The 100,825-nt window shown below is 42.5% G+C and carries 63 protein-coding genes; 10 read left to right on the forward strand and 53 right to left on the reverse strand.

Going from position 1 to position 100,825, the window contains the following annotated elements; all coding sequences use genetic code 11:
- The 3 genes from RYH73_RS25090 to RYH73_RS25100 all read left to right on the forward strand — a co-directional run.
- Positions 1-437: hypothetical protein (locus RYH73_RS25090; RefSeq protein WP_335316177.1), on the forward strand; the 437-nt coding region annotated here is incomplete at its 5' end.
- Positions 438-541: 104 nt separating this feature from the next.
- On the forward strand, positions 542-1,897 hold the full coding sequence (locus tag RYH73_RS25095; protein WP_335316178.1) for a methyltransferase RsmF C-terminal domain-like protein: 1,356 nt from the start codon (positions 542-544) through the stop codon (positions 1,895-1,897).
- Between the two features lie 30 nt (positions 1,898-1,927).
- Complete coding sequence (locus RYH73_RS25100) at positions 1,928-2,947, forward strand: LacI family DNA-binding transcriptional regulator (RefSeq protein ID WP_335316179.1); 1,020 nt, start codon at positions 1,928-1,930, stop codon at positions 2,945-2,947.
- A 23-nt stretch (positions 2,948-2,970) separates the two neighbouring features.
- On the opposite strand, the gene uxaC is transcribed toward RYH73_RS25100, so the two are convergent.
- From uxaC to RYH73_RS25115, 3 genes are read right to left on the reverse strand one after another with little or no spacing between them, the layout of a single operon-like run.
- Entirely contained in the window at positions 2,971-4,392 is a 1,422-nt protein-coding gene (gene uxaC, locus RYH73_RS25105) for a glucuronate isomerase (protein ID WP_335316180.1), read from the reverse strand.
- Between the two features lie 46 nt (positions 4,393-4,438).
- Positions 4,439-5,605, reverse strand: coding sequence for a mannonate dehydratase (gene uxuA, locus RYH73_RS25110; protein ID WP_335316181.1), 1,167 nt, complete (start codon positions 5,603-5,605; stop codon positions 4,439-4,441).
- 30 nt (positions 5,606-5,635) lie between these two features.
- Complete coding sequence (locus tag RYH73_RS25115; protein ID WP_335316182.1) at positions 5,636-6,457, reverse strand: SDR family oxidoreductase; 822 nt, start codon at positions 6,455-6,457, stop codon at positions 5,636-5,638.
- Positions 6,458-6,781: 324 nt separating this feature from the next.
- Here RYH73_RS25115 and RYH73_RS25120 point away from each other — a divergent pair, with 324 nt between their 5' ends.
- Positions 6,782-7,783, forward strand: a complete 1,002-nt coding sequence (locus RYH73_RS25120) for a sugar kinase (protein WP_335316183.1) — start codon at positions 6,782-6,784, stop codon at positions 7,781-7,783.
- A gap of 145 nt (positions 7,784-7,928) precedes the next feature.
- Entirely contained in the window at positions 7,929-8,579 is a 651-nt protein-coding gene (locus RYH73_RS25125; RefSeq protein ID WP_335316184.1) for a bifunctional 4-hydroxy-2-oxoglutarate aldolase/2-dehydro-3-deoxy-phosphogluconate aldolase, read from the forward strand.
- Here RYH73_RS25125 and RYH73_RS25130 read toward each other — a convergent pair.
- From RYH73_RS25130 to RYH73_RS25160, 7 genes are all read right to left on the reverse strand, one after another.
- Entirely contained in the window at positions 8,557-9,975 is a 1,419-nt protein-coding gene (locus RYH73_RS25130; protein WP_335316185.1) for a Gfo/Idh/MocA family protein, read from the reverse strand. The genes RYH73_RS25125 and RYH73_RS25130 overlap by 23 nt on opposite strands.
- A 169-nt stretch (positions 9,976-10,144) precedes the next feature.
- Positions 10,145-11,257: a sialidase family protein gene (locus RYH73_RS25135; RefSeq protein ID WP_335316186.1), complete on the reverse strand. Its 1,113-nt coding sequence runs from the start codon at positions 11,255-11,257 to the stop codon at positions 10,145-10,147.
- Positions 11,254-12,420, reverse strand: a complete 1,167-nt coding sequence (locus tag RYH73_RS25140; protein ID WP_335316187.1) for a hypothetical protein — start codon at positions 12,418-12,420, stop codon at positions 11,254-11,256. The genes RYH73_RS25135 and RYH73_RS25140 overlap by 4 nt, the downstream gene beginning before the upstream one ends.
- The gene (locus RYH73_RS25145) at positions 12,407-13,939 is read right to left on the reverse strand and encodes a RagB/SusD family nutrient uptake outer membrane protein (RefSeq protein ID WP_335316188.1); all 1,533 of its coding nucleotides are present in this window, start codon (positions 13,937-13,939) and stop codon (positions 12,407-12,409) included. Before RYH73_RS25145 ends, RYH73_RS25140 begins: the two co-directional genes overlap by 14 nt.
- Before the next feature lie 17 nt (positions 13,940-13,956).
- Positions 13,957-17,001 carry a SusC/RagA family TonB-linked outer membrane protein gene (locus tag RYH73_RS25150; RefSeq protein WP_335316189.1) on the reverse strand — a complete coding sequence of 1,015 codons (3,045 nt, stop codon included), beginning with the start codon at positions 16,999-17,001 and terminating at the stop codon, positions 13,957-13,959.
- A gap of 214 nt (positions 17,002-17,215) precedes the next feature.
- A complete protein-coding gene (locus RYH73_RS25155) occupies positions 17,216-17,998 on the reverse strand; it encodes a response regulator transcription factor (RefSeq protein WP_335316190.1) in 783 nt (260 codons plus the stop codon).
- An 8-nt stretch (positions 17,999-18,006) separates the two neighbouring features.
- Positions 18,007-21,156 (reverse strand): ligand-binding sensor domain-containing protein, encoded by a 3,150-nt coding sequence (locus tag RYH73_RS25160; protein ID WP_335316191.1) that lies wholly within the window; start codon positions 21,154-21,156, stop codon positions 18,007-18,009.
- Positions 21,157-21,578: 422 nt separating this feature from the next.
- Between RYH73_RS25160 and RYH73_RS25165 the strand changes: the two genes are divergently transcribed.
- Positions 21,579-23,432, forward strand: coding sequence for a family 43 glycosylhydrolase (locus tag RYH73_RS25165; protein WP_335316192.1), 1,854 nt, complete (start codon positions 21,579-21,581; stop codon positions 23,430-23,432).
- Between the two features lie 30 nt (positions 23,433-23,462).
- Here the strand turns inward: RYH73_RS25165 and RYH73_RS25170 are convergent, their stop codons facing one another.
- The 32 genes from RYH73_RS25170 to fucP (RYH73_RS25325) all read right to left on the reverse strand — a co-directional run bounded on the left by RYH73_RS25170 (position 23,463) and on the right by fucP (RYH73_RS25325) (position 70,643).
- Positions 23,463-24,491: a family 43 glycosylhydrolase gene (locus RYH73_RS25170; RefSeq protein ID WP_335316193.1), complete on the reverse strand. Its 1,029-nt coding sequence runs from the start codon at positions 24,489-24,491 to the stop codon at positions 23,463-23,465.
- A gap of 6 nt (positions 24,492-24,497) precedes the next feature.
- Positions 24,498-25,658 carry an aldose epimerase family protein gene (locus RYH73_RS25175; protein ID WP_335316194.1) on the reverse strand — a complete coding sequence of 387 codons (1,161 nt, stop codon included), beginning with the start codon at positions 25,656-25,658 and terminating at the stop codon, positions 24,498-24,500.
- 67 nt (positions 25,659-25,725) lie between these two features.
- Entirely contained in the window at positions 25,726-27,573 is a 1,848-nt protein-coding gene (locus RYH73_RS25180; RefSeq protein ID WP_335316195.1) for a glycoside hydrolase family 2 protein, read from the reverse strand.
- Between the two features lie 28 nt (positions 27,574-27,601).
- Positions 27,602-28,765 (reverse strand): 1,4-beta-xylanase, encoded by a 1,164-nt coding sequence (locus RYH73_RS25185; protein WP_335316196.1) that lies wholly within the window; start codon positions 28,763-28,765, stop codon positions 27,602-27,604.
- 221 nt (positions 28,766-28,986) lie between these two features.
- Positions 28,987-31,482: a glutaminase family protein gene (locus RYH73_RS25190; protein WP_335316197.1), complete on the reverse strand. Its 2,496-nt coding sequence runs from the start codon at positions 31,480-31,482 to the stop codon at positions 28,987-28,989.
- 60 nt (positions 31,483-31,542) lie between these two features.
- Positions 31,543-33,606 (reverse strand): beta-L-arabinofuranosidase domain-containing protein, encoded by a 2,064-nt coding sequence (locus RYH73_RS25195; RefSeq protein ID WP_335316198.1) that lies wholly within the window; start codon positions 33,604-33,606, stop codon positions 31,543-31,545.
- Between the two features lie 8 nt (positions 33,607-33,614).
- A complete protein-coding gene (locus RYH73_RS25200) occupies positions 33,615-34,292 on the reverse strand; it encodes a DUF3823 domain-containing protein (protein ID WP_335316199.1) in 678 nt (225 codons plus the stop codon).
- 17 nt (positions 34,293-34,309) lie between these two features.
- On the reverse strand, positions 34,310-36,196 hold the full coding sequence (locus RYH73_RS25205; RefSeq protein ID WP_335316200.1) for a RagB/SusD family nutrient uptake outer membrane protein: 1,887 nt from the start codon (positions 36,194-36,196) through the stop codon (positions 34,310-34,312).
- A 4-nt stretch (positions 36,197-36,200) separates the two neighbouring features.
- The gene (locus tag RYH73_RS25210; RefSeq protein ID WP_335316201.1) at positions 36,201-39,434 is read right to left on the reverse strand and encodes a SusC/RagA family TonB-linked outer membrane protein; all 3,234 of its coding nucleotides are present in this window, start codon (positions 39,432-39,434) and stop codon (positions 36,201-36,203) included.
- A gap of 279 nt (positions 39,435-39,713) precedes the next feature.
- Complete coding sequence (locus RYH73_RS25215; RefSeq protein WP_335316202.1) at positions 39,714-41,210, reverse strand: alpha-L-fucosidase; 1,497 nt, start codon at positions 41,208-41,210, stop codon at positions 39,714-39,716.
- A 75-nt stretch (positions 41,211-41,285) separates the two neighbouring features.
- Complete coding sequence (locus tag RYH73_RS25220; RefSeq protein ID WP_335316203.1) at positions 41,286-41,513, reverse strand: hypothetical protein; 228 nt, start codon at positions 41,511-41,513, stop codon at positions 41,286-41,288.
- A 215-nt stretch (positions 41,514-41,728) separates the two neighbouring features.
- Entirely contained in the window at positions 41,729-42,751 is a 1,023-nt protein-coding gene (locus tag RYH73_RS25225) for a LacI family DNA-binding transcriptional regulator (RefSeq protein WP_335316204.1), read from the reverse strand.
- Between the two features lie 125 nt (positions 42,752-42,876).
- Positions 42,877-43,965 (reverse strand): hypothetical protein, encoded by a 1,089-nt coding sequence (locus tag RYH73_RS25230; protein WP_335316205.1) that lies wholly within the window; start codon positions 43,963-43,965, stop codon positions 42,877-42,879.
- An 8-nt stretch (positions 43,966-43,973) separates the two neighbouring features.
- Positions 43,974-45,692, reverse strand: coding sequence for a DUF4091 domain-containing protein (locus tag RYH73_RS25235; RefSeq protein WP_335316206.1), 1,719 nt, complete (start codon positions 45,690-45,692; stop codon positions 43,974-43,976).
- Between the two features lie 16 nt (positions 45,693-45,708).
- Positions 45,709-46,053: an FKBP-type peptidyl-prolyl cis-trans isomerase gene (locus tag RYH73_RS25240; protein WP_335316207.1), complete on the reverse strand. Its 345-nt coding sequence runs from the start codon at positions 46,051-46,053 to the stop codon at positions 45,709-45,711.
- Positions 46,054-46,132: 79 nt separating this feature from the next.
- Positions 46,133-47,206 carry a GTP-binding protein gene (locus tag RYH73_RS25245; RefSeq protein WP_335316208.1) on the reverse strand — a complete coding sequence of 358 codons (1,074 nt, stop codon included), beginning with the start codon at positions 47,204-47,206 and terminating at the stop codon, positions 46,133-46,135.
- Between the two features lie 10 nt (positions 47,207-47,216).
- A complete protein-coding gene (locus tag RYH73_RS25250) occupies positions 47,217-49,847 on the reverse strand; it encodes a GH116 family glycosyl hydrolase (RefSeq protein WP_335316209.1) in 2,631 nt (876 codons plus the stop codon).
- 31 nt (positions 49,848-49,878) lie between these two features.
- The gene (locus RYH73_RS25255) at positions 49,879-51,666 is read right to left on the reverse strand and encodes a ribulokinase (protein WP_335316210.1); all 1,788 of its coding nucleotides are present in this window, start codon (positions 51,664-51,666) and stop codon (positions 49,879-49,881) included.
- Between the two features lie 63 nt (positions 51,667-51,729).
- Positions 51,730-53,070, reverse strand: a complete 1,341-nt coding sequence (fucP, locus tag RYH73_RS25260; RefSeq protein ID WP_335316211.1) for an L-fucose:H+ symporter permease — start codon at positions 53,068-53,070, stop codon at positions 51,730-51,732.
- 9 nt (positions 53,071-53,079) lie between these two features.
- Positions 53,080-54,843, reverse strand: coding sequence for an L-fucose isomerase (locus RYH73_RS25265; protein WP_335316212.1), 1,764 nt, complete (start codon positions 54,841-54,843; stop codon positions 53,080-53,082).
- A gap of 193 nt (positions 54,844-55,036) precedes the next feature.
- Positions 55,037-56,275: a DUF6786 family protein gene (locus tag RYH73_RS25270; RefSeq protein ID WP_335316213.1), complete on the reverse strand. Its 1,239-nt coding sequence runs from the start codon at positions 56,273-56,275 to the stop codon at positions 55,037-55,039.
- Between the two features lie 10 nt (positions 56,276-56,285).
- A complete protein-coding gene (locus RYH73_RS25275; RefSeq protein ID WP_335316214.1) occupies positions 56,286-57,458 on the reverse strand; it encodes a glycoside hydrolase family 172 protein in 1,173 nt (390 codons plus the stop codon).
- A 149-nt stretch (positions 57,459-57,607) separates the two neighbouring features.
- On the reverse strand, positions 57,608-58,036 hold the full coding sequence (locus RYH73_RS25280) for a DUF4945 domain-containing protein (protein ID WP_335316215.1): 429 nt from the start codon (positions 58,034-58,036) through the stop codon (positions 57,608-57,610).
- Positions 58,037-58,047: 11 nt separating this feature from the next.
- Complete coding sequence (locus RYH73_RS25285; protein WP_335316216.1) at positions 58,048-59,799, reverse strand: RagB/SusD family nutrient uptake outer membrane protein; 1,752 nt, start codon at positions 59,797-59,799, stop codon at positions 58,048-58,050.
- Between the two features lie 7 nt (positions 59,800-59,806).
- Positions 59,807-62,983, reverse strand: coding sequence for a SusC/RagA family TonB-linked outer membrane protein (locus tag RYH73_RS25290; protein WP_335316217.1), 3,177 nt, complete (start codon positions 62,981-62,983; stop codon positions 59,807-59,809).
- A gap of 684 nt (positions 62,984-63,667) precedes the next feature.
- On the reverse strand, positions 63,668-64,459 hold the full coding sequence (locus RYH73_RS25295; RefSeq protein WP_335316218.1) for an SDR family oxidoreductase: 792 nt from the start codon (positions 64,457-64,459) through the stop codon (positions 63,668-63,670).
- Positions 64,460-64,543: 84 nt separating this feature from the next.
- Complete coding sequence (locus tag RYH73_RS25300) at positions 64,544-65,377, reverse strand: amidohydrolase family protein (protein WP_335316219.1); 834 nt, start codon at positions 65,375-65,377, stop codon at positions 64,544-64,546.
- Positions 65,364-66,221 (reverse strand): fumarylacetoacetate hydrolase family protein, encoded by an 858-nt coding sequence (locus RYH73_RS25305; protein ID WP_335316220.1) that lies wholly within the window; start codon positions 66,219-66,221, stop codon positions 65,364-65,366. The genes RYH73_RS25300 and RYH73_RS25305 overlap by 14 nt, the downstream gene beginning before the upstream one ends.
- Before the next feature lie 85 nt (positions 66,222-66,306).
- Positions 66,307-67,071, reverse strand: a complete 765-nt coding sequence (locus RYH73_RS25310) for an SDR family NAD(P)-dependent oxidoreductase (RefSeq protein ID WP_335316221.1) — start codon at positions 67,069-67,071, stop codon at positions 66,307-66,309.
- Between the two features lie 57 nt (positions 67,072-67,128).
- The gene (locus RYH73_RS25315; RefSeq protein WP_335316222.1) at positions 67,129-68,787 is read right to left on the reverse strand and encodes a UxaA family hydrolase; all 1,659 of its coding nucleotides are present in this window, start codon (positions 68,785-68,787) and stop codon (positions 67,129-67,131) included.
- Positions 68,788-68,926: 139 nt separating this feature from the next.
- Positions 68,927-69,256 carry an L-rhamnose mutarotase gene (locus RYH73_RS25320; protein ID WP_335316223.1) on the reverse strand — a complete coding sequence of 110 codons (330 nt, stop codon included), beginning with the start codon at positions 69,254-69,256 and terminating at the stop codon, positions 68,927-68,929.
- Positions 69,257-69,386: 130 nt separating this feature from the next.
- Complete coding sequence (fucP, locus tag RYH73_RS25325; RefSeq protein ID WP_335316224.1) at positions 69,387-70,643, reverse strand: L-fucose:H+ symporter permease; 1,257 nt, start codon at positions 70,641-70,643, stop codon at positions 69,387-69,389.
- A gap of 227 nt (positions 70,644-70,870) precedes the next feature.
- Between fucP (RYH73_RS25325) and RYH73_RS25330 the strand changes: the two genes are divergently transcribed.
- Positions 70,871-71,743, forward strand: a complete 873-nt coding sequence (locus RYH73_RS25330; protein ID WP_335316225.1) for an AraC family transcriptional regulator — start codon at positions 70,871-70,873, stop codon at positions 71,741-71,743.
- Between the two features lie 61 nt (positions 71,744-71,804).
- Here the strand turns inward: RYH73_RS25330 and RYH73_RS25335 are convergent, their stop codons facing one another.
- The 4 genes from RYH73_RS25335 to RYH73_RS25350 all read right to left on the reverse strand — a co-directional run bounded on the left by RYH73_RS25335 (position 71,805) and on the right by RYH73_RS25350 (position 76,461).
- Entirely contained in the window at positions 71,805-72,656 is an 852-nt protein-coding gene (locus tag RYH73_RS25335) for a sugar phosphate isomerase/epimerase family protein (RefSeq protein ID WP_335316226.1), read from the reverse strand.
- Between the two features lie 8 nt (positions 72,657-72,664).
- Positions 72,665-74,065, reverse strand: a complete 1,401-nt coding sequence (locus RYH73_RS25340; protein ID WP_335316227.1) for a putative oxidoreductase C-terminal domain-containing protein — start codon at positions 74,063-74,065, stop codon at positions 72,665-72,667.
- A 31-nt stretch (positions 74,066-74,096) separates the two neighbouring features.
- On the reverse strand, positions 74,097-75,512 hold the full coding sequence (locus RYH73_RS25345; protein ID WP_335316228.1) for a Gfo/Idh/MocA family protein: 1,416 nt from the start codon (positions 75,510-75,512) through the stop codon (positions 74,097-74,099).
- A gap of 109 nt (positions 75,513-75,621) precedes the next feature.
- Entirely contained in the window at positions 75,622-76,461 is an 840-nt protein-coding gene (locus RYH73_RS25350; protein ID WP_335316229.1) for a ThuA domain-containing protein, read from the reverse strand.
- 248 nt (positions 76,462-76,709) lie between these two features.
- On the opposite strand from RYH73_RS25350, the gene RYH73_RS25355 reads away from it, so the two are divergent.
- A complete protein-coding gene (locus tag RYH73_RS25355; RefSeq protein ID WP_335316230.1) occupies positions 76,710-77,735 on the forward strand; it encodes a LacI family DNA-binding transcriptional regulator in 1,026 nt (341 codons plus the stop codon).
- Here the strand turns inward: RYH73_RS25355 and RYH73_RS25360 are convergent.
- From RYH73_RS25360 to RYH73_RS25385, 6 genes are all read right to left on the reverse strand, one after another.
- A complete protein-coding gene (locus RYH73_RS25360; protein ID WP_335316231.1) occupies positions 77,721-78,686 on the reverse strand; it encodes a PmoA family protein in 966 nt (321 codons plus the stop codon). The two genes, RYH73_RS25355 and RYH73_RS25360, sit on opposite strands and share 15 nt — an antisense overlap.
- A gap of 129 nt (positions 78,687-78,815) precedes the next feature.
- Positions 78,816-80,675 carry a RagB/SusD family nutrient uptake outer membrane protein gene (locus RYH73_RS25365; protein ID WP_335316232.1) on the reverse strand — a complete coding sequence of 620 codons (1,860 nt, stop codon included), beginning with the start codon at positions 80,673-80,675 and terminating at the stop codon, positions 78,816-78,818.
- A gap of 11 nt (positions 80,676-80,686) precedes the next feature.
- Positions 80,687-83,827: a SusC/RagA family TonB-linked outer membrane protein gene (locus RYH73_RS25370; protein ID WP_335316233.1), complete on the reverse strand. Its 3,141-nt coding sequence runs from the start codon at positions 83,825-83,827 to the stop codon at positions 80,687-80,689.
- A gap of 925 nt (positions 83,828-84,752) precedes the next feature.
- The gene (locus RYH73_RS25375) at positions 84,753-86,393 is read right to left on the reverse strand and encodes a RagB/SusD family nutrient uptake outer membrane protein (RefSeq protein ID WP_335316234.1); all 1,641 of its coding nucleotides are present in this window, start codon (positions 86,391-86,393) and stop codon (positions 84,753-84,755) included.
- 13 nt (positions 86,394-86,406) lie between these two features.
- On the reverse strand, positions 86,407-89,388 hold the full coding sequence (locus RYH73_RS25380; protein WP_335316235.1) for a SusC/RagA family TonB-linked outer membrane protein: 2,982 nt from the start codon (positions 89,386-89,388) through the stop codon (positions 86,407-86,409).
- Positions 89,389-89,705: 317 nt separating this feature from the next.
- The gene (locus RYH73_RS25385; RefSeq protein ID WP_335316236.1) at positions 89,706-92,861 is read right to left on the reverse strand and encodes a glycoside hydrolase family 2 TIM barrel-domain containing protein; all 3,156 of its coding nucleotides are present in this window, start codon (positions 92,859-92,861) and stop codon (positions 89,706-89,708) included.
- Positions 92,862-93,166: 305 nt separating this feature from the next.
- Here RYH73_RS25385 and RYH73_RS25390 point away from each other — a divergent pair, with 305 nt between their 5' ends.
- Both RYH73_RS25390 and RYH73_RS25395 read left to right on the forward strand, forming a co-directional pair.
- Entirely contained in the window at positions 93,167-96,361 is a 3,195-nt protein-coding gene (locus tag RYH73_RS25390; RefSeq protein WP_335316237.1) for a SusC/RagA family TonB-linked outer membrane protein, read from the forward strand.
- A gap of 12 nt (positions 96,362-96,373) precedes the next feature.
- Positions 96,374-98,032 carry a RagB/SusD family nutrient uptake outer membrane protein gene (locus tag RYH73_RS25395; protein WP_335316238.1) on the forward strand — a complete coding sequence of 553 codons (1,659 nt, stop codon included), beginning with the start codon at positions 96,374-96,376 and terminating at the stop codon, positions 98,030-98,032.
- 67 nt (positions 98,033-98,099) lie between these two features.
- Here the strand turns inward: RYH73_RS25395 and RYH73_RS25400 are convergent, their stop codons facing one another.
- A complete protein-coding gene (locus RYH73_RS25400; protein ID WP_335316239.1) occupies positions 98,100-100,484 on the reverse strand; it encodes a glycoside hydrolase family 95 protein in 2,385 nt (794 codons plus the stop codon).
- Between the last annotated feature and the right edge of the window lie 341 nt (positions 100,485-100,825).

The raw sequence follows: 100,825 nt of genomic DNA on the forward strand, positions 1-100,825 counted from the left end.
TTTCCGACTGCCCGTTACGCTACATGAATCATTTCTTTAAAGAACTTATCGGCCATCCGCTCGCGCTTCCTGCCTGTTGCGGTATCCCGTCACATCGCTGCACGGCATCCTCTTTTTTTTTATCCCATTCCCCCCGGCCTCGCGCCTCGGGTCTCCTGCTCTCCCCCCTTCGGGGCTGCAAAGGTAACAGCTTTTTCCGTATCCGCAAAATATTTATGAAAATATTTTTCTCCCCTCTCCGGCACCCCTCCATATCCCCGCGCAAACCCTTCAGAACAACGACCGCCTCCCTCCGTCAGCGGAGTGCAAAGGTACGATTACTCTGCGTAAATGCAAATGTTCAGCCCGAAAAAAATACGGAACATGCACAACAAACTGGAAAACAGAGCGTTTTTTTAACAATCAATTTTGCGATTCACCAAACAAGCGTTCATTAATCAGATTTAAGCGGTATATGATATGCTTAACCGCAATCGTCCAACGCTCTTTTTTGCTGTTTCTATTCTAAATCTCACAATTTCCTGCTAGGTTTGTAAATACTATGAGTAATTTTTTGCCTTCCAAGCTTATCGCGGCATTAAAAAAAGACTTCCAAATAGACGAGGAGGAATTTATTCGCACACATCAACAACAGGAACAAATCACCTCTATACGAGTCAATCCTGCTAAACCAATCAGGAAATTTGAAAAAAATCCTCCCGTCCCCTGGTGTTCTACCGGATACTATTTAAATGAACGTCCCACATTTACGTTAGACCCTTTATTTCAGGCAGGAACCTATTATGTACAAGAAGCTTCCTCCATGTTTATCGATCATATTATCCGCTTCCTCGATCTGCATAAAGAAGCAACTTTAACGTTAGATTTATGTGCCGCACCTGGCGGTAAAAGCACCTTACTTAATAGCGCTCTGCATGAAGATAGTTTGTTAGTTTCAAATGAAATTATAAAAAGCCGAGTTAATATTCTGGCGGATAATCTAACGAAATGGGGAAATTACAACACTGTGGTTACCAATAATGATCCAATGTCCTTTAATCGGTTACCCGGTTTCTTCGATTTAATGCTCGTAGATGCTCCCTGCTCGGGTTCAGGGATGTTCAGAAAAGATGCGCAAAGTCTTAGCGAATGGTCAGAAGAGGCTGTAAACTTATGCAGCCAACGGCAACAACGAATTCTTTCGGACAGTCTGTCAACACTCAAAGAAGAAGGTACCCTGATTTATTCGACTTGCTCATATTCCATGGAAGAAAATGAACAAATTGCCGATTGGTTAGCCGCGAACCATGACATGCAATCAATCCCAATCGCTATTGATCCCACTTGGCAAATTGAAGAAACACGATCACCTGTACATCAATGTCATGGCTACCGTTTCTATCCACATAAAGTGCAAGGTGAAGGGTTTTATATCGCCTGTTTTCGTAAGAAAAAAAGTCAAGGTACTTTCAATAAAAAAAAGGTTAAAATTGATAAAAGCCAATTAGATAAGACGATATTGAAGGATTGGGTAAAGATGGAAAAAGAATTCACCACACTTTCTTTTAAAGAAGACACGCTGATTATTCCATCGCAACACGCGCTTAACATAGTAGCTTTACAAAACGTACTCTATCTGAAAAAGGTAGGAACGAACCTAGGTCGGCTCGCTAAAAAAGAGCTAATACCACATCACGAGCTAGCACTGAGTACAGCCATTAGCGATCATGTTCCTCGCATTGAGCTTTCGCTCGATAATGCACAACAGTATTTAAGGAAAGCAGAAATGCAATTAACAACTAATATAAAGGGATGGGCTTTAGCCAGCTATAGCCAGTACGCTTTGGGGTGGATAAAAATATTACCGCATCGGATAAACAATTATTATCCCAAAGAATGGCGCATCGTTAATCTCTAGCACACATCGCAAGATACAAGTAATCAAGATATGACTTTACGTGATATTGCCAAAGCCTTGAATTTGTCCACTTCCACTGTTTCCAAAGCACTTCGAGACAGTTATGAGATTGGAGAAGACACAAAAAAAAGGGTAATTACCTATGCTGAACAGGTTGGCTATCAACCTAATACACTTGCAAAAAGCCTAAAAGAAGGCAAAAGTCGAACTATTGGGGTGGTTATCTGTGCCATCGATAATAGCTTCGTTTCCCAAATGCTTAACGGCATTGACAGGGTATGCAACGAGCGAGGTTATAGTATTATGATCATGCAAAGTAAAGAATCGCATGAACAAGAAATAAAGTGTACCGAAGTGCTATACGGTCGCTCAATAGACGGTTTACTCATTTCACCTGCTTGCGAAACCCCCAATGTTGATCACTTAATACGATTTCAACAATGGGGTTTACCCATCGTTCTATTTGATCGATACAGCGACGAGTTAGACGTTCCAAAAGTGAGTATCAACAACCTAGATGCAGCTTACCAAGCAACCGATCACCTTATAAAAAATGGTTATACAAGAATCGCAGTTCTTCATAGCAATACCAGCCTAAATATTAACATACAACGTCTAGAAGGTTATAAAAGGGCATTGCACAATCATCAAATTGAAGTTAGGGAGCAATATATACAGCCTTGTAACTTACAATCAACCAGCCAATTGGAAGAAAGTATTTATCATGCCATGGAAAAACTTAGTGCCTTAAGCCTTCCTCCAACGGCGATAATTACGTTGAGCGATCAGATTAGCACATCCAGTATCCCTATACTTCAAGAAATGGGTTATCGGATTCCGCAAGATATTGCCTTAGTGGGTTTCACAAACACCAATCTTGCAAGTTCCTTAAATCCACCGCTCAGTACCATCTATCAACCAGCTATCGGCATCGGGGAAACCGCTGCCAACCGATTAATAGATATTATCGAGGGAATTGATGAGGAAGAAAAGAAAACGGTTTATCTAGATGCCAAACTTTATGAACGGGCTTCCAGCAAACGTATATAGAAAGAGGATACCGCTCCTCTACGTTAAATAAGTTGTGGGAGCGGTACCGTAAAGTAATTTTTGGCATTATAATAGCAGATATCCCTGATAATCTTACCAATCCAGCTGATATCGTTGGGCAGCAAACCGTTATTTACATCAGTAGCAAAAAGATTGCAGAGTAAACGGCGAAAATAATCATGTCGCGAATAGGAAAGAAAACTTCTAGAATCCGTTAACATACCAATAAAACAGGCGATTAAACCGATGTTTGATAAACTGTTCATTTGATTGGTCATACCTTCCAGTTGGTCCAAAAACCACCATCCAGAACCAAATTGAATTTTACCTACAATTCCGGCCGATTGAAAATTTCCGGTCATCGCCGCAAACACTTCGTTATCCGACGGATTTAAATTATATAGAATGGTCTTAGCTAATCGATCTTCACTTTCAAGAAGATTCATAAAGGCTGCGAGGTTAACCGCTTGTGCATAGTCTCCAATGGAGTCGTACCCTGTATCGGGTCCTAGCTCAGCTAATCTTCGTGTGTTATTGTTACGCAGGGCACCTAGATGAAATTGTTGCACCCACTCTTGCTGATGATACATCTTACATAAAGCCAGCAGTATGCAGCCGGTAAAGGCATCCTGATTAGCGGACGCCCTTGTATCGTCCCCACGTAAAACCTCCTTAAAGATCCCATCCAATTCGGTTCTGTTAAATTGGATCGTTGGCATGTGCGCCAATCCATGGTCAGCTATACGACAGCCCTTTCCGTGAAAATAAAATACGCGTTTTTGCAACGCTTCTAACAGCGAATCAATATCCTTAATCTCGGTTTCTGAAACTTCGGCCAACGAAGCGACATAAAGCCTAAAAGCATCCCCGCCGCTCAAGTTGAAACTTTTATCAGGTCGAAAAGAAGGAAGTACCTGTGTATCAAAATCGGATGCAGCAATCTGCTCATGATCAGCCAGATCCGTAAGCGGATCATCGGTTGTCCCTACCATCTCTACTTTAAATTGCGTCAGTAAGCCTCGAGGTGTAAACCCGGCATCTTGTAGTTTCTCGTTGGTAAATCCATATATTCGATCGGCATTTTCAGAATTTAAGATTTCTTGCACACCAAAGGGTTTTTTGAGCTCCATATGCGTCCAGTGATAAAGTGGATTTCTCATTGTGTAAGGCACGCAAGCAGCCCATTTCCTAAATTTTTCCAGATCAGACGCATCACCTGTTATGTATTTTTCATCTATACCTAAGACCCGTTGCGCACGCCATTTGTAGTGATCACCTGCCAGCCATAGTTGCGTAATATTCGGAAAATTCCGATCGACAGCAATTACATCCGGTGGTAAATGAGAATGGTAATCGATAATGGGTAGATCTTTCGCATACTCATTATATAAGCGCACAGCCAAGTCCGACTGCAGCAAAAAGTCTTCGCTAAGAAATTCTTTCATATTCCTTCTTTAACTTATAAATTAGGGGGAATAACTCGATTCCGTATTAGTTTCCTAAGATTCCCAATTCCAATCCCCGCAATTCGGCAAGGCCTCGTAAGCGACCAATAGCTGAATAACCCGGGTTGGAGATTTTATGTAGATCATCAAGCATTTGATGACCATGATCGGGTCTAAAAGGAATGGATACTTGACGCTTTTGATTTTCTTCGGTAAGAATCTTCATTACAGCATACATATCCACATCGCCATCCAAATGATCCGCTTCATAAAAATTACCTTCCTCATCTTTCTTCACATTACGCAAATGCGCAAAATGAACTTTATGCTTAACCGATTCCAAAATAGCAGGAATATTATTATTTACACCCGCACCGAGTGAACCTGTACAGAAACAGAGTCCGTTAAATTCCCTAGGCTCACTAGTCACCAAATACAATAAGTCATCCTGATTGCTAACTACACGTGGTAAGCCCAAAATAGGATAAGGTGGGTCGTCCGGGTGAATCGTCATATGAATACCTTGGCTTTCGCATACCGGAGCAATCGCTGCCAAAAATTTAAGCAGATTTTTCCGTAAACCTTCAGTACCTATCTCTTTATATACTTCGATGCTCTTCTGTAAATCGGCCAATCCAATAGGTTCTTCCGAGGGAATCCCCATCAAAACCACTTCACTTAGTTTTGTTCGCGTTTCATCAGTTGAGGTATCATAACGCTGTTTTGCATTCGCTACAATCGATGCGGGATAATCCTTTTCCGCGTCCGTTCTTTTCAGAATGAACAAATCGAATAAAGCGAGGTCGGTCCAATCGAAATACAGGGCCTTTGACCCGTCTTTCATGGTGAGGTCGAGCTGCGTACGTGTCCAGTCGAGTACCGGCATGAAGTTATAACAAACTGTTTTGATATTACAGGCAGCCAGATTCTCCAATGTTTGTATATAGTTCTTAAGAAATGGACCGGCATCTGCTCGATCCGTTTTGATCGCCTCATGCACAGGTACACTTTCTACTACCGCCCAAGTAAGTCCTTCTGCCTCAATAATACGTTGACGTTCTTTAATATCTTCCAATGGCCACACTTCGCCATGTGGAATATGATGAAGAGCCGTCACAATACCCGTTGCGCCTGCTTGCTTTACGTCCTGCAAAGACACCGGATCATTCGGTCCATACCAACGCCAGCTTTGCAATAATTTCTTATTAGTCATAATTTGTCTTCTTCTTATTATTTAAAGGTGCTATACCCCACAATATGTATTGAAACCGCCATCTACTAAAATACTTGTACCGTTGACAAAGGCAGATGCGTCGCTTAATAAATAGACCAAAGTTCCTTTTAATTCTTCCGGATTCCCTAACCGGCCAAAAGGCGTTCCATTTATAAATCGATTTGCTCTGTCGGTAAACGACCCATCCGCATTGGTTAATAAAGTCCTGTTTTGCTCTGTCAGGAAAACCCCCGGGGATATGGCATTGACCCGGATCCCATCACCATAACGTTGCGCTAGTTCTACAGACATCCATTTCGTAAAACCTTCAATGGCAGTTTTAGCCATCGTATATCCTAACACTCGGGTAATAGGTCTATGCGCAGAAAGAGATGATATGTTCACAATGGAACCCTTTCCTTTTTCTGCAATTACCCTCCCGAATACGAAGGTGGGTATCACCGTCCCAAATAGGTTCAAATCAACGGCTTTCTTTGTATCTTCAATTTTGGTATCAAATAGATTTTGATCAGGGGAAATGGTCGCTCCAGGGATATTTCCTCCTGCTGCATTCACCAATCCATCGATGGTTCCATAGTGTTGCAAAATTTTCTCCTTGGCAAGAAGTACTTGATCTTCTTCCATCGCATCGGCTAGCACAGCAATTGCATCGCCACCGATATGCCTAATTTGTTCAACAATTGTATCAGCTCGTTCTTTATTTCTTCCCATAACAACCACCTTCGCTCCTGCTTCGGCTACGGCTAATGAAAAGTGCTTACCTAATACACCTGTTGCACCGGTGATAACGATAACTTTATTTTCCAAAGAAAAGGGTGATGTTTTACTCATTGCTTAGCTTTTTATATCGATTCATTCAAGTTTACGTTGCAAAAGAATTTCACGCTTATAAATGGCCTAGCTGTCTTTGGCAAGAATCGATCATGATTAATTAAAATCCAATTTTAGCAAATAAAAATCGATTTCAATTATTTTACACTAAAGAATTTACGATATCGATTGCGTAGTTTAAAATGAATGGATATTTTTATACACGAGAATAATAGCTATTTTCGACAAAAAAACTAGCCACTATCGACAAGAAACAAGTAGATGCCTTTTAGCAAGGTGCTTGTCATGATCTATATCATCAGGCTTGTCTTAAAAAATTAATTCATGATTTTACACGAAGGTAATCGAATCGCTGTTTTTGGCGAATTTCTTCTTAGGGTCAGTACGCAGACCGGTCATTTTATCAATGCAAGCGAGGGTATTGCTATATATGCGGGCGGATCAGAAGCAAATGTAGCTTCTTCCCTGGCATGCATGAAAACACCTGTCTCGTATATAAGTTGCATACCGGACAACCCCTTGGCCAACCAAGCGCTTAATAGCCTGAAAGAGCGCGGAGTAGATACGAGCCAGTGCAGATTTGCAGGCGACAGACTAGGCCTTTATTTTTTATTATCCGCTAATGGACTTAGTAAGGGAGAGGTGGTTTATGATCGAAAGTACTCATCGTTCAGCTCGCTCAAACCCGGAGACATTAATTGGGACGAAGTATTGGAAGGTCACGATTGGCTTCACTGGACTGCGCTTACTCCCGCACTGAACGAAGGCATGATGGCCATTTGCGAGGAAGCCTTACAAGCGGCCCAAAAGAAGGGGCTAACTATATCGGTTGACCTAAATTACAGAAATAGATTATGGAACTATGGCAAGTCGCCCATTGAAGTAATGCCTTCATTGGTCGCTTATTGTGATGTCATTATGGGAAACATATGGGCAGCGAATACCATGCTTGGCACTTCTGTTGATGCCAGCCTTGACCGTAATACCACGAAAGAACTGTACATAGAGCACGCCAATCGGTCGGCACAAGAAGTATTCAAGCAATTTAAAAACTGTAAACATATCGCCTATACTTTCCGCTTTATGGATAACCCGTCGCATAATCTTTTCTATGGCACTTACCATAATCAAGAAGGGAACTATGCTTCGGAAACATTCGAAACCAATGAAGTAATTGATCGAATCGGTAGCGGCGATGCCTTTATGGGCGGGCTCATTCATGCACTCACCACAGGTAAAGAAAATCAGGCCGTGATTGACTTAGCCACCTCCGCTGGATTTAAAAAGTTATTTGTGAAAGGCGATCTGGGGGATGGGAGTTATTAGTTATTGGTTGTTAGTTGTTAGTTGTTAGTTGTTAGTTGTTAGTTGTTAGTTGTTAGTTGTTAGTTGTTAGTTGTTAGTTGTTAGTTGTTAGTGAAATTTACTTTTTACTTTTTACTTTTTACTTTTTACTTTTTACTTTATCCAAATGAAAACAATTGAAGAAAGTATTATACAAATAAAAAAATATCCAGTCATTCCGGTTTATTACCATGATGACCTGCAAACATGTTTAGATACCGTGAAAGCATGTTATGATGGCGGTATTCGCGTCTTTGAATTTGTTAACAGAGGTAGTCAAGCCTTGGTAAATTTTAAAGAATTGAAAGCCTTCCGCGATGCGCAATTACCAGAACTAAATTTGGGGATCGGCACTATTAAATCTGCTAAACAGGCAGAAGACTATCTAGCTTTGGGCGCTGATTTTATTGTCAGTCCGATTGTAAAACCTGAAATTGCTGCTATTACCTTAGATGTCGATGTCTTATGGATTCCAGGGTGCATGACACCCACCGAGATCAATACCGCCGAAGTATTAGGAGCACCTCTGGTGAAATTATTTCCTGGAAGCAGCTTAGGGCCCGATTTTTTAAAGGCGATAAAACCACTATTCCCCGATATGTTGTTTATGCCAACAGGAGGTGTCAACCCCGATCAAACAAGCATATCAACGTGGTTTAGTGCCGGAGTCAGCGCCGTAGGCATGGGTTCCAAATTATTTGAAAAGCCAGCAAATTCCACTGACTTTCAATGGTTAACAGAGAGATGTCAACAAGTTATGAATTTTGCCTCTGCTTAATACGAAGAGGATCCCAATGAACGATTCGCTTTTCATTATAACTAATATTGGCTGCTAAGGCGGGCCCTGCCGTTCGCATAGCGAATTCCGGGCCTTCTACAGCTTCGCCTTTCGTTCGTATGGCATGAAACCAATCGTCAAAATGGTCTGCCCTCATGTCATAACCCTTTGGTGCCTGAAAAATATTTTCACCGACCGACAACACCTGAGGCCGAATATGTTGATATTTTGCATTGTATTGGGTTACAAATTCTTGCTGCACTTTCTCGGGAAAAGTTTCGTAGGTATCCCATCCCCCATATCCGGGTGCTTGGGCTAATTTCTTATTTCTAATGCTTACACTATTTCCATCTAAAACCATTTCGCCTTCATTCCCCACGAGGCGCATACTATCACCACCACCCGAACCGTCCACGAAATTAACACGTAAAGAAAGGTTGAAAGCAGGATGCTGTTGTGTCTCCGGATAGTCAAACAGACCTAACATCAAATCAGCAACATCCCGTCCATCTTTCCAATAATTCAAGCCACCTGTTGCATAAATCCTCTCCGGTCCTAAAGAACCCGTTATCGTATGCAAACGGGTAAACAAGTGCACAAATAAATCACCTGCCATACCGGTGCCATAAGCTTGATAATTTCGCCAACGAAAAAAGCGTACAGGGTCGAAAGGAAGTGCTGTTGCCCCCCCCTGAAAAGCCTTCCAGTCACATGTAGCTTCCGAGGCATTTGGAGGAATAGAGTATTGCCAGGCACCCTTGGCATCAAAACGATCGGTATATACTTCCACAAAGTTCAATTTCCCAATAGCCCCTTGTTGATATAATTCCTTCGCCTTGTGTATCACAATGGAACTTGCCCATTGGCTACCTACCTGAAATGCTACTTTAGCATTTCGATGCTCTTGAATCAAAGCCTCCCCTTCTTCTATTTTATGTACCAACGGTTTTTCGCAATAAACGGCTTTTCCTTTCTTCATCGCAGCAATCGCCTGCCGAGCATGCCAGTGGTCAGGTGTAGAGATAATCACCGCATCAACACTCGGATCGTCCAAAATTTCATCATAGTGCCGTGTCGTTCTAATTTGACTACCATACAGCTCATTTAACTTCTGTAAATGGCCGTCATAGCAATCCGCACCGCTAATCAATTCAATACCCTCTCTACTCAACGCCGCTTTTAAATTCCCAAATCCCATGATGCCTAACCCTATTGCCGCAACATTAATTCGATCATTTGCGGGGATTTTCCCGCGCTTTTTTAAGATTTGAACATGTTTGTCCGCAAAAATCGTTGTACCACTTATCAAATTAGGGCTTGCGACAGCCAGCACAGCGCTACTGCTCAATTTCTTCAAAAATTTTCTCCGGGAATCGTTATTATCGGTTTTATTCATTGTTTAGCTTGCTTAAATATCGTCTTAAACCAAATACGGTATGCTTCGATCATAGCCTTATTTGGCTAACTAGTGAGATAAAACTAAAATAAATATTTAAGCCAAACAAAAATTTTCACGTATTTGCATATCAATTTTACGAAGCGCTTTCGACACGATATGCTACATGCTACTGTTCAAGTCGCCCTTTTACCATCCATATCTCGGTTTTGCCCTCACCAAAAGCATTGGTTGCCGTAAGGGCAACAATGGTATTCTCAGAACTAACCATTAAACTATTCCATAGCGCCGATTTTTCGGGAGGAATCAGAAACGGTTTACTCTCATGGGTAAAGTTGGAGGCCAAACTATCCCCTACGAAAACTTTCATATCCGCGTAGTCCATCTTATTTTTTCGCCCTTCCGTTCCTTGATAGGAAAGGAGGGTAAGTCCGTTTTGTAATTTGCACAGATACGGAGCGCCCGCATAAACCGAATCATCAAGCCTATGCTTGAGGGCATAAACTCGATTGGGATCATCGGCTAACACGGGATAGATTCGATCGTCCGTTATATCCCCATAAATAATATAGGGCTTAAACTGTTGTATGCCGTTGTCTTCAATAGCAATAGCAATCTTATTCTCCTCGATTAATAACGGTACAGGCATACCATCACGAAAACCCGCTCTAAAGCTTACAATTATTGGTTCTTTCGACCAACTTAGTCCGTTGTCAAAGGATACGGATCGAGCTATATTCTGCTCATTACTACTTAAATATAAGCCCTCATTTGCAAAAAACAGCTGAATGGTGCCATCAGGTAGCTGTACAGCTGCCGGTTCCCAACAACCATCTTTAAACGCATTACCCGCCCTATAAACGACTCGCTTACTATGCCAGGTCAATCCTTTATCATCACACTTTTTCGTATTGATTTCGAAGTGATGTCCTGTGTTATCTTTTATAGGCCTTGGGTTATACATTGCTAAAAGAGAACCATCGCGTAATTGTATAATATTCGGCACACACATATTCACATCGAGTTCGCTTTCGGCAACTAAGCTGATCGTTTTCCATGAATTACCTTGGTCAAGACTTTTAGTACAGACAATATCTCCATCAGACTCGTAAACACATAGCCACGACTGATCTCTCAATTCAATCATTCTCGGATAACTGGTATAACGCTTCGCCGGCGTAGATATTTTGCGCATCGACCCTGTACCCCAGACAATTTGCTGCGCATATGATATCATCATGCATAAAGAAAAAACAAGGCATAGCTGCTGGGCCTTCTTCATTTCTCTCGTGTTAATTTACCGAATTTCAGTTGAATATTATGTCCACCAACAGACCGGGCGACGCTGTTAACCGCTACAACTTCATCTGCGTTGAACTGATACAAACTTGGCCATAACGTTTGCGCCCAAGCTGGTTCTACTCCCATCCAGGTCTCGCCGTAATCAGTACTTAACGACATTTTACTCGAATTGGAGGTTACCAATAACCTACCGTCATGTAAAGACAAAACGTAAGGTCCGCCTAGCTGATCCGCAATTTCATTGCCAAAACCATTAGGCCAATTAACACCATCTTTACTGACTTTATAAAATACGTTGCATTTTTGAGGACCACATATTTCATAAACAAGCAGGTAGCTCCCATTTCTCATCTTTGTCCAAACCGGCATCCCAGGTCGAGATGACCGGCTGGCATCGTCATATACCACTTTCCTTTCTTCCAACCAAGACCGTCCCCCATCATCTGAAATTTTCTGCGAAATTACCTGACTATAGGGAGATGAGGACTTCGCATATTTTTCACTTGCATACATAACCGATAGGCGCCCATCATTTAAAAACAGCATATGTGGTTCATACATACCCTGATCCGGATTTCCTAATGCCCCTGGTTTCCCCTTATGACTATCAATTTCGCTTAACAAACTCCATGTCCTTCCCCCATCACTACTACTATAAACCGGTAAGATATAAGACTCCTGCCATCTGACCGAACGACAGGCTAACAGTAGGCTTCCGTCCGATTTTTCAATCATCTGTGCATTATCCAAATCACGGCCCGGGTCTTTTATTTCACTTATAACTTGCCAATTTTTACCATGATCGATGCTTTTCGCGACTTCCAGTGTTAATCCTCCATCCGGTTCTTGTTGATAACCGTTATTCCTGGAAACCGTGTAGGCAGCAAGCCATTCCCCCCCACTAAGTGCCAGTAATCTCCCATATTGAGCACCGTATAAACCAGAAGATCTTTGGACGGTCCCGTTCACTTCAGTTATTTTCCCAAGATCTTTAAATGGCCTAACATCCTGAACAAGGACTTGCTGTTTCCATTCAATTTTGTCTTTTAGTTGAAACGAAATCAACAAAGAGGAGAACAATAGGGAAAGAAGAAATACCAGACGGCCTCTCTTCTTCCCTAAAAACTTTTTAATAACCCGCATTCTGCTTTAAATTGGGATTATTTAACACCTCGATTTGTGGAAGAGGGAGACGAATGTGTTTGCCGACAACAAAGTTTTTAAAATCAGGATCCCGTTCAGCAACACCGGCCACCTTCTCTTGCGTATCTAAATCACCCCAGCGCTTTAAATCTGCCCATCGTACACTCTCACCACATAACTCTAATTCTCGTTCCATTTTCAATCGCTCTCTAAAAGCATTGGCATCTTGGGTAGCAGCAAGGTGGTTAACTGAAAGATTAGGTAACCCGACACGGCTCCGCACCTGATCAACATAGCTAACCGCTTCGCTTGTACTGCCCAACTCGTTCAAAACCTCTGCATAAAGCAATAAAATATCTGCGTAGCGCACCATCCGAAAGTTATTTTGCGCATAATAATCCTCATTTTCTCGATAATAGTCTCTTGCATACTTCCGGAACCAAGCTTCATCAGCGTCCCAAGCCCAGGTTCTACCGTAAACTTTATCTCCAAAATCTGCTTCCAAATCAGGATAAAACAAGGTATAACGCAATCGCGGATCAAGTTCACCCTGTGTCGTTTTTTCCTTTTTAAATTCGTCCACCATCCAATAACGAGCTTGGCCATCCGACCATCCGATACTTCGAGGTGCAAAAAACTGCGCACGTTGGCTGGTCATCATCTGACCTGGACCATCGCCATCTTCGGGTGTTTTATTTGCGTCAGAGAATTGAATCTCAAACACAGATTCACTGTTATTTTCGTTGTTGTGTGTAAAATTATCTTGGTAATTGCTTATCAAACTGTACTTACCACTTCCCTCACCGGTAAAAAAGTAATCCAACGCTTGCTTCGCTTCCGCCCACTTATGTTGCTGCATGTACACCCTTGCCAAATAAGCATTAACAGCTCCTTTTGTAGGGCGTCCAACATTGCTGTCATCCCATTCAACAGGCAACACTTCCAAGGACTCTTTTAAATCCTTTTCGATCTGTGCCCAAACTTCTGCTAATGTATTCTGTAAGGGTAAGTCGTCCGGTTGAGAGGATTTGAGTACCAGAGGAACATTTTCCCACAAGAGCGCCGCATAATAATAATGCAAGGCCCTCAAAAATTTAGCTTGTCCCAATATTTTGTCTTTATCTGCTTCATCAGCAAAGGTGATGTTAGGCACGTTATCCAACACTTGATTGCAACGAAAAACAGCTTTGTAAGTATCTTTCCAAGTAAAAACATTTCCTTCACCAAAATTATAATTTACATATTGGAATCGAGTCCAATCCCCTAATTCGATCCAGGGACTCTTGCTGAATCCTTCATCCGAAGTGAGATCCAATCGAAAATAGATCCATCTCGACCAGAGAGCGGGTTTATAAAACATGGCATAAATGGAGTTTACACCTCGCTGCGCATCATCTTCTGTTTTCCAAAACACGTCGGTTGTGGGTGTGTTCGGATTTTCTATATTTAGTAAGTCCTTCTTACAACTGCCTAAAAGTGTTAAAAAGGAGATCGATAACAATATATATAAGCCTTTCATAATGTATCCTGTTTAAATTAAAACCCAAATTGCAAACCCAAGGAGTACGTTTTCAGGTTTGGATAACTAAAATTGTCGAACCCACGTTCGTATATATTCGCATTATTAAATTCCGGATCGAGCCCCTTGTAGCCGGTGAAAGTCAATAGATTTTGTCCCGATAGGATTACCTGTCCATGCTGAAAGCCAATCCGCTTCAACCAAGTCTCGGGCAATGTGTACGATAAACTAATGTATTTCAATCGCATAAAACTACCGCTTTCAAGCCATCTATCGGTATCACCCCGTGAGCTAAGCGTCGAACCATAAAACATCCTTGGTACATCGGTATTCGGATTTTCGGGCGTCCATGGCTGAATGCCCGCTCGATAATTTGAATTATCGTCAAAACGATCGACTAAACTGTGGTAACCATTATACACCGTTGCACCAAAAGCCCCAAACCAATTCATTGTCAGTGAAAGGTTTTTATACGATGCTCCTAAATTAATCCCGAGCTCAACGTCCGCCCAAGGAGACCCTACCACCACTTTATCGTCATTTGTAATCTGGCCGTCCCCATTGTTGTCTTTGAAACGTATATCTCCGGGTTTAGCAGTAGGTTGTATGACCCTACCTTCTGCGTTCTGGTAAGCATCGACTTCCTCTTGTGATTGGAAAAGACCATCCGTTTGTAACACAAACCACATTCCTGCTGGCTGACCAACCTGTGTTACGGTGTTCCCGACGAAGATGTTATTTCGACCGTAACCTAAACTTGTTACCTTATTCCTAAGTGTTGTAACATTGGTGTTTATATAATATTTGAACTCGCGACTATTTTCGTTATAACCTAAAGAGAGTTCAAAACCTGTGTTTTTAAGGCTCGCGGCGTTGGCGATAGGTGGTGTACCATCATGACCTGTTGTTAAAGCGATCGGCATCGCCGTTAATACATCTTTTGTATCGGCAATAAAATATTCAGCTGTTAAGGTAATTTTATTATCCAGCACCGTTGCATCGACCCCAAAATTCTTTTGTGTCAAGGTTTCCCAGCGCAGATTTGGGTTAACCAGCGCAACTTGGGTGGCCCCGGGAGAAATCAATTGATCTCGCCCCATCGCAATTGTTGAAAATGTATTGATTACAGCGAGATAATCCCAATAATTGGCACTGCTATTTCCGACCTGTCCGGCACTGGTAATGCTATTTCCAAGTCTTCCATAACTAGCCCTGATTTTCAAGTCATTAACCCAATTCTTCTGAAAGAACTTTTCATTACTAATTCTCCAAGCTCCTGATATGGAGGGGAAATTCCCCCATTGATTGGATCGCCCAAGGCGCGAACTCCCGTCACGGCGGATAACCCCGTTCAATAAATAACGATTGTCGTAATTATATTCAATACGTCCTAAATAAGATAAAATAATCGCTTCTTGTCGGTACCCACCTGCTTGTGGCTCATTTCCTTGATCCAATTCACTATAATAGCCACCTTTGCCATCTGGCACCAGGTTTCTTTTCATACCCGATATACGGGCATAAAGATCCTTCTGATAGGTTTGTCCAACAACCGCATTGACAGCGTGTTTTCCAAACTCCTTGTTGAATGTCAGTGTGTTTTCTACAAGTATGGATTGGAATCTCGCGCGGTTTTCATCGGCAATGGAGGGTTGATAATCTTGATTTAAAGACCAGTTACCTTCTTTCCTTAAATGTGCATAATGGTCATTGCTGGTTTCATAACCTAGGTTAAAGCGATATTTCAGAAATTCAACGGGTTTTAACTCAGACCAAAGATTTCCACGGATACGGAGGTTTTCGTTGTACCGATCGTCTAAGTCGGCCAAAGCAACCGGATTACTTCCAAAAGTTCGGGCCCGTCTTTCGTCTCCATAACCATAGCCACCTGGATTATTCGGATTATAAATAGGGATGGTAGGCAATAACCGTACAACATCCGCATACGGGCTACCGGACATCTCATCAGACTTAGCATTGCTAATTGCCAAGTTTTCGCCAATACTAAAAATGCCCTTTGTCCCCTGCGTATTCACACGGAAACTAATACGATCAAAATCAGTACTGATCACCGTTCCTTCGTTTCCAAAATAATTCCCCGAAACCAAGTAACTTCCACTTTCTCCACCTCCTGAAAAGGTTAGATTTAAGTCTTGCATATTCCCCGTGCGGAATGCGGCCTTTTGCCAATCGGTATTTTGACTCACATCCAAATCCTGTCTAGCAGCGCCCGCATTATCATAGGCCATGTAATTAAGGCGGGCAAATTCTTCCGTTTGCGCTAATTTATAGCGCGGTGTTGTTTGCATACTGGTTGTTCCCGAAAATTCAACTTTCATGGGCCCTTTTGCACCTTTTTTAGTTGTAATGATAATAACCCCATTAGCAGCGCGTGACCCGTAAATAGCAGCGGCGGAAGCATCTTTCAGAATCTGCACAGACTCGATATCGTTGGGATTAAAATCCCGGTTAGCGGTGGTAATCATACCGTCAATCACATAAAGAGGGCTGCTACCACTTAAGTTTTTCAACCCGCGGATTTCCACCTTTGCCTCCGAGCCCGGCCCTCCTCCTCCACGCACCTTCACACCGGAAGCCAAGCCTTGAAGCGCTTCTCCCATAGTGGTTGCTTGCCTTTTGGTAAGTTCTGATGTCTTTACGACCGAAACAGCTCCCGTTAAATCGCGTTTCTGCTGCGTACCGTACCCCACTACCACGACCTCATCCAGTGAGTTTTCTTCGGGCATAAGTGTTACATTCACTTCAGCCTTACCTTGTACAGGAACTTCCTGTGTCGTATAGCTGACATAAGAAAAAACCAAAATAGCATCTTGGTTGGGCACCTCAATACGGTATTGCCCTTCCTGATTAGTTGACACACCGGTATTGGTGTTCTTAACCTTTACACTCACGGCGGTTAAGGGTGCTCCAGACTCGTCTCGAACCAATCCGGTAATAGTTGTTTGCGCCTGTAGGCAAACTGAAAAGCAAATAAAGAAAGTCAGCAAAAAAAAGGATTTCACTGCTCTGCCCTTTTCATTTAACAATTGAATGGTATGCATACGTCTTTCATTGGTTAGTAATTAAAGGAGCGAAGAACTCCTCGTCGATAACCAAAGGTAGGGGCTGCGTACTGCTTGATGCTAAACGAAGCGTATCAATATTTCAGCATATTGTGTCAATTTATAAGGTCATGGAGCGGTGTAAAGGCCTGCACAAGAAATCAAAGAAGGGGGGTGATCGGAAATAAAAACCGTTATCTAGCGTGACACCACATTAATTCCGCTGTTTTAAATTTTCGACGTATTCCGAAGGAGAAACGCCGAATTGTTTGTGGAAATTTCTACCAAAATGGGTTTGCGAACTATATCCTACCATTTCAGCTATTTCATAAATTTTCATTCCACCCTCCGCGAGTAATTCAGCCGCCCGCTTAAGTCGCGCTACATTGATCAGCTCGTTAGGAGTTAAATTCGAAATTGCTTTAATTTTCCGGTATAGAGTCGGCCTACTCATACACATTAAATCAGCTAAATGCTCTACGTCTAAATTTGGATTTTCCAACTTTTGATGAATCAGATCGTTCAATTTCTCCAGAAACAATTCGTCTGATTTTGAATGTGCCATCGTTTTAATATGTACCAAAGGGGAAGAGGCAAAATACTCGCGCAATTTATTTCGATTAGCCAGCAAATTAGCAATTTGAACCTGGAGATACTCCGGTGAAAATGGTTTTTCAACGTAGGCATCCGCACCAAACTCCAATCCTTGTATCTTCGATTGTAAGGTGTTTTTCGCTGTCAATAGGATAATGGGAATATGGCAATATTCAACCGTAGATTTGACTGTCTCGCATAAAGCATAACCATCCATCACGGGCATCATAATATCACTAATAATAAGTTGGACACTTTCATCCGCCAGAAAGTTCAAAGCCTCTTGCCCATCATTGGCGGTAAATACCTGATAATGTTCCTGCAAATCATCTGCTAAGAAATCCAGAATCTCACGATGATCATCTACTAATAGTAAAGTGGGTTTACTTGTAAGGGATTGCATGGTATTTATCATAGATCAGATTCCTTCTGGTTACATGGTAGCGACAATACAAATGTATTAAAGTTTTCGTTATTCTCTGTATCCAAAATCAAACTACCTCGATGCATCTCTGCAAGCGATCGGGCCAACGCCAAACCTAAACCACTCCCAATAGATTTTGTATTTCCTTTAACGCGATAAAAGGGTTCAAAAATCTTCTCTTGTAAATGGGTAGGTATTTGCTCTCCATCACTCGCAATTATAATTCGAAAAAACCTGTCTTCCTTTTGTAACCGAATAACGATCTTACTAATTGCATATTTGAGTGCATTGTTCAGCAGATTGCTTAGCATCTTATCCAATGCTTCCACATCAACATATACCCAAAGCCCTTCTTTTAATACGTCCAGTTTTATCTTTATTCGCAATTCCATTGCTGTTGGCCCCAGTCTCTCAACCTGATCTTTCAGAAACTGAACCACTTCAAGACGCTGATACATAAGAACAAATGCCTGCTCCTCCGTTTTTCGAAAATCTAAAAGTTGCCCTGACAATTCCAGCAAACGGTTGGTATTTTTTTCCATTATTAACAAATTCTTCCGAATGGCAGGCACTTCATTTACCTGCTTAATAATTTTCTCCATAGGCCCCTTTATAAGTGTTAAAGGAGTTCTGATCTCATGAGCAACCTGCGTAAAGAATTCAATTTTTGCACGATACATCTCCTCTTCTTTTTTGTGAGCAAGCTGTTCCAATTTCAATCTGTTCTTTTCCCGTAACCGAAGGTGATAGGAGTTTATTAGGTAATAGACCAGTATAATAATGAATATAGCATACAAAAGATAAGCTGCTTTGCTTGCCCAAAATGGTGGTAAAATGTGAATGGCGAGGACCGCCTCTTTTCCTATACGCGTACCTAAGCTATTAACGGTACTAACCCGAAAAATATACTCTCCCGGAGGCAGTTCCGTAAAGTATGCCTTTCGGTTAGCCTGAAGGTACGTCCAGCCGGGATCCAACCCATCCATTCGATAAACATACTCCGTCATTTCAGGTGATGGATAGCTCAGCGCAGCAAAATCAATACTAAAAGTGGATTGGTTATGCCTTAAAATGATGGTGTCGGTAAAAGTGATCGATTTTTTTAGCGGCGAACCATTTTGATCAATCGCGAGATCTTTATTATAAACCTGAAATCCGGTGAAATAAATTGGCGGCACAAAAGATTTGTCTTGTAACCGGCGCGGGTTGAAGCGAATTAAGCCTTTCACCGTGCCAAAATAAAGCATCCCGTTCCGCGCTTTATACGCTGCATTATAGTTAAATTGATCGCTCAAAAGTCCGTTTGCCACACCAAAAAAACGACTCGTATTCGTACGTGGGTTAAAGCGGATCAAGCCTTTTGAGGTGCTGATCCAAAGATTCTCCTGGTCGTCCTCTTGTACCGTACACACTAGTAGGCTTTGCATAGATTTAGGGAAGTGATATCGCTTGAATTCCCCTGAAAGCTTTTCTAAACGACAAAGCCCTTCCTCTGTGGCAACCCAGAGCCGCCGATCCTTTGTTTCGGTAATGTAAGTCACGCGATTACTCGTCAAGGTTGACACCTTGCCGGGTTGATGACTGTACCGACCTTTTCGACCTGTTTTTGGATTATAATAGTATAAACCATCTCGCCAGGAGCCTGCCCAAACGGTACCATCTTGATCCTCAAAAAGCGATGTATAAAAAATATTTGAGGGAAAATTGCGCATGAGCTGAAAACCATCCTTTTCAAACAGGTATTGATAAATCCCTCGATCTGTCGCTAATAATACCTCACCGGAACGGACGCGTAACATCGTATATATAAAATTACTTCCCAATTGAAAAGGTTCTTCCGAAGCGGTATACTGCCTGAAAACTTCTCCTGTAGAGATCCGCATCAGGTTTAAACCTTGATGAAAGGTGCCTACCCATAAGGTATCTCCGGTTGCTAATAAACCATGGATATTGGAAGAAGACAAAGTTTGACGCTTACCTTCAACTGAAAAATGCTCAAAGCGTCCGTTTACCAGTGATAATTTATTTAATCCTCCATTTTCAGTTCCGATCCATAAATTACCATAATCGTCCGCTGTTATCTCACGAACTGCGCTTCCTATAAGACTATTCTCTCCTTTTTGAGGGAAGAATTTCTCAAAAAAGGTATGTTGTTTGTGATAGTAACTAACCCCACCGAACCAAGATCCAATCCAGATCCCTCCCTCTGCATCACGACAAATGGTATAAACCGCATTATCGCTAATAGACCATTGATTATTATCCTCCTTTTTTAAATGCACAAATCTTTTATATTGATCTTCATAGATAAATACCCCCAACTCGGTAGCAACCATGTATTGCCCCCGATCTGTTTTTTTGATATCATGCACGTAGATAGGCAATTGATCTTCGCTTTTTCCCAACAAATCCTGATAAGTTCCCTCATTTGGATGTAATAGTTTTATCCCTTGCTTTGCTGTACCGATCCACAAGCGTTCGGCGCCATCGTCCCATAAAAGGCAGGTAACCGGTCGCGAACCGATCGAAGTCTTTTTTTCGAAGACTTCGAAGCTTTTTGTACTTCCCGATGCAGGATCGAGCAATTTAATTTCGCCGTTGCTAGAACCGACCCAGACTCCCTTTTGACTTAACGATACGGCGTCTACAGAACTCATACCTAGTTTTCCGAAGTTTCTAATGCCCCCAGACGAGGTATTATAGCATACCAACGACGAAAAAGCAGTATACCATATGTTACCTTTCTTATCCGCTTGAATATGCGCAATGGCCGCATCTTGATGGTGAATGAAGTGATTAAATTTTTCGGTCAGTGGATCATAGATATAAATACCCAGATCGGTTCCGACCCAGATGTTCCCAATACGATCCTCAAACAAACTATGTACAAAATTATTCCCCAAGCTGAGTGAATCTTGGGGATTATGGTTGAAAACTTTGAAGGTATAACCATCAAAACGATTGAGACCATCCCGCGTACCGAACCACATAAATCCTTTACTGTCCTGCATGCTACAAATGACCGCATTATTCGAAAGCCCATTTTCAACTTGATAATGCTTGAAATAATAGGGCTGACAATAAAGTTGTTTTACGCATAAGCAAAACAGGAATACAGTGATTAGTTTTTTTATCATGGCTTATTCAAACTTAGTATTTCTTTTCATTTCGAACAAGATCGCATCTGATTTTTAGTATGAATGACGCTATATTCAATTATTTATAATATAGGGTTTTATTCGGATTTTGTTCGGACCTTATTCGGACTTTATTCGGATATAGCCCAATGAAATTCGATTTATATTCTATTGAATCAATAATTGATTAACTATTAATATGCTTGTCAGTAGCAACTCTTCTTAAATTGTATCAACAAGCTTTTATCACTGCATGGCCTAGGTGGAATATTAGGGAAATCGCTTTTAACATAGATGAAGTCGCCCGATTTCCCAGAGCGGAATATTGAGCCAAAAGATAATTTGGCGAAAGTTTGATACAATAGGATGAGCTTTTTATTATGCTATTTTACGTAATTTGGGATTGAACAACCAATTATGCCATGAAGTGTTTTATTCTTTCGATCATCTTGTCTTTATCCATCACTTACTCCTTTGGACAGGCGATCAAGAATCCGATAATCGATAAAGATTTCCCTGATCCCACTATTATTTACGCCGAGGGATTTTATTATGCTTACGCAACAAATAGCCGTATCGGCGACAAACTGGCCCATATCCAGGTAGCCCGTTCCAAAGATCTTCAAAGCTGGACGCTTTTGGGAGATGCACTTCCTGAAAAACCAAGTTGGGCGGACCGCGATTTTTGGGCTCCTCATGTGTTATTTGATCGTATGTTAGATCAGTTTGTACTTTTTTATTCCGGTGAGTCAGGGAATGGGAAGTGTTTAGGGGTCGCTTACGCTAAACATCCCGCGGGACCATTTAAAGATTCGGGAAAACCTTTATTATGTGGTAAAGGTTTCGAAAATATCGACCCCATGGCATTCATAGATCCTAATACCAACAAGAAATTACTCTATTGGGGTTCAGGACATAAAGCGATTAAAGTCCAAGAGATGGCAGACGATTGGTCACAATTTAGTCTAGGCTCAAAACCCATCGATGTCATGCATCCGGGACAGGAGGAACAATACAGTAAATTAATTGAAGGTGCATGGGTTGATTATCACCAGGGCTATTATTACCTCTATTATTCGGGCGATAATTGTTGTGGACCGGAGGCCAGTTATGCCGTTATGATCGCTCGCTCCAAGACGCCCTTTGGACCGTTTGAACGACTGGGTTCTTACAATCACTCAAATAACAGTGTTTTGCTCGAAAAGGACAGTTTATGGTTAGCACCAGGGCATAATTCCATTTTCCGTGATCCGAAGGGTCATATTTTTATTGCCTACCACGCAATCCCCATTAATACGAAAACAGGCAAACCCGATGGCTATGGTCGTGTCGCGCTTATTAAACGGATTCGCTATCAGAATGGATGGCCACGTGTGGAGGAAATAACTGATACAAAATCGCTGACGCTTGCCGATCCGAGCATTTTCTACGATGATGGTATTTATTATTTATACGGTACGGGAGCGTCCGACGGTTTTCAAGTTTATCGTTCAACGGACCTGAAAAATTGGGAAGGCCCGGTTGGTAAAGCAGCTAATGGTTATGCCTTGCATAAGGATAATTCATTCGGTACCGAAGGATTTTGGGCACCTCAAGTTTTTAAATACAAGAATCTTTTTTATATGGCCTACACGGCTAATGAACAAATTGCCATCGCCAGCAGCGACAGTCCATTAGGCCCTTTTAAACAGCGTGCAAAACAAGCGCTAAACGGATCCACGAAACAAATTGATCCCTTTGTATTCTTTGATGATGGTAAACCCTATATCTATTTCGTAGGCCTGCAAGACGGGAATCGAATTTACGGTGCCGCATTATCATCTGATTTGGATCATATTATAGAAGGAAGTGTCAAAGCCTGTATTCATGCTGATGAACCATGGGAAAATACGGCTAAGGCCAGCTGGCCTGTTACGGAAGGTCCCACTGTCATCAAACATGGCCAGCTATATTACCTCCTTTACTCAGCGAATGATTTCCGCAATCCGGATTATGCTGTTGGCTATGCTACGTCATCACATCCCTTGGGGCCATGGGTAAAACACCCTGGCAATCCAATTATAAATAAGCAATTAGTGGGTGAAGCAGGTACGGGGCATGGCGATATCATTCAAGATCAGCAGGGCAATTTACACTATGTGCTCCACACTCATTTCAAAAACGACCAAGTTGCTCCCCGAAAAACAGCACTCGTTGACCTTAAATTTGAGGATAAGGCGGCGCCACCCTTTATTCAAGTGGATTCAAGTTCCTTTAGATTTTTATACGTTAAGTAGTAGTATATAAAAAGTAGTAGTATATAAAAATTAGTTAAATACCGGCGCCTTCTGTAGTGTAGCAGTAGCCCCTTGTCCTGCTATCTCAGGCCAGCCATCCTTCCAAAATAAAGGATCCATCAACAGAATCCTACGATCGGTACCATTATTTAACTTGCCTTTTCGGGCATCAAAGCCATGGTATAAAAACCAGTCCTGCCCATTATCATCGGTTATAACCCTTGCATTATGTCCGGTTCCTACAAACCGATCATTTCCTTGTATTAGCAAAGTACCACGTGTTCGTTCAGTAATAGGATGCCCTTCCTTATCTAAATACGGTCCCAGTAGCTGTTTTGATCTTCCTACCAGTACGTGGTATTTGCTGTTCAATCCTTCACAGCAAGATCCTTTCGAGCCAAAGAAATAGTAATAACCGCCTCGTTTATGAATCATAACCGCTTCCCAATCTCCTGCTGCAATCTTTATTTTTTTATTGATATCCGCAACCGTTCGACCATCCGCACTGAGTTCAATAGCATAAGTTCCTTGGGTTGGTAAATCGCTGAAGCTTCCCCAAAAAAGGTACTTCTTGCCTTCATCTTCGAAAAAACAAGGGTCAATGGAATTGGGGACATTGACTTCAGCACTGAGCAAGACTTTCCCTTGATCAATGAAATCACCGTTCAATGAATCGGCAATGGCCAAACCAATACCGGGATTCGGGTCTCCCCAGGTAGAAAAGGCGTAATACATATAGTATTTTCCATTGACAAGGTTAACATCAGGTGCCCAAATACCGCCCGCTTTCTTCCATTGCGGCTTTTGCTTTAAAGCATTTTTCACATAATGCCATTCGGTCAAATTCGCCGACTGCAACATGGGTACCCATCGCTGTCCTGCACCGTCACCCCAATCGTCGGCAGTACCAAAAGCATAAAAGAACCCGGTTTTTGGATCCCTTATTACGGACGGATCCGCTAATACAGGTTCAAAGACCGGGTTTTTATACTGTTTATGCTGCTGAGCAGCACAATCGAAAGCAATACAAAAGAAATAGAGGCTCAAAAACCTATACATATTCACTTATTTAACGACAGAAAAGATATATTCCGAAGTTGTTTTATAGACTTTGCCCGGATCCAAGATGATAGATGGAAAACCGGTCTGATTTACTGCATCCGGAAAATGCTGTGTCTCCAGCGCAATCGACGTACGATAGTCGTCTTTGACACCACTTTTCAAAACATTTTCTCCCTTCATAAAATTACCGCCATAAAATTGCAATCCAGGTTGATCGGTAAAAATCTGCATTTTAATACCGCTTCGATCGCCCGTAACGGTTGCAGCTAAGCCATAGGTCTTACCCTTATTCAATACAAAGTTATGATCGTATCCGCCTCCGAACTTCAATTGTTCATTGTCCTGGTCTACCCTGCTGCCAATGGTTTGCGCCGTGGTAAAATCAAAAGGTGTATTCTTAACCGAAGCTAGATTTCCCAATGGAATCAAGGTGCTATCCACGGGTGTATATCGATTAGCATTTACCCGTAAAAGGTGATTGTTAATCGTGCCGGAACCTTCTCCATTCAGGTTAAAAAAGGCGTGATTTGTCAAGTTAACCGGTGTTCTCTTATCGGTTGTTGCCTCGTAATCAAAGCGCAAACCATTGTTTGCCGTTGCGGTATATGTAACTTTAACCGCTAAATTTCCAGGGAAATTTTCCTCTCCATCGGGCGATCGATAACGTAAAACCAACGTGGAATCATTTAGCTGCTCCCCTTCCCATACGACATCTTGAAATCCTTTTTTCCCTCCGTGCAGGGTATTCTGCCCATTATTCGTGAAGATGCTATAGTTTTTTCCATCCAACTCAAATTTCCCTTTCGCTATCCGGTTGCCTACACGGCCGATGGTAGCGCCGTAATATGGCTCAGAAGAAGCTTTGTATTGCGCAGCGGTTGCAAAACCTAAAACAACGTCGACAGGTTTGCTTTCTTTATCCGGCACGGTTAAACTGACCACTCTTCCTCCGTAATTTGTTAGGGTCGCGGTCAAGCCTTTTCCATTATTGATCGTGTAAAGCTTCACTTCTTTTCCGTCTATCTGACCACCGAATGCCGCCGTATTACTTACAGCTGTCGTATCACCTAGATTTGCTTTGTCGCTTTTTTGCTCATTCGAAGGATTATTGCAGGCAAGTGCCGTACAAGCCAACAGGCAATATACATAAGGTTTTATCTTCATATTCATCTTTTATTAAGTGGTCCATCTCTTCCCATCTTCTATGATCGCTTTTTTTAAGCGAATCACTTTAGTCTATCGTTTTCTGGTACAGAGACTGATGCAGCTGATTCAATTGTGTTTCAGGGATTTTAATTACCTCGCGATCATAGGTCATCATTCCATTTGTTTCCACTTCTACATCGGTTGTCTGGGTGTATACGCCCGCGGAAAGCCCTAAAGGAATGAGCTGTTTTAAGTCTTCAACCAACTTCGTATAACGTTTTAACAGTTCATCCTTATTCTTGAAGCTTTGGTACCCCCAGTTGTTCTTTTGCTGCCAGGTATGACCCTCAATCGGTAAGCCCAAGCCACCAAATTCACCTAATACCAGGACTTGTTTTTCGCCAAACAAAGCAGGATCAGGAATAGATGGATCCGGATAGTTGTGAATATCCAATATATGACCTGTTTTTAGGAAATTTCCGCCACTGGCGCTGTTCACTAAACGTGACGGATCGTATTGCATCGTCCATTCGGTAATTTCCTTTGTTTTAAATTGCCCCCAAGCTTCGTTGAAAGGAACCCACACAACGATACTTGGAAAGTTGTGCAATACATCCATAATCGACTTCCATTCTTTTCGATGATAGGCCTCAGATTCTGTAGAACGTTCTTTATCTAAATTATGTCCTGAAAGCTGTCCGGGGTGATTATCCCAACGATTCCCCCCCAAATCACCGCTCGGCATATCCTGCCACACCAATAGACCAACACTATCGCAATAACGATACCAACGCGCAGGCTCCACCTTGATATGCTTACGAATCATATTGAAACCCATCTCTTTGGTTTTTATAATATCAAACAGCAAAGCTTCATCTGTTGGAGCGGTATACAAGCCATCTGGCCACCAACCTTGGTCGAGTGGACCGTATTGAAATACAAATTCATTATTTAACATCAATCGCTGAATCCCCTTGTTATCTTTTGCCATTGATATTTTTCGCATGGCAAAATAGCTGGTCACTTTGTCCACCACTTTTCCTTTCCGAAGAACCGATACCTGTAAATTATAAAGTTTCGGGTTGGATGGCGACCAGTGTTGAGCGTCCGATAAGGTCAAAGTTGCTTCCGATCCAGCGGTGACTGTCTCCTCATGCAAAACTTTCTCGCCATCCAGTGCCACGACTTTAACTTGATCACCACTTTGACTTCCTTCTACCTGTGCATAAAACTTCAGTGATTTATTATCCACATCCGGTGTTTGTTTTGTACTAGCCACATATGTTTTTGGTACATTTTCCAGCCAAACGGTTTGCCATATACCCGTAACTGGTGTATACCAGATTCCCTCGGGTTTATTCACTTGCTTTCCACGAGGTTGAGGTCCTTCATCGGTAGGATCCCAAACACGAATCGCTATTTCTTGTGTCTTCCCTTTTTTAAGGTATTTGCTGATATTAAAATAAAATGGATCAAAACCTCCTTGATGGCTACCTACCTGCTGACCATTAATATAGACATCGCATTGCCAATCAACGGCCCCAAAATGTAACAAGACATCTTCCTTACTATTGACTGTTTCCAGTTTAATGGTATTCTTATACCATAAGGCCTGATCTTTGCCTACGGTTTTTCCTACCCCCGATAGGGCAGACTCAACAGCAAAAGGTACGAGAATTTCTCCCTGGAAATTGCCTGGAATATTTTGCTCCGTTTTTGAGGTTATGGCATATTGCCAAAGGCCGTTCAGGTTTTGCCAGCTTTTGCGTACCAGTTGTGGTCTTGGATATTCTTGAAGCGTTTCTTTCGGATTTACTTTCTCAGCCCAAGGCGACATAATTTTATCCCCAACCGGTTTCCAATTTGCGTCTTGTGCAACAGCTAGTTGTGAACTAATAAAAAGTAAGGATCCAAAAATCAAGTTACGTGTCATGCGTTCGTTTATATGTAAAATAAAAATATTAATTCGTTGTCTCGGTAAGCGATTGAATCAAGGCAACCTCTTCCTTATTATAAGGAGTGCCGTCTTTTCTCAAGATATCATGAAACCATACTTTCGGTGGTGCGTCATACGACTTAGACCAACTATCCCACGCGTAAATAGTCTGCGTTTTTCCATCTACAAAGCCCCAGTTGTAGGCCCCCACTTTATACTTCTTTGCAATGGGTAAACTGCCTTCAAAGGTGCTTTGGTTCGGTCTAGCCATATATTCCGTACATAATAGCGGACGCCCATATCCCTGCAATTGCTTAATACGTGTTTCAAAGGATGTAGGATCTTCGTAATTATGAAAAGTAATAATATCCGAAGCCGCCAATTGCAAGCGTTGTATCGGTGTCAAAGCAGTAGAATCAGACCAATCACCCCCATCCCATAAGCCGGAAGTTAGGGGTTGACTTGGTTGACTGGCACGTGCCCAATCAAACGTTTTCTTAAGCAAATTGTAAACATAGCTGTCCTTATCCGCTAATTCCACTTTGCCGTAAGAGCTTTTGTTCGGATTATTGGGTTCGTTCCAAAGATCCCAGCCCAAAATACGTTTATCTTGTGCGAAATGGGCCACTACACCTTTGATATAACGTTCTAGTTTAGGATATTGTGTACTATCCTTTAATTTTTCTGACCCCGGACTTTGAACCCAGCCCGAATTATGAACATGCGGTTTTGGCTCCCGCTGCTTTCCCAACTGAGGGAAAGGATCCCAGCATGAATCGAAGAAAACAAATAAGGGTTTGATACGATGTTTGTCTGCAATCGTTAAAAAGGTGTCCATGCGCTTCAAAAAAGCGGCACTATCTTGCTCATAAACGAGATCATGAAGGTATACGCGAACGGTATTAAAGCCCAAATCGGCTGCCCATCCAAGCTCTTTGTTAATTGTTAGTGTATCAAAGCTGTCGCTCTGCCACATCTCCAGTTGATTAATAGCCGTACTCGGACTAAAATTGCAGCCTACAAGCCACGGTTGTTCTTCATACCATTTATTCGCCTCTTCGGCCGACCAACGTGTTGACGTTGCTTCCACTGCTTGCTGATCCCCACCTTTATTAACGGTCGAAGAACAGCTTATGAGCCAGCTCGTGGAAATAATTAATGAAATTCCTAAAAGTGTTGATAGCTTCATATCGATTTGCTAATTGGTTTATCGCTTGATAAAAAATCTTCCAATCAAAGGAAACGATTATCGTACGATAAACCAACAAGTGCTGTGTCAATTTTTCTTTATATTGTCTCAAAATAGGCATTAGACATGCAGTCTTAGCTGTTCGTTGACTTCAGCATGCAATATCGATTTCGGCTACCGTTGTCAATACATTTCTGCTACCCAACTCGTTAACTACGCAACTATTTAGCCATTTCCTTCTCCAACATTTTCACAAAATAACCACCAACGACTGAGCGGGCACGGAAACCGACCGATTTTCCATCCGTAGTTTCATGCCAGTCGCTTAACGGAATGCGATCGGGGGTTTCGTTGGCAAATTTCCAAACCGGGTTTACAAATGTCTCGAAATCGGCATCATCGGCGAGTGTAGCAGTCCATAAAATCCAATCCGATTTGCTATAGGTCTTTCTACTATCCAAAGGTAAACCGTAAGTCTGTTGTTTGGTTTTGTAAAACGCAATTTCTTTTTCAACCACCTCTTTGGGAAAAATATTCAACTTCAACAGCTTATCCCATATCAAGTTGTATTTTTGGCTCCAGGTATCCTTTTGGCCGAAAGCTAGGGTATAATGGTCGCCATTAGCGGCAAGCTTCATCCATTCGGCAGCCATTTGTCTTGCCAAATCGAAATGCTCCTTTGCTACCGCTTCTTTTTTCAACATTTCGGCTAGTTTCGCATAAGAAGCGATTCCCATTATAGCCTTCACAGATAAATTGGCGTTTCGCGCCAAGTGTCCTGCAAAATCATCTGTACATAGCTGATTCGCTGGATCAAGGCCTTCTTTTTTCAAGAAATCAGTCCATGTCGTCAATGTTTCCCAATGTTTCTCCGCAAAATGCGCATTACCATCTCTTACCGCAATAGCTGCAGTTAATGTAATCATATTCCCCGCTTCTTCTACTGGCATATCTTCACCGTAGGTTTGACCGTTAGCCAGCGGGTAAGTACCTACATCATGTGAGGGAAAAGGTTTCTTCCATCTCCCACTTTCCGAATATTCAAAAATAAAACGCAGCAAACCTTTCGCAAGTTCCGTATTATACAAAATAAAAAGTGGTGCAGATGGATAGGTAACATCCACAGTTCCAATAGAACCATTCGAAAAGTTTTCTTTGGAGAAGAATAGTAATTCGCCGTTGGTATTGGCCACCACCTTGTGAGCAGCAATTGCTTGCCGATAAGCCAAGTTGCATAGATCAGCATAATGCTGCCCCCCGGCACTTTTGGCATCAGCCGACAGCTTTTTATCAAAAGATTGGCATGCCTGCATTAAGCGATCGTAATCTTTCTCCGCTGCTTGAATCATATCAAGTGCACCTGTCTTATTATCCCGTCGCCACCATGGACGCAGATTTTTACCAAAATATTGTACTGAATATTCGTCGTCATAAGCGATTACTAAATGCTCTGAAACTGCGTCTGACACTTTACCCAAAGTCATCTCAACCCCCATGAGTATATCAGCGGCATAACCGACCTTTGCTGACGAAGCGCCCCCTTGTTGCGCTATATGTGCAACAAAATCTTGCAAGGTGTTTGGTGTTGTGCTAATAGACTCCTTTTTTGTGGCCGCGATATAGGCCTTTCCCCAATCGATTCGAACATTATCCCCTTTTTTTCCCAATAATTGCTGACTTGTGGTTCCAACGGATTGTATCAATAATTGATCATGATCCTCCGTCGCTACTTTTACTTCTTGATTGGCTTTGTCAGCGCTTACTTTTCCCGAGAGTGCGAACCAGATCTTTACATCGTGGGCTTTACCGTCCTTGGATGCTGATTTAAAAGTAAGGTACGAGGCCGGTCTCGCCAATACCTCCAATTGATCCATCAATAAAGGTGAAGTAAAAGTCAGATCGATAGCAACCCCTCCTGCATCGAAGGAGTAGGCCGTTTGCGTTGCCGTCAAATGTACCGCTGTTTGTTTAGCTAATTCGGTATCCAACAATCTCTTCTCCTGTACCAACCCCACATCAATGAAAGCACCACCACGATCATTGCGGCAGTGTACGGACAGGATATTCTCTCCCTTTCTAAGTGCTTGTATACCCTCGGCAGTTAAATCCCTTTGACCGTAATCGAGTATAAAATTCGGATCTTCATAAGCCAATACACCATTAATAAAAACTTGTACCGCATCATCGTGACTGATCAGTAATTTCGGATCATTGGGGATCTCATCTAAGGTAAACGTTCTTCTATACCAAATCTCCTTATCGTAGCGCGATGCTGACTTCATGGGGTTATCTACCGAATTATCGCCAAAAGGTGCCATTCCTGTTTTCCATGATTGATCGCTAAATTCTGCTGCTTCCCAGCCATTTCCGGGATTGTCATACGTATAGCGTACGTCATAAGGTTTCTTCTGAGCAGTCGGCACTACATCTTCCAACAGCGAAATCGCATTACTTGCCAATTGGTATACTTTCCCGTCCACTTGCGCAAGTGCAATAAGTGGCTGATCTTCGCCCGTCCAATGTTTGGTAGACTGGGCATTTAAGGTATCTCCAAAAGACCAGATGCTGAAATAGGGATCGTGCGTGATTAAGGGATAAGCGGGAGCCCTTAAACTTTGTTCCATTTCCGTTGATGCCTGCTTATCTGCACCGCTTCCACAACTTAATAGGAAGCCTAAGCTAATCATCAGCGCACTAAACATGGTGTTTTTTTTCATCTTCTATTGTATTGTTTGTTTTAGTATATCCATTGTTAGCTGTTAGCTAATCCCTTAAAACTAATACCTAATCACCGGAAAAGCACTAATCCGCAATCTTGCTGCCCCCATGGGTATAAGTTCTAGCTCTTCTGCCTTCGTATTCACCTGTACCGGACTGGCTGGCAATACATCCGTTAACCCATATTGATCGATTTTCCAATCAGGAATTTGTTTACCCTTGACTTTTAGCCGTACCGGTACACTTTCGGGCGTAAAGGGGAAGTTATCCTGTGGCCATTCTTTTTGTATCACCTCAATAAGATCTTCCGGCTTTTGGCCATTATACAAGAGACCATAATTCCATGATGATGCGGGTATGATCTCAAAGGAAGGCCACTTTTCAGGATCGGCACTCGCTTGCCACTTAGAATCGCCAATGGCTGAAGCTTTGCTATCTTTTTTGATATAACGCTCCTGGATCTTGAGTGAATAAGTGAGCGGTCCTCTATTAATACTGATACTTCCCTTATTCTTTTCCCATTTTTTAATGACAAGTGGCATAGGCAATTGTAAAGTTACCTGATCACCTTCCTTCCATGTTCTGTCGATCTTGACGTAAGAGCCCGCTTGAAACGTTTGTTCTACTGGTTTTCCATTTATCGATACATTTGCTTGATCACACCAATTGGGGATCCGTATATAATAAGGGAAGCGTACGGCATCTACCGTATGCACGGTAAATGAAACCTGATCATCAAAAGGATAGTGCCCGGCAGATTCGATGCTGACTTCTTGCCCATCTGCTACTTTTGCCGTTACAATGGCTTCAGCAAAAAGCAAAGCAGCCAAGCCATTATCCGGGGTCGCCATAAAAACATGTTCTGCATAATATGGCCATCCTTGTGCGTGGTTATGTTGACAACATCTCGAACTAAAAGGGTTCATCATTAAAAAGGGGCCGGTATTATCAATGCCGGGATGATGATTTTTACTATCGCTCACAGACATGTTGGGACTCGTGATATAACGCAGTGCCTTAAAATCAGGCATGACCGCTGCGGGATAGGTATTGAAAGCAACTTCTTCCGTATGATCGGCCCAAAAGGGATCACCCGTTATTCCCATTAATATTTCATCTGAAGCCATTTGCTCCACCATACCGCAAGTTTCCACCCCTTGCCGCGGGTCGGTGTAACCTACTCTTGCATTTTCATCGGCGCCAAACATGCCCCCCGGTACATTTCCGAAACGTTCCCGAATGATATCGAAATTACGATAGCTTGCTTTCAGATCGCTTGGATCACCTGTTTGTAAATAATATGTAGCAGGCTCGCGGAAGCATTGCGCAATATTGACGTTATGCCAATTTGGGAGGTTATTCTGTTGTTTCCAATCGGCTGTATTGCGGTGAATTTTCTTGGCCAAATCCAAAAGCCATTCCTTACCTTGTGTTCGATTATAAAGCCAATAGATACTATACAGATTGTCACCTCCTCGGCTATTTTCCCAATAATCCTTCAGTAATTTATCTTCCGGAAGTTGACGCTGCCAGGCGAAATATTTTTCCATAAAAGATAATACGCGCTCATCCTTACTATATTCATAGTAGGACTGTAAGCACCAAAGCATGATCATATTGCCCCAAAGATCCGGTTTACCCTCTTTCAAAACGAGCGGTCCGAAGTAACCATCTTCCCGTTGACTTTCCAACGCGGCGTTAAGCCATACTTTTGCCTCTTCTATAATTCGATCGTCCTTTAAGATATAACCCAGATTTGCATAACCTTTCAACCAATAGGGAACCTCTTCCCAACCATGATCACCACTTCCATCCTTACTCAGCCAGGCATTGTTTTTCTTGGCCAGCCAAGCACTGATCTCGCCAAGATGCCCCGTTAAACCATCGCGCTGCAATTCCAAATATTTCCGCAACCAGCCTTTCGGTTGTATGGAGCCAACAGGAAGTTTGACGAAATAAGAAGATCGCAAAGGCTTTCGGTTGGAGAGGTAGCTCACATTACTAGCTGTTGTATCAGGCCTATCTACATTGCTAACTTCTTCCCGAGATGATGCTTTGCAAGAGACAAAGGCAATGATGAATGAAAATAAAATGTTGCGCATAAAAGTTGTCGATTCCATCATAAGTCAGGCTATTTTAAACGAACTACTTCCGAAAAAATACCTTGATCTGATCCACTGGGCCAAACACAAATCCGACCAAATAAAGCTTTTGCATTAACCGCTTTAGCATTGTCAGAAAAATCGACATCTAAAGCCATTTCGCCTACTCGAACGTCATCTCCGGAAAATTCCGAACGTACAATGTTTGATACTTCATCTACAAATGTAGTTGTATTTAGCAGCAATATCACCCGATCGATTTGTGATGCGTCAACTATCTGATTAATTGTAAAAGAAGTATTCATCACACTGCCATTCAAGGAGATCGACGGATTCGAAATTGTAAAGTAAGGAGTTACTTCTAAATCTACAGAAGTACTTCCTCTCAATTCGACCTCTGTGGTATCACGTGTATTGAGCCACGGACCGTTACCGTCCCGCGTAACCAATTTATAATGTCCGTCAAATAATTTCGCAGAAAAACTACCATCTTGGCCGACAAAAACATCCAAAGGGCTTCGAAAGTCGTAACCCTCCTGAAATAACTGTATTCTGACACTTTGATTACTTCCCTTTAATTGAAGAGGTTCTCCCTGATAAACGATGCGACCAGTCAGAGTGGAAGTTGGCTCTTCGTAATTATCTTTTCCACAGCTAGAGACAAGCGTCACAAAGATTAATAAGCAATATATACTATACTTTTTCATAATATCTAACAATTAAGCTATTGGTAAGGGTTTCTCACTAATTTTGGATTATTATTAAGCCAACTATTATCTAGCTCGCTATAATAATGACGTAGTTCGAAATACAAAGGATTGGGATAAATAAAATTCATGTTTTTCTCTTCGAAAGCCCATTTACCATTTTCTGAACTACCAGGTGCAACGACGCGATAAGCCCACAAGCCTCTCCTACCGGCCTTTTCATTCCGTTGTTCACCCGTCCAAGTCAAATGGGCCCGACGCCAACGTAGCATATCCCAATAACGGTGATCTTCAAATGCAAACTCCACTCTTCTTTCATGAACAATATTCTCGAAAGTCAACATAGTTAACGGCTGTACTCCGGCGCGTGCACGTACTGCATTAATATTAGCCAAAGCCACCGCATTACTACCACCATTTAATTCGAAGGCAGCTTCTGCGGCAATTAGATAAGCCTCCGCTATTCTGAAGCGGGGCTCCCATACTTCCGAACCTCTTCCTATTGTCCCAGCACCAGGGGTTTCATCCAAAAACTTTCGGATACCAAAACCTGTTTTGTTTACCAAGCGCAACGCCGAATTAAAAACAGGACCATTGACCGACGTAATTAAATTCCCTTGTGCATCATGACTGTTTGCCGCACCTTCACGTTTAACCCACTGCCCATTTTCTAAATTTAATTGACCCGCTTGATATATTACTTCTGAACTACCAAAGAGGGCGCCTGGAAATATAACAGTACCGCCTAAACGGGGATCCCGCTGTTGAAAAAGTTCATTTACAGTTTCAAAAAACTTCGGTGTACCGTTTAGTGCACCGACATCAAATTTGCTTCCTACTCCGGGCGTTTCCGTATTAATAGGTTCAAATTCTTCGACTAGATTTAACAACACGGATAAATAACTGGTATTTGCATCTTGTGCTAAAGAGGCAGGAAGATTACCCGTGGTGAAACCATGTGTTTGGCCAGGAAAGATATAATCCCTTGCCCAAATGACTTCCGTATTACCGTCCTTGATGGAAACCGCTTCGTAAAAATTTCGGGCCTTATCATCCGGGTGCTTGTCTTGTAAAACATACGGACTCTGTTCAATCACCTCCGTGGCGGCATCTAAGGCCTGCTGATAGTAGGAATTCGACTGGCTTGCCTCAATACCAACTTCTCTTCCAGTAGTCTGGATCGGTGAGGCCATTTGGCTATTATACTTCGCTAGCGACGCAGCATATAGCGCTGCTCGCGCTTCTAACATCTTCGCGGTCCACTTATTAGCTCGTGCAGAATTGGTAGTCCTTTGATCACTCATAAGACCAGCAATCGTATGGCATTCATTAATAATATAATCATAGGTTTCAGCCTCGGTGGCGCGGGGAATTTGCAGAGCGGAAACATCATCACCTGGCTGATAATCAAACACTTCATCGCCTACCAAAGGCATCCCACCTAAGCTACGACACATATTAAAATAATACCAGGCGCGAATCAAACGGGCCTCACCTATTAGTGGGGCCTTTTCAGTTTCAGAAAGAACGGTTGTTTCGTTTAAGCCTTGTAAAAACTGATTAATATTTCTAACGATTTCATAATCGTATACTCGCCAACGATTGCGATCAAAAGAATTTACCTGATCAAAATCGTATTTGATTGCTTCATCGATCGTCGTATAATTATAGAGGTCTCCCCCCGCTCGCTGCCCCCAATCATAATATTGATCGGTCGTATTCGGTTTTAACCCGCGACTCAAACGCTCATAAAAATTAGCCAATACCGATTTAATCAGATTTGGATCTTCATAAACTTCATCACCAGGCAATATGGTATCCGGCTTTTGCTCTAAAAAGTTGCTGCATCCATTAACCAATAGGGTACAAGTCAATGCCGCTATATAAAAAGTTTTTCTATTCATTTTATTAGAATTGAAGGTTTAAACCCAAATTATACATACGCATGGTAGGAAATCCCAAGCCATTCTGATCCTGTTGCTCTGGATCTACTCCTTGTACATTACTTATTGCGAATAAATTTTGTCCAGAAACATATACCCTAACACTTGAAATTTTTGCTTTATTTAGCCATTCTTTAGGTAAACTGTACCCGAATTCCAAATTACGTAATTTAACATAGGTCACATTTCGTTTCCAAAAGGTACTGTTCCAATAATTGCTATGGTCCTGTTGATTTAAACGTGCCATGGGGAACTTTCCTGGAATAATTTCACTATTTGGATCCCATACATCAGCCAAATGCCATGCATCGTCAAATAAAAACTGTGGATTATTGCCATTATTTTGAAAAGGTACCGCTTGCTCATACCGTTGGTACCAAGACGAAAGTGCCGTACCGGAAAAGTCAAACGCCAGATCAAAACTTTTATAATTGAAGGCAAAATTTAACCCAAAATTTAAGATAGGTGTTGCATCCTCTCGATAACCAATGGGTCGTTGATCCATATCATTAATCACCCCATCACCATTAATATCCTTGTATTTGATATCTCCCGGCATTAACGTCGTGTTTCCTCGCTGATCGTTATCAATAGGATAATTAGCAATTTCTTCCCAACTTTGGAACTGACCAATGGCTTCTAGACCCCAATTGATATAACCAAAACGCTGATAGATGCTATTTCGATACTCATCCCATGAATTGCTACGTCGGTTATCATATTGATGCCAATCGTAGAAGCGTGCATAGGTAACATTTCCACCAATACTATAATTGAGTTCATTGATATTATCCGCCCAGCGAATAGCTGCATCAAAACCTTTATTGACATCGGAGTTTAGGTTTTCTTTCGGTAACAGAAAACCTAGTTCTGATGGCAGCAAGACGTCGTAACGTGCTGCTGGTAAGCCATCTCGCTTTCGATGGAAGAAGGAAAGTTCGCCAGTTAAGCGACTTTTCAACATGGATATATCCAACCCAACATCTAGTATGGTTGATTTTGTCCAGGATAAAGTAGTAACAGGAAGCCCTCTAGGTTTAGTACCAATTACATACTCTCCGTCTATTACTGACGCCCCATTCCGATAGTCATAACCCGGTAAATAGTCAAAAGCATTATAGCCGTCCACATTATCATCGCCTACCAAACCATAAGAACCCCTAATTTTTAAATTGTCAATCAAGTTATGTATACTATTATCCTTCCAGAATTTTTCTTCCGAAATACGCCAACCAACCGAGGCAGAAGGAAAGAAACCCCAGCGGTCGCTCGGTGGGTATTTCCAGGAACCATCATATCTACCTGATAATTCCAACAAGTATTTACCTTCGTAGTTGTAATTAAAGCGGCCCATCCATCCGATCCGTGCCTGCGTGTTATTACCACGATCGTCGAATGACCTAAACTCATCAAAACCTATAAGATTTAAATTATTGGACGTAGGCCTGCTAACAATTCTACCTTCAGGATCACTGCGCTGGATAGTTTCCATCCCTAAAATAGCATTGACGCTATGTCCACCAAAGGTTTTGTCATAGGCTAACTGGATATTAGACGTAATCTCTTCAACCTGTCCGTAAATCCGTTCTCGATAAGGATCTGACATCGTATAATCTACCGGATATGTATCAGAATTTGGATCATAACGATAAAGATTGTAAGTAAACTCCTGGTTATCAAACTTACGGGCTGCAAAGTAATATCCCCCCAGCATTTTCGCCTTTAACCCGGGCATGATTTCGTATTCAGCATTCGCTTGCAATTGAATATTACGCCAGGTTTCAACCATTCGGCCTGAATTTTCATAGTTTAAAACTGCGAAATTTGTTTGTACGTCATCTCCCGGACGTTGCGGATATAGCGGATTATCGTTGGCGTATGGTCCTCTGGTAGGCAGGTTCCTAAGTACCGCGAAGCGAGGTAGCCAATAGTCGTCGCCACCTGGAACTCCCGGATTTTCTCGTTTCTCAATCCGTCCGTTCATTCTAAAACCAACTTTAAGGCGCTCGTTGATACGGGATTCAACATTCATTTGCGCGTTTGTCCGTTCAAATCCCCCATAGTTTTTTATCGTGGCATCTTGTTGTAACCGGCCAACCGATATATAATAGTTTGATTTTTCTGACCCCCCGGTAAAATTGGCGTTCAAATAGTATTGAGGTGCCGACTTCCAGATATAGTCCAACCAATCGAAGCCTTGGTATCCCTTTTCAGTCCCGGCCATCCATTTTTCATATTCCTCCGGTGAATAGCTGCGTTGTTCACCCCGTAAAGTTTCTCCTTGCACATAATTATGTACGTAGGTCTTCGCATCGGCAGGATCAACAAATTTGAAGTTATCTTGCATGCCATAATAGCTGCTGACCGATACTGTATTTTTGGAATTCGTACTTCCTTTTTTGGTTGTCACTACAATGACTCCGTTCGCAGCCCGTACACCATAAATAGACGCGGAGGCATCTTTCAAGACCGATACGGATTCAATGTCATTAAAGTCCAAATTGTTAAACTGCCCAACGTCCGACTGTATACCATCGATTACGTATAATGGGTTTCCCATATTCCGAATTCGAATTTGTGTGGAAGAACCTGGACGCCCATCCGTTTGTCGCGTATTCAAACCCGCAACTTTACCGACTAAAGCACCGGAAACGGTGGGCGCAGACGATCTAGCAATATCCTTTGCCCCGATGGTTGCAATAGCACCTGTCATCGTCGCTTTCTTTTGCGACAAACCGAATCCCGTAATAACCACCTCTTCTAAAGATTGATTATCGGGCTTCATGGTTATCCGTACTTCATTACTTTCATCCAAAATGATGGTTTGAGAAATATAACCGACATACGATATCTCCAATATAGCATTTTGCTGTACGGTTAATAGAAAGGCTCCTTTTCCATCGGTTGTAGCACCATTGGTTGTTCCCTTTTCTTTAATGCTTGCACCCGCAATAGGTTGATCAGCTTCGTCCAGTACGAGCCCCGTAATCTTTCGTTGTTGTACCTCCATGTAAGTATCTGGAGGAATAAGGGATGCGGTGTTTGCATAGGATTGCTTCCAAGGAAGCCAAAGCATACAAATCAATGAGCACAGAACGTATTTGTGCTGTTTTTTTAATAGGAACGGTGGATGTAGTTTCTCTATCAAAGGCTTTTTGATAAGTAACCACTCAGAATAAAAGTGCGTATTCCTCCTCATAAGAAATTGTTTAAGTTTATTGGCACGTTAATTTGTTCAGTTTGGCATTAATAATTTAAAACGGTTTAGCACGGCTAGTGTCTGGATTACGCTTATTTGTATAAGGGTAACTCAGAATCCAAAGAAAACGATTTAGCAACTCTTACGATACACTATTTGTATCAATAGTTCGCCAATTTGTCTTATAGAAAAAGTTTGACTTGAGGAAAGGGGAAAGGACTAGGTTTTAGTGGAGAGCCGGTCTAATAAAGAAAAAAGCGACCTCTCGGTCGCTTTTTTTTATTCAAGAATAAGTTCAATAACGGGGATTTCCACATTCGGCTTCACAACCGGTAGGTCGACAATCAAATCATCTTCCCCTGCGGTAGCTGTGGTGTGGGCTCCTGCCGCAGCGGACGAACGTGAGGTATAATTGATTTCCGAACCATCATGAAGAAATTGGGCATATTTCACTTTGCCTTTATAANTAGCTGTGGTGTGGGCTCCTGCCGCAGCGGACGAACGTGAGGTATAATTGATTTCCGAACCATCATGAAGAAATTGGGCATATTTCACTTTGCCTTTATAACCAGGCAGATACAAGGTTTTAAATGGCCATTGTAAAAGATGTACATATAGGCGTTTTGTATCTGGATTATAGGTGAGGAAACAATTGTCCGGTTTCTTAAACGATTCGGGAGCAGCGGTACATCCATAGATGGATCGGCTATTATATTTCATCCATTTACCCATACCCGCCAATCGATCAGTCGCTCGATCGTCAAAATAACCTCTTGCTGTTGGTCCGACATTCAATAACAGATTTCCACCTTTGCTTACCACTTCAATGAGCATCGCAATAAGTTGATTGGTGCTTTTCCACGTATTTTCATCGCGGTGATAGCCCCATGAACCGGAGAAGGTCTGGCAGGTTTCCCATGGCACCTGTTTGCCATTTACTTCGGGCCATTTGCTTGGCATAAACTGTTCGGGTGTTTTGTAATCCCAGCCCCATTCCGTATCGTTTAGATCCAAACGATCATTCACGATGATATCAGGTTGTAATTTACGGGTCAGTTTTAAAATACCTTCACTATCCCAATCATCATGTCCTTTACCATCCGGGCCCGGATAAGAAAAATCATAGAATAGCAGGTCGATCTTTCCATAATCGGTAAGCAACTCCGTTATCTGATCCTTCATAAACTGCCGATACTTGTTCATATCGCGCTTATTATTACTCGCTCTCGCCTCTTTATTGTTTCGCAGCGCGTGGGTACCGTCAATTTTGAAATCCGGGTGATGCCAGTCAATCAAGGAGTAATAGAACCCAACCTTCAAACCTGCTTCTCGACAGGCCTCCACAAAAGGTTTCAAAAGATCCCTTTTAGCAGGCGTGTTAGGTGCTTTATAGTCACTTACCTTTGTATCCCACAGGCTAAAGCCTTCATGGTGTCTTGCGGTGAGTACAATGTATTTCATCCCAGCCTCCTTTGCATAGGCAGCCCACTCCTTTGGGTTGTATAAATCGGGATCGAATATATTGAAATATTTTTCTTTGTACTCTTCCGTGCTCCGTTGCTCTATTTGTTGCACCCATTCATGTCGTGCCGGAACGGCGTATAAACCCCAATGGATAAACATTCCAAAACGGTCATGCCTCCACCACGCCATGCGCTGCTCTTTATGCTCCTGGCTCTCCTTTGCCCATGATGGTGTTTCGCTACCGGTTTGTCCAAAGGCAACAGAACTTCCAAGAGATCCTACAAGTAATAGATTTAATAAAAGGGTTCTCATAATATAATTTTTGGTTTATGCATAAATACATATCCCAAAGCAGATTCAATCAAACAATATTAGCATAGTATTGAGCTATTTTAGCACCCGCTTCCGCTGTATGCTTGTTCGCAACCATTTTTTGAATAGGTGGCCCTTCCAGAGCCAAAACCCCGAGAGGACGATGATGGGTAAGAACACAAACTTAACGGCCAAGGCAGGGTATTTCAAGCTTGCCACCGGTCCATAAATATAACCCAATATCGGAATACTCAATATAATATGAATCCAACGGACAATTTTTCGTTCTATGTGCGCCTTCATATAATTCCTCCTTTTTTGTTTGAGCTTGTTTTTAACCAATCAGGTTTAATAACTCAAAAATAAGAAGGATCGTTATTGCCCGGAGAACGAATAGACAAAGCAGTAAAAAGTAGCGACCAAAAAGGGAAATGTCTGCCATTTTAGTTTGGGACCTATTAAAAGGATATAAAATCAGTGCCGACTATGTGTACCAGACGGCTAAGCGAGCTAAAGCTTTAATTGGTTGGTTTGATGCTTGATCTTTTAATCACAAAATCGGAGGCAAGGGATACTTGTTCTTCGGCTTTTTCCGGATGGTTGATCTTATCAATTAGAATGTTTACGGCCCGCTGTCCAACCTGTATTAAAGGTTGCTTTACATAGGTTAAGGGGCAATAAAAAAAATCAAAGGCATCACATTCATCGAAACAAACAATCGCAACGTCGTCCGGTACTTTCAGCCTTTTACTGTTCAAGTATTTTAGACCATGAATAGACAGTGTGTTCGTTGCAAAAAACAAAGCATCGATTTTTTGTTTTCCATTAATCAATTCATCAATCTTATCCTGTATCTCTTCACTAGCCATCTCATAGGTCACTTCTTTTAATGATGACTTGCCATGAGCAGCATCCTTCAATGCCTGTTTATACCCTCTCACCCGCTCTTTCATATGAATGAGCCCATTTTTATAAGCGATCATACCGATAGCTCCAAAACCTGTCTCAATTAAATGTTGTGTTGCTTGGTAGGCTGCTCCAAAATTATCGGTAATCACATAATTGGTTTGAATTTTGGGAAAATATCGGTCAATCAGCACAAAAGGAATATGAGCCTTTTTTAAATTTTCTATCTGTGCTTCTGCTCGTTCCGTCGGTGCGATAATGAATCCATCAACTTGTCGTTTAATCAATACGTCAATCAAATCTTGGGATTTCTCGGCATTTTCATCCGAACTACCGAATATTACCGTGTAATTGTACTTCTTCGCTTCGTCTTCTATTGTACGGGCGATATTTGCAAAAAATGGATTGGAGATATCCGCTAGAATCAACCCGATAGTAAAGGACTTCCCACTCTTCAAGCTTTTCGCTAGTTGATTTGGCTGGTAATTCATTTCCGCCGCTTTTTTACGAATCACTTCGGCAATTTCTTTTCCCACCCTCGCTTCTTTTTCCTTGTTGTTAAGCACATAGGAAACTAAGGCTGTAGAAACGCCAACGGCCTTGGCAATGTCCTTTAATGAAACTTTTTTGTTCATATAATTTACACGAATAATGATTTAGCATAGCAACATGCTGCTCGGAAAAAATTTGATTCGAATTTACTGTTTAAACGATTAAATCTCAACTTATCCATTAATTATTCTTTTTCACTAGGGAGAATTCAAAACCTATTTAGAATTTCTTGTGGCGTGCGTTCCGATATGCCGAAAAATATCTTTTGCCCTGACTTATAGGGTTGGCGTAATTCAAAGTTTTCAAATGCCGCACCTCCCGGGATCTTCATGTAATGGGAAGAATCACGACTTCCCCCACTCCAATAGCGGTACCTTCCATTCACTCGAACCATCAAACGGTCGCTTCCACTGCCTTGCTCGCTACGCCAGTATTGTGTAAACTTCAATTTCGGGCGATACCTCCAACCTGACTTAACCTTTGCCAAGGAATCAATAGGCCAGACCATTAATTGTTTCAGCGATTCATCACCGCTTGCAAATGCAAAATAGCTTCCGTCCCGGCTACGCAACATCTCGCTCGCCGGATAATTTTCTTTTTCAATAAAATCAATTCCTTTATATCCCCGATATAGCTTTCGAGAGTCGATGATACCTGTCTTTAAATGTAAAAGCCGTAGACGGGCATAGTTTCCCATCGTTGCAGTGATATTGCAATAATTCATGTTTTTACCATCTTCACGGTTGAATAATTGAACCCCTAATTCATCGGGACGATCACTGCGGATTGAAAGTTTTAAATAGGGATGTGCGCCTGAATGATATTTCTCCAAAAATACATAAACAGCCAGCTCTTCTAGCTCGGGACGGGCGGTATCGGGGTGACTAATCACACCACGACAATTAGCGGTAGGGTAGAATGCGGTGGGTTCAGGTTGATCGCTCGCCCACATCAACTTTCCCCATCGATTGTCAACGGATGAAGGTGATATTTCGCTAAATTCAATTTTTCCATCAACAAGTGGTTCAATAGCCAAAAAGTTAAGCAGATAAATTCGCCCGCCCCGCTCAACACCTACACGAATTAAACCTCTAGGTCCACCACCGTACACCTTATTCGTATCTTCCAAGCCATAAGGCCATAAACTGAAAACAATTCCTTCATGGATACCCCACATTGCTCTATCCTGCGCATCCTCGGGCCTAATCCAGTTGGTCTGCGCTTGTAACATATGCCATGCTCCCTGTAAGCAAAGGAGGATTAACAGTTTTAAAAGGAATACCTGTTTATTACTCATCAAACCACTTAAAATTTAGTTAATATTTGCGACAACGTCTCTTTTAACCAATCCTCGTCTTTTGGAAAATCCTCATAAGATTCGAGTTGTTTCAATAATTCGTCTTCGGGATTTATACCTGCACTTTGTAAAATCGCATAGTCCTGTAAGGATTCCGCAAAAACTTCCCAACGGATAGAATCATAGGGACCGTCGGGCCCGGGATATACAATAAAGGGGTCCCCTGCAGCTATCCCGGGATAGGCATAACCCGAAGCTTCCTGATAAGGATCCAACGCCTCTTCTTTGTCCAGCTTGTACCAGTAATTATAACCCCAATGTAGAAAACCTAGCGCCCGAAAACGATAAAAAAGCCAACCTGACATTCTGATTTTAACAAGCGGTGTATCATACAATCGATTTAACCACTTATCGCGCGGTCCCGTACAAAAATAAACCCAGTGAGGAATCTTTTCCTTTATGTAATCACCCGCCGAACTGATAATTGGTATTGGAATATCCGTTAAGCCTTCCCGCCCATAACGTATATCACTTAAGGCGTCCATCACCTTCATCCACGGGGCAATTCGGTGTAGTACATCGCGCGCTTTTTTATAGTTTTCAATGTGTTCAGACCAGGGCTCGTCTGAAAGATGAAAATAAGAGTCTTGCAATATTCCTTCATTCGCTAAAAAAGTATGAAGCTCCGGCAGATACTGTTCTAAGAAGTTTATATAAACAGGGGACATCGCTTTTAAATCTTTTGCCCACAATAATTCGTATTGGTTGTTCCGTTTAGTATAGATGTGTAGCGCATCCTCCACGCCCCAATACAACCATAAATGTCCCCATTCAAATTTTTTGTAGCCCAGCTCCTTACACATTGCGATAAATCGTTTGATAATTGACCAATCAAACTGATATCTCCCTGGACTAACTTCATTGACAATCAACATCTGGCAGGGTTGCTTAAAGACTTCTCGTAACTCAAAAAAATTCTGAATAAAAGCAACATCGTTACCATGTTCCAAAAGATTTTTCATCTGAGCACGCGTCAGTTGCCACCATCGCTCGCTATACAATTCCGTTTTATAATATAAGGAAGTAGCCTCACCTCTCCACCAATGGGTTACATGAAAATTCTGCCGTGGCTTAACGACCAATTTGCTTACCTGCAATACTAAGTTTACTATTTTAGACTTGGTCTCTTTACCCTCTTTCCATTTTACTTCGACGGGATATATGTTTTTTCCCGGTTGCATATCGGACGGAACACTTATTGTTATCCAAAAAGAACGACTAGCAAAGGGGTTCACTTTTACACTGTCGAGTGGGTATAAGGGATCGGGTAATAATCCCGGTAAAAACCCAACACCATCAAGCTCTTCTTTTCTTACATCGGTGTTAAAGTCTCGTAAAGGCACCAATCCGACATAGCGAATGAGCGGGCTAATTGTATGATCCTGCATGGTGCACGAAATCGTCGTCTGATCTTTCATATTACTATTAAAACCAACCTGAAAAGACACGCGACTTCCGCGGGCAACGGTCAAATGTAAAGTATCTTGCTGTCGGGGAACAGATGATGGAAATATGCGCTGAAGCGAACTTTCCAACCAAATATGCATTTTATTTTTACTTGTATCCAGCTCTTTTCCGCCCGCACTACTTATTGAACTCATCAAGAAAAAGAAGAAGAGAAGGCTGCCCATCTTATTTCCCCAAATGATCATTTGATAAATTTTCATAGCTTCTTCGGTTAAATTATCGATAACAGGAACAGTACTCGTCACATAATGCGGCAACTGTTTGATTTAAGCCCGTGGCAATCTCCTCTTCGCTTGCCGACCGAACTGCGTCGATGACAATCTCTAACTCAAAATTATCATCGAGCCCTTCTACAACATCCTTTTGGAGTTTGATCTTCTTTTGATCGCCTTGTTTTAAGCCGACCAGTTCATTTTCCAGCTGAGGAATAATTTTTCCATCGCCGTAGCGATAGCTAATTGCCGGGCCATTCATCAAATCCTCAATAACTTCTCCGCGGCTGTTGACCATTCGATAGCGCAAACTCACTACCCTATTTTTTTCTATTTTCAGTTCGTCCATTATCGATGATCCTATACTCGTTTGTGAAGACTACACCTCATTTCAGCGAAATATGTCTTAATTACCATCGCGCTATTCTTTATGTAATAATTCGATGTGTGGGATTTGGATACCCCGGGATAAATACGGCTGTCTTCAGCCTATCTATTTTCACATTGCACTGCTTCGTAACGCGTTTTATGGCTTTATCTATAATGTTTTTTAATGATTTTGGGCGACATTCAACACGGGCATTTATAAGCATCCGAAGCTTATCAATGGATCTAGGAAATTGAAGGGCCGGTTCCTCAGTCTCCATCGTGGTAAAACTCAATTTCTGCCGCTGCCCCTGATCTTCTATTAAAAATTTCAGGTGTCCAATAGGTAAATGGCGTTCTCGAATCATTCGGTTCATCATTCTGATCAATAATGCAGCGGCCAGACCAACGCGTCCATCTGAAGAAAATAATTCCAAGCTATAGTCAAGCCAAGTCAGTGCCGCTTCTCCGGCTCCATAAGTATCATAATCAACGAAAATTGATTTTCTTTCTTTGTAATGCTCATAGTTTTGTGCCTGATGCAACCAATTCAAAATGGATTCGTGTCGTAAGGAATTCTGATAGATTACCTGTTTGTCCGGAAACTCTTTTTGAATCAACGATTGCAACACCTCCAGTTCAGTCGATCCCAATAAATCGATTTTATTGATGATTAACAAATCGGCTTCCTCCAACTGCCGTTTATAAATATAATTCACACTGTCTTTAAAAATTCGGGAATGCCCTAAGGCAATGGGCAAGAGTTTTGCATCGGCAAAAACGGACAAACTTGGACGAATTTCTCCGTAATATCGGTGTAATGGATTTAGAATAGTTGAAACCAAATCCGTGCAGGAACCCACTGACTCCGCAAAAATCAGGTCTACCTGATGTTGTTCCAGCAGCTGGTTCATATTACGACTAAAAGATTCGAAGTTGCAGCAAAAGCAGCTCCCCGTCACTTCCTTTGTATCAATACCTTCTCCAACCATAAATTGGGTATCGACTAATTCTGTTCCCTGATCGTTGGTAATAACGCCCACCCGAAGTCCTTGCTTCTGTAACAATTTACAAGCATGATTAATCGCTGTCGTTTTGCCACTCCCTAAAAAACCGCTTAAGAGATTTAAATACATACCTTTTTATTTATCCGAATTTTAATTTCTTGCCCGAAAGCAAAATTTCTTTTGTCGGTATAGCACCATAAACCACATCAAGCGCTGGTTTGCCATTCTTTAAACTTACCAAACCAAAACCACCGTCCGTAGCTAAAAAGGAAGAGAAATCACCGATTTTGGAGTCAATGTGAAGCACCTGATCAACCGCATCATAACGCACACCGGTCATCGCCTGCAAACAAGCATAACTTGCCATTGCTCTTGCATACCAACTGCCACATTCATACTCATTAAATGGATTTCTTATACGACCGTCATACCGCTTTCGGCAAGCTCTAATGATTTCGAGACCGCTATTAACCTCGCCGATTTGCATTAGATGTGATGCAACTTGATATTCAATCCCCGTCCACACTTCATTGCTATAAACAAAGGGTAACGAAAGCATACCTCCCTTTGGCCAGGTGCAAAGCAATAGACCACCTTCGTGTCCCATTGCATAGGTTGGTCTTTGCGGATTGATATGATCCGTTAAATCGTCTTTCAGATTATACCGGTGGACTGCTCTTAAGTGGCTGTTAACTTTATCTTGATCCAAGGGATTTTCCAATCCGCACATCGTCGCCATCCAAGCGCCGATGACACCATCAGAAAGGCAACCGGTACCATATTGGTATTTGGGGCCTTCTTTTTTTAATAGTTCAATTGCTTCTGGTGTATACTGTGTATGAAAGGATTGTGCTTTAGTTGGATCTGGTGCTTTCAAGCCTGTCCATTGTATTTTTTGAATAAAATATTCGCCATTGTACAACTGATCTTCCATATAGGTTTTTCCACGATCATACAAAGCTTCATAACGCTTCATTCTCTTTTTTTGGTAGCGCCCCATTTCGATGAATGCTTTTAGCGCTCCCAAATAAAAGCTGGTACACATCCCGTTGGGTCCCCAGAATTCGATATCATAGGTATTATGATGTGGTTCTTCCAATATTCCTTTCTCTTTGGGGTCCCAGGTTTGAATACAATAATCAAGGCTCTTTTGCACCATAGGATAGAGTTTTTTCATCCACTCATCGTCTCCTGCAATTCGCCAATCCCGATAAACTTTCATAATTCCCCCTAATTGACCATCAGCAGCAGCATGGAAGTCATGTTTTAGTGGGCTGATAGGTAAATTGGCACGAAAGCCCTGATGCCCTTCGGCATTTTGATTTTCACAAAATTCAGTGAGCCGCAAACTTCGCTCTAATGAAGGAAAGAGGTGAGGCAATGCTTGCGCATAGTTCCAGACGTGCGTGCATGAACCGTCACAGCAACCATTATGTGGAAAAATCCCTTCATATGCCCACAGGCGACCGTCATGCTGTCTTCTTACGGTAGGTGTTTTCAAAATACTTAAGTTAGCAGCCACTGCCTCCAGTACTTCCGGCGGTAAAGTAGAGGCATAAAATGTCTCTCGGAAAAGGGATGTATTTTTATACAACGTCGGATAATTCTTCTTCCAATAGTCGACCAGCTCGCCGATATTTTTGAACTTTTCACTGTACCAGGGCTTGTAGTTTGCCGGTAGAGGGCCTGCGTCGGCCATACCTAAAGCCGCCGGTGTAGTACAACACGCCTCTTTACCCGCTTTATCGTCAGGCATGGCTTGCCCTGCCTTCTCATTCGATTCAGGCACATACCAAGCCATCAATATGCGAATAACCTTCTCCTCTTTCGCTGCGACTTGAAAAGGGATGAAAAGCGAGGCGCCGGGGGCGTCCTGATCAATCGGATCTACCGCTTTCACTTTTGCATCCTTAATGGTATTCCATACCATGGTCAGTGGATCAAACCACCCACCTCGGAACCAGCAGTAATCAACAACCACTTCGTTCTCCGTATCTGCAAAAATAGCAAAGTCAGAAGCTAAATTATTTTTACCTTCCATTTTCGTCTGCGATAGAACAAAACCATGTTGCATTTTCTTTATAGATCCCTTCCCTTCGGGTTGGACTACAAAATTTCTGCTATTGAAAGAAAAAACAGCGTCTATGCTTTCTTGGGAAGTATTGATGAAACGATATGTTAATGCACCTACCGGTAAACTGGAATTGTCGGCATCAGAGGGAATAAAAGGGCTCCAAGCCTCCAGTTGTACCTGTAGCGGAAACTTATCGTCTCGTAGCTGCACCTCAGCAAAAGGAAAACGCGCTGCAAATTCAGCCTTTTCAAAATGAGGTAAACCATAAGTTGTTCCACCGCTGCCGCCACCATAATCTTTATAGCCGAAGAGCTTCCAATCGGGTACCGGCCCTTCCAACACCTTTGCACTACTTGCATTACCTTTAATAGCAATAGCGCCAAAAACTGTAGGCTCATGAAAAAGCTCCGGTTTGTGCCGAATTGATACATGTGAAATTGCACCGGACCCTTCTAAGCAGAACATGCCTGCACCTATTCCGCCAATTGGAAAAGCGATCTGGTGGAGGTGATCTCCCGTATACGGACCATTAAATTCGCGTACTGCAGGCTCCGCCTCGGAATTGGTTTGTACAGGCTGTTCTTTCGGTTCCTTTGCGTTGCCTGATGCAAAAAGAACAGCAGGTGCAGCTCCTACTGCAGCACCCCCCAATGCCAGATTACGGATAAAGCTTCGCCGATCTTTCTTCTGTTGCATAATTTTTATTTTTAGGTTTAAAATTGGCCTGTTAAGCCTTTTCTATACAAGCGCCCAACTGATTATATCGCTGATAACGCTTTTCGTATAATTCAGCATAGGATGTGTTCGGATAATATGTACGATCAAAACCGGGTCCCATTGCTTCCATTGCCTTTTCGACTGCAGGGTAAATGCCTGCGACAGTTGCTGCGAACATGGCTGCTCCAAGTGCGCAAGTTTGCTCTGACCGGTGCACTTTAAGAGGCATTTTTAGGATGTCAGCCAGCATTTGCATAATGAAGGGTGATTTTTGGGCTATTCCCCCAACACCAATTAAGCCTTTTACCGGGATCCTCTCATCCTGAAACCGCTCTACAATTTTACGGGCACCGAAACAGGTTGATTCCACCAACGAGCGATATATACCCGGCGCATTGCTTCCTAAATTCAAACCACTGATCAAACCTTTAAGCTGCTGATTTGCATCTGGCGTTCTCCGCCCGTTTAACCAATCAATCGCTAATTCGCTCGATTCATCAAAGCTTAGGCCAGCTGCATGTCTATTAAGTTCATCCAGCAACCGGTCTTGCAACGAACTAAATACCTGCTCCCCTAACGTGGAGTCCAAGACGCTTGGTGATACAAGTTGCAAAGGCCACAAAAGCAATTGTTTAAACCAGGCATATACATCTCCAAAAGCAGACTGCCCCGCCTCTAAACCGATCATTCCAGGGATAATTGAGCCGTCCACCTGTCCACATATACCCTTGACAACCTGATGACCTAATTCATCAGGTGGCACAATCAGCATATCACAGGTCGACGTTCCCATCACTTTACTTAAGAAGTAGGGTTCTATCTGCCCACCAACCGCTCCCATATGTGCATCCATAGCACCTATTCCAACCAAAACCCGCGAAGATAAACCAAGACGATCAGCCCATGCTTCGCTTAAATTTCCGGCTGACTGATCAGCAGTGTAAACGCTCTTAGGATAAGTTTTCACCACTTTCATTAAACGAGGATCGAGTGCATCAAAAAAATCATCGGGGGGCAAACCTCCAAAAGTATCCGACCAAAGTCCTTTATGCCCCGCCGTGCAGATCCCCCTTTTTATTTGATCAGCCCGTTGACCGCCCGTTAATAAAAAAGGAATCCAATCACAGTGCTCAACCCAAGTGTAACAAGCTGTATATACTTTTTCATCGGCTTTTAGCAGATGCAATAGTTTAGCCCAAAACCATTCAGAGGAATATATTCCACCCACATACTTCAAATAATCGATATTAAATTTTTTTGCCAAAGCATTTATAGCAGCAGCCTCCTCTACCGCGGTATGATCCTTCCAAAGAACAAACATGGCATTGGGATTATCAGCAAAGTCCGGCAAAAGGGCTAGCGGCGTACCGGAAGCGTCCACCGCAACAGGTGTCGACCCTGTTGTGTCTACCGAAATGGCCCGAATATTAGCACGCACCACGCTGCCTGCCTGTTTCAGACAAGCCTTAATAGTTTGTTCTAAGCCTTCTATATAATCTTTGGGATGTTGACGAAATTGATTACGAATAGGATTGCAATACAAACCGTCTCGCCAACGTGGATACGGGTGTACAGCGGCAGCTATCTCTTCCCCGGAATGCGCATCAACAATGAGCGCGCGCACGGAATCCGTGCCAAAATCTACGCCTATGCAATAATTGGGATTCATTTTTTTAGCTTTATGCCATAAGCAGTAGGCTATAGGCCATTGGTTATTTTTTGTGAGTGACCAGACACCTGCTACCGGCAGGCAGGTAAGTATCAGGCAGGAAGATGCCAACAAATTGTTTTTTATCATTGGCTAATTATCAAATTGACTAATCCCCTACTTAACCACTCAACTATTTAACTACTTAACGTATTAATGATGATGCAGAACGATTTCATTATCATGTTCTATTTTGCCGCTCCCCCAGATCGCGTACCAAGCAATGAACGCAAAACATAGCATCGGAATGAAAAACGCTACAGACATACTTGAATGATCGGCAACTACGCCCATAATAGGTGGACAAAAGGCTCCTCCTGCTACTGCCATCACAAGAAAAGAGGATGCTTTTTTTGTAAGCGACCCCAAGCCGTGGATTCCTAAGGCAAAAATAGTTGGGAACATGACAGACATAAAGAAGTAGCAGCTAAATAAGGCGATAACAGAACCCCAACCTAATGCTAACTGTACGAAAACCATTAAGGCTGTATTAATAAGCGCATAAATAGCCAGCAATTTTTTAGGTTTTAGAAATTTCATGAGATACGCCCCGGATATTCTCCCGATCCAGAATAAGCCCATGCCTCCGATTGCAAGAATTACGGAGGCTGCCTGCTCTGCATTCTTCGGCATAAAGACCTCTCCAAAATAACCTAAGTGTTGCATCATGTTAGCGACCGGACCCGTTACATTCGGAATTTCTTCCGTTACGTAGTTGATGAAGAAAGAATTAACACCTGTTTGGGCGGCCACATAAAGAAACTGAGCAATTACTGCAGCAATAAAGGCAGGATGTTTTAGCAGTCGGCCCATTTTCGGGTTCTCTTCAGACTCTTCCTCGCTTTTTTCCTCAATATCGGGTAATTTAATCAACATAAAAATAACAGCGACCACTACAACCACACAGCCGATGCCCATATACGGTTTTACCAGCGAATCAAATTTTTCGGCGCCGTCCTGTTGTTCGGCACCGAAAATAAACAAACCACCCATTAAAGGTCCCAGAATCCATCCCAATCCATTGAAGGATTGAGAGATATTAATACGCCTTGCCGCAAATTCTTCTTCTTGCGAGCCCAATACCGTAGAATAAGGGTTGGCTGCCGTTTCCAAACAGGCCAGACCGCAAGCAATTACAAATAAGGCTAGCAAAAAGGGAATAAAAGCTTCAAATTTTGCTGCCGGATAAAACAAAAACGCTCCTATCCCAAAAAGGGTTAGTCCCAGAATAATTCCCTTTTGATATCCGTAGCGTTTCATAAAAATGCCCGCAGGGACGGCCATTGCCAAGTAACCGATATAAAGGGAAAATTGGACAAATCCGGATTGCGCCTTAGAAACCTGTAGCGTATCCTGAAAGTGTTTATCCAACACGTCCAATAAACCATGAGCAAAGCCCCAAAGCAAAAAAAGACTGCAGATAAACATAAAAGGAACGAGGTAGTTTATACCGTCCTTGGTTCGGAAAAGCGACCCTGTTGTTTTTTTATTCATGAACATGGCTTATTTATATAGGGGTCCATAACTGGCACATGCGCGATAATCTGCTCCCTCTTGATCCATACCAAAAGCGTTCCATGCACTGGGTCTAAAAACCCGATGTGCCTCCACATTATGCATACAAACAGGGATTCGCAGCATGGAGGCCAGGGTTAACAAATCGGCGCCAATATGTCCATGGCTAATAGCACCATGATTGGAGCCCCAAGCCGCCATCACACTATATACATCACGAAAAGCATCCGTTCCGGTTGTCCTAGGCACAAACCAGGTAGTAGGCCAAGTACGATCCGTCCGCTCGTCCAGCAGGTTATTCACGTTTTCCGGTAGCTCCACGGTCCACCCTTCTGCCAACTGCAGCACAGGGCCAACTCCTTTCACTAGATTTAAGCGGCACATCGTAACCGGCATCCCTCCTTCTGTCAGGAATTTGGAAGAATATCCACCGCCCCTAAAATAATCAAGGTTAGCAGGATGCCAGGTTGTAGCTTCCAGGCAGGCTTTCACTTCTTCATCATTAATTTCCCAATGTGGCTTCATAACGGATTCGCCTTCTTCTTTTTGCTTTCCTGTACCATCCAGCGTTGCTGCGCCGGAGTTGATCAAGTGAATAAAACCATGCTGAGCGACACCCGTAGGTCTCCAGCCCGAAACACGCTCAACCGCTTCCGGACTCCAAAATGTCCGCACGTCGGCAAAAATCTGCGCTTTGTTTGTTAACAGGTAGTTAAAAAGCATTGATACACCATTCAATGAATCGTTTTCCGTGGCCACGATAAACGGCGCACGCGTACCATTCCAGTCGAAAGAAGAGTTTAATAAAGCTTCTGAAAAATCACCATTGGGTAAAAAATCGGTCCACTGCCTTTGTCCTTGGAAACCTGACACCAATGCATGATGCCCGTGTGCTTCTTCAGCATAGCCCATATCCTTTAACTTTTTGTTCCCGATCATGAGGTCGCGGATAATAAGGGTCATTTTCACTACAAATTCCCAATCGTTATCTTTTTCGGCGCGCGATTTTACTTTATGAGATTGATTAAAATCCTCACCTTCTTTACAGTATTTTTTTGTCCAAGCTAGCGCCCGTTCATATTCATCCTGATCAAACAAATTCAGTTGAATTCTGCGTAGCACTTCTGACGAATCAACGTATTCATTACGCATGCCTAAATAATTCTGAAAAAAGTCAGCATCAACGATTGATCCCACTATGCCCATAGAAACCGAACCAATGGCTAAATAGGATTTTCCGCGCATGATGGCTACTGCTAAACCCGCGCGTGCAAAGCTCAACAGTTTTTCTTTTACATCATCCGGAATAAAGCGATCTCCCAGATCTTGTACATCCTCGCCATAGATACCAAAAGCTGGAAGTCCCTTTTGGTTGTGGGCCGCAAGGGTAGCTGCCAAATACACCGCACCAGGGCGTTCTGTCCCATTGAAACCCCAAATTGCTTTCGGCAACAAGGGATTCATATCCATTGTTTCTGAACCATAACACCAGCAAGGTGTTACAGACAAAGAAACACCGACATTTTCGGCTTCGAACTTTTGTGCACAATCGGCGGCCTCCCTTACGCCGCCGATGCAAGTATCGGCAATCACACATTGCACCGGACTTCCATCAGGATACCGCAGCTCCGATTGAAACAGAGCCGCTACGTCGTTAGCCATATTCATGGTTGTTTCTTCCAATGATTCTCGAATACCTCCTAATCGGCCATCAATTATTGGCCTAATTCCTATTTTGGGATAGTTGTTCATTTGTTTATATATATTAGTATCAAGTATTAAGACATAAGTATTAAGTATCAAGATATCATTGTAAGCCTTCTTCCTTAAACCTTTTGCCTTTCGTATAAAGTCTTATATCTTACTACTTACCTGCAGGCAGGCAGGCAGGTGTCTTATGTCTCTTTTAAACCTACATTGGCTAATCGGCCAATTGATCAATTGGCTAATCAATTTTCGCTTCCTTCAATGAAATCCCGAGCACCTTTTGCGCAATGGCATCTAAATCGCCTTCCTCACCGGTAAAATGAAAAACGGAATGACGATGTATCAGTTCTTCCTTGGGTTTTAAAAAGGCCGCAGGTGATACACTTTCGATCTCATAAAAGGGTCCCATTTGACTACCATCTTCCAGCGGACCGTCATTATAGGCATTCATAGCATCACCGGTAAATGGATCTTTATCAGGTGTCCATTCTTGATTGAGATAGGTTGCATTTGGATGGATATCGAAATAGGTGATGGTCAACACCTTGTTGTCGGCGGCATAACTACCGGCTATTGGTTTAACTCGTTGAGGTGGAACCCCCAGCTTTCCCCGAGATTTCCCATCGGCCTTAAATAGCAGTACCCCTTCCTTTGTCACCAGTCTGTTCTTTGCGATCTCTCCAAAATAATCCGTAGTAGCAACTTTACCCTTGGCATTCTTTTCAAAAGGAATGATAATAACCGTTTCCGGTGTCGGTGTAAACATATCCAAACTCCATAAACAGGGAGCTCCCCCCTGCCGATCCCAAGCTTTATCACCCCGATTCAGAATTTTGTTCGTCGTTTGGAATCCCACGGTTTTTACGCCTTCAGCCCAGGAAAGCCCTAATAGCTGTTCGATGTCGCTTTTTTCAAGCACTTTGATTTGCCGGGAAAGTTGAATTTGCAAGCGGGTTCCGGCATAATTACTAATTTCAGTTTCTTTATGAAGCGTTACTTCCTTGCCATCTGTACTATTCACCTGCCAAGGTTCCGTATCCACGGCGGTTGGTGTATGCCAATTGGCAAATTCCATAACATTTCCAGGTTCAAAGAACAGCGAAAACTTACCTCCTTCCGGTCCCAACCATAATCGATCTTCGCCCCCGTAAGCGTTCATATGCGCGTCCTTTTTATCAAAGGCCGCGTAGTTGATCCAGCCAAAACTTCTCCCCTCTTCTCCATCTGCCGTGCTGGTAAATACCTTCGCCTGATACTTGGGTGAAACCACCACTTGCCCATCTCCCCGCTCATCCTTGAGCACAATAATATCATCCCGTTTGCGTAAAAACGTCATATCATAACCGAACGAACCGGGACGATAGGTTGTCATTTCCGTAGAATCTGTGGTCACTTGTTTAGCTGCGTTTTTTGATGATTGGCTGCAGGCGGTACAAAATAAGGCCAGTATGCCCGAGACAATAAGGCAATGCTTCATTTGCTCCATGTTAATTAACCTCTAATTCATTTTTTGCCGGCAGTTTCGGGAAACGGGCATGCGGTTCGCGCTGATACCAAAAGGCAACGGTAATAATATCTGACTTTTGTGGCAGATAACGCCCTTCTGAACGCCAGCCCAAGTCTTGGATCGTTACCTTCAAATCGCTATCGAAGCGAATCGGGTCCATAATATGCCAACGATACATACCAAAACGTTGCTGCGCTTGATATACTCCATCGGGACGGATCACCTGATGCAAACCGGCGAAGGGTGTACAATATTCTTGGTATTGGTGCGTTTTCTTGTTTTCAAAATTGTACGATCCGCAGAAATAATCTTCTGTCCCCGTACCAACAATTGTTGCGAAGTCCTTATCGCCATCCATGAAGAACTTAATTTCGCCTTCTCCCCACCAACCATTGTTGTTCACACCGATCCCCATATAGGTACCCACATAGTGGCCTTTTCCCTTAACGCCGTCCAGTATGGTATGAAGAGAGGTCGAATTTGGATTCGAACGACGATATTGTGCATGTAGATACCCCTCCTCTTCGCCCACTTCCGTCAAGGTATAATCCACCTGATAATATAAGTTCATCGGTTCGCTGTTGATATTTTCAACGGTGATTCTGCATTTCTTACGAAAGGGCATTTTCCAATAGCAATTAAAGGCGCTCCCCGGATTCACGGTAACCGCCATCGAGCTTAATGGTGCAAATTCATTCCATCCCATTCCGAAAAAAGCACCAACGGGGGCTTCAATAGAGGGTTCCGTTTCATCATCCCAATAAAAGCGAATAATTGAATAGCTCCAATTACCTGTTGGCGTCATCCAAATATGTTGAACTGCTCCAGGCCCCTCCATTTCTGCAATGGTAAAGGTTTCGCCTCCATTGATGGTAATATAAGGGTTCACTTTCCAGCCAAGACCTAAATCGCGTGCTTGGGAAGCTGAATTAGCGACGTTTCGTTGGCCGGCCTGTTTAGCAGGGTCTGCCATTCCGCCTTTACCTTTGGCACCGGAGAAATTCTCCGGACTGATCGAACGGGTTTTTGCATCTGACAATTTAGAAAGCGTTCCCATATTCATATCAAGACCATTGAATGCACCTTGCTGTTGAGCATAGGTAAACGAGTAAATGAAAAGACTGATAAGAGCCGCCAGGAATTTTTTCATCATAGTTTTATTAAGGTTCATATACGCATTAGTTTAATAATTGGAAACCGATTGCCGGTTATCGTAATTTTTGGTTTTACAATAGTAAGCTTAATCGTTTAAACAAACAAATAAAAGCCATTTATTTTTTATCATTTCTTCAACAATCCGTCTCACTGACCTCCTGCAATAACCGCCGTTTGGCCTAAAGAATAGATATTACTTGAATAGTTTACATCTTTTACTTTTGTCGAACCGTTGAGCTTAATGGTTATATGGTAAGTTTTAGCAATATCCGGAATTTCATAAAGGAATTCTGAAGGTGCGTTGGACAATGTCGTATTGAAAACAGGCAGCGTCTTAGTCACGTTAATGATTTCCTTAACTTCAACAAAAACATTGACCGGCAGTTCTATCTCATTTGGAATATTATCCGGAATATTCCATGTTAAGCGAACATGCTTATCATCCACTCGCTGCATAGTTAATCCCTCAACGGCCGGTAAACTTACTCCATCTTTTCTTTCCAGCATATCGCGATCGTTACAACCTGTAAAAAAGAGCATGGACAGCGAGATTATATATATAAGTACTATTTTCATAATATGATAGTTTAATAGCCGGGATTTTGTTTATAACTACCTTTAGACCAATTCATCTGCGCTTGGGGGATCGGCAAAAATTCATCTCTGCCCGCGGTAAACCTCCCTTGATTATACCAATCAAATCGTGTTTTCTCCTTATTAATAAAAGCGTTCATCACCGGTTCTAACTGTCCCCATCGCATCAAATCAAAAAAGCGCCGCCCCTCCATCGCAAACTCCAATCTATTTTCCCACATCAGTGCCTGCCAGGCAAACTCCTTTGTCCAGGTTACATTTACCCCTGGTTTATAGGTTTCCACTTTATAATCCATCCATAACGTCCCGTCCGGTTTATGCAAGCGCTGTGTGCTGTTAGCCGCTCGTGCACGTACGCGATTAATCAAGGGCAATGCTTCATTGAATCGATCGAGCTGAATAAGAACCTCGGCTTTCCATAATAACACCTCAGCATAGCGGATAACCTTCTCATTCATCGAATTCATGACGTAAAATGGTCGAAAAATACAATCACAGTCTGGATGAACTTGTTCCTTCAGGGAGTTGAAATAGCCATATTGAAATGGTGCCCGCGATCCTGATTCCTGGTACAATAAATTATTATCATACTTCCAGGGATAGCCCGGTATCGCCGCCGTATGGCTTAATCGGGGATCAAACGCGTGGCTCTTAAAAAAATCGATATAGGTATTACCCTTCATTTCGGTATTGTTATAACGCTCAAAATCGGGTAAACCGGTTTCATCTGTTTTAAAAGCGTTAATCATGGTGTGCGAAACCTTGTTAAAATCACAGCAGGTAAAATAAGGGGCCCACCATGGGGCATTGAGTTCATTACCCCGATTGATGTGTCCATCCGTTGTACCATCATCAATTGAATATTGTATCTCCCACAATGATTCCTTTGTTGCATTATCAAATTCAATCATGAAATTATCACCGAAATCTGCCTGCAGATCATAAACAGCTCCATCTACTGCCATAATCGCCTCTAAATGATCCAATGCTCTTTGCAGGGTTTCTTTATTAATATTGATCACCTGATGCCGGTCATTTTGTTCATATGCCCTAAACAGCAGCGCTTTTGCCGCTAAAGCGTGCGCTGCGTATTTTGTAGGTCGCCCTTTTTCGGCTTGCGTTTCGGGCAAAATAGCGGCGGCATCCTCAAAATTTTGGATGATCCAATCCCATAGCGGCAAATCATTGGTCATATCGTCCGGTCGATTCGAAATCCCTTCTACCACGACGGCGTCAGATGGTGTATTTTCATCAATGATCGGTATATATTTCCACCGTAACTTCATACCAAGATAAATCCATCCCCGGAGAAATTTCATTTCGGCGATTCGTTGATCTTTGTTTGGAAAGGTAGTCGCATCAACCGCGTTCAGTAAACGTAATGCTATATTTGCTCTACTGATTCCGACATAACCCCGGTACCAGGGTCCGTCATTATTACCCACATTCGGCGTTACACCGGTAAAAGTTTCCATTTCGTACCATGGTGTCTGATCACTTAAACCGCCGCCACCTTTATAAGCATCGTCTGAACGGACCGATTGAATCCATGGATTGTGTGTATCGGCAAACCCCAGAGAAGACATATGCGAATAGGCCGCAACTACAAAACTCTCTATTTGAGCAGGATCTTCGGCTTGACTTTGCGATAAAACACCCTTGGTGTCGACCTCTAAAAATTTCTGACAACCCGCTAGTAAGATCAGTAAAGTCAAGGTTATATACAATTGAACTGTTTTCATCATAATAAGATTAGAATGTCACATTAACGCCTACAAATAATGTTCTTGGCATGGGGTAACCAAAACCCGGATTTTCGGGATCTCCCCCTGTAAACTGGTCATCTCCCCAAGTTTTCTTCAGCGTAAACAGGTTTTGACCTGATACGTAAAGTCGAAGTCTACTTAAGTGCCAAGAATCCATCCACTTTTGAGGGAATGTATAGCCGATATCTAATGTTCGCAACTTGATATAAGATCCGTTTTCAATAAAGTAGGTTGATAATCTTTTCTCCCCGTTCGCATCGCGTCTGGATAGAGCAGGAATGTCTGAGTCGGGATTATTGGGTGTCCAAGCGTCTAATATTCGGTTGGGGTGATTTCGATCATTCTGCACCCCGATATTCCAAAAATCGCTTAGTTCTTTCCACGAGTTATAAACATCATTCCCAAACACCCCTTGGAGAAAAAAGGTAACATCGAAATTTTTGTAACGCGCCTCGAAATTTAAGCCCGCCATTAAATCCGGATCGGTAATCGCAATCCATGTACGATCATAAATTTCGTTAATCACGCCGTCACCATCGAGATCCTTATAACGAATTCTTCCTACCCCTTTACCTTGCTGTTGTGGCGCATTATCAACTTCTTCCTGGGTTTTGAAAATACCGTCGGCGACCAGCCCGTATAGCGAATTTAATGGTCTACCAATAATATCGTCCGTTAATCCGTTCCCACCATAAGCAAAACGAACATTCGCAGGTACATCATGCACCTCATTTTTATAGGCCGAAAGGTTACCGGTTATGGTGTAAGAAAAATCGTTTCTCGTCTCTCCCCAACTGAGTAAAAACTCAAAACCTTTATTCGTCATATTAGCGCCGTTCACCCAACGGTAGCCCCCTTCACCCAAAGCTGCAATATAAGGCGGCTCAAAAAGCATATCCGTGGTCTTTTTGGTAAACCAATCGAAAGAACCCGATAAACGATTATCTAAAAAAGCATAGTCGACCCCTATATTGGTCTGCGTTGTCGTTTCCCATTTCAAGTCGGGATTCCCCAAACTACTTCTTCGGTAACCGGAAGGAATATTGCCGGAGGGATTTCCTCCTATCGCATAGGATGTCCCATTTACATCGGGCACATAAATATCCGTGAACCTTCCTGTTAAAACCGGTTGCGAGTTCCCGTTTTTACCCCAACTTGCTCGGAGCTTCAAATCCGATAAAAAGTTAACCTGCTTTAGGAAAGCTTCGTCTTTTAATCGCCAGCCAGCTGAAAAAGCCGGAAAGTTGCCATATCGGTTGTTCTCGCCGAAGACAGAAGCACCATCCCGTCTGAATGTGGCCGACAGCAGATATTTGGATTGATAAGCATAGTTGATTTTTCCAAAGAAGGACAAAATACGGCGTTCATTTCCTCCTCCCGCGAGGTCCCTTCTTTCTCCCGTAGCAGTGGATAGATAGGCATAGGCCCGGTCTTCCAGCAGAATCCCCTCGCGATATACATTTACACTTTCATTGGTAAATTTATAGGTTTCAATACCTCCGAGAATATCGAAGCGGTTATTATTCAACTCCAAATTATAGACCAGCGTATTTGTCCAAGTCTGACCGATGTCGTGCCAGTTATTTTGCCGCACCCCATTTAAACTACTACTTTTTCCTCCGGCTTCTTCCCATTTTCGCTGAATATTCCGATCATACCACATGCTGTAATCGACCCCATACTGGGTTTTAAAATTCAAATTATCCAATATTTTCACATTAGCATAGGCAGTTCCCAAAACCTTCATAAAATTTCCGATATTATCCTTATTCAGCATCAGATCCCGGATAGGGTTATTAAAATCGTCCATCCCCAGCGGCATGGCCACACCTCCCCAACCACCGTTATTATCATAAACCGGGATGTTTGGGGGCATCACAAGAAATTCATACGTTCTACTGACATCGCGAAAACGCAAGTGGGTAAGCGTTAGGTTCTCGCCAATCGTCACCCGTCCGTTAAGCAGCTGATACTCGTTATTAAAGCGACCAGCCAAGCGTTTAAAGTAAGAAGTGAGTTGGGTTCCTTCATTATTATAATAATTCAGCGAAAAAAGACTGGTTGATTTCTCACCTCCTCCTGTTATGGTAAGTTGATGGTTCGTCTGAATCCCTTCCCGGGTGCCTTCCTTAAACCAATTCGTATTGGATGAAGGCATGGTTTGTGCTGTGTTTAGCCAGGGAACGGCTGTTACACTGTTCAACACAGGAACACCGTTCGCATCGTAATGCCAATCATAATCATAGATTCGTATCGCGGACGTGGGATCATCGCCATCATTCACCGTAGCTTGCCATAAGCCACGTCCATACCCCGTGGCATCCAGCATTTTTGGCACCCCCGTTATTTTAGAGGTTCCAACGTAACCTTCGTAAGTAATCTGGGTAGCTCCTTTTTGCCCTTTTCTCGTATTTACTAAAATAACACCGCCGGCTGCACGGGCACCGTATATAGAGGCGGAGGAAGCATCTTTTAGTATCTGAATCGACTCAATATCGTTTGGATTGATATCCCGTAGATTAATATTTACCGGCTGACCATCTAACACAATCAATGCCGGTGCCGAATTGAAGGAGGTGACACCGCGTACTTGGATACCTACGTTTTCAGCGGGATTGCCATCGGTAGTAATCCGAACACCGGGGATTTTACCCTGCAATGATCGCATTACGTTTGCGCTGGGGGTTTTGGTAAAATCTGCTCTTTTAATCAAACTGACGGCACCCGTCAGATCTGCTTTCTTCTGCGTCATGTATCCGGTGGAAACGACTACTTCTTCAAGTGCCTGTGCATCATCACGTAGGGTGACGGTATATTCCAGGGCATTGGTCAGTGCCAATTGCAGGGGTTCTTTGCCTACGTAAGTGAATAATAAATAGGGAGCGTCATGCGGCACATTGATTTCAAAGCGTCCCAATGAATCGCTTTGTGTATGGGCAGAAACACCCTTTACGGAAACACTAACACCCCCCAAGCGCTCCCCCGCTTGGTTCAGTATACGACCGCTAATTTTCCGATGCTGCTGACGAGCATAGGCTTCATTTGTCTGTATACCTAATAAGTAGATAAGCAATGTGCTGATACCTACTATCTTCTTTAGAAATAAAGACAAAAAAGCTCCTTCTCTACAGCGCCAGGCTGTGAGTTGTTGTAAAAAATTCATTAGCATAATGCGTTAAGTTTTTTATTGGTTTTTTATTCACTTCTATTGGAAGTGAGACGAGATTTCCAAGAGAAGCTTAACCAGAGTTGAATAGCTGTTTCATAGGTTTTTAACTGGCTTAATCGATTAAACAATAGTGTTCTAAAATATTCATGCTTTCAATTTTGTATCAACATGTTAGTTGGTAAATCTTCCTTTAAACGTTTAAGCAAACAAGTTACGTAACTGCATAAAAGGAAAATATTAGAAGAAAGATAATTGGCTTATAATGATACAATATTAAGCTTAATCGGTTAAGCAAGCAAATTTATTATTCTACAAATCGTATCAATACTTCGATTTTTTGTATCACAAATAAAGAATTATTCATTCGTGTTCATTTTAAAGGTATTATTCATAGTCGATTGCTTTTTATTGGCATTCATGAGCTCGCTACGCTCGGTTAGGTGATGAGCCAATAGCCAATGTGATGATGAGCCGAATGATAATAGAGAAGGTTTGTGCGACTGAAAGCTCCTATGAATGAATTGGAGCGTTACTACGAATACGAACAACGAACAACCAGAACCAATAACGTGCAACCAGTAACCAGCAGCGAATAACTAGCCTAATTGTTAGGGAATAGGAAGGACTATTTCCTATTAACAGGTTTCCTTGTCACCTATTCCCCATGTAACCTGCTCTTTAAATTCCTGCACCAACAGCGCGATCGAGGTGAACATATCCCCCGTCTACGTGGATCAATTGCCCCGTTGTATGAGAGGATTGAGAAGACAATAAAAATATCGCCATAGCAGCAATTTCTTCGGACGTGGTCATTCTATTTTCCAAGGGTATCCGACTGGTTATCTGACGTAGGGTTTCCTCTGGATTATCCAATGTTTGAATCCAGCTATCATATTGTGGTGTCGCGCATTCTGCTACTACAATTGCATTAACTCGAATATGATAGGGCAACAACTCAACAGCCCATTCCCGAGTTAAAGCGTTTCTGGCCCCATTAGAAGCCGCATAAGCGGATGTGCCTCCCTGTCCCGTTTCGGCAGTTTTTGAACTGATGTTAAGAATGACGCCTTTTTGTTCCTTTAAGGAAGGCAGGGCATAATGAGCCATAAGATAGTAGTGTATCAAACTGTTATGAAGTCCTTTCAAGAACAATTCGTAATTACCTCCTTCTAAGCCCACTCCATCATTCAAGCCGGCATTGTTTACCAGGCCGTCGATCCTACCAAATTTATTGACGGTTTGCTCTACGGCCTCTTTGCAAGCGGCCGGCTGTGTCAATTCTGCCTCAATACCAAAAGCACGCCCACCGTTCTCGATAATTTCATCTACAACAACATCATTATCTCGCTTCTTCCTACCAACAATAACCGGCACCGCTCCCTCTTGCGCCAGGGCAACCGCTATGCTTCGACCAATTCCCTTGGCTCCTCCTGTTACAATGACAATTTTATCTTTGAGTTTTAAGTCCATTTATTCAACAGCTATTAGCCATTAGCTACTAACTATCAGCAAGCAGGTTATTAGAAACCTAAAACTAATACCTAAAGCTAACCGCTATAAATTATAAAATTCTTCCGCATTTTTTCTCCATATCGCTTCTTGTTCTGCGGAAGTGAGTGATGAAAGATGCTTATCTAATAAGTCAACGATTTGTTCATATTGTCCCGCAACCAGACAAACCGGCCAATCGGAACCGAACATTAACCTGTTTGGACCAAAGGTTTCCAAGAGATGATTAATGTAAAAAGAGAAGTCATCTGTTTTCCAATGTTTCCAACTCGCTTCTGTTACCATACCCGACAATTTACAATATAAATTGGGATGACGGGCTAAAGCGGACATCTCTGTTGCCCAAGGTTCAGTTTTCCTGGCAGCAATATATGGTTTTGCCAAATGATCGATCACAAAACGCTGTTCGTTATCAAAATGCGGGAGAAATTTGATAACTGCGGGCAATTGCTTCGGCTTAACAAGGATATCATAACTAAAATCAAATTTATACAAAGCCGCGACACCCCGAATAAAGGAGGGGCTTAACATAAATTGCGGGTCGGCTTCTCCTTGCAAAACATGCCTAAAACCCTTTAATTTCGGAAATAAGCTATAATGAGCCAGGCGTTCTTCAATATGTACATTTTTTAAGTCGACCCAGCCTACTACTCCCTTGATAAAGGGGGATTGCCTCGCTAATTCCAGCAAAAAATCAGTCTCTTGCTCTGATTGATCGGCTTGCACGGCAACACAGCCTTCCACCTCATTGGCTAACAGAAGGCCTTCTAAATCCGCCGGCAAAAAATTGCGTTGGATAACCGACATGTCATCCGTTATCCAAGCGTCTCTTACCGCATCGTAATTCCAAAAATGCTGATGTGAATCAATACGCTTCATAAGCTTTCACAACTTGTTTAGAAGTACCGAGGCCATCGGCTCCCAACTCCACCACATCACCCGGCTTTAAATAAACGGGTGGATTAAACCCAAGACCCACTCCCGCAGGTGTACCTGTAGAGATAATATCTCCCGGCAATAGGGTCATAAACTGACTAATGTACGAAACGATAAAAGGAACTTTAAAAATTAAATTCTTAGTGTTTCCGTCTTGCACTGTTTTACCATTTACACTTAGCCATAATCGCACATTATTTATATCGGGGATTTCCTCTTTTGTGGCTAAAAAAGGTCCAATAGGTGCAAAGGTGTCACATCCCTTTCCCTTATCCCAGGTTCCACCGCGTTCTAACTGATATTCTCTTTCAGACACATCGTTATGCAACACATAACCCGCCACATGTTCCATAGCGGTAGCTTCTTCTACATAACTGGCTTTCTTCGCGATCACAATGCCGAACTCTACCTCCCAATCCGTTTTAGTAGAACCGCGCGGTATAATAATCGCATCATTGGGACCTGCTAAGGAAGTTGTCGACTTCATAAATAGAATCGGCTCGGCAGGGATTTTTGCATTGGTTTCTTCCGCATGGTCCCGATAGTTCAATCCGATACAGACAATTTTTGATGGTCTTGCGACCGGACTTCCCAACCGTGTTCCTTCAGGAATCTCTATCAGGCTTCCTTCATTTGCTTTAATAAATTCGGCTAAGCGAGTCAATCCATTTTCCTCAAAAAATTGCTCGTTAAAATCTCCCCCGAAGGCGGATACATCGTAATTTTTTCCTTCTATTTGTACACCTATTTTCTCGCGGTTAGGCTCACCGTAACGGATTAGTTTCATTTGTGTTAGTTATTTGTTATTTGTTATCCGTTGTTTGTATTGATTTTTTTCACTAAAAACCAACAACCAATAACGAACAACCATATTAATTATTCAACTTAATAAAGCCCCCATCAATCGGGTAGTCATTACCTGTGATGAAATTTGCTTCGTCGGAACATAGGTACAGTGCCAATGACGCGATTTCTTCTGGCTTTGCCATTCGTCCAATGGGCTGACTAGCCGCTAATTTAGCAAACATCTCCTCTTCTTTGCCTGGATAATTTTTAGCAATAAAACCATCTACAAAAGGCGTATGCACCCTTGCCGGCGAAATGCTATTGCAACGGATTCCGTAATCAATATAATCCCGCGCAACCGATAAAGTCATAGCTGCAATAGCCCCTTTACTCATGGAATAAGCAAACCGATCGGTAATTCCAACTTGCGCTGCAATGGACGCCAAATTCAAGATGGCACCCTTCCTTCGTTCCTTCATCAAGGGGATAACACTAAATAAAGCGTTATAGGCCCCCTTGACGTTCACGCTGTATACGCGCTCGAAATCCTCCGCTTTACAGTTTTCTAAGTTACCAACATGGGCAATTCCCGCATTATTTACCAGCACATCTACCACACCTATCTGTTGTACAACCGTTTGCATTTCATTTTGATCGCTTACATTGACAGCATGCGCAAATGCCTTACCACCTGCTGCTTGTATCTCATCACTTACGGCAGAAGCGGCATCTTGATTAAGTTCCACAATATGCACTTCAGCGCCTTGTTTTCCAAAGAGCAAGCTAATTGCTTTTCCAATACCACTTCCTCCTCCTGTAATAATCGCTTTTTTTCCTGTTAAATCAAACATAATATTTTTTTTTAGTCATTAGCTTTCAGCCGGCAACTCACACCTCGCAACTCATAACTATAAAGAAACCCCCCGCCTCCAGGGAATAAAATCATCTTGTCCTAATTTGACTGCCTTTGGAATTTGCCTGCCACTGGCGACTTCAATTACGAAATCCAAAATTCTTTCGGCGGCCTGCCCAATAGTTTCCCTTCCTTCAATAATAGTACCGCAATTGATATCGATAATATCCGGCATCTTCTCGTAGGTCTTTGTGTTGGTAGACAATTTAACAACCGGCGCGATCGGATTGCCTGTTGGTGTTCCTAATCCTGTCGTAAACAGTACAACGTTAGCTCCAGCACCAACCTCGGCAGTAGTACTCTCTACGTCATTACCAGGTGTACATAAAAGATTTAGTCCGGGTGTGTTGGCTGATCCGGGATAATCTACTACCGCTTGAACAGGTGAAGTTCCTCCTTTTTTTGCGGCCCCGGCAGATTTAATTGCATCAGTGATCAAACCATCTCGGATGTTTCCAGGCGAAGGGTTTGCATAAAATCCACTACCATCTTGTTCTGCTCTCGCATTGTAGGTTTTCATCAGCTGCATAAATCGAAGTGCGGTTTCCTCATCTTTGCATCGATCGCTTAACTCCTGCTCCACGCCACAAAGTTCTGGAAATTCCGATAGAATCACAGATCCACCTAAGGTCACCAACATATCCGACAAATAACCAAGCGCGGGGTTCGCTGAAATACCCGAAAATCCATCGGATCCACCGCACTCCAGGCCTATACAGAGCTTATCCAGGCCTGCGGGCTTTCTTTCCTGTTGATTGGCCTGTATGAGGCCGGCAAACGTGTGTTTCAATGCCTCTTGAAGTAGAACACTTTCTGATCCGATTTTTTGCTGTTCAAAAATATACAAGGGTTTATCAAAATTCGGATCACGTTTTGCAATTTCATCACGTAAAATACTTGCTTGTGCGTGTTGACAACCTAAGCTTAATATGGTTGCGCCTGCTACATTGGGATGTGTTATATAGCCTGCTAATAAACCACACAAAGCATCCGAATCCATTCGCGTCCCCCCACACCCCATTTCGTGATTTAGGAACTTAATGCCGTCAACATTTGGAAAAAGTCTGTGCTCTTGATGCGCAGCTTTTGCTCCAAGAAGATCTGCCGATAGCAATTGCTCGATAGAAGCACCGGTTTTGTATAAGGAAACCAACTGTTCCACTTCCGATTCATAACTCTTCGCCTTTTTGAATCCAAGTTTCTCCTCAAAAGCCTCCTTCATAACCAGCACATTCCGATTTTCACAAAAAACAAGGGGAATAACCAGCCAATAGTTCCCTGTCCCTACCGTTCCATTACTTCGATGATACCCCATAAAAGTACGGTCTGAAAAATTGGACACATCCGGTTTGTGCCAGTCCAATTTCCTTTTTCCGAGTTTGAAGTCATTCGCCGCATGATAGATATTTTCGGTAGTAATTGCTTCTCCTTGATGAATCGACTTGTTTGTCCTTCCCACCAAAACGCCATACATATGAATCTCGTGTTCAGGCGCCAGTGCCTCGATGCTAAATTTATGTTTTGCAGCCACTGCCGCCGGTAAAATGAAGCGATCTCCATTAAACTGGATAACTTCGCCAGCGGGCAAGTCTTGTAGCGCCACCAAGACATTGTCTGATGGATGTATTTGCAAATATTTTCGTATTGTTGTCATGTTCAGCTATCGACTGCCGGTCTGGAACCGGCAGCCTATTTTGTTTTATATTGAATGTACGCCTTATTAGACCTACGTCCCACCTTTTCCAGGTATTTATTACCCATTCTCATTGAGGCTATGTTATACCTAGTACATCTTACAAGCTAAAAATTTCGTCCATCAATATCCACTTTTCACCTTCTTTTGCTTGCGGCAACGGTTGTTGATATTTCCACATCAGACGCTCCCACTCTTGTACTTTTGGGTTGCCTGCATCCATTGCTGCTTTCTTCTCAAAGCTAAAATCATCCGCTACCACCATGATCATAAACAATCGATTACCCAATCGATAGATACGCATGTCGATAACACCTGCTGTTTGAATCGAGTCCCTGATTTCAGGTGAAATCGCTCGATGGTGCTGCTCATATTCTTTAATCAATTGCTCGTCATCTTTCAGATCAAGCGCCAGTGCATATGTTTTCATTTGATAAAGTAAAAATTCAAAAGTAAAAAGTAAAAACCTCGCAGGGCATCATTCATCACTACTTAACTATTTTCCCACTCAACTCTCCCATTAATTAGCTCATTGACTAATCATCACATTGGCTCATTTACTACTCAACTACCCTATACCCTTTCCATCCATAGTAAAAGACAACCAAAAAACATATTAACGGAACCAGATAAGCAATTTGTATACTGTTAGCAGCAACAGAAACAAGCCCCATCAACAAAGGAATTACGGCACCACCTATAATGGACATAACCAAAAAAGATGAGGCGATTTTAGTTTCCTCACTTGTAAGATCTTGTATACCGAGTGAAAAGATGGTAGGATACATAATGGACATAAAAAAGGGAACGGCTACCAACGCATACAAGGCAACTGTACCAGAAGTGAATACGGCTACTAATAAAAGAACAGAGCACAATAAACCATATAAGGCCAATAAAGACGCTGGCTTTACATAACGCATTAAAAAGGTACCACTAAAGCGTCCTAGCATAAAGCCAACCATCGCCACTGATCCAAATAAATAGGCTGCATTTTTCTCCCCCATATCAGCCACATGATTCGCGTAGCGAATAAAAAAACTGCCAACGCCAACCTGCGCACCAACATAAAAAAACTGACTGATAACTGCCCCAAGAAAATGCTTATGCTTAAAAACCTTCAGTGAAAAATTAGTTCCAACAGCATGCACATCATTTGATTCCTCCTCTTGACTTTCGGGAAGTTTCGTCATAATAAATAACAATAATAGCGCAACCACAATACCGGCGATCACAAGATACGGTACTTTCACTGTATCTGCCTCTGATTGCAGGTAAGCATTCAGTGCGGCAGGGCTCATTGCAGCCAATTCATCTCGACTATGTTCGATTCCGGACAGAATAAATTTTCCACCTAAAATAGGCGCAACCACCGCCCCTAAACCGTTGAAGGATTGTGCAAAATTCAATCTTTGCGTTGCCGTTTCCTTATCGCCCAACACGGCAATGTAAGGGTTGGCAACTGTTTCGAGAAAGGTAGCACCAGCCGCAATGACGAAGATGGCCGAAAGAAAAAATACATAACTTCTTTCGGAAGCAGCAGGTATAACCAAAAGAGAACCAATAGCATAAAGAATCAGGCCAAGTAAAATACCTTTTTTGTAACCAAATCGCTGCATATACAGCCCTGCAGGAATGGCTACTACAAAATAACTTATGTAGGCAGATGTATCAATCAATGAGGATTGCAAATCGTCTAAAGCAAAGGCCTTTCTCAGATGTGGAATCAATATCGGATTTAAGTTATGGAGCAGCGCCCATAGAAAAAACAAGGAAGTAACTAAAATAACGGGTATCAGAACGCCTTTTTTCGACATAAAATAATATTAGGTTCAGTTTTTAATCAAAATAAATTCATTTCTATTGGTAAAGCCAATTACAAATTAAGTGATTTGGCTCTTTAATTCCCTTGCTCATTTTAGCCAATCATTAAGCTATTTTAGCATATTTATTTTATATTTGCTGAATTAGCTGACCATACAACTGAATGAGATCGATCAAACCTCGTCTTATTTAGCCTAGCTAAGCACCTAATAGAAGAAAAATGAAGCCTCAATTACTTAAGCTCAGTACGGCGCCAACGCAATCTTTCAGCGTCCGTCAGGATTTTGTTCCTTATGTTAACAATAGATGGCATTATCATGCGGAAGTGGAATTAATTCATTTTTATAAAGGAAAAGGAATGCAATTCATTGGAGATCAAATTAATCATTTCCATCCCGGGGATATCGTTTTGGTTGGTTCTCAACTACCACATTATTGGCGATTTGATGATCATTATTTTGATGCGCAAAACCAGGATACGGCAGATGTCCGAGTCGCTCATTTCAATGAACATTTTTGGGGTCGGGACTTTCTGGAACTACCCGAAAATATAACCATCAAACAGTTACTTGAAAAAGCCCGTAGGGGTATTCAGGTAACGGGCGAGGCTAAAAAAAAGGTCAGCCTCTTATTAGAGCAAATGCTTCAATCAGCGGGTACTCGTCGCATTATTTTGTTGATGGAGGCGCTCCATGCCATTGCTTCTGATACATCGTATCGCCTGATTTCTTCCATTGGCTTTCATCCGAGCTTACAAGATGACGAGAAAAAACGGATTAACAGTATATTTGACTATACCTTAGCTAATTTTCGGCAAAAAATCAGTTTGGAAGATATTTCGACGATTGCCGGTATTAGTTCTAATTCTTTCTGCAGGTACTTTAAGGCAAAAACCGGTAAAACTTATTCTCGTTTCCTCTTAGAAATTCGCGTCGGACATGCTTGTAAGCTCTTAATTGAAAATAAAATGAGTGTCAAGCAATTGTGTTACGAAAGTGGCTTCAACAACTTCGCAAGCTTTCATAAATACTTTAAACAAATAACGGAAAAAAGCCCTTTGGTTTACCAAAAGGCTTTTCTGGAGAAGAGTTAAGAGCGTAAAGCTGAAAGGTAAAGGAAAACTAACGGATGAACGACGTGTGTTGAACTGACAACTATTTAGTGCCATCACAAACACCCCGAAAATAGCCAACAGATTCAGCAATACCGGCAAGCGGGTCTTTCATATCTTTTTCATATTCTAAACTACAAGATCCTGTGTAGTTTACTTTACGCAGCATTTTTACATAAGCAGGGATGTCAATCACACCGCGGCCAAGCTCACAAGTTGTTCCATCTTTCGCCGCCGCCGTTACATTTTTTAGGTGCATGTCGAAGATTCTTTTGCTGTACTTTTGCAAATCGGCAACTGAATCACGTCCATCACGTTTATTGTGTCCCATATCAAAGCAAACACCCAATCGTGGATCCAAATCCTTTATCAATTCATAAATAACCGACACATTAGGATAAAGTTTATCTTCAGGTCCATGATTATGTATTGCGTAGCGAATATTATATGCCTTTGTTTTTTCAGCAACATAGGCTAAATCTTCGTGATTGGGAATTCCAATGATCAGATCTACACCAACTCGTTTGGCATAGTCAAAGCCTTTATCAATCTCTTCCTTCGTTTTCATATAAATAGGCCCTACGGCATAACCGGTAACATCGAAGCTTTTCAGCTTCGCATGAAAGGCTGCAATTTGCTCGGCTGTGCTGTCATATGGTAAATGAAAATCCTTAATGCACAAATAATGTACATCTACTTTTTTCATCATTTCCAACGATTGATCTAGATTAAAATTGACAAAGCTATAACCGGCAATTCCGAGCTTGAAAGGTTCGTCCTTTGCGCTCCTGTCGGTTAATGGTTGAGCCTGGCTGCTATTATAAGTGCTATCGATTAAGGTTGCACTGACCGCTCCTATTATACTTTTCTTTAAAAAACTTCTTCGTGTATTCATCGTTAAACTTATTTTTTCTTAGCCAGCTCCAAAGCTTTGGTTGTTACATAATATTTAGCAATCATATTGGGCACTTCCCAATCAGGCAGTTTACCTTCCTTCAAATAAAGGAGGTAATTACTGGTTACCTGTCCGAAATGCTCTTCATGAACCGTTTTCAATACTTCGGGTATATTAATTCTGTAATAGCCGTCCTTTAGTTTTTCAGCAGCAATACCGGCATATTTCTTTGCAATTTGGGCAACAGCTTCTTGCACTATTTTTTCGAAATCCGCTTGTTTTCCTTCTGCAGCTTCCAGGTAGAGAACAGGTTTGTAATTTTCTTCTTTGCCCTGTTTAATGATCAAATTGGCTTTTGATCCCCGCATGATCGAATAATGCGTATCACCGGTTCCCACAGGTGGCTCAAAATTCCATTTCACAACAACTTTTGCATGCACATCTTTAATCGTGTAATTGATCTCACCGTTAGCAAACACGCCCAATTCACCTTTTTCATTCACATGATCCTTTAACGTTGTTGGAAACTCTTCTTCTGTCGCTTTCTTAAATTGTGCGGCACTCAACCAAGTAGGCCAACGTTTGGCGGACAAAAGCTTGATATCTTTTTTATAGTCGATTACCTGTTCCGGAAACCCTTCCCACTGCACTAAATCAACGAGGTGCGTCGTAACATCAACAATGCCTTCGCCTTGTTGATTCACGTCAAAGAACCAGGTAGGACGAATGAGCGGTTTACCCGATACATTCTTAAAAAAATGATGCACGCTTTCTTTAGTTATTGCCGGCTCTTCGGCAGTACCCTTTTGAAGCTCGCCAAATAAAGCAGGGATTTGAGAAAATTCTTTTTGCAAAGTAGCGGTAATCTCAAATCGTTCGGTCATAATATCGTACAGCAGTACATTCTTTTCTTTCGCGGAAGCAAATGCCTTTTCCAGTTTTTCGAAACCCGTAACATCGATAGCCATCGGCTTATCTGCTAACACGTTTAAACCAGCGTCAATAGATTGCGTAATGTAATCGATCTTCTTTTGATTGTTCCCCGCAAGCACGACTACATTACCTTTTTTGTCAGCGATCATTTTTTGCAGATAATCGGCTCCTGTATACACTTCTTCTTTCCAATGGGTCGGATCATCTGCCCGTTTGTTATAACCGTCAACTAACGCCAAATGCGCCTTTAAATCTTTACCATCCGTTGGTGCGTATACATGTACGACACTATCGACATCAGGGTACATCGACTTTTGCACCAATGCCGCATGAAAGTGCCCCGGATCTAAGGTAATCAGACGGATGGCCGATTCGCTGTCTTCTTGCTTTTCCTTATTCGACTGATTATTACAGGCTACTGCTACTCCTCCGAGTAGCAGCAATCCGGCAGCCTTCATAAATTGTTTTTTAAACATTTGAATTTTTATTTTTTACTTTTTAATTTATTCAGCCCTTCACATAATTCGTCCCATAAGGAAAACGTTGTGGCCGGGCCAGCGTTGCGTTCGCTTCCTCATCACCTACAAAACGTTCTGTTTTGCCATCCCAGGTTAATTTTTTTCCCAGTTTCATCGCTGTATGCGCAACAATACAAGCTGAGCCGACACGTTGCGCAACCTCCACCGGGCTAATTGTTTCTTTCTTGTTTTTAATACATTCCAGCCAATTGGTATGTTGTTCAGGACTTTCGTAAAGATGCACATCATTCGGCCCTATTTCCGAAGTTAGTATTTTTTTATCACTCGCATAGAAGGCCTTATTTTCTTTACCGTCAGCAGAAGCGGTAGGATCTGTAGCCGTAACCCCAACATTTCCACGAGAAACAAAAATCCAACCTTCTGTTCCTTCAAAACGAACGCCATTAGGAAACGTATCGCGCACCTCCACTTGTACGTTATTCGGATAAAGTGCGTGAATCTCATATTTACCATGCACATCCCACAAGCCACTTGTTGGAAATTCCGCTTTACCTTCAACTTCCAATGGTCCTCCCAGCTCTTGATTCATCCCCCAGTGCGCAATATCAAAGTGATGGACTCCCCAACCGGTAATCATACCTGCGCAGAACTGCTCACAACGCAACCAACCAGGTCGTTCACCATCGATTTCTGTCTGTGAATGCACACGGTCCTTCGTATAATACACGGAAGGAGTCGATCCTAACCATTTGTCATAATCCAAGTTAGCAGGAACCGGCATCTGTGCGGTATTCCCCCCTGCAGGATCGATCGGGAGACCAATCTGTATCCGTTTAAGTTCCCCGATACGACCGTTTCTAACTAATTCACAGGTTCGTTTAAATTGAGGCCAAGGGTTCATAGAACGTTGTTGTGTTCCCAACTGAAAGATCACGCCTGATTTCTTCACGGCCTCGGCCATCGTTCTACCTTCTGCAATAGTCAGCGCCGTTGGTTTTTGTAAATAAATATGTTTTCCTGCCAATGCTGCTTCCATTGCAGGTTGTGCATGCCAATGATCGGGTGTGCTAATCACAACGGCATCGATGTCTTTAGCTGCTATAAGATCTTTATAATCTCCATAAGTCTTCACGTCGATTGATGTTCCAAATTTAGCCATATGTTTTTGCGCTATCCACTTTTTGCCCTGTTGTAAACGATTACTGTCAAAATCAGCAACTGCCACTACATGAACATAATCATGTTTCATTACTTCTGGCAGGTCGTGGGTCATTCCAATACGGCCAAATCCGATCTGACCAATGTGGATGCGATTACTCGGTGCATTTTTTCCGAAAACAGAAGCAGGCACAATCGTTGGAAAGGCCGTTGCTGCAAGTAATACGGCTGAACCTTTGGTCGACTTTTTAATGAATGAACGACGGGTTAATTGGTTTTTGTTCATATCTTATCATATTTAGTATCTATACATTTGCATTTTGCAATCCGGATTTCTCGCTATTCAACAAATCCATATTGTAGGTCATCGAAAATCCATGCTATCGCAGCACTAACTATTTGGCCGATTGGTTAATTATCCGATCAATACGTTTAGCGCTCGCTTTGCTATAATCTCTTCCCCTTTGCTCGCCAAGCGCCCATTGGATACCTCCTAAAATATGTTTTCTAAAATCAGGATCATCATAATCTTCTTTTTGATGCCCCAAAGAAGTATACCAAGCACGTCCTCCATCAAACTCATGGCACCATACCGATGGAAATTTATCACCGAAAGTGATGGGACGTCTTTCGCGAACCTTATCGATTGTGGTCAAATCATTCACGGCGATTACCTGTAAATTCACGTCCATCTCTTTCAAATAATAGCATTCATCTTTGGCTCTTTTCCATCTTGAAGGTAGATGCGACACAGAAGGATGATCGCCATCGATCAACAAGACATCAAAGGATTGCCCTGGCTCATGCCAATCGAAAGTGCCACCTAATAATTGCTTAAACCAGGGCCAATGCCGTTCTGTTCCAGATGCTGAATGAATACCGACAAAAGCACCTCCTGCTTGGATATAATGCATCAATGCTAAGCGTTGATCGTCGTCCTCGAAAACATCGTTATTTGTATTGGAAAATACCAGCACATCGTATTGTTTTAATTTTTCATCGGTAAAGTCCTTGGGATTTTCACTAAAATCAACCGTAAAGCCGGTCGAAGCAGCGATCGCTCGCAAGGCCGCTTTTGAATTTTCGATATTGTCGTGAACAAAACCTTCGCCATTTTTAGTGTATACCAATACTTTTACTTTCTTCCATAAGATAGACTGCCCATATACAACATCAGCATGGCCGTGGACCACCACGATCATGAACAGGTATTTTAACCATAAAATTTTATTCACCACAATAGATTATTATTCTTTTGGTTTTTATTTTTGACAATTTAAATAATTGGTATTGAGTCATTTTGTTGTCCCCTAAATACTTATCCATAACCACAACAAATACAATAATAAGGATAGCCACCCTATTTTCATCGCTTATAGCCTTAAAAATTAACGATAACGATATCGTAAAATGAGACAATAGGGCTAAATTATGAAAAAGGTTTCTCGAGACGGTCCAAAAGAGAACCATAGATTTGTTTTATATGGTCAAGGGCGCTACAACTATAAAGGACATCGCAAGGGTACTCAATGTATCCTTCTCAACCGTATCAAAGGCATTGCATGGGCATCCAAGTATTGGCGCTACAACCAAAGAGCGTGTAATCGCAACAGCAAAGAAACTCGACTACAGTCCTAATAGAACAGCCATTCAATTTAAACAACAGAAGAGCTTTACCTTAGGAATTATTGTACCAACTTTGCTGGACCATTTTTACACACATGCTGTAAGTGGGTTTGAAAAGATCGCATCGGAAGCAAAATATACCGTGTTAATAGGGCAAAACAATGAAAGTCTTCAACGTGAAAAGGAGCTTATATCTGCTATGCAAAGTAATCGTATTGATGGTTTATTGATTGCTATCTCAAAAGAAACCAATAACATTGATCACCTGCGCAAACTAGAACATGCTGGCATTCCTGTTATTTTCTTTGCCCGAAAGCCCATTAACGAAGTTTACAGCTGTGTCAGCAGCGATGTCTATCATGCGGCCATCGAGGCTATTCGTCTTTTTGTTTCACGTGGACATCAACGCATAGGGTTTATAAACGGACCGTCTCATTTCTCTACCAGCCGTGACCGCTTCCTAGGATACCGGGATGGTTTACTAAAAGAAAACATAGCGCTGGACCAATCATTGATTGGTGAAAGCGACTTTACTACTGGAAAAACTGCGCAATTGGTCAGAAACCTACTACACCAGTCTTCTCCTCCAACAGCCCTCTTATTATTTAAAGATTACCTGATGTTAGACGTAATGACCTGTCTTCGTAAAGAATTCTCTGATCAATATACTAGCATCGAGCTGATTGGTTATGGAGCGCTGCCTTTATTTAGCCACTTTGAACACCCTCCGCTCGCCTCATTAAAGGAACAACCCTACGAAATTGGCGTCAAGGCTGGAAGCTTATTGCTCAAAATGGTACATAATCCAAAAAGCATCCATCAGCCCCAATTGATTTCATTGCCGTGCACATTACATTATTTTAAAGAACTAGAGCCTATTTGATTGGGCAACATATGTCTGCCAATAAGCGTCTGCTTCATCAGCCGAAAGCTCGCCATCGAACACAATTAACCTATACTTAAGCTTATACCGCTTGCCAGGTAACAATATCCAATCTTTATTCTTAGACGGCGAGAAATTAAAAAAAAGATCTCCATCGCCGTTCATCCCCGGCGGCCATACACGAATAGGTTCTGGATGATTAAAATTGTCTGGATGAGACAAAAATAAAATACCCGCATTTGCCCCGTCTATTATCCCGGAAACCATTGCCCAACGCGCTAACGAGCCATCTGCATCTATGCGGCTCTTTCCTGTGGAGGTTAGGACTTTGCTATTTTTGTCCGTCCATTGGTCCGTGGCTCTGAAACCCAATCCCGCATAACGGTAAGCTTGCATGGTTACCGTGTCTTTTTTAGGTTTCAAGGTAGAAACTAAATCAAAACAATAACGTTTGTCATTGATAGGGCTAATTGTTGCTTCCCAATCTTCATTCAGGATGTTAACTTCCTTATTAGGCTCAGGATAAATCAAATGATGAAGACGTGCACTAAACCCTATAGAATTCCCTTTTGCCCACTTTTTGTTAAACTTTACATGATCCACACGTCCTTTCCGATCGCCTATATTCCAGAGATCGTACAACTTCCCTTGATACACTATATGGGTCCACGGATTCCAGATGCCGTAATGATGATAATGGTCCGACGGCTGGATGCGCGTAAGCATTTTTCCTGAAAGGGTGTTTAAAGGATGGATAAAGCCGCTTTTGCCAAAGACGCTATCGACACCCGCTGGCGGATATTTCGTTTCATATTGGTAGCCCAACAGGTAATGGCCTTGTTGATCACTCAACTTAAGCAGTCCATTTTCCTCTGTCACTTGTTTTTCCTGGGCCTGGGGAATTAAATACGTCATTAACAGTCCAAAAAAGATCAGTTTTGTTTTTTTCATCCGATAAATTTGTTACAAGTGTTGATGAAGCCTACATGAGCTATTCATAACCCTTTTGTGAGCTGCCGCTCATGCAGGTTTCATCATAGAATTTTCAAATAATTTAGCAATTTATTTTTAACCACAAAATTATTCCGCCGCTGCCCGTGCATGCCCGTCTTCAATAATTTCCGTTAACGGCGGAACATTATTCTCAAAACCCGAATAGCCTTCATTCTGATTGATCACACCTTGTGTATTACTGTTAATGGCGCCAATCGGAACTGGCCATAGTACATGATAAGGGCTCATGGTATATGGCACGCCAAAGTTTGTTCTTACCCCCTTATTATAGAAATCGCTTACGGCCATTACGCGGTCATAAAAATAATTATCTCGTGAAAAAGTTTCAAGACTATAGGTTTTACCGTTTTCGGCTACTTTGCCTGTCAATGCGAAAATGTAGGCGATACGTGTCAATTCCGATTTACGGGGTTCCTCATAATATAGTTCACGAGTGCGTTCATCTAATATAGTTGCCATATTCACTTCTGCCGCTGTAATCGGTGTAGCCTGTGCTCGGTTCCGCACTGCATTAATGTCAGCCGCTGCACTGGCCAGGTCACCTTTCCAGAAATACGCTTCCGCACGGAGTAGGTACGTTTCCGCTAAACGAAAAACATACCAGTCACTATTTCCACCATCGGGGGTTACACGTTGCGGATCTTCCACATATAGCTTATAATGAGGCCAACTGAACCAATTCCTAATCGTATCGTTCGTCAATATCGTGCCCCGATCATTTCGATATTGCAAAGGCTTTCCATAATAGGGGTCTTTTCCTTTGAGTGAGGGTGCGTTATAGACTAAATCCTCCATATCCATCCAATTGCCGGGTGCATGACGCAGATCGGTACCATCTGTCCAAATCTCCTTCTGGGTGTGCCAGACAGGTCGCACGCGGGCGATTCCTCGCCCATAGGCAGTTACCTGATCGATTTCAGCACCCGGCTGATCAGATGTCGCCCGATTACCTGCTGGTGTCACGTTACCTGTATTGCCCCAATTCGGCAATGCATTCCGCATCGACCGGGTCCCCCCGCTAACATTACCATCAATATTGATACGATCGATCACCAACATTAAAGCCTCTCTATTAGAAGCTAAAGATTTATTTTCGGGACGATGTAAATCCCAAATAACGTTTCGCGTCGCATCGTTTACATAAGCACCGAAACGTTCGGTCATCAAAGCATAGGTTCCACCATTGATCACATTGGTGGCCGACTGTATTGCATCGTCAAACAAGCCCAGCGCAAGATTCACCTTCGTTAGCAGATGGCTCACAGCTCCTTTCGTCACCCTTCCTTTAACACCTCCATCCGGTACCCATTCTTGGGCAAATTCCAGATCTTCCTTCATCTTTCGCAAGATCACCTCCCGTTTGGTGCTATAAAAGTCTAATTTAGGCCCCTGTGGTTCCTCGAGTATCAAAGGAATATCGCCAAATTGCTGCGTTAACCGATAATAACGGTAGGCCCGATAAAAATACGCTGAACCTAGTAATTGGTTCCGTTCCTCCTCCGAAGCATAATCCTGTGGAAGATCAATATAGGTAATCGCCGTATTGGCATAGCGAATAGCCCGATAACCTTCTCGCCAATACCAACCAATCCGGTTTTCAAATTCAATGTTATCCAAATTGCCATCAGGTGTGATAACTAGGTTCAGATCAATGGCCGGTCCAGGCTTATCGGTGCTACCCGATACTGCAATGTCCGAATAGATGGTTTCCGTTACAATGGGCGCACCATCACCATGGGTTTCAATACGCATATTCCGCTCGCAAGCTACCAGTGTAGCCCACAGTCCATCGGCGGACGAAAACGTTTCTTCTGGCGTGTAAAAAGATAAGGGTTTGGGTTCCAAAAATTCCCGCTTGCAGCTTGTTGAACAAAGTATTAAGCCACTTAATCCGATATATATAGTTTTTTTTAAAAGCTGTTTCATGCTATTCAGTATTATAAGGTGATATCCAAACCAAAGGTGAAAAAACGAGGAGTGGGCCCTGCATACTCATCAGGATTCGAATCATTCCATTCCGGATCCCAAAAATCCCATTGTGGGGCATACATTGCCGCATTCCGTACATTAAAATAGACGCGTAGGTTTTGTACTTTATAACGACTGATGATGCTTTTCGGCAAATTATAGGCTATCGAGACGTTGTCCAGTCGTATGAAGGAGCGTTTACGGTAAATATTGAAACCAGAAGCACTTCCCTCGCTCGAGCTAATTCGCGCCCATTCATTTGATGGATTATCGGGCGTCCAATACGGAAATTTATAGGAGTTTTGTCGGTCGGGAAAACCGTTTCGACTCTTCAACCAATTAAACGGTTCGGAATGTCCCCAAAGCGAATACATCATAAAGGAAAAGGTAAAGTTTTTATAGATCTGAAAATCGTTTCGCAAAGACCATCGAAAACGTGGTTCCCTGAAACCCACGAACTGCTTGTCGTCATTATTAAACCTCCCGTCATCATTTACATCCTCCAATTTATAATCGCCGGGTTGCAAACCATAGCGTGCTGCAGCTTCTTCCTCACCCAGCTGGTAAACACCTAAGGCCTTCCAGTCCCAGATCACATCCGTCGGCTGTCCGATAAACCAACCATTCCCTAAATCATCCAATTCCTGTCCGTTAGCATCTAAATCACCGTACAATTCTTGAATGGAGTTACGATTCAGCTGAAAGGTCGCCGTTGTTCGCCAAGAAAAATTATCGCGTTGCATATTATTTGAGTTCAGCGTCACTTCAACACCACGGTTCCGCACTCTTCCCAAGTTGCTCATCACAAGATCAAAGCCCGTTACATTAGGTAATCTTCTTTGTACCAATAAGTCGGTCGTATTGGACACATAAGTCTCAATGCTTCCATCCAAACGGTTATTAAATAAGGCAAAATCCAAACCTAAATTATATGATGCAGTTCGCTCCCAGCGCAATTCACGGTTGCGCATACGATTCACCCACAACTGATTCACCTGTACGACCGTACCATCTGGTTGCACGTGTAGATATTTTCCAGTGGTCAAATCTGCAAGCGCCACGTATCGCCCGATGTCTCGGTTGCCGTTACTACCCCATGAAGCCCTGAGCTTACCATAATTGAACCAATTGCTCTTAAAGAAAGGTTCATCGGTAAAGATCCAAGCTGCCGCAACCGAGCCGAAGTTGGCACGTGGGTTCTGTTGGCCGAATGCTGAATAACCATCCCGGCGAAAAGTCCCCGTAAAGGTATATCGGTCTTTAAAAGAATAAACCAATCTGGCCATCAAAGCATCTCCTGTGCTATATTGATCTCCGGTTCCGTCTGGCCCATAGTCTAAAATGGGATTGATCCCCGAGGGCAAGCCGTGATAGCCCAAATCATCGTTTGGATCAAAGTTATCCGCTTGCATCCGGTCTTCCCAGCGTTGGAATTTCTCCGCGTTCACTAAAAACGTGGCGTCAAAACGGTGGATATCATTCAATGTCTTTTTCCAGGTCAGAATATTATCCAGTTGCCAGTAATAAGTTTGTCGGTGCCTTCTAGTGGCTCTCCCTCCAAAAGCCGCCCAAGATTCATGGCTAGATTGCTGATGATTATATTCCTCCAACATCTCTAGCTGTGGGGTAAAATTTGTGCGAAGCGTTATTCCAAAAGGCAGGTCCAGTTTAGCAAATATAGTGCTATTTAAGGATGTCATCCGTTTTAGAAAATCCCGATGCGAGGCATCATAACCCGGATTAACTCCCCCATTTGGCTCTCCATTCGGCCGCCAGATCAATTCACCATTTTCATCATATTGGCTTCCCCATGGCGACAAATTGACAATATTCCCCCAAGCGTAACCAATAGCACTTTCATTCCGCGAAATAAATTGGGTATTCATACCAACTTGCAGGAAATTGGTAATGTTAGCCTCTATATTCGCACGGGTTCGCAGGGTTTTGAATCCGTCTCCGGTAATAATTCCTTCGTTGTTCATATAGCCTGCGCCTAGGTAATAGGATATATCTTTGTTTCTACCGGATACACTAATATTGTGATCTTGTCTCAATCCGTTTTGGAAAGCGACATCGTACCAGTCGACCGACTTGCCCGCCAAATAATTATCAATCTCCACCGGCTGCAGGTTTAGACGACGTAACCAGGCTCTTACTGGATCCCCTGTTGAACCGTCATAATCTAACCAATCTTCAATACTGATATTCGATGGTAAATTACGTGGGTCATCGAAACGATAAGGCTGTGCATTCCGGTTAATGCTTTTCATCACATCCTGTCGCCAAGGAACGAAGGTCTCTGCATCATGTACCGGTTGGTTCACCGCCATCGTAGCCAGGCCAATGTTCATATTATAGTTTATGAGCGGCTTACCTTCTTTTCCTTTTTTTGTCGTGACGAGAATGACTCCGCTGGCCGATTTGGCACCAAAAACGGCCGCAGCGCTTGCGTCCTTCAACACATCAACCGTTTCAATATCGTTGGGATTGATATCTTCCCAGGCACCATAATAGATGGCGCCATCTAATACAATCAATGGGCTGGTACTGGCATTCAATGAGTTTCGTCCTCTCAATTGCAAGCTCCCGCCGCCTTTTGCGCTACGATTATATCCGACATTCAAACCTGCTACATTACCCCGCAACATATCGCTCAACTGTGCCGGCGCTTCGTTCTCAACGACTTCACTGCGCACTTGCGATACCGCGCCGGTTAGATCTCGTTTTCGCGTGGTTCCATACCCTACAACCACCACTTCTTCTAAGTTAGCCATGTCTGTCGCTAACTCCACTCGAATGGTTTGTTGTGCCTGCGCCGTCCGCTCTTGCATCACGTAACCGACATAAGAAAAGGTAAGGATTGCGTTTGGTCTTACATTTCGAAGCTCAAAATTTCCCTTGTCATTTGTACTAATACCATTTGTTGTCCCTTTTTCTTTTACTGCAACACCGGATAAAGGAACATTATCTCCTTGGGAAACAACCGTTCCTCTTACTGTAATGGTTTCTTGTGCATACATAAAAGCAGGAACAAATACAAGCAACACCACTGCCTGCCATCGACAGAAATAAAAGGTGCATAAAACGTTTCGTAGAAAAGTTCTTATCATAAGTTAGCCTCCTGGTTTTGAAAGAGCAAATGAGCTCTATTGGTTGTTATACGGTTAATAAAATTTAGTTTAGATTCACTAGTTCAGCGGGCATAAAGTTAGGAAGGCATATATCGTTCTGAATATTTCACAAGCCTCCTCTGAGACAGAATACCTGAAAATAGTGCTTTACGGGTTTGTTCAAACGTTGTACTTATTTTAACAAGGTTGTCACCATTACATTCAAAAACATAAAAAGAAACTAATAAGCGGATTCTGGTTGATATTCAGCTGGTAGTTGACAGGAGAATAAGTGACAATTAAATGGGGCTGTATCATAAGTAGTTGATACAGCCCTTAACTATTTTCAAATATTTGGTTATTTTAAAAGCCTTTCACTTCCGATAAACTCTACTGTAACAAAGAACTCAACTTAGTTATCTGTCCAATGGGCAACAGATGAATTACATCCGAGACGTTCAAAAAGGGATACCTGCAGAAGATATCAGGCAAAAGATGGTTGAGCTGTCCGTTAAATGGAGTAGTCATTAAAACAAGTGGTAATCGGGTCGCTGAACTCATTCATCAGTTGATGGATTATAGGGTTAAAGCTCGTCAGCTGTTAAATTCGGAACAGGGGATGCAAAACAAAAGAAACTATGTTGGGATGTAGAATCAGTCTTCGGAAATATCAAACAGGATCATCGGTTTCAACGCTTCATGCTCAACGAAAGGAAAGATAGAATTGAATTGGGGGTTATTGGCTATTGCACAAAAACTAAGGAAAAAGCAGCCTAAAATGGTACTTTTTATAAACTTTTTTTCAAATTGGATGAAATATATCATTTGTATCAAATACTCAGTATAGATATTAACGATTAAAAAAAAGAAACCGTATCTAACTTTTAAGTTTTGATACGGTCACTTTTGTTCTCAGCAGAAGGATTTATGGATTTTGGGTTAATCCTTCTTGAAGTAAAATTTGGCTTTCGGGAATATATTCAACAGCGGCCTTATCCTGATAGTTAACTTCCATAATCGGGTTGCTTCCTAGCAAGTGTGCCCCAGGGAAATGGCGGCTTAGGTTTTGCTTCGTTCGAAATACATCCATTTTTCGATGACCTTCATAAGCTAACTCCAACCGTCGCTCTTGTAGCACAACAGCTAAGACGGACTTATTCTGTAAATTTCCGGTATTGTAAAGACCTGCAGCAGGTATCCCTGCACGTGTTCTGATGATATTTACGTCTTCCAATGCTTTGGCATCATTGCCCAGTTTAGCATTTGCTTCGGCACGGTTCAGATACATTTCCGCAAGTCGAGAAACAACAGGTGACCACAGATGGGCTTGTCCTTCCTGCCCTGAACATTTTAGAATGTAGTATTTTGGAAAACCGTTTCTAACCGCTAGTTGCTTCTCGATAAGAACGCGTCTCGCTTGACCATTGATCGAAATAAAATAGTGATATCCTCCATGCCCGTCAGGCGTTTTATCCAAGGTAGTTTGGTTTCCATTCTCCATGTATAGGTAGTCGTCTCCTTGCTTCGTCACGGTTTTCCATCGATACATAGATTGATCATCTACATAAATCGCCCACAGTACACTTTCATTTTCCACCACAGGTTCAATAAATCCGTTGCGTACATCTTCAGGATATTCACGTAGAAGTTCGAGATAAGGTCTGGATGCATACATTTCGCCCCAACCGGAACCGAGAATAGTCGCATATAGCGAACCTATCGTACCCCATCCATTATCGGCGTAATCGATATTAGGCTTAAATTTAATCGCAAAGATGGTCTCTTTGTTTCGTTCAGGTTGTAGTGTAGTGTACCCCGACAACTCTTCCGTAGCTAATAAATTATATTTACCGGAGGTTATGACGCGATCTGCATAATCGCGTGCTTTATCGTAGACATCCTCATACAAATACAATCGCGACAATAGCGCCCAGCAAGCCTCTTTTGAAGCAAAAACATTTTCCTTTTCAACCGTAAACAAATCTGCGGCCTTCAAAAGGTCGTTTTCAATCTGATCGTAAACCTCCCCGACCGTGCTCCTGTTTGGATGACTAAAAGCATCCGTATCTAATTTTAGCGGTACCCCCAAGTTGTCTCTGCCTTGATTATAAGGGCGACCAAAAATATCAACCAATTGAAAATGAATAAACGCCCGCAAATAATAATTTTCTGCCAATAGTTGGTTATTGGTAGTGGATTCTTGCTTCTCGACTGCATCAATTACTTTATTAGCGCCTACAATAATCTTATACGAATTTGTCCAATAGCTCGTTGCCCGCGCATTGTTTGGCAGTCGTTGATACGTGTATACGTAAAACAAATTATCAGTTGTTGTTCCACTTACAGAAACATTATCTCCTGCAAACTCATGTAAGATATGCCAATCGGGAACCCAAGCTTTCATCATTTCATAATTCCCTGCTGTAGCAGCTTCCAAACCAGTTTGTGTGTTCAACAAATCATCGGCAACGGCTTGATCATATGGAGCTTCGTCCACACTGCAACCACTGATTATACTTAGAAATAGCAGAACAAACAACCCGTTATATTTTTTAGCTTTTCGCATTTTTAAGTTCATTTTAAAGTGACAAATTAATTCCAAACGTAAATCTTTTAGGTAGTGGATATGGCGATTGCGTATCGCTCGAGACACCAAAACCTGTACCTTTTTCCGAATAATCCAAGGTAGGGGAATATACGGAACCATTGATCGCAGCTTCCGGATCAACACCGGAGTAACCTGTAATGGTGATTAGGTTATCAATTGAGACATAAGCGCTCAACGCTTTCAACCCTAAGCGTTTGGTAATTGTTTCCGGAAAATTGTATCCGGCGGTGATGTTTCGCAACCGCAAATAACTTGCATCTTCGAGGTATCGTGACGACGTTTTATTTGAGTTAGCATTTCCACCATAAACTAATCGGGGATGTGTTGCATTTGGGTTATCCGGCGACCAGCGAGTCCAGTCCCCTTTTAACACTTGCTGGTTATAAGTTGGATAAGCACCATCGCTATCAAAAGTTTCTCTACCATAATTGTAAACATCAGCACCGACGGAATAGGAAAGATTCGCGGACACATAGGCGCCCTTATAGGTAAGATTCGTAGCGAAGCCTCCAAAAAAATCAGGTGTTGATGTACCCACTCGTTGTAATGTGGATTCGCTATAATTACTCGTCAAGCTAACCTCTCCGCTTTCCGGATTGATAATTTCCCATTGGGGGTCTCCATTTTCCGCATTAACACCTGCCCATTTCCGCATATACCAGGTATCGATATCTTGTCCGACTTCTATAATTCGAAATCCTGAAATTTGACGCCCGTTATACAGTTCCGTAATCTTATTTTTATTTCTTCCAATATTGGCATCCACATGCCAGCTAAAGTCCTTAGTCTTAAAAATATCTGCACCCAGGGTGAGTTCTATTCCCCGATTTCTTACGGCACCTATATTGTCCCAGTAGCCACTAAAACCAGATACCGCAGGCAATGGAACGAAATGCAAGAGATCGCTGGTACTCTTATTATACAGTTCAAAGGTTCCTTGGAGTTTATTGAAAAGACCAAATTCAATTCCTGCATTCGTATCATAAGCCCTTTCCCATGCCAAATCCGTATTACCTAACTGATTCGGATAGGCAGCAGGAACGCCATTATACTGAGCAGAAAGCGAATATAATTCGTACTGGGGGTAAATCGATAAAGGTGTGTTCCCCACACTTCCATGCGCTAACTTTAAGCGTAGATAATCTACCTGTTCAAGCTGAAAGAACGCTTCGTTATGTATATTCCAAGAACCACTTATGGCATAAAAATTACCATATTGACTACTTTCTCCAAATCGGGAAGCGCCATCTCTGCGGAATGAAACTTGTAAATTATACCGATCGTCGTAACTGTAATTGGCATTCATTAAGAAGGACTGAAATCGGTAATTAAACTTGGCGCCTGTCAAGCTTAACGGTTCAGACGCGGCGCTCAGGGTGGAAGCACCGGCGACAATCCCAACACCAATGCCATCCATATCACTGTAATGATAATCGCTATACTCGTAAGCAGCCAAGGCATTCAGTTGATGTTTTCCGAAATTATGCTGGTAGTTCAACATTTGATTCGTGAAACGGGTTGTTCGTTTGGCATTAATTTGTTGAATTTGTCCATTGGTACTTAAACCAGCATTCGATTGGGGATCCGTATAACCGAGCGATTCAGCATTTACATAAGCGACGTTATTTGTCGAAATAAACGAGAGATCATCCGTAATTTTATATTCCAGATCGAGATTCGCCAGGCCGTTAAAATTAGTTCCTCTTGTATAATTCCACTGCAAATCATAAAGGTAATTATTAAAATCTCGACCATACCATGTTGTCCCTGTTGCCTGAGGGTTGATAGCTGATCCGTCATCATTATAGGGCTTGTCCCAAGGCAGATAACGAAACATATCATACAATGAATGCTGCCGATCATCTGTTTTGGTATAAGTAGCAGATAATTTGGGTTTTAGCGTCAAGCGCTTATTCACCTGATAGTCGAGGTTCATTCTTCCTGAAAACCGTTCATAGCCATATCCCTTAACCGATCCTTTTTCCTTATAGTAATTTCCCCCCATATATACCTTTGCCTTCTCTGTCGACCCCATATAAGAGACATTATAATCTTGCGTCAACCCGTTTTGGGAGCCCAAATCAACCCAATTCGTATTTGTTTTCAGTAAGTCTTCATTGAAATAATCAGGTATCGAAGTGGGGTTACTGAATTGTGAATAATAATCGTAAAGTTCCTGTCCATCCATCACGTTGAACTTTCCTGTATTAAAGACAGCAACACCCGATCGGGCATTCGCACTGATGGTGCTTGTTCCTTCTCCTTTCGCTGATTTAGTCGTTACGACCATTACCCCATTTGCACCACGAGAACCATAAAGTGCAGCTGCTGCGGCGTCCTTTAAAACCGATATACTTTCGATGTCTTGCGGATTTAAATTTGGAACTCCCTGCCAGATAACGCCATCGACAACCCACAGCGGGTCCACCGATGAGCTGATTGAACTTTTACCACGAATACGGACCGTTGGCTGTGCTCCTGGACGACCTGTGTTGGCGGCAACATCAACACCGGCCACCTTTCCTTGCATCATGTTAGACACATTAGGCGATGTAATGTCTTGAAGCTTTTCACTACGCACGGTCGCAATGGAACCGGTAAGATTCTGTCTCTTTTGTGTACCATACCCTGTAACAACAACCTCATCTAACGCAGAGACATCCTCTTGTAAGGTAATATGAAGTGACGACTGCGTACCGACAGAAACTTCTCTGGGTATAAAACCTACATAAGTAACCACCAAGGTTTTAACATTCCCCTGAAGCACAAGCGAAAATTCTCCTTCCGCATTCGTTTGCGTCCCGTTGTTCGACACCCCCTTCTCGACAACGGAGACGCCAGGCAAGGGATTACCCTGGCGATCGATCACTCTTCCCTGGATTTTCTCTTGTTGCGCTAGCACATTTTTCAAGCAAAAAAGGCATAACAGCAGCATTAATAATGATTTGTTCATATTTGTTTACGATTTGTTAAGTAATTAACTACGGCACGCGTGTGCACATAATTGAAATCATCAGCGGTATTTTGATTCTTCCTTCTCTTTATCATCAGCAATATTATCGTTCTCATGATAGTATTACAAATCTCGATGGCACGAAATCGATTGCGTAAATTTCATTTCCAACTCCGCAATCGATTGCTTAAAGTATGTAATATCTTTTTTTTGAATTTTGATGAATAAACCCTAAAAAAACAGTAAAATGGCATTAAAATTCAAAAAAAAGGCCGCGAGCAATGCCCGCAGCCTTAAAAAACATCCATTGAACAACCTTATTTGAGTGGAACAATGCGATAACTGTATGAAAAATCTGAAAAAGGAATTCGATATTGCTTTAAGGGCTGAGACCCCCAGCTATCTATACCTTGTAGACCAATCTGATTTAAATCGAGATGCATAAATATGGCCTCTTGCTTCAGCAATTCTCCCGAATGATATTGCTTTTTTTCTGCTTCCGGGTCTAAATCATCCAGTGAATAAGGTAAAGCAGAGAAATTCAATAAGCTATCCGTATATTCAAATCGCAGCCCTCTTCCCTTGTCGTTCGTTAAGCTCACCCATCTTACATCGCTCTTGTTGCCACTCTCTTGTGGCCTTGCGTAAGGAAAATACTGCTCTTCTAACTTTTGTTTATAAAGCCCAACCAGCGAAGCAGATTTTCGATCCCAATAATTTTCCCAAGGCCCTCTTCCATAAAAATCAATCCTGTGTAAAGAACGATTGAGCGTTAAGTTATTGCCGGCTCGCATCAATACTTTGTGTTCCCCTTTTATTGCTTTAAACTGGTTATTTACCAATAAGCTTCCATTTGGATAAATCGTATACCGTTGTATCATTTCAGCATCTCCCTGCAATAATTCTTTTTTGATCGTAACGTGATAAACTGAATTTTCAAGTTTTATAGCGATGGAGGCTGATCGTCCCTCTTCATACGCTTTGCGCCAAGCGCGCAGTTTCGTATGATATCCAGCGCCAATATCATTGTCTGTTGGTGCTCGCCAAAAGGAGGGTACGGGCCCTTGCGCAAGGAGTTTCTCATCTCCTTGTGTATAGTAAAGCATCGTACCGGACTGCCGATCGAAACCGACCTCAAAACCCTTCCCTTTGATAACGGCGGTATTTCCACGTTCTTCCAAGGACAAGCGTCCGGAAGTTTCCGGATTGACGGCAAATGGTACTGGTTTATTAAGCGCAAACTGATCATAGGCTAATTCATATCCCTGTGCTAGAAAGGGTTCAGCGGCTTTCAAGGCATAATGTACATTAATAAAATACTCTTTTCCTTCTCTTATGTGTGCCGCTTTGATCGGTAAAGTGACAACCGTGCTATCCTCAGGTGCCACATCCAAGTGCGCTACTGTTCCTTCTTGTACGGCCTTTCCATTCTCCAAAAGCGTCCAATGCAGCTGAAAGTTAGCTAGATCACGAAAGAAATAGGTATTCTTAATCCGAATCCGGAAGTCGCCAATATAACTGGTTTTGATATATTGATGTACTTTTTTCAACTCTACCGCCATGGGGGTTAAATCGCGATAAGCGGTTACCACCCCCTTTACACAGAAGTTGTTGTCCGTGATGTTTTGATCTACCGGTCCTTCCAAAGGGAAATCACCTCCGTAGGCCATGATCTGCTTTCCATTTTTTACCGTATCCAAAGCCTGATCAATCCATTCCCAAACGTAACCACCTTGTAGAGAAGGGTTATTCTCTATGACATCCCAATATTCCTTAAAATTACCTAAGCTATTTCCCATGATATGTGCGTATTCACTCATAATCATGCTTCTATCTTGAACTTTGCTCGAAAAATATTTAAGATAATCCGGTCCGGGATATTGCGGCACCAACATATCCGTATTGTATTCGTCTCCCGCTCGCTCGTATTGCACCGGTCGATAGTCACGTGCTTTTAACCAATCGTAAGCTTCGTACATATTTACCCCATTTCCCGCCTCATTCCCGAGCGACCAGGCAATGATTGCCGGATGATTTTTATCGCGTTCATACATCCGATAAATTCGGGCGAGATGCGTCGTTCGCCAAGCGGGGTCATTGGCAAAAGTATACTCTAGATCATAATAACGTCCATGCGATTCGATGTTCGCTTCGTCAATGACATAAAGACCATATTCATCGCACAAAGCCATCCAATAGGGATCGGGAGGATAATGCGAATGCCTTACGGCGTTCACATTCAACTTTTTCATCATCTCCATATCCTTCCGCATATCTTCTTTACTAAGCGTATGCCCGGTGCGCGCATTGTGCTCGTGCCGATTTACACCTTTGAAAAAAACCCGCTTACCGTTCACGAGCACATTTGCACCCTTTAATTCAATACTTTTGAAACCGACCTTGGTTGGAACTACTTGTATCACTTTGCCGGATTTATCCTTGAGACTTAAGTAAAGGGTGTAAAGGGTTGGTATTTCGGCCGACCATTGTTTGATTTGTGGAATCTCGGTTTCAAAATTGACTTGCTTTTTATAGCGTCCAAGTACCGATTGTACACCCTTACTTTGGCTTTCATAGATTACCTGATCACGGGCATCGCGCAAGGAAATTGCTAAAGAAAAAGTATCCGGTACACTGGCTAAGGTATTCGTATCCACTTTATAGCTTTGAATCAGCGTGCTTACTTTAAGTGTTCCTACACGATAGTTATCTTTAAGGCCAGCCTCCACTTTGAAATCGCGTATATCTAACTTTGGCGTTGCATATAAATAGACATCCCTTTCGATGCCGGATATTCGCCACATATCTTGGCACTCCAGGTAACTTCCTGCACTCCAGCGATACACTTGTAGCGCCACTAGATTTTTACCCGGTTTGAGGTACTTGGTAATATCAAATTCAGCGGCTAATTTGCTATCGGTGCTATATCCAACTTTCTTGCCATTAATCCAAAGAAAGAAAGCCGATTTCACCGCGCCTAGATGAATAAATATCTGTTTACCATCCCAGTCTTCCGGGAGTGTAAAACTTCTCCGATAGGAACCTACAGGATTATTATCTTCGGGAATGTCATAGGGAGGATTTAAGCGTGCACCCATCTTTTTTCGTCCCGTAAATTCATAGGGGTGATTTACATAGATAGGTAAACCATAGCCGTTGGTTTCCCAGTTGGCCGGCACCTTAAAGTTGTCCCAACGACTGTCATCAAAATCGAGGTGATAGAAATCAGTAGGTCTCTTACGCGGATCTTGCACCCAGTTAAATTTCCATGTTCCATTGAGCGATAAAAAGTTCTGCGATTTCTCCTTATCGAAAGCCTTAGCTTTGTCCTGACTTTCAAAACCAAAGGCATCTGCGCGCATAGGCATTCTGTTCAAAGCGACTACCTCCGGACTCAATAATTCCGAAGGCAACTCTTGTGCATAAGTACGAACAAATAGGAAAGAGAATAGAACTACTAAATGCTTGGTCATTTTTCCGAAGATTAGGCAATAAATTCAACTGTTTTTATAAAATATTGGCCAAACTATCGAAAAAAAAATGCTGTTACAAACCGCAGTTAAACGCAATCGATTGTGTTTCCTGTAAAAAAATTAGTCAATCGATTGCGTTTTCAAATCGTTTGGGAAAGTGTAGCCTTAACACTAGTTTCATCCCCATCAAATACTAACTATAATGAACAGATTATGTGTAAAGGATCCTATTTTTCCCCACCGCTAAGACATAGAACTCCTGATTTCAATAGAAATTAACAAGAATTAATATAACCAATCACAACATGAACAAAAATTCAAGAAGGCATAAGGACCTCCAATCCTTATGTAAAAAATTCGTTTTGGCAGGTGCGATGGTTACTTGGCAGTTTGCAGCTGTAGCCAAGGCTATCGATCGTGCACAAGCTCCTATGAACCAACTGCAAACAGAAGTGGAAGTCAGTGGAAAGGTTGTTGATGCCCAGGGCCCCTTGCCTGGCTTAACCATAAGTGTTAAGGGCAATCCGAAAATCGGGGTCAGCACCGATACCAATGGCATGTATCGTATTAAAGTACCAGCGAACAGTATCTTGGTCTTCCAAATGATCGGTTTTCAAACACAGGAGGTTTCCGTAAGTGGTCGACCAACCATTAGCGTCACAATGGAAGCCGACAACACGGATCTGGATGAAGTAGTCGTAGTCGCCTACGGAACCCAAAAGAAGGCAAATCTTACAGGTGCAGTCGCTACCATTAGCAATAAGCAGCTCATTAATCGCCCGGTTTCTTCTACCCAAAATGCTTTACAAGGATTGACACCGGGAGTTACTGTATTGCAACGCCCGGGGGATGTCAGTCGCTCATCAAGCGGGACAGCCAATAATACAGGTGGTGTAACTATACGTGGCCGGAGTAACCTAGGCACACCGTCTCCTATGTATATTATTGATGGAATCCCCGCCACAGCCCAAGAGTTTGCCAGCTTAAATGCCAATGATATCGATAATATGTCCGTCTTAAAAGATGCCGCTTCTGCAGCACTTTATGGCTCCAGGGCCGCAAATGGGGTGATCGTCGTGACCACAAAACGAGGGGGCGGTGAACGGGCAACCATCAGCTTAAATGGAACCTATGGCTGGCAGTCTGCCACACGTTTGCCTCATTTTACCAACTCTACAGATTATGCTGCGCTTTATAATGAAGCGATGCGCAATGCCGGTCGTGCCGAACTGTTCTCAGCCGAACAAATTCAAAAGTTTGCTGATGGTTCTGATCCTGACCTCTATCCGAACACCGATTGGTATAAAGCCGTTTTACGCAACACAGCACCACAAAGCGATGTTAATTTAAACATTAGCGCACCGGGTAAAATCACCGACTATTACTTAGGCTTATCCCATTTAAAACAAGAATCGTTGATTCCAAATAAAGATCAGCAGCGTATCGTTGCTAAGCTGAATACGACGAGTAAAATTCTTCCGGATTTGCTAACCATCGGGACCAATTTCTCCTTCATTAAGCAGGACTATAATCGTGACGGAGCCGACATGAGCTGGACCGAGTTAAACCGATCCTTACCAACGGCTGTACTACGTCAATCAAATGGCAATTGGGGCTCCATCAATGCAGGGGTGGCCAACGCCGACGTCGCTAAAAGGAACCAATTGCGACGTATAGAGGAAGGTGGTAGTGCCTGGGATCGCGACAATTACTTGCAGACAGCAGCGAACGCCACCTTAACACCCCTAAAGGGCTTATCCATTAATGGCTTAGTGTCTCTAAAATATACGAACTCGAATTCTTGGTCTTTTAATAGCCTGATCGATCCGATTCCAAACTTTCTTACCGGTGAGTTGATGACAGCAACAGCATTTACACCGAATGAAATGAAAGAATACTGGCGTAAGCGTCAAGAAGTACTGGCACAAGGAACGGTTGACTATGAACGTACTTTCGGACAACATTTCGCGAAGGCAACCCTTGGCGCGTCGCAAGAAAGCAATGTGTTCCGACAAGCTTTTGTAGGTAGAAAAAATTTTCCCAACGATGATATGACTACCGTAGGAAGCGGTTCAACAAACCCTTCTGACATTAGTTCAGATGATGAGGGACAAGCAAATCGCAGCACACAAGAAGAATGGGCAATGCGCTCCTTATTTGGTCGTTTAAACTATTCATATAAAGACAAATACCTGCTCGAGGCCAACATTCGCATCGACTATTCTTCGCGCTTCCGAGAAGATCTTCGCCGTGCGGTGTTCCCTTCTTTCTCAGCAGGATGGCGTATTTCGGAAGAAAACTTCTTGAAAGATATCGACTGGATCGATAATTTAAAACTTCGTGGTTCTTGGGGCTCTTTAGGCAATCAGGATGTAGTTGCTATTGGGAATTACTTTGAGTTGATCAATACCGGTTATGCGTATAGTTTTGAAGGCACGCCCTTGGACGGTGCTTGGCAAGGTCAAGGAACAAACGCCTTAGCGCTTTGGGAAAAAGTTTATATGACCGATATCGGTTTAGATTTTACCCTCTTCAAAGGAAAATTAGACATAACAGCCGATTATTATATCAAAAACACGAAGGGAATCTTGATGCGGCAAGCAACGCTTAAGACCTATGGGTTTAAGGATGAGGACCCGGGAAATGGAATTCCTTTTGTTAACGCTGCCGAAACACGCAATCGTGGTATAGAGGTCGTTGTTACGCATAACAACACAATAGGTGAAGATTTTCGTTACAGCATCAGTGCCAACTTATCAAAAATCAACAATGAAATTATCAGCTTGGGTAATTCTGAAGAACGTTTTAGCAGTTACTTTATCGAACGTGTAGGTGAATCCGTTGGTTCGATTTATGGGTATATCGCGGACGGTCTGTTTGTTGATCAAGCCGATGTGGATGGACATGCCTTTCAGAGCAACAATACTAAACCCGGGGATATTAAATACCGTGATTTAAATGGCGACAACACAATCAATGCGGACGATCGTGCCATTATCGGAAATGATGTCCCCTGGTTCAACTATGGTTTCAACTTAGCAGCGGCTTACAAAGGTGTCGACTTAAGTGTTATTACTTATGGTGTACCTAATGTACAAACCTACCTTGAAAATGAAGCATCTTTTCCATTTTTTAATGGTGCAGGCATCAAAGAGGAATTAAAAAATCGTTGGACACCGGAGAATCCAAACGCCAATGCAGACTTTCCTCGCCTGTTAACATCGGCTGACGGCAATCACAATTATAATAATCGCTCTTCTTTTTGGGTGTTCAGCGGCGCTTATTTTCGGGTTCGTGCCATCACTTTAGGCTATACCTTCCCAGAGGCCCTTAGTAAAAAAGCAGGCATGTCCAATCTACGGATTTATGCCTCCGCTAATAATCCATTTACGATTATGGGTGATAAACGACTGGCGGATTACGATCCCGAAATTGCCTCTGGCCGTGGTGGTTACCCAGGCATTAAAACATGGTCATTAGGTTTAAACGCAAGATTCTAACATAAATTCACGATGAAACGCAATACAAAAACATATATTATTGCCGCACTATCCTTTCTGTTGGCGATGGGCTGTAGCAAAGATTTTCTGGAAAGACCGCCGCTTAATCAAATTTCTCAAGAGACATTCTGGAAAAAGGAAAACGATGTCTACCAAGCGGTGAACGGTGTTTACAACAAACTCTCGGGTGACGGTATCATATACGACGATGGGGCCTCTGACAATGCACACGCACAATATCCGTGGGAAAGTTTTGCTACGGAATTATCTTCCGGAAATGTCACCACTGCGCTAACGGGTAGCTGGAACTTTGAAGATATTCGTCGTTGTAATTATTTTCTCGAAAATGCGGACAAAGCAGCGGAAATCATGGACGCGGCTTTATTAACCCGTTATAAAGCAGAAGTACGCTTTTTACGTGCTTATTTCTATACTTTATTAATGAATAAATACGGAGCGGTTCCTATCATCGCAAAAACATTGTCGCTCGACGAAGTAAACATTCCGCGAAATCCCCACACAGAAGTCGTAAAATTTGTCATTGATGAACTACAAGCCATTAAAGACAGCTTACCTGTCAGTTATTCAGGTGGTAAACCAAACGAAAAAGGGCGAGCAACCAAAGGGGCCGCGCTTTCTTTATTGGCGCGTGTGCAATTAAACGAGGGGCAATGGCAAGCGGCAGTCGACGCCGCAGAGGAAGTAATGGGTTTGGGCTATTCTTTATTCAGGGTAAATGCGGAGGCAACCGTTGACGTCGCTGATGATTACAGTCAATGGATTAATTTCCGTGATACCGCCGACGAACAAAAATTTCGATTAGCACTCCGAAGCTATGAAGGTCTTTTCCGCCAATTGAACGAGGGTAACAGTGAAGTGATATTAGATCGTCAATACATCGAACAAGTGGATGCAAACTCACTGAATACTTATCTCCCTTCGGGTGACATGGGTGGTTGGAGTTCGGTTACACCAACGCAATCGCTGGTGGACGCTTATGATAACTACCAGAGCGGAGAACCCATTACACCAGTCGACCCTGTACGGCGAGCTGAATGGTATAAAAACAATGATCCACAATTTGCGAACGAATACAAAAACCGTGACCCTCGTTTCTATGCGACTGTCTTGTTCAATGGCGCTCCTTGGAATGCCTTTTCGAGTGGTTTTAAATTCAAATGGACACCGGGCGCATCAAATATGTCGCAAACAGGCTACAACTTCCGCAAATTGGTAGATCCCGCTTTTTACCAAGAACCAATTATCGATAATCATGCGAACGTGATATTAATACGGTATGCAGAAATGCTCTTAACTTATGCGGAAGCAAAGAATGAATTAAGCGGACCGGATGCAACCGTGTATGCGGCCCTAAATCAAATCAGGGAACGTGCGGGTATGCCTTCTGTAGACCAAACGAAGTATGCCTCACAAGAAGCCTTACGCCAACTGATCAGACGGGAGCGCCGTGTAGAACTAGCACTGGAAGGGCAACGCTACATGGACATCAGAAGATGGAAAATCGCGCCACAGGTGATGATGAACATCAATGATGTACGCAATACCTTGGCACAAGCGCGATCTTGGGATGACAAACTATATCTACTACCCGTTCCCCAAACTCAAATCGATTTATCACAAGGTATATTAACACAAAACCCCGGCTATTAAAATTGTCGTAGCTGATCGTCGTTAAAAAGCAAAAGCCCGAGTCGTGCACTCGGGCTTTTTAAATGTATTAAAAATCACGTAACGTTAATTTGTACTTTTTACCCGCAACCAAGTCAATATTTCTTGATTTACCTTGATAAACAAACGCTTTAGGCCCCGTTTGATCAGCTGTGATTTCTGCCGCTTTTAGTTGTCCTGCCTCCCACTTCAGGTTGACTGTAAAGCCACCTCGTGCACGCAAACCTTTTACCTCTCCTGTCGGCCAGCTCGTTGGGAGGGCGGGTAACAATTCAATTTCTCCTGTCTGTGATTGCATCAGCATTTCGGCGACTCCTGCCGTGGCCCCCATGTTACCGTCAAGTTGAAACGGGGGATGTGCATCCAGCAAATTCGCATAAGAACCGGAACCATCCCCTTCATAATTCACCGTTCCTGTACCCGCTTTTATTGCACCTGCTGGTTTAATAACCATTTTGTATAATTTCAACGCACGATCTCCGTCCTTCAGCCTTGCCCAAAAATTCACTTTCCAACCCAAGGACCAACCTGTTGCTTCATCTCCTCGCGCTTCCAGGCCTACTTTGGCAGCCTCTGCCAGTTCAGGCGTTTTTAAGGGAGATATTTGCCGCCCTGGATGCAAAGCAAAAAGATGGGATACATGCCGATGTTTATTATGAGGATCGTCCACATCTTCCTTCCACTCCTGTAATTGCCCCCATCGCCCAACCTGTGGCGGTAAAATACGGTCTCGAATACGTCGCGCCGTGTCGGCGAAAGACTGGTCTCCTAAAACGGTAGCAGCTTCAAATGAATTGTTTAATATATCCCAGGCAATTTGATGATCCATCGAAGCACCCCCCGAAATACCGCCATGTTCCGGTGAATAGGAAGGGGAAGATACCAAATGGTCTTCGGCATCAGGTGTTAGATAATCAATCCAGAATCGGGCGGCTTCCTGCATAATAGGGTAAGCGCGATTGCGCAAGTATGCTTTATCTGGATTAAAGGCATAATGTTCCCATACATGTTGAGTTAACCAAGCAGCACCCGCCGGATAAAAGCCCCAAGGCAATCCCCAGTTTACCGCTGTGTAACCAAAAGCATTATTCATTGTGTTCACAACCCAACCTCTTGTATGGAAGAAATCGTGGGCACTCTTTTTCCCTGGTTCTACCAAGCTTTCGATATAGTCAATTAAAGGCTCATGGCACTCCGCGAGATTGGTTAGCTCAGCAGGCCAATACAGCATTTGCTCGTTAATATTGGTGTGGTAATCCGCAGCCCAGGGAGGGTTAACACTGTTGTTCCACTTTCCTTGTAAATGCATCGGCATAGTGCCCGGTCTTGATGCAGCAATCATCAAATAGCGCCCATATTGAAAATAAAGCTGCTCTAATCCTACATCTTCTCCTCCTTCAAAAAATAACTGTTGTCGTTTATCAGTGGGTAGGTGATCGGCTGAATGACCGGACAAGTGAAAAGAAACCCGATTGAAAAGCCGCTGATAATCTTCTTGATGCGCTTGAAATAACTGTTTATCATTTATTCCTTTGGTCGCATCCAAACGTCTTTTGACAATATTCCTAAAGTCATTACCGGTATAGTTCGGATACCGCATTTGATAGGCAGTAGCCGCCGTATGAATAATAAGCAATGATTTAGCTCCCTCAACCGAAACCGTTCCGTCCGCGTATTTTACGTTGCCATCGGTTACAAGTTGATAGGCTGTCTCGAAGGCTAACTTATTGTTCGGTACATTTCCTACACAAGAATAACGTAAATCTTCAAAACTTTCCTTCTCTTTATGTTGTGGTGTGTTAAAATGAAGCACATAGCGTTCCGCTTTATCAGACGTGAACTTGTAGACCATGACGCCTTGTGGATAACTGCCAAAAAAACAACGGTAATACGCATTTCCTTTGATGCTATAAGATACTTGCCCAATTGCTTTTTGTAGGTCCAATTCCCGTCGATAACCCTCTACCGGTACCTGGCCGTGTCCTATCTTAATGAATAAATCGCCCATGGTTTGCTGCGCTCCATAGTCACCCCAATCCGTACTGTCACCGGGTTGCTTAGCTGGCGCCACGCCCGTCATATGCTTCTCCACCAGTTCGTTTGCCTCTTCTAATTTCCCTTGCTTAATCAGTTCTCTCACTTTTCCGAGGTATTTCCACGCATCTGGCCGGTTTCCAAAATTATATGCAGGATTCGCTCCCGGACCACCCGACCATAGAGACCCCTCTGAAAATTGAATCTGCTCTTCCCCGATCCCACCGAAGAACATGGCGCCTATGTATCCATTCCCAATGGGTAGGGCTTCCCGCATCCAATCGGTAGCGGGCTTATCGTACCATAGTTTAAGCGTGCGCTGTTGAGAAAAGGTTGATTTTACGCCTAGTAAAACACTGAAACATACGAATACAACTGTTTTATATCTTGCCAACATCATAAATTTAGTTTAACTACATAGATAGCATAATCTGCCGGCAAAGCAAACAGTTATATCGGCAATTTATTCAGCTATTTTCGCCTTTAACATACAGATGAAGGTGTTTATATTAAAAGAAGGTTTTTCTTAATCAACTTTTTTCATCATTAGTTCGTTTCAAAGGCATTCAAGCTTTCCCTACGGGAAGGTTCTTGATAAAATTTATTTAACTTTTGGCTTGAGTGGCTGTTGCACAACTCACCTCCGTTGATAACTTCTTTTGATGAGGTTATTGAATAATGTTAAATTAGGTCATGCAAGGAAGGAAGACATATCAGGAAAAACTGTTCATCCATTTTCAA

It is taken from the genome of Olivibacter sp. CPCC 100613 (assembly GCF_036959255.1).
Classification (GTDB): Bacteria; Bacteroidota; Bacteroidia; order Sphingobacteriales; family Sphingobacteriaceae; genus Olivibacter.

Bases quoted from the DNA above. Each gene is read 5' to 3' on its own strand.
- RYH73_RS25385 (WP_335316236.1), bottom strand. From the start codon at position 92,861: ATGACCAAGCATTTAGTAGTTCTATTCTCTTTCCTATTTGTTCGTACT.
- RYH73_RS25400 (WP_335316239.1), bottom strand. From the start codon at position 100,484: ATGATGTTGGCAAGATATAAAACAGTTGTATTCGTATGTTTCAGTGTT.
- RYH73_RS25380 (WP_335316235.1), bottom strand. From the start codon at position 89,388: ATGAACAAATCATTATTAATGCTGCTGTTATGCCTTTTTTGCTTGAAA.
- RYH73_RS25315 (WP_335316222.1), bottom strand. From the start codon at position 68,787: ATGACAACAATACGAAAATATTTGCAAATACATCCATCAGACAATGTC.
- RYH73_RS25225 (WP_335316204.1), bottom strand. From the start codon at position 42,751: ATGAACAAAAAAGTTTCATTAAAGGACATTGCCAAGGCCGTTGGCGTT.
- RYH73_RS25335 (WP_335316226.1), bottom strand. From the start codon at position 72,656: ATGAATACACGAAGAAGTTTTTTAAAGAAAAGTATAATAGGAGCGGTC.
- RYH73_RS25205 (WP_335316200.1), bottom strand. From the start codon at position 36,196: ATGAATAGAAAAACTTTTTATATAGCGGCATTGACTTGTACCCTATTG.
- RYH73_RS25155 (WP_335316190.1), bottom strand. From the start codon at position 17,998: ATGCAATCCCTTACAAGTAAACCCACTTTACTATTAGTAGATGATCAT.
- RYH73_RS25165 (WP_335316192.1), top strand. From the start codon at position 21,579: ATGAAGTGTTTTATTCTTTCGATCATCTTGTCTTTATCCATCACTTAC.
- RYH73_RS25185 (WP_335316196.1), bottom strand. From the start codon at position 28,765: ATGAAGCTATCAACACTTTTAGGAATTTCATTAATTATTTCCACGAGC.
- RYH73_RS25365 (WP_335316232.1), bottom strand. From the start codon at position 80,675: ATGAAACAGCTTTTAAAAAAAACTATATATATCGGATTAAGTGGCTTA.
- RYH73_RS25135 (WP_335316186.1), bottom strand. From the start codon at position 11,257: ATGAAGAAGGCCCAGCAGCTATGCCTTGTTTTTTCTTTATGCATGATG.
- RYH73_RS25255 (WP_335316210.1), bottom strand. From the start codon at position 51,666: ATGATAAAAAACAATTTGTTGGCATCTTCCTGCCTGATACTTACCTGC.
- RYH73_RS25330 (WP_335316225.1), top strand. From the start codon at position 70,871: ATGAAGCCTCAATTACTTAAGCTCAGTACGGCGCCAACGCAATCTTTC.
- uxuA (WP_335316181.1), bottom strand. From the start codon at position 5,605: ATGACTAATAAGAAATTATTGCAAAGCTGGCGTTGGTATGGACCGAAT.
- RYH73_RS25245 (WP_335316208.1), bottom strand. From the start codon at position 47,206: ATGTATTTAAATCTCTTAAGCGGTTTTTTAGGGAGTGGCAAAACGACA.
- RYH73_RS25395 (WP_335316238.1), top strand. From the start codon at position 96,374: ATGAAACGCAATACAAAAACATATATTATTGCCGCACTATCCTTTCTG.
- RYH73_RS25175 (WP_335316194.1), bottom strand. From the start codon at position 25,658: ATGAAGATAAAACCTTATGTATATTGCCTGTTGGCTTGTACGGCACTT.
- RYH73_RS25100 (WP_335316179.1), top strand. From the start codon at position 1,928: ATGACTTTACGTGATATTGCCAAAGCCTTGAATTTGTCCACTTCCACT.
- RYH73_RS25295 (WP_335316218.1), bottom strand. From the start codon at position 64,459: ATGGACTTAAAACTCAAAGATAAAATTGTCATTGTAACAGGAGGAGCC.
- RYH73_RS25235 (WP_335316206.1), bottom strand. From the start codon at position 45,692: ATGAAAATTTATCAAATGATCATTTGGGGAAATAAGATGGGCAGCCTT.
- RYH73_RS25390 (WP_335316237.1), top strand. From the start codon at position 93,167: ATGAACAAAAATTCAAGAAGGCATAAGGACCTCCAATCCTTATGTAAA.
- RYH73_RS25250 (WP_335316209.1), bottom strand. From the start codon at position 49,847: ATGCAACAGAAGAAAGATCGGCGAAGCTTTATCCGTAATCTGGCATTG.
- RYH73_RS25375 (WP_335316234.1), bottom strand. From the start codon at position 86,393: ATGCGAAAAGCTAAAAAATATAACGGGTTGTTTGTTCTGCTATTTCTA.
- RYH73_RS25340 (WP_335316227.1), bottom strand. From the start codon at position 74,065: ATGTTTAAAAAACAATTTATGAAGGCTGCCGGATTGCTGCTACTCGGA.
- RYH73_RS25140 (WP_335316187.1), bottom strand. From the start codon at position 12,420: ATGCGGGTTATTAAAAAGTTTTTAGGGAAGAAGAGAGGCCGTCTGGTA.
- RYH73_RS25345 (WP_335316228.1), bottom strand. From the start codon at position 75,512: ATGAACAAAAACCAATTAACCCGTCGTTCATTCATTAAAAAGTCGACC.
- RYH73_RS25170 (WP_335316193.1), bottom strand. From the start codon at position 24,491: ATGTATAGGTTTTTGAGCCTCTATTTCTTTTGTATTGCTTTCGATTGT.
- RYH73_RS25285 (WP_335316216.1), bottom strand. From the start codon at position 59,799: ATGATGAAAACAGTTCAATTGTATATAACCTTGACTTTACTGATCTTA.
- RYH73_RS25265 (WP_335316212.1), bottom strand. From the start codon at position 54,843: ATGAACAACTATCCCAAAATAGGAATTAGGCCAATAATTGATGGCCGA.
- RYH73_RS25145 (WP_335316188.1), bottom strand. From the start codon at position 13,939: ATGAAAGGCTTATATATATTGTTATCGATCTCCTTTTTAACACTTTTA.
- RYH73_RS25160 (WP_335316191.1), bottom strand. From the start codon at position 21,156: ATGATAAAAAAACTAATCACTGTATTCCTGTTTTGCTTATGCGTAAAA.
- RYH73_RS25370 (WP_335316233.1), bottom strand. From the start codon at position 83,827: ATGATAAGAACTTTTCTACGAAACGTTTTATGCACCTTTTATTTCTGT.
- RYH73_RS25305 (WP_335316220.1), bottom strand. From the start codon at position 66,221: ATGAAACTAATCCGTTACGGTGAGCCTAACCGCGAGAAAATAGGTGTA.
- RYH73_RS25200 (WP_335316199.1), bottom strand. From the start codon at position 34,292: ATGAAAAAGTATAGTATATATTGCTTATTAATCTTTGTGACGCTTGTC.
- RYH73_RS25270 (WP_335316213.1), bottom strand. From the start codon at position 56,275: ATGAAGCATTGCCTTATTGTCTCGGGCATACTGGCCTTATTTTGTACC.
- RYH73_RS25115 (WP_335316182.1), bottom strand. From the start codon at position 6,457: ATGAGTAAAACATCACCCTTTTCTTTGGAAAATAAAGTTATCGTTATC.
- RYH73_RS25300 (WP_335316219.1), bottom strand. From the start codon at position 65,377: ATGAAGCGTATTGATTCACATCAGCATTTTTGGAATTACGATGCGGTA.
- RYH73_RS25120 (WP_335316183.1), top strand. From the start codon at position 6,782: ATGATTTTACACGAAGGTAATCGAATCGCTGTTTTTGGCGAATTTCTT.
- RYH73_RS25310 (WP_335316221.1), bottom strand. From the start codon at position 67,071: ATGTTTGATTTAACAGGAAAAAAAGCGATTATTACAGGAGGAGGAAGT.
- RYH73_RS25095 (WP_335316178.1), top strand. From the start codon at position 542: ATGAGTAATTTTTTGCCTTCCAAGCTTATCGCGGCATTAAAAAAAGAC.
- fucP (WP_335316224.1), bottom strand. From the start codon at position 70,643: ATGTCGAAAAAAGGCGTTCTGATACCCGTTATTTTAGTTACTTCCTTG.
- uxaC (WP_335316180.1), bottom strand. From the start codon at position 4,392: ATGAAAGAATTTCTTAGCGAAGACTTTTTGCTGCAGTCGGACTTGGCT.
- RYH73_RS25180 (WP_335316195.1), bottom strand. From the start codon at position 27,573: ATGACACGTAACTTGATTTTTGGATCCTTACTTTTTATTAGTTCACAA.
- RYH73_RS25360 (WP_335316231.1), bottom strand. From the start codon at position 78,686: ATGAAAAAAACAAAACTGATCTTTTTTGGACTGTTAATGACGTATTTA.
- RYH73_RS25355 (WP_335316230.1), top strand. From the start codon at position 76,710: ATGGTCAAGGGCGCTACAACTATAAAGGACATCGCAAGGGTACTCAAT.
- fucP (WP_335316211.1), bottom strand. From the start codon at position 53,070: ATGAATAAAAAAACAACAGGGTCGCTTTTCCGAACCAAGGACGGTATA.
- RYH73_RS25275 (WP_335316214.1), bottom strand. From the start codon at position 57,458: ATGATGAAAAAATTCCTGGCGGCTCTTATCAGTCTTTTCATTTACTCG.
- RYH73_RS25220 (WP_335316203.1), bottom strand. From the start codon at position 41,513: ATGAAGGCGCACATAGAACGAAAAATTGTCCGTTGGATTCATATTATA.
- RYH73_RS25290 (WP_335316217.1), bottom strand. From the start codon at position 62,983: ATGAATTTTTTACAACAACTCACAGCCTGGCGCTGTAGAGAAGGAGCT.
- RYH73_RS25240 (WP_335316207.1), bottom strand. From the start codon at position 46,053: ATGGACGAACTGAAAATAGAAAAAAATAGGGTAGTGAGTTTGCGCTAT.
- RYH73_RS25320 (WP_335316223.1), bottom strand. From the start codon at position 69,256: ATGAAAACATATGCACTGGCGCTTGATCTGAAAGATGACGAGCAATTG.
- RYH73_RS25125 (WP_335316184.1), top strand. From the start codon at position 7,929: ATGAAAACAATTGAAGAAAGTATTATACAAATAAAAAAATATCCAGTC.
- RYH73_RS25190 (WP_335316197.1), bottom strand. From the start codon at position 31,482: ATGAAAAAAAACACCATGTTTAGTGCGCTGATGATTAGCTTAGGCTTC.
- RYH73_RS25195 (WP_335316198.1), bottom strand. From the start codon at position 33,606: ATGATGGAATCGACAACTTTTATGCGCAACATTTTATTTTCATTCATC.
- RYH73_RS25280 (WP_335316215.1), bottom strand. From the start codon at position 58,036: ATGAAAATAGTACTTATATATATAATCTCGCTGTCCATGCTCTTTTTT.
- RYH73_RS25230 (WP_335316205.1), bottom strand. From the start codon at position 43,965: ATGAGTAATAAACAGGTATTCCTTTTAAAACTGTTAATCCTCCTTTGC.
- RYH73_RS25210 (WP_335316201.1), bottom strand. From the start codon at position 39,434: ATGAGGAGGAATACGCACTTTTATTCTGAGTGGTTACTTATCAAAAAG.
- RYH73_RS25130 (WP_335316185.1), bottom strand. From the start codon at position 9,975: ATGAATAAAACCGATAATAACGATTCCCGGAGAAAATTTTTGAAGAAA.
- RYH73_RS25150 (WP_335316189.1), bottom strand. From the start codon at position 17,001: ATGCATACCATTCAATTGTTAAATGAAAAGGGCAGAGCAGTGAAATCC.